The organism is Gordonia sp. McavH-238-E, assembly GCF_022348225.1.
GTDB lineage: Bacteria > Actinomycetota > Actinomycetes > Mycobacteriales > Mycobacteriaceae > Gordonia > Gordonia terrae.
Map to the genome: position 1 here is coordinate 229,040 of NZ_JAKRFE010000009.1, position 94,592 is coordinate 323,631.

A 94,592-nucleotide genomic window follows, 5' to 3' on the forward strand; every position below is an offset into this window, starting at 1 on the left:
ACCTGCCGGTGCGCGGCGGCAGCGTCAGGGCACCGGTGACGGTGTCGAGCATCAGGATCAGCAGCTGACCCTTGCCGGACACGTGGCGGTATAAAGCCATCGACGAACATCCCAGGGCCTCGCCGATCCGCGCCATCGAAACCGCGTCGAGGCCCTCTGCGTCGGCGATACCGATGGCGGCGTTGACGATCCGGTCGAGACTGAGCGCGGGCTTCGGACCTCGACGACCCTCCCGCGCGCCCGTCCACAGTCGCTTCAGCGTGTCGTCGGAGTCCACCTCGTCCTCTGCCTCCCCTTGCCGGATCACGGAACTGCGTTTAGTGTACGCAGTTACTGCAATAAACAGTTTCTGACATAAGCAGATAGGACCACCCATGCCCACTTACAATCTGGACGGCCCTCCCCCCGTCGAAGCCGTCGGCCTCACCAAATCCCTGGGCCGCGGGGACCGCCGTGTGCCTGTTCTCCGTGGACTCGACCTCGAAGTCGCCGCGGGCGAGGTCGTCGCCCTCCTCGGCCCGAACGGGGCAGGCAAGACCACCACGGTACGAATCCTGTCGACGCTCACCCGACCTGACGGCGGGACCGCCCGCGTCGGGGGCTTCGACGTCGCCACCCAGCGTCGCCGGGTTCGCGACATCATCAGTCTCACCGGTCAATACGCTGCTGTCGACGACAAACTCACCGGCCGCGAGAATCTCACCATGATGGGCCGGCTGGCCCATCACAAGCGGCCGACCGTCGATTCCCGGGTCGACGAACTGCTGATCGCGTTCGATCTCAGCGATGCCGCCGATCGATTGGTCGCGACCTACTCCGGCGGCATGCGCCGCCGTCTCGACCTCGCCGCGGGTCTGCTGGATCGGCCAGTGGTGCTCTTCCTCGACGAACCGACCACCGGCCTGGACCCCCGCAGCCGTCAGATGCTGTGGCAGGTCATCGACGACGTGGTCGCCCAGGGCACGGCAGTGCTGCTGACCACCCAATATCTCGAAGAAGCCGACCGCCTGGCCGACCGCGTCGCTCTCATCAGCGGCGGGCGGATCGGGACCGCCGGGACACCGGACGAGTTGAAACGCCGCGTCGGCGAGGCCGCGCTCCAGTTCGTCGTGCCGACCGCGGCCCAGGCAGCGGCGCTCGCCCACGACCTCGCCGGATTCCGGCCGTCGGTGCAAGCGGACACCGTTCGCGTTCCCACCGACCGCTCGGTACCCCTCACGCGGGCGGTGCTCGACACCGTGGAACGCAGCACCGTCACCGTCACTTCCTGGAAAGTGCTCTCCCCCACCCTGGATGACGTGTTCCTGGCCGCGACCGGCCAGACGGCTGCCCCGACGAACGACGCGGAGGTCGCGGCATGAGCGTCCGCACTTCGGCACCGCGGCAGCATCCCGCACCGCAACAGAGGTTCTTGCCGCTGCTCCGCAATCTCCGCATCGACGCGACCACGATGTTCTGGCGTTCGTTGCGAACGTTGAGCCGCGATCCCGACGAGCTGATCCTCGCGCTCGTCCTGCCGATCGCCATCATGCTGATGTTCGTCTATGTCTTCGGCGGCGCGATGTCCGTGGGGACCGACTACATCACCTACGCGACCCCGGGAGTCATCCTGTTGTGCGCGGGGTACGGCGCATCCAACACCGCCCTGGCAGTGGCGAACGACATGAACGGCGGAATCATCGACCGCTTTCGTTCGATGCCCATGGTCGGCGCAACCGTGATGTTCGGTCATGTCGCGGCCAGCCTGGTGAAGAACTCGGTGTCCACCGCGGTCGTCCTGCTCGTCGCGATGGCCATCGGCTTCCGGCCCTCGGCGTCGCCGGCAGAGTGGCTCGGCGCTGCCGCAATCGTCCTCGCCTATGTCCTGGCGATCACATGTCTTGCCGCGCTCATCGGGGTGTCGGTCCGAACACCGGCGGCGGCAGGCGGTTTCGGCTTCGTCATGCTCTTCCTCCCGTACGTGTCGAGCGCGTTCGTGCCCCCCGAGACAATGCCGGCGTGGCTACGCGGATTCGCCGAGGCGCAGCCGGTCACCCCGGTCATCGAATCGATCCGGGCCCTGCTGGTCGGTATGGGCACCGGCGGCTCACCGGTGCACGATCTGGCGTCGCAGGCCGCGACCGGCATTGCCTGGTGCACGGCGATCACGCTGGTGTCCCTGAGCGCGGCCGGATGGGTGTTCGCCCGAAAAGGAAGGTGAGGGGTGGCTAGTTGCTCGCGGGCTTCGTGAAAGGTGCCGATGCCTTCCGCGGCGAACTCCCGGGCCGGGGGCGGTACCCGCTGACGATGGACATCCGGTTGAACGCGTTGATGGTCACCGCCGCCCAGATCACGACCGCGGTCTGCTCGGTGTCGAGGATGTCCGTCGCCCGGTCGTAGGCCAGGTCGGCGGCGTCGTGGGCGGGTAGCTCGGTGACAAGTTCGGCGATCTCGAGAGCGGCCTGTTCGACGTCGTCGTAGAGGTCCGGTGCATCGCGCCACCCGGCGATGACGTCGATCTGCTGCGTCGACAGACCCGCGGAACGGCCCAGTTGCGCATGGAGATCCATACAGTAGGCGCAGCCGTTGATCTGCGAGCACCGCAGATTGACCAGCTCGACGAGTGACCGACTCAACCCGATCGATTCGGCGGCCGCCGCGACCTCGGCCGACACCGCGATCAGCTTTCGGTAGACCTGCGGTGTGGTCTTGTCGATTCGCACCCGTTGCGCAGGCATGGGCCAACAGTAGCCGTCGGGTCGGGTCAGCCCGCCATCGCGGGAAACGACAAGCTGACGAGCATCAGGGCGAACAGGAACCACGCGGCGCCCTGCCACATCGGCCACGTACCGCCTCGGCGGTAGGTGCGGTACGCGGTGATCAGCGCACAGATGCCACCGAGGAGGAACGCGCCGGGAACGAGCGATGCGAGGATCATGTTGCCGCGGTCGACGGACAGGAAGATCGCACAGGCGATCGCACCCAGCACGACGACGGCCACGACATAGAGCGCCGCCGACCGGTAGCTCCCGGAGTCCTGCCAGCGCTTCTCGACGTCGGCGCGTCCACGGTCGGAGGTGTCCTGCGAATCGGTCATGGGTCGGCGATACCCGTCCGGGCGGCCCGGTAATCACCCGCTCGCAGCCGGACCGCCACCCGGACACACGAAGCCCCCACGTCGTCTGGGTAGGACTACTCATCCATGCCGGGACGCGGTGGGTCATCGTCGGTTCATGACCACTCCCAGCAGCATGTTCGGCGACGATCCGGGTACTGCCACGCTTGCCCGGATCTCGACCGAGTTCGACGCCATCGCACGTCAGATGTCGACCGTGTCAGCCGAGTTCGCGGAGCTTCGACGCATCGTCGCCCACCCGGATGAGCCCGCGCGCGATATCGAGACCGCACCGCAGACTGCCCCGGCCACTCCGTCTCCCGGGTTGAACCCGCCGACGGTGGCACCCACTCCGCCACAGGCCGTGCGGCCGCCACTCGTACCTCCGTCCCGCCCCTGGCCGCCGTCGGCACCGCCCTTCGCGTACCACCACCGGCCGCCGGCCGCTCCCCCGATGTCCCCACCGTCCCCGGGCGCCACCGTGGCGCCGCCACCGCCCCGGCCGACCGGCGCGCCGTCGCATCGTCCGCCCGCGTCGCCGGTCGGTCCGCCCGTCCTCCCGCCTCGGCCGGCCGGGCCGTCGATGTCCGAACGGATCGGCGCCGCCGCCGAACGCGGACTGATCGGCAAGATCCTCGCGACCGCAGGCGTCGGTGTGACCCTCATCGGCGTCGCGCTCCTCCTCGTCCTGGCCGCCCAAGCCGGAATCCTCCGCCCGGAGTTCCGCGTCGCCGGCGGGGCGGTCCTCGCGGCGGCACTCATCGCCGGTGGGATGTGGCTGCGCGGCCGGAGCGATGGTCGGATCGGCGCCATCGCCCTGACGGCCACCGGCATCGCGGCCGGGTACCTCGACGTCCTGGCCGCGACCAAGATCTACGAGTGGCTGCCGATCGTGCCCGGACTCGGCGTCGCCGGACTCGTCGCGGCGGGTGGTCTCGTCTTGGCCCACCGTTGGCGCAGCGAACATCTCGGCCTGCTCGTCGTGGTGCCGCTGATCGTCCTGGCCCCGGTTCTCACCGGTGGACTCGACACCACCTTGATCGCATTCATGGTGGTGCTCTGCGCCGCGTCGGCGTGGGTCCAGTTCGGCCGTGACTGGATCTGGCTGCATGCTGTCCGTCTGGCGGCACCCACGATCCCACTCACCCTGGTCGGGCTCTTCGGCCTTGCCGGGTGGAGTGCGCCCGGAAGCTCCGACCCGGTCTTCGCCGCCGCGGTCACCGTGGTCGTCGTCCTCGGCGTCGGCGGCGCGCTCATCGCGATGCCCACCACCGAGTTCCGGGAGGTCCTGGCGGGCCTCGCGAGTGCGACGACCATCCCGGCACTTTTCGCCGGCACGGCGATGCACCTACCCGGCGCGGTCATCCTGCAGACCTCCCTCGCCCTGGCCCTCATCGGCACCGTGTTGGTCGGCTCGGGACTCACGGGTTCGGGCGCCGTCACTCGTGTCATGCCCGACTCCGTCGCCCAGATCTGGTCCGGCACCGCGCTTCTCCTGCTGTTCGTCGCAGTGCTCGTGACCTTCGACGGGACCGTCGCGGTCGCCGTGCTGCTGGGGCTGGCCACGGTGACCGGCCTCGTCGCCCGGACGTGGTCGACGACCTCGCGTGTCCTCCTCGCCGGCAGTTCGGTCATCTGGGCGATCGGTTTCGCCGCCCTCCTCGACGCAGCGCCGCCGTACGTGCTCGCCGACGCCGACCTCACCGGACGCGACGCGAACCTGGAGATCGTCGTCGCGAGCCTGTTCGCTGCTGTGGGCGCACTCATCCTGGCCGCGGGTTGGGCGCGCCTGACCGACGAGAGAGTCTCTCGCGCAGCCCACATCGCGGCTGGGGTGGTCGTCGTCTACGCGCTCACCGCGATCAGCGTGACCGCCGGTGTGCTCGTCGGTGGGCCCGACGGATTCCTGGCCGGACACGTGCTGGCGACCACCTGCTGGATGGCCCTCGCCGGCGCCGCACTCGCGTATGCCCGACGACGTGGCGGCGCGGCGCGCACCGCCGCGGTCACCGGCGGTCTGGTCCTCGTCGCCGCGGCGATGGCCAAGCTGTTCCTGTTCGACCTGGCCACCCTCGACGGCATCTTCCGAGTGATCGTGTTCATCGTGACCGGACTCATCCTGCTCGGACTCGGCGCCTGGTACGCACGCGCCCTGCAGGGCGACCCGGTCGAACCGGATTCGGCGACAGCCGTGTGACTCTGCCGAACAGTATGGCGTCGTGCCCGGAATGCGGGCACGACGTCACACGGCCGGGCGTCGGAACTACGCGGTCGTCGTGCGGACCGGCGCGGCCACGTCGACCTCGGTCGTCGCGTCGTGGGCGGGCGGCCGACGATCCGGCGCGGTCCGGACATGCGTCAGGTAGAGCGTCAGCCCGACGAAGGTGAGCCCGCCGACGAGATTGCCTATCACCGTGGGGATCTCGTTCCAGACGAGGTAATCGGCGATCGAGAAGTCGCCACCGAGCATGAGGCCCGACGGGAAGAGGAACATGTTGACGATCGAGTGCTCGAAGCCCATGTAGAAGAACAGCATGATGGGCATCCACATACCGATCACCTTGCCGGGCAACGACGTCGACATCAGGGCGGCGACCACGCCGGTGGACACCATCCAGTTGCACAGCACCCCGCGGATGAACAGGGTCAGCATGCCTGCCGCTCCGTGCTCGGCGTATCCGACGGTCCGGCTGTGACCGATCTCGCCGAGCTGCTGCCCCACTTCATCGGGTGCGACGCTGAACCCGTAGGTCAAGATGACCGCCATCATGACCGCCACCAGGAAGGCGCCGAGGAAGTTCCCGAGGAAGACCAGACCCCAGTTGCGCAACATCGACCGCACGGTCACGCCTCGGCGCTTGTCCAGTAGTGCCAGCGGTACCAGCGTGAACACGCCGGTGAGCAGATCGAATCCCATCAGGTAGAGCAGGATGAAGCCGACCGGGAACAACACCGCCCCGAGCAGCGGCTCACCGGTGCGCACGGTCACCGTCACCGCGAAGGCCGCGGCCAGAGCCAGGATCGCGCCGGCCATGAACGCTCTGATCAGCGTGTCGCGGGTGGACATGAACGCCTTCGACTCGCCGGCGTCGACCATCTTCACCGCGAATTCGGACGGTTTCACATAGGACATGTGGTTCTCCTCGAACTCTCCAGTTGTCGGGCCCCATCGAACCGAGGTCACATGTCCGTCCGGTGTCGTCGACGATTCGTCCTGTTACACCGCGCTCACTCGCGTCACCTCGCCGTGTGAAGTGCCGGTCACGCCTTGCCGTCGGGCCATATGTCGTTCGTGTGAACACTGCCGGATGTCGCTGCCTCGACTTGGCATCGCGCGTGCCGATGGGCAATGTGGGTGCGGTCCAACACTATCGACGGAGATGATGATGACCACCCCGATCATGCCGAAAACCGATGCCGCAGAGCACATCAACGCCGCACGGATACGCCAGGGACTCACGTGGGCGACGATTGCCGACAAGATCGACGCCCCGCTGGTGTGGACCGTTGCGGCACTGCTGGGCAAGCATCCGGTCCCGCCCGCGAAGGCGACCGCCGTGGTCGAGTTGCTCGGACTCGGCGAAGGTGTGGCGGAGAGCCTGCGGCAGCAACCCACGCGGACGCCCGACGAGGCGGCGGCGAGCGATCCCACCATCTACCGCTTCCACGAGGCGATCGACGTCTACGGACCTGCGCTCAAGGAGCTCATCCACGAGGAGTTCGGCGACGGCATCATGAGCGCCATCAACTTCAAGATCGGCTTCGAGCGACGGTCCGACCCCAACGGCGACCGGGTGGTCGTGACCTTCGACGGCAAGTTCCTCGACTACAACTGGTGACTCTCGCTCGTCAGCGAACGCAGGGCGAGCATCATCGACGCATAGACGGCCGGGTCGGTGGGATCGAACCCGAGAAGGGTCCGAATCCGCTCGATTCGCTGGTAGAGGCTCTGTCTGCCGATGTGGAGCGCCGCGGCCGACCGCGTCGCACTGCAACCGTTCGACAAGTGGACCGTGAGGGTCCGCACGAGGTCCGACGACGAGCGTCCGTCGTATGTCACCAGCGGCTCCACCATCGCCCGGAGTTCCGCGCGCACGGCGGGGTCGAGCGCCCGGACGGCCTCGTCGGCGAGCAACTCGCGGGAGGTGAACACCCGACGGGAAACCCCGAGACGCGCTGCGGTCGACGCTGCGAGTCCCAGTTGTCGCCCGCATCGCCGCAGCGACTCGGACAGGGCGGCCGCAGTGTCGGCAACGGGCCCGAGATCGTCCACGCGGCAGGGATTTCCGACAACGATCGTGGTACGTCCGAGCCCGCCGCCCCGCGCGGTCAGCGTGGACGCCACCCGGTCGACCGGGTCGACGGTGCCCTCACCTCGCCCGGCCGGCACCGCGGCCAGCGCATAGACCGTCGCATCGACGATGCTGCGCGCCACCGCATCGAGCTGCGCACCGGCGACCGCGTCGTCGGCCATGCGCGGATCAGGGGCCTCGGCGGCCAGCGGCACCACCAGGGTGGGCCCCGCCGCGGACAACCCCGCACCGGCCAGGCGGATCCGGAGGTCGGCGGGGCGCATCGGTCTGCCGTCGACCAGATCTTCGACGAGCCGCGCCGCCAGCGCCGAGCCCCGCACCCCGGTCCGGGTCAGGCCGACTGCCACCGGACCGGCAGCCGCGCGCAGCAGGCTGTCGGCGAACGGGATCTCACCGGCGTCGGCGCACTCCCCCACGATCAGGCGGGCCATCGGGCGCCCCTTGCTGTGAACCGCGGCCTCGGCCACCGCTCGGTCGACGACCCGCCACGCCGCCGAGTCGTCGTCGACCCCGTGCGCGGACAGCAGCGCACCGGATGTGGACACGAGAACGACCGGGGCATCGAGGCGCTCGGAGATGTGGCCGAGCATGGGGGCGACACCGGCTCCGGCCGCCAGGTCGTCGTGCAGGGCGTCGACGAGAGCGGACCGGACGCGCAGCTCGTCGACCTCCCGCGCGGCGATCGAGGTGTTGACCGCGCGACACACATCGATGAAGGGGACCACGGCCCGCAATTCGATGATCGGAAGCCGGGCCGCCGAGCCCGCCCGCACCATCTCCTCGGGCACCTCCTCGAACGTGCGGCCCACCTCGATCGCCACCGCGGCGACACCTCGCTGTGCGAGGTCCTGGACGTAGTGCTTGCGGGTGCCCGCGTCGAGTCCGCGCAGACCGAGTCCCGTGGTCAGCAAGAGCTCGCCACCGGTGAGCAGCGGGCCGATCTCGTAGATCTCACTCGAGTGCACCCAGCACACCGGCGCGTCGAGGTGCTCGTGACCACTGAGAATCCGCGGTTCGGCGGCCGCGAGGTGGCTGTCGAGGACCTCGCGGAGCGTCGGCGTCGTGCTGCTTGTCGAGAGTCGACCACTTGTCATGGACCAAGACACTATGCACAGTCCACATCGGCCGCAGGGCGACGATCTGTCAGTTGCGGCAGCTGACGCCGCGCGGCACCCTCGATGGCATGACGCTCTCCCTCCCCGATCGCGCCGACCTCGACCTCTCCGGGATGCTCGATGTCGCCTACGCGCAGGCTCGAATCGGCCTCGAGGAGGGCGGAATACCGATCGGCGCGGCACTCTTCGCCGCGAACGGCACGGTGCTCGGTGCGGGTCACAATCGGCGCGTACAGGCCGACGACCCGTCGGCGCACGGTGAGACGGACGCGTTCCGCGCCGCCGGACGGCAACAGGACTACGCCTCGACGATCATGGTGACGACGCTGTCACCGTGCTGGTACTGCTCGGGTCTCATCCGTCAGTTCGGCATCGGCACGGTGGTCATCGGCGAGCACACCTCCTTCTACGGCGGCGAGGACTGGTTGCGCGACCACGGGGTCGAGGTCATCGTGCTCGACGACGAGCGGTGCACGGAGATGATGTCGTCGTACATCGCGGCGAATCCCGCGGTGTGGAACGAGGACATCGGCATCGCACCCGCGGACGCGTCGGAGCAGCGGGCATGACCGACAGTCCGGTCCTCACCGTCGATCTCCGCGAATGGCGATCCGGCGGGGCCGGCGCACAACGCGTCTGCGCCGCCGTCGACGAGTCACTGCAGCAGGCCGGGTTCCTGCTCGTCACCGGGCACGAGGTCGATCCCGAACTGCCGCGGGCGTTGCGCGCGGCGGCCCGCAAGTTCTTCGCCCTCTCCGCCGACGTGAAGAGCGAGTACTCGGCGGGCGTCGGCGGCCGCGGCTGGATCGGGCCGGGCAAGGAGGCGAACGGCTTCTCCGAGGGCACCGAAACCCCGCCGGATCTCAAGGAATCGTTCACCGCCGGTGCGCAGACACCGGTGGGCACACCCGAGATCGACGACTACTGGTTCGCTCTGGACGTATGGCCGACGGAGACACCCGAACTCCGGGAGTTGTTCACCGCGTGGACGTCTCAGATGAGGAAGCTGTCCGACGACCTGCTCGGTTTGATGGCCGCCGCACTCGGCCTCGTCGGTCCGGACAACCCGTTCCGGAATCTCGCGTCGAACCCGACGTGGTCCGCCAACATCAACCACTACCCGCCACTGCACGACGTCGGACATCCCGAGCCCGGCCAATTCCGCATCGGGCCGCACACCGATTTCGGCACCGTCACCATCCTCGACCGCGAACCGGGCGCCGGTGGATTGCAGGTCTACAGTGAGCATTCCGGCTGGGCCGACGCGCCGTGGAACCCCGATGCCCTGACCGTCAACATCGGGGACATTCTCGAATACTGGTCGGCGGGACGCTGGCCCGCCGGTCGGCACCGCGTCCTACCACCACAACCCGACGCCCCAGCCGAAGACCTCGTCTCGCTGATCTTCTTCTACGAACTCGACCACGACGCCCTCGTCACCCCTGTTGCCCCGCCCATCGGGCGCCGCGCCGGACTCGAACCGGTGGTGTCCGGGGACTTCATCAGACAGCGCCTGGACGCGATCACCGTCGGCTGAACCCTGCCCCTGCCCCTGCTCCCGAGGCGCGTGCGGCGCCCCTCCGCGTCCGCGCCTCGGGGAGCAGATGTCGTCAGCGGGGTTCGGAGCCGGTGACCAGCGGGAGTGACGGGTCGTTCGTCCACGCGGTCATCGAGCCGTCGTAGACCGCCACGTCGTCGCGACCGACGAGCGCGAGCGCGTGCGCGATTCCGGTGGCTGCGATGCCGCCGCCGCAGTACGTCACCACCGCGGTGTCGTCGGCCAGCAATCCGGCCGCCTCGAACTCACGACGCAACTCGTCGATGGGCCGGAGGGCGCCGGTCTCGGCGTCGCGGATCGAGAACACGGGCAGGTTCACCGACCCGGGGATGTGCCCCTGCCGAGCGTAGGTGGTGGTTTCGCCGCGATAGGTCGGCTCGTCGAGGACATTGACCAGGAGGGTCGACGGATCATCGAGCGTCGCAGCGACATCGGCGGTCGATCGCAGGAGTTCGGGGCGACGCGTTCCACTGAAGGCACGCGGGATGATGGTCGACTCGGCATCGGTGACCGGGGCGCCGGCAGCCTTCCAGGCAGGCAGTCCGCCGTCGAGCACGGTCACGGCGTCGAACCCTTCGAGGCGCAGGTGCCACCAGAACCGCGTGGCCCAGAATCCCTCGAGTTGGTCGTAGACCACGACGGTGGCGCCGTCGCCGATGCCCAATGCCGAAGCAGCCGAGGCGAATTGCTCGGACGACGGGACCGTCCACGGCTCGGCGCTGTCGGCGTCGGCGAAGTCGGTCAGCAGGTCGGCGAAGACTGCACCCGGGATATGTTCTGCGCGAAAGGATTCCGCACCCGACTCCGGGACATAGGGCCCCTCCTTAGGAATCGGGAGATGGGTGGTCGCGTCGACGATGACCACGGACGGGTCATCCAGACGTTCCCGCAACCAGGCGACATCGACCAGAGCAGGCAGGACAGGTGTACTCATCAGAACCTCTCGAGAAACGGGCAAAACATCCCCGACTCCTCCGAGCGTAGGTGGCCGCCGACCTCAGGGCACCGTGCCGAATCTCACCGAGCGCGACGGTTGACGCACCTCCCCGCACAGGGCAGCGCGTGCCCGGCCGCGGGACCGCCGGCGATCAGGCCCGCTCCCGCATGACCCCGACGTGACGGACGGTCCCGGAGATGCCCGGGATCTGCTTCACCGGCGTCCAGGTGCGCATCCCATCGGTGCTGTCGGAGTACAGATATCGGCCGTTTCGATAGGCGTCGAGGTACATGCGCCAGGCACCGTTCGGCAGTTGGACGACGGCCGGCCCCTCGACGAGAAGGCCCCAGTTGCCCGGCGGCACGAATCGGTAGGGCCCCAGCAACGACGTCGCGACCGCGTGCTGGATGAACTTCTTCGTCTCGTTCTTGGTGAATGCATGGTAGGTCGGGCCGACCTTGACGACCGTCGTGTCGATGTGGTCCGCGCCGATGCTCAGCATCGGGACGGGCGGGCTCCAGATCCGCAGCCCGGGGTCGAGGGCCGTCATCACGTACGGGATGAAGCCACCGCCGGTCGACATCGACAGGATCACGCTGACCCGGCCGCCCTCGACGAACCATTCGGGGGCCCAGGCCTTGGTGGTGAAGGGCGACAACGACGGGCCATCGCTCGAACCCGCCGATCCGGACGAGCCGGCCGAACCGGACCCGCTCGACGAGCCGAGCCCCCGGCCGTCGCCTGTACCCGGCAGGAACGCGCAGCACAGCGGGACGGGCCAGTTGTACAGGAAGTCCCAGTTCATGCGGTCCCGGCTGCGCGCGAAGCCGATGTTCGCCCCGTCGGCGGTCGTGTACGTCACGTAGTACCAGCCGTCGGTGTGCCGGAAGATGCTCGCGTCCCGCACGTACCCCGTCGGCGGCCGATACGCGGATCTGCGAACCATGCGGTACTCGAGACCATCGGTGGACTCGTACACGTCCATGTCGCGTGCACTCGAATTGCTGAACGCCACCATCGTGTACCGCCAGCCCGAGGGGGCGGCGTCGCCGATCGCCGGCGTCGGGACGAGGAGTCCGGCCACGGCGAGCAGCACCACGGTCACCGCCGACAGGACGGCACGTCTGGAAAGAGTCACCGATGCAGTATCGACGACGACCGGCACGCGATGTGCAACTTTCACCGGGAACATCAGCGCGTGTCCACCGAAACCACCGGGCCGCACGGATCGACGAGCAATCCGTGCGGCACGGCGAGGATCACGGGGTCCGTCGGACCCCCACGCGCTAGCTGCCGTTGGCGTACAGCGCCAGGAGCGGACCGATGAAGGCGAGCAGTGCGGTGAGACCGAGTTCAGACGAGGACACTGAGTTACCTTTCGAGATGCCGACTGGATGGCCGGTGAACACGACTGCGCTCATCGGCCAGGCAACACCATCTCATGCAACGTTTTGTTTGTCAGGCGAATGAGCGACAGAACCCGTTCCGGCACAGACTATTTGAGCATCACCGATCGGCCGGTCGTCTCAGTCAGGCGTCCCAGTCGGTGCGTGGGTGCGTGGGTGCGCAACCGACTGTCGAGACGGATGCAGATGCGGCGCCGCGCCACCTCACTCCCGTCGGATCGAATACGACGGCGTCGGCACCCTGACCTGACTCTCTGTCAACGCGACTGCACCGGCTGAGATCACCGCGATGCGCTGTCGCAGCTCGTTCTCGACGAGTACTCGGGGATGCAGTGTGGCGAGACGACCGATGGACGCCAGCTCGTCGGCAGCTTCGTTCAGCGGATGGCCGACATGCGCCTTCAGCTGATGAACGGCGATCGCACACGAACTCCGCTGCCATGCCGCGACGAACCGATTCACGTCGAGCTCGCCTATTCCGCGAGCGCCTCTCGCCGGAAACCTGCCGTCGATCAGTGTGTTCGCTATGTCGACCGCGTCCGCCGAATCCGACAGAATGCACATCTCACGTCGCACCGAGCCGGCAAGCGCCTCGATTGCCAGAACCATTGCCCGTAGTTCTGCTTCGCTCGCGTTGGCGCTTCTGTCGGTGACGTCGAGCACTGTCTCGCCGCGATCACTCACGGCGGCAGCTGCCACGACGCCATTCCGGCCGATCGATGCGTCCGTCGCCACGATCAACGTCTCGGTCGGTCTGAGCCGTGTCGCGCCAGCGGACGGAAACCAGTGCGGAGCATGAAGATCCGACGCTACATGGGCGGTGCGACGGACACGGTTCCCACACTGCCTCGAGCGCGTCGAATGAGGTGCTTCTTCATGTTGCCGGTAGTACTGCATTCGTTCGATTGCTTTGTCGATGGCACGGTTCTCTCCGCACCTGCCCCGCGTCACCGGCAGCCCGTGCTCGAACAGCTTCTCCGCGGTGGCAACTCGCTTGCCGGGCACCAACACCCATCCCTCACCGCTCCCATCCTTCAACTCGCGCGACACCGAATCGATGATTTCTTCCCAAGCGAATCGTTCGCCATCCACGTGGTACAAGGCCTCCCGCGGCCGTGCTCGATCGCGGCCGAGGTCCGACGTCATCACCAACCACCAGAGGCGGGACGGAGCCTGGTCTCCCCGGTCCTGCCGCCACGACACCAGTGCGATGTGCACCGGCGCTGCCACCATCGCGTCCGTTGGCTGCAGCGGCGCTCGAAATCGCCGTTCTCGTCGAACGAGGAGATCCCCGTCTATGCGTGCGCCGTCGTACATGGGAAGACCATTGCATCGCCCTCTGACATTCAGCCGGTCCAGTCAGGCGGCCCGCCGGAGACACGCTGTGCGCAGGTCAGAAACTGCTGAGAGTCCGCGTCCACCTTGTCAGGAAATCCGCAGGATATCTGTATCTCTGTTCACATGAGGTCCGGGCATCGTGGTGCCGTGAACACGCCCCAGACCCCCGACGGCCATGATCCGATCACCGAACCATTTGTGCCACCGCACGGATCGGCCCATCCGCCCGGGCCGTGGATGATGAACCAGCAGGCAACCTCGCCGCTGCCGCCACCGCCGATGCCGCCGGTGTCGCGGCCCCGTGCCGGGGTGACCAAACCGATCATCGTCACCGCGCTGCTGGCCGGGCTGCTCGGTGGCGCCGTCGGCATGGGCGGCAGTGCGCTGCTCGGGCACGACGCCGCGTCCGTTCCGGTCCTCAGCTCGCAACCGGCCGCGGTGGCCAATGCTGCTGACGCACAACCCGGTTCGGTGACCTACGCCGCGAGCGTGGCATCGAAGTCGACCGCGGACATCAAGGTGCAGACCGCGAACGGCACGGCCGTGGGCAGCGGGATCGTCCTCTCCCCCGACGGCTACGTCCTGACCAACCATCACGTCGTCGCCGGCGCCGGCTCCGGGAGCACCATCGTCGTCACCACCGGAGACGGACATCAGCACAACGCCACGGTGACCGGAACGTCCCCGTCGTACGACCTCGCCGTGATCAAGCTGCAGGGCGCATCGGGACTGACCCCGGCGGCACTCGGCGACTCCGACGCGCTGAAGGTGGGCCAGCAGGTGGTGGCCGTCGGCAGCCCCGACAGCCTGTCCAACACGGTGACGTCCGGCATCGTCAGTGCACTGTCCCGCACGGTGACCGCCGGAGACCAGAACGGTTCGTCGCTCACCGTGTACAACGGTCTGCAGACCGACACCCCGATCAACCCGGGCAATTCCGGTGGGCCGCTGGTGAATCTGCAGGGGCAGGTGATCGCGGTGAACTCGGCCGTGGACACCGGTCAGGCCGCGAGCGGCGGACCGCAGTCCTTCGGGCTGGGCTTCGCCATCCCGATCAACACCGCCAAGCGCATCGCCAATCAGCTGTTGCAGGACGGCAAGGCGACCAAACCTGTACTGGGCGTGTCGGGTTCGCTGTCGGCCGGCGATCGGACCGAGGGCGCATCGGTCTCGTCGGTGCAGCGTGGCGGCCCGGCCGCGGCGGCAGGCATCCGGCAGGGTGATGTCATCACGAAGATCGGGGACACCGCCGTCGCCGACTACGCCGATCTGATGGCGCAGATCCTCACCCACAAGCCCGGTGAGACGGTGCCGGTGACCATCGGTTCGGGCTCCGATGCCCGCACGGTCGAGGTGAAGCTGGGCAGCGCCGTCGACGAGCAGGAGACGACAGTCCCGGAGTCCGGCAGCGGATCGGGCGGCTCCCCACTGCCGTTCGGCGGCAACCCCTTCGGCCAGAACCCGTGAGTCAGCTCGGCGAGAGTTGCTGGGCGAGCATGACGATGATGTCGCTCGGGCCGCGCACGTAGGTGAGTTTGTACAGGTCCTCGTAGGTGGCGACGCCGCGCAACGGATGACACCCGTGCCGCGCCGCCACTTCGAGAGCCGCGTCGATGTCGTCGACCGAGAACGCGACGCGATGCATCCCGATGTCGTTGGGCTGGGTGGGCCGGGTCTCGACGGCCTCCGGATGTATGTACTCGAAGAGCTCGAGGCGCCCGCGCCCGTCCGGGGTCTGCAGCATGGCGATCTTCGCGTGATTGCCGTCGAGCCCGACGGCAGTGTCGGTCCACTCCCCGCTGACGGTGTCCCGGCCGATGACCTCGAGACCGAGGTCGGTGAAGAAGGCGATCGCGGCGTCGAGGTCGCGCACCGCGATGGCAACGTTCTCGAGTGAGATGGGCATGACCGTCACGCTACGCCGGACCTCGACGCTGAGCATGGCCGCGACCGCCAGACGTCAACTCGACTGCCAGACTTCGATCGAGGTCTGGCAGTCGAGTTGAGGTCTGGCGGTCGCTGTCGTCAGACGCGGTACTTGGTCAACAGCTCCGGCGGAAGATGGCACGAGCTCCCCGGGAACCGTGCGAGCCGATCCTGGTGCTCGTCGGCACTGCGCACATAGTTCGTCAGCGGGAGCACCTGGACGGCGATGCGATCCGCGTCGTCCCGAGCACCGATGAACTGTCGCGCCCGTACGAGGTGCTTCGGATCGTCGGAGTACACACCGGTGCGGTACCTCTCGCCGACATCAGGCCCCTGCCTGTTCAGGCTGTACGGGTCGATGATCTCGAAGAGGTACGCGATGAGCTGCTCGACGCTGACGACGGCCGGATCGAACCGGGTCCGCACACATTCGGCGTACCCGTCGTACTCGCCGTCGAGGGACGCGCTGCTGCCGTTGGCCCGACCGGCCTCGGTGAACGTCACCCCCGGCAGCGTCGCGAGAAACGCCTGCACGCCCCACAAACAGCCGCCGGCGAGGTAGATCTCCTCGTTCGGCGCGACAGACGTCATCGCCCGATCAGACGTTGAACCGGAACTCGACGACGTCGCCGTCCTTCATGACGTAGTCCTTGCCCTCCATGCGCACCTTGCCCGCGGACTTGGCCGCGGCCATCGAGCCGGCGGCGTCGAGGTCGTCGAACGACACGATCTCGGCCTTGATGAAGCCCTTTTCGAAGTCGGTGTGGATGACGCCCGCCGCCTTGGGCGCGGTGTCGCCCTGGTGGATGGTCCAGGCGCGGGACTCCTTGGGTCCGGCCGTGAGGTAGGTCTGCAGGCCCAGGGTGTGGAAACCGGCGCGCGCCAACGACGTCAGGCCCGGCTCGTCCTGCCCGATGGAGTCGAGCAGTTCCTGGGCGTCCTCCTCGTCGAGCTCGAGGAGCTCACTCTCCACCTTCGCGTCGAGGAACACCGCATCGGCGGGTGCGACGGCGGCACGCAGCTCGGCCTTCTTCGAGTCGTCGGTCAGCACGCCCTCATCGGAGTTGAAGACGTAGAGGAACGGCTTCGCGGTCATCAGGTGCAGCTCGCGCACCGACGACAGGTCGAACGAATCGCTTTGCGAGAACAGCGTTTTGCCGCTGTCGAGCAATTCCTGCGCCTTCTTGGCGGCCTCCAGGGTCGCGGCGAGCTCCTTGTTCTTCCGCGCGTCCTTCTCCAGGCGCGGGATGGCCTTCTCCAGGGTCTGCATGTCGGCCAGGATCAGCTCGGTCTCGATGACCTCGATGTCGGCGAAGGGGTCGACACGACCGTCGACGTGGACGACGTCGCCGTCGTCGAACACCCGGACCACCTGGCAGATGGCGTCGGCCTCACGGATGTTGGCCAGGAACTGGTTGCCCATGCCCTCGCCCTCCGATGCGCCCTTCACGATGCCGGCGATGTCGACGAAGGACACCGTGGCAGGCAGGATCCGCTCGCTGCCGAAGATCTCCGAGAGCCGATCGAGTCGGCGATCGGGCAGTTCGACCACGCCGACGTTGGGCTCGATGGTCGCGAACGGATAGTTCGCGGCGAGGACGTCGTTACGGGTCAGGGCATTGAACAGGGTCGACTTACCGACGTTGGGCAGACCGACGATTCCCAGGGTGAGACTCACGGGCGCCCAGTCTATCGGCAGCGGGCGCAGCGTCCGGCGGGGCGTCGGTCAAGCAGGTCAGTCGCGGTCGAGCAACCCCTTCACCGGGTTCGGTTTGTCCTCCGGCGGGTCCTTGTCGGGAACCCCGACCTGGGTCGTCACCGGGGTGTTCGGCGGCGGCAGCGACTCACCGGCGCGCTCTGCGATCTGCTCGTTCAGATAACGAAGGACGACGGCCAGAGAGGCCACCGCGGGCACCGCGAGGAAGGCCCCGGTGATGCCGAAGAGCGTGCCGCCGAGGGTGACCGACAAGAGCACGATCACCGCGTGCAGGTCCATGGACTTGGCCTGCAGCCACGGCTGCAGCACGTTCCCCTCGAGTTGCTGCACCGCGAGGATGATGCCGAGCACGATGAGCGCGGTGGTCAGACCGTTGGACACCAAGGCGATCAGCACGGCCAGAGCGCCCGCGACGAACGCGCCGACGATGGGGATGAAACCACCGAGGAAGGTGATGACCACCAGTACGCCGGCGAGCGGCACGCCCAGGATGAACAGGCCCAGGCCGATGAGTGCGGCATCGACGAAGCTGACGATCGCCTGCGTCCGGATGAAGCCGCCCAGGCTGTTCCACATACGGGTCAGGACCTCGCCGAGGTGGTTGCCCGACGGGCGGCCGACGGTGCGGTCGAGCCACGGCACGAACTTCGGGCCGTCCTTGAGGAAGAAGAACACCAGCACGAGCGAGGTGAACATCGTGATGAGGACCGAGGTCGCCGTCCCGACGCCGCTGAACACGCCTGCCGCGATGACCGATGCGCTGGACTGGAGCCGCCCGGTGATCGTGTTGACCATGTTGTCGAGTTGCTTGTCGTCGACGTTCAGTGGCGGACCCTGGACCCAGTCCTGCAGGTGCCGGACGCCGTCGGTCGCGCGACTCGCGAGTTCGGGGGCCTGATCGACGACCGACGGCACGATCAGCCCGATCACGCCGCCGAGCACACCGAGCCCGATCAGCATCATCAGGAGCGACGCGGCGGCGGCCGGTATCCCGTGGTTGCGCATCCACCGCACCGGCGGCCACAGGATGGTGCACGCGATGATCGCCAACAGAATGGGCAGCAGGATCACCCAGAACTTCGCCAGCAACCAGAACAGCACCCACAACGCCGCGGCGACGAGCACGATCTGGAGCCCCACGGTCGCGCACGAGCGCAGGCCGGTCATCATCACCTGCAGTCGCGTCGGATACGACTTCTTGCCGCCGCCGAGCACCGCATCGCCGCCGAGGACGGCATCGGCACCGAGCTTGCTGGTCTCCTGTGTCGCGTCGGCGGACGTGCCGTCCGCGCGCTGATCGTCCGAGCTGTCGGTCACCTGAGGATCCTCACACATCGCGGTGACAAAGCGACATCGACGCGGCGACGATCGGCCGAACATGTGATCGGACCGACGGCAGGATCAGCGACGCCGGATCGGTGACGACAGGTCAGCCACCTCTGATCAGCGGCGACGGAGCTTTCGCCCGAGATAGCGGATCAGGGAGTTGATCGCCTCGAGTTCCGCGTCGACCTGATTGAAGACGACCGGCTCGTCCCCGCGTCCGTCGGAACCGGCTCCCGATCGCGCCCGGTCGGTGTCGGCCGGGGAAAGTGTGGGCGCGGTGACCCGGGAAGACGGCCCGTCCGGCGGGGCCACGACCCCGAGTTCGGCCTCTTCGACGCAGACACGCCTGATCGTCTCGGGGCCGTACAGGCCCATCATCATCTCCAGGCCCCACGCGGGGAGTCCGGCGAGCGGGAGGTCGTCGTGCCGGCTTCGTCGGCGGCCATCGAACCGGGTGGTCATGGCGCCATGGTGCCACACCCGTGTAACCCAGATCACACTTTTGGCCCGCTTGGTGAGACGACTGCTGTCATGTCCGATTCCCGCCAGACCGAGCCGCTGTCGGATGACACAGTGGACCGGTGAGCACAAGCACCACAGCCGAACCCGACCCTTCGGGTACTGCGCCGGACTTCGACCGGTGCTACCGCGCGGTGCAGGCCCGCGACGCCCGCTTCGACGGACAGTTCTTCGTCACGGTCCGCACCACCGGCATCTACTGTCGGCCGTCGTGCCCGGCCCAGACGCCCCGGCCCGCCAATGTCGCATTCGTACTGACCGCCGCAGCGGCCCAGCAGCAGGGCTTCCGTGCCTGCCGGCGGTGCGCGCCCGATGCCGTACCCGGATCGCCGCTGTGGAACATCAACGCCGACCTCTCGGCTCGCGCGATGCGGCTCATCGCCGACGGAGTGATCGAACGCGAAGGAGTCGACGGACTCGCCACGCGTCTGCGGTATTCGCCCCGACACCTCACCAGAGTGCTGACCCAGCACCTGGGTGCCGGGCCGCTCGCGCTCGCCAGGGCACATCGCGCCACCAACGCACGGGTGCTCATCCAGTGCACGACGATGCCGATGACCGACATCGCCTTCGCCGCCGGGTTCGCCAGCGTTCGCCAGTTCAACGACACCGTCCGCGCGGTCTTCGGGCTCACCCCCACCGAACTCCGCAGGCTCCCTCGCCGGAAGAACGCGCCGAACGGCACCGACTCCGCTCCGGGGAGCGTCACCCTGCGACTGCCGTTCCGCGCGCCGTACCGCTGGCCGTGGATGCGGTGGTTTCTCGACGCGCACGCCGCCGCGGGCGTCGAGTCCGTCGTCGACGACCCGGACAGCCCCCATGGCTGGCGCTACCGTCGGATCCTCACGCTGCCGCACGGCACCGCCTCGGCAGAAGTGGAGCCACGGGACGATCACGCCGTGGTGGCGCTCCGCGGACTCGACATGCGCGATCTGGGTGTCGCGGTCAACCGGATTCGTCGCCTGCTCGACCTCGACGCCGACATCACCGCCGCGCAGGACGCGCTCGCCGCGGACGACACGATGCGACCACTGCTCGAACGCGCTCCCGGGCTCCGGGCGCCCGGCAGTCTCGACCCGGCCGAGACGGTCATCCGCACCATGCTCGGTCAGCAGGTCAGCCTCGCGGCCGCCCGCAACCAGATCGACCGGCTCGTCGATGTCCTCGGTGAACCCGTCGGCGACTGGTTCGGCCCTGCGCCCGGCGACGCTTCGACGGCAGATGGCGAGCCGCCGTCCAAATCCTTCCCGACGCCGAGCGTGATCGCTGCCCGCGGACACGAGGTCCTGCGCGGACCGAGGCGGCGGGTCGACGCCGTGATCGGTGTCGCCGGGGCACTCGCCGACAAGCGAGTGGAACCGCATGTGGGGGTCGATGCGTCTGATCTTCGTGCCCAGCTTCTCGAACTGCCCGGCATCGGCCCCTGGACCGCCGACATCGTCACGATGCGAGTCACCGGCGATCCCGACGTCCTGCTCACGAACGATCTCGTCGTCGTCCGAGCAGCCGCCGACCTCGGGATCGATCTGCGCAATACCGATCACTGGGCACCCTGGCGCTCGTACGCGACCATGCATCTGTGGCGGCACCGACTCGACGCCGCCGGGCAGATCGTGTGACGAGCAGACATCCGACGACCGACTCCCCTCTCCGTCTCTGTACCGATCTCCGCCCCACCGAACCCTCAGGAGCGACATGTCCACACCGACCACCACCTCCGACACCCCCCGCGGCACCGCCGGCCCCGAAATCATCGACACCGAATCCGTCGACACCGAGTCCACTGTTGCCGAAACACCGTTTCCCACCACCACAATCGCCGGCCATGCCACCGTCGCCACGCCGAACGGTCCGTTCACCGTCGTCGCCGACCGCGACCACAACGTCCTGGCCTCGGGCTGGACCGACGACCCCGCCTACCTGACGGCGCTCGTCCACCGGGCTCTACGACCGGAATCGATCCAGCCGTCGGCCGCGCTGGGCGCGATCACCGACGCGGTGTCGGCCTACTACGCCGGAGATCTCACCGCGCCGGCCGGCATTACCGTCGTGCAACGGTCCGGCGGCGTCTTCCTGGGCCCGGCCTGGGACGCCTTGCGCACGGTCGAGGCCGGGCATCCCGTCACCTACACCCGCTTCGCCGAACTGGCCGGCCAACCGGCGGCGGTGCGGGCCGCGGCGGCGGCCTGCGCGCGCAATGCGGCCGCGCTCTTCGTGCCGTGCCACCGGGTGAAGCGCAGCGACGGCTCCCTCGGCGGTTTCCGGTACGGCCTGCCGATCAAGCAATGGCTGCTCGATTTCGAGGCCGGCACCCAGGACGCCGCTCCCTGGCGGTGACGCCCGCGGCCGTCAGGGCAGCCGAACTTGTCGGGGGTGTCCGACACCATCGGCGTCATGACTGCTGCTGCGCTCGCCCTCGTCGTCGGACTCGCCCTGGGGATCGCGCTGGGCTGGTGGGCGCACGCCGCCCGCAGCGCCGCCACCGTGGCGGCCGCCCGCGCCGAGGTCGAGATGCTGCGCGCCGGCCGCGAGGATGTCGCGTCCTCGCTGTCGTGGGCCACCGAGGACGCGGCCCGGCGGCAGTCGTCGGCGATCAGCAGTTCGGTCGCCCACATCGTCGAGCCGCTGCGCGCCAACCTGGCGCAGCTCGCCGACGAACTGCGCCGGGTCGAGAACAACCGGATCGGCGCCTACGCGGGCCTGACCGAGCAGGTCCGCGGAATCCACTCGGCATCGATCGCGCTGAACGACCAGACCCGGCAGCTCGCCAACGCGTTGCACAGTCCGCACGCCCGCGGCCGGTGGGGCGAGGTCCAGCTCGAGCGCGTGGTCGAGCTCGCCGGGATGACCAAGCATTGCGACTTCAGCACACAGGTGTCGGTTCCGGACACCTCCGCCTCCAACGGCTCGGGAGGCCGCACCGGCAACACACTGCGGCCGGACCTCGTCGTCCACCTCGCCGGCGGCCGCGACATCATCGTCGACGCCAAGGTGCCCCTCGACGCATACCTGCGAGCGGCCGAGGCCGGCGACTCGTCCGCACGCGACAAGCTCATCGGCGAGCACGCCCGCGCACTGCGCGCGCACATCGCACGCCTGTCGGCGAAGTCCTATTGGTCCGCTTTCGACAACACGCCCGAGATGGTGGTGCTGTTCCTACCCGGTGACGTCGTTCTCGAAGCCGCGGCGCGCACCGATCCGGATCTGCTCGAATTCGGGTTCGCCCGGAACGTGGTCATCGCCACCCCGACCACACTCATCGCCCTGCTGCGGACGGTCGCACTCGGCTGGCGACACGATGCGATGGCGCGCGACGCCGCGGTCATCCATGACCTCGGCCTGCAACTGCACCAGCGGCTCGCCGGTGTCCTCGGTCATCTCGGCTCGCTCGGGACGTCACTCCAGCGCACGGTCGACGCCTACAACGCGACGATCGGTTCGGTGGACAGCCGACTGGGCGTGACCGCGAGGCGGCTGGCCGAACTCGATGCTCTCGGCGACGTCCCCGAGGCGCCGCAGCCGCCCGTGATCCACGACACCTGCCGGGCCGCAGGATCGAGGGTCACACCTGGGACGACGCCGGAGCCGGCACCGACGCCACGGCCCGGGGGTGGAACGAAATCCATCGACGAACCGGTACCGTGACCATGTGTCTTCCCCGCAACGTCTCCAAACCGCGGTACCTCTGGACCAGCAGTCGGTACTGCCCGCGGTCCGCGGTGTGCCGTGGTGGGGCGCCGTTCTCCTGGGTACCGGGATCACGGCCCTCGGTGCGGCGATCGACGCCGGCAGCAACGATTCGCTCGGGTCGATCTACAAGTTCTGTTACCTCGTCGGCTGCGTGATCGCCGCTCTGGCCGTCCGCCGCCGAGCACTGTTCACCGCCGCCGCGCAGCCGCCGCTCATCGCGTTCTTCGTCAGTATCGTCACCCTCTACGGCATCAATTCCGAGCAGGCGTCGTCAGGTTTGAAGAGCCTGATCTTCAACGTCCTGCTCCCCATCGCCGCAGACTTCCCGTGGATGTTGACGACCTTCCTCACGACGCTGGCCCTTGTGCTCGCCCGGTGGTTCCTCACCCGCGACCCGGGCAAGTCCGGGAAGGGCGGGACCCCGAACCGCGACAAGTCGGGCCGCAACCCGGCGAGCAGGGCCACAGCCGACAGCAGCACCGACCGACAGCGAGGCCGCGCGACGTCGCATCGCCGGGCCAAGGGCGGTGGAACCTCCGAATCGGCCTCGGATGCCCCGTCGGCGTCGACCCCCTCGGCGAAATCCCCCACTTCGAGGCCTGCACCGAAGACGCAGGCAGCGAAGACGCAGTCACCTGGAAGCCGACCGAGGCCACGGACCAACGTCGCTTCGGACCGGCCGTCGCCGACCTCGCGCTCGGCGGGTGGGTCCCGTTCCACGCCGGGCGGCCAACGGCCGACGGTGGCCGATCTCGGGGCCCCCGACCTCACCCCGTCGGACGCCGCGCCGGCCACCCCGCGCCGCTCCGACATCCCGACCTACGAATCGGCGACCGACATCCCACCGGCCGGAGTCGCCGACACCCGGTCCTGAACCCTCAGCTCACCAAGTTCAGTTCCAGCCACCGACCCAGACGCCGTGCCGCGGCGTCGACGAGTGCGGGCCACTCCATCGCACCCTCGTCCGCGTTGTCGGTGACCGCCTTGACCAGTCGGCAGGGCACCCCGAATTCGGCGCTCACATGCGCGACCGCGCAGCCCTCCATGTCGACGAGATGCGCGTGCTCCGCCAGTTCCCGGCGACGAACCGGATCGGCCACGAAGGTGTCGCCGGAGGCGAGCACGGTGCCGTCGCCGTCGGGGAGGTCCCAGCGGTCGGTCATCTCGTAGCCCATCGCCCGTAGCTCGGTGCTGCTGATGTCGTGCTCGAGCACCGTCGACGGCAGGAAGAGGCCAAGTTCGGCGTCGCCGCCGGTGACACCGTCCCGCAGCGCACCGGCCGTGCCGATGTTGACGACCTCCGTGACCGGGGCCCCGCCGACGAGTTCCCGGCTCAGCGACAGCGTCGCCCGCACCTTGCCGATACCGGTCACGAGCACCCGCATACCGGGCGGCACATGTCTGGCCTCGGCCCGCGTCGCGGAGACGACGAGGACACCTTGTCGGGGCATTCCGTCGGGAGTCACGCGGACGATTATCGCGCGCGTCAACCACGCGCGAGCGCCGAGGCCGCCCGCGCCGCCCGCCCCAGCGACGACCCGTATCCAGGGCCGTGCCCGGCAGCGTGCACGGCGAGCGGATGCAGTTGATGGACGGCGACGCGGTCCGTCCTACCGGCGACGAGCGGGTGAACGTCCTGGTACCCGTCGACGATCGCATCGAGGTGCGGACAGCCGAAGAGCGCGAGCATCGCGAGGTCGGTCTCCCGATGACCGCCGTGCGCGGCCGGATCGATCATCACGACACCCGCGGGAGTCCACATCACGTTGCCGTTCCAGAGGTCGCCGTGGATCCGCGCCGGCCCCTCGTCGTCGTCGAACACGCCGTCGGCGATCAGTGCGCATGCGTCACGGACCGCGTCCTCGTCGGCGGCGGTGAGGTTGCCGGCCTCGCGGGCGGGCACGAGATACGGTTCCACCCGTTCATGCGCGTAGAACTCGCCCCAGGACCGGTACTCGACCGAACTCAGCGGCCGCCTCCCGATGAACAACTGACCGGAGAACGGCGTACCGTCCGGACCAGCAGGCGGAGAACCGAAATGCGGGGCCCCGGCGTCGTGCATCCGAGCGAGCGCGGCCCCGAAGTCGCGTGCAGCCGCGGGGGTCGGCCGGCCGAACTCGAGACGCTCCAGCTCGATGGCGTGTTCCTCGAGCGAGATCACCTGTACGACAGGAGCACCCGCGTCACGAAGCCAGCGCAGGCCTGCGGCCTCGGCCGCGAAGAAGTCGGGATGGCCGCCCGGCGGGCCGCTGTCGCGCAGCGTCTTGACGAAGGTGGGACTCACCGGGGCGAGTGCTCGTCGGCTGCCCTCGCCTCGAGGCTCCGCGCGCTCACCCGGGCGAGCCGGTCGAAGCGGTCGTTGGCCACCCGCATCGCTATCTCATAGGGCAGCGCGAACTTTCGCGCCCACCAGTATCCGAATCGGATGTCGAACGAGGTGTAGACCAGGAAGCGGTTCTTGCGGACGCCCTTCAGGATCGCGGCTGCCGCGACATCCGGCGACACCGCGACCTTGTGAAAGCCGTTGATGGCGGCCTTGATCCGCGGATTCTCGCGGTCGACACCGACGATCTCGACGGAGTCCACGAGGGGCGTGTCGACGCCACCCGGGCACACCAGCGACACCCCGATACCGTGGCGCCGCAGATCGAATCGCAGCACCTCCGACACCCCGCGCAGACCGAATTTGCTGGCGCTGTAGGCGGCGTGCCACGGCAGCGCCAACAGACCGGCTGCTGACGACACGTTGACGATGTGGCCGCCGCGGCCGCGTCGGATCATCTGCGGCACAAAGCTTTCGATGATGTGAATCGGCCCCATCAGGTTGACGTCGACCAATGTGCGCCAGTGGCGGTGTTCCAGGTTCTCCACCGTCCCCCAGGCCGAGATGCCGGCGATGTTCATCACCACGTCCATCACCCCGACCTCGGCGTCGACCTGCCGAGCGAACCCGGCCACCCAGTCGAAGTCCGAGACATCGCCCGCGACGTGATAGAGAACAGTTCCATCGGCCGCGGTGATGCCCGCGACGACCTCGTCGAGCTGGTCGGCGTGGAGGTCGGTCAGCACCAGTTCGGCACCCCGGGCCGCGGCGGCCTGGGCGGTGGCCCTGCCGATTCCGCTCGCGGCACCGGTGATGAGTACCTTGCGGCCGCGCAGCGACGGCACCGGGGTGTCCATGAACAGCAGCTCTTTGATACCCATGACGCGAGGTTAGCCGTCCGCCGCGGCCCAGCTGCGCCGATCGGCGGATCAGCAGGTCAGGCCCCATCTGTCAGCCGACCACACGCACTCAGCCGATCGGCAGCTTCCCGTCGAACAGTCCGTAGACGATGGTCAGCATCGCCTTGAGCACCTGAGCGGACACGTCTTGGCCCTGCGTCATCAGGAGGCGCGCCACGGCTTCGGGATCTTCGGTGGCGAGGAGTTGCTCGACGAACGGGATGATCGAGGACAGGCCACTCGCGTCGTCGGTGGGTGTCGACGGCGCCGGCCCGGCTCCGGTCGCGGCGTTCCCGTTGACATAGTTCAGGATGCCGTCGGTGATGGCCATGGCGTACTTGACCTGACCGTCACGCCCGGCGAGGGCCTTCGCCTCCCCCGGATTGGCGAGATTGCCCATCTCGATGAACACCGCAGGCACCTTGGTCAGGTTCACCGCCGCGATGTCGGAACGGGTCTGGATGCCGTCGCGCACGCCGGCGTAGTTGGCCGACGGGAACCCGGCCTTGACGAAGGCGTCCCGCATCGTCGTGGAGGCCTTGCGTCCTTCGCCGGACTGCACACGATCGACGGTGGCGTCCGGGACCGGCAGCGAGGGCACGATCATGTGAAAGCCCTTCTTGGACTCGTCGGCTCCACGCGCCGTCGAATCGGCGTGCAGGCTGACCGCGACCGCGGCACCGGACCGACTGGCTGCGGCCGCGCGTTCGTCCACGCAACCGCCCCACCCGGTGTCATCCGGGCGGCTGAGGACCACGCGTGCCCCCTGGCTCTCGAGACCGGCTTTGACGAGCTGGCCGATCTGCCAGTTGACGGTGTGCTCCCTGGCGCCGTTCACCCCGGTGGCGCCGCTGGTCTGACAGTCCTTCTTGCCGCCACGCCCATCGGGAACCTGCGCCTTCAGGTCGTGGCCGGCCGCCGAGGCCTGATGACCCGGGTCGAGGAAGACCGTCTTGCCCGCGAGGGCCGTGCCCCGGGCGGGGGCCGCGTCGGCCGTGGGCGCGAACAGGTTAGACGCCACCACCGTCGAGGTGGCCGCGATCACCGCGAACGCGATCGAGGTCAGGCGTCGTGTTGTCGTCTGTCGGAACATGTTCTGTCGAGGCCGCGACGCACGCTGGGTGCGCTGGTCACTTGCCTCACTCCCTCCCGTTGAGTACCACTGGTCACACTGGTCACAGACTTAACAGTGAAACAAATGAACCCGGGGATCCGAAATGGTCGTCCTGGCACAACGGGATTTCGTTAGGGAGATGTGACTTCCGCGATCGGCGTGTCCGGCGTGGCGCGGTCGGTCGGCGACGTTCAGTCCGCCAGGTGCCGTAAGACCCCGAGGATGCCGTTCTCATCTGCAGCATCCGTCGGGCGGGCGAGCGCGGCGTCGAGTTCGGCACGCACGGCCGCCACGTCGAGCCCACGCCCGATCGTGACCAGCTCGGTGACCGGGCGACGGTCTCCCCACGGCTCGCGCAGCACCCGGACGAATCCGCCCACACCGTGTACGACGAACCGCTGTCGGTGCCGCGGCACATCGAAATGGACGATTCCCTTGATCCGGAAACAACCATCCGGCGGTCGTTCGAGGAATCGGGCGAGGCGACGTGGGTCCATCGGCCGGTCGCTGGAGAACGACACCGACTCGTACGCCGCGTGCAGGTGCTCGTGATGGTCGTGACCACCCTCCTCCAGCAACAGCTCGTCGAGGGTCAACTGGCCGGGGCCGGCCTGTTCGACCTCCCGTCGGGCGAGGTCGAACAGCAGCTCCGGATCGATCGCCGCATTGCGGGTCGCCACCCGCGGGGCGGTCGCATTGAGCTGTGCGACAAGCTCTTCGACGGCGCGTCGGGTGTCATCCGAGATCAGGTCGACCTTGTTGACGAGGACGAGATCGGCGATCGAGACGTGCGCGTCCAGCTCCGGGTGCGTGCGGCGCACCGCTTCGATGTGTGCCGCGTCGACGACGTACACCAGTCCGCCGTAGCGGAGTCGCGCGTCGGCGACCGACGTCACCATCCGGATGAGCGCTTTGGGCTCGGCGATCCCGCTCGCCTCGATGACGATGGCATCGATCCCCACGCTCGGCCGGACCAACGAGGTCAATGCGTCGGCTAGGCCATCGGCGTCGACGGTGCAGCACATGCACCCGTTGCCGAGACTCACTGTGCCGTCGGCCTGCGCCGAGACCAGCAAGGCGTCGATGTTGACCTTGCCGAAATCGTTGACCAGTACGCCGAGGCGCGTGCCGGTGGCCCCGGCGGACCGCAGCAGATGGTTGAGCAGCGTCGTCTTGCCCGAGCCGAGATATCCGGCCACCACCACGACCGGGACCGGACCGCGACGATCGGAAGTCCTCACGGTGCTCATCCGTGGGCTTCGGGTCCCAGGCAGTCCGGGCAGATGACGGCGAGGTCGCGTCCGTCCCGATCCGGATGGTTCGCGACGTTGCTCGTCGGACGGCCACAGTCGACACACCGGCCGAGCACCTGAGCACGGTCGGAGAACTGCACGCCCATCCGGTCGTCGAAGACGTACAGCGACCCCTGCCACAGCCCGTCGTCACCGTAGCGCTCGCCATATCGCACGATTCCGCCGTCGAGTTGATAGACCTCGGAGAAGCCACGGTGCCGCATGACCGTGGAGAGGACCTCGCAGCGGACCCCGCCCGTGCAGTAGGTGACGATCGGGCGGTCCTTGAGGTGATCGAAGGCACCGCTCTCGATCAGCGGCACGAAGTCCCGGGTGGTGCGCGCCTTGGTGGTGACCGCGCCGGCAAACCGACCGACCTGCGCCTCGATCTCGTTGCGACCGTCGAAGAAGACCACGTCGTCACCGCGGGCGTCCACGAGCTCGTGCACCTGCTCCGGAGTCAATCGGGTCCCGGTGTCGACCACGCCGTTCTCATCGACCTCGATCTCGTCGGGGACCCCGAAGGTCACGATCTCCGGGCGGACGCGCACGCTCAGCTTCGGGAAGTCCCGACCGGTGCCGTCGGACCACTTGATGTCCGCTCCGGCGAACCCGGGGTACGCGCGGGTCGTCCTGACGTAGCGTTTGACCGCGGCGATGTCGCCACCGACGGTGCTGTTGATCCCGTGGCGTGACACGATGATCCTGCCCCGGACCCCGAGCGACTCGCACACCGCCAGCTGCCACAACCGGATGGCCTCGGGATCGGGCAGCGGGACGAAGACGTAGAACAGAACGATCTTGGGGGTCGGCACAGTGCAAGGGTACGGAAATCGGCGACCCCGCCCCGAATCCACATCGGGGTCTCGCGATCACCGATTCCTGCGCGTGATCTGCGCAACCGCGGCAATCGGGACGCTGTCCGTTTCGGCCGCCCTCGCCGGGTGCTCATTGCCGTCCGAGTCGGGCCCCTCTCGAATCGTCATTCCGCCCACCGACGAGTTGTCGACGGTGACCGAGACAGAGTCCTCGTCGACGACGTCGACAACCGGAGAGGACTCGGCGCAGAATCTGCCCGAGTGGACAATCGGGCGAGTGATCGCCATGGCCCCACGCGTCGACAATTCGCGTTTCCATCAGGGCTCGGTGACCGAGGATTCACCACTGCAGGATTCGTCCGGCTTCCATTTCTCGACACCGGACCGCGCGGTGAATTGCTCCACCGGCACCAACGGCACGTCGACGCTCGCCTGCCGGATCGACGACGAGCAGGGCGACGACTCCCCCGCGCGACCTCCCTCGTCCGTCCCCGCGGCCTGCGACTGGGAGCGGGATCTCGCCATCCTCGGACCGGACGGCCCGCAGCGCGGAGCATGTGCCAATCGATATCCCGTTCTCTATCGGAGTTCGATTGTCGACTTCGGCCGGACCATTTCTATATCCCGCTTTTCTTGCCTCGTTGAGACCGCGGGGATGTTTTGTCTCGAATCCAGATCTAAATCGGGATTCGCAATCACACCGAACGGTTACCAAACGATCTATGCAGCAGATCGGGCACCTGAATCGCTGGTGAGCGTATCCCCCGAGGAATCGGACGAATCGTCCCGCCGGACCGCTGGGGCGGACTCCACGACCGTGACCACACCGACATCGAACCGGACCGCCACTCCGCGTAACCCGGGTCCGACCACCAGCACCGAGCCGACCCGTTAACAATCGGCCGTGTCTCGACTTCCCTAATGCTATTCAATGATTTATGGTCTAGGCGGGGGTTCTCAGCAAGTGCTCATGGTTTGAGTCTAAGCTGTGCACAGTTGGAATAGATCAAAACGGGGGGACGCAGGTTTCAGGCCTCGCGCGTCCGTCTTGGTCGGATGACACAATTCGAGGGGACAAGCGTTTCATGGCGAAAAAGGAAATCGTTCAGGTCATCGACGATCTCGACGGCAAGGTACTGGATCAGTACGAAACCGTCCGGTGGTCGCTCGACGGAAAGAACTATGAGTTCGACACATCGTCGAAGCATGCGCAGCAATTCCGCGATTCGCTGTCGAAGTACCTCGACATCTCCCGTCAGACCGGTCGTGTGACCAAGCGCGCGACGACGGCCTCGGCGGCGACCGGGGGCGGCCGCAACAAGGAGACCACCAAAGCGATCCGCGAATGGGCCATCAAAGAAGGTTACGAACTCAGCGATCGCGGTCGTATCCCGCAGAGCATCATCGAGGCCTTCGAAGCCGCACACTGACCGGTCAGACCTGACCGTCACCGAACACGAGACCCACTGCCCGGCCGCACTTCGCGAGCCGGGCAGTCGGCGTCGGGAGGACTGTTCACGATGAGGTCCTTCACCCCGCTGTCGGCCCCGGTCGACCCGGTTGGTGCACTCGAACGCATCTCGTGGCTGCTCGAGCGTCGTCGCGAGAGCACCTACCGCGTCGAGGCCTTCCGCCGCGCCGGACAGGCAGCGGCCGGACTCGATCCGTCCGAGATGCAGGCGCGAGCCTCCGCCGGCACCCTGACCGCGATCAAGGGCATCGGCAAGACCACTGCGGCCGTCATCAGCGAGGCCGCCGCCGGCGAGCTGCCTGGGTACCTGGCGCGGCTGCAGAGCGAGGACCCGCCCACCGCCCCCGACGACGCCGCCGGTCTCGTCGAGGCCGTGGTCGGTGACCTGCACGCCCATACCGACTGGAGCGACGGCGGGGCGCCGATCGACGAGATGGCCGCCGCCGCAGAGGCCTCGGGTCACGACTGGCTCGCCATCACCGACCATTCGCCCCGCCTCACGATCGCGAACGGGCTGAGCGCAGAACGCCTCGCCTCCCAGATCGAGGCGATCGATGCCTGGAATTCCGCTCACGCCACCAGTTTTCGCCTCTTCCGTGGGATCGAGATCGACATCCTCGACGACGGCGCGCTCGATCAGACCGACGAGATGATCTCGCGGCTCGACGTCGTGACCGCATCGGTGCATTCCAACCTGCGGATGGCGCACGCCGCGATGACCTCCCGGTTGGTCGCCGCGGTCTCCGATCCACGCGTGCACGTCCTCGGTCACTGCACGGGGCGCCGGGTGTTGAGCGGTCGAGGCCACCGACCGCCCTCGACCTTCGATGCCGAGGCCGTGTTCGACGCGTGTGCCGCCAACGACACCGTCGTCGAGATCAATTCCCGTCCCGAACGGGTCGACCCGCCCGACGAGTTGATCGAGATCGCGCGGGACGCCGGCTGCCTGTTCGCGATCGACTCGGACGCACACGCGCCCGGGCAGCTCGACTTCAAGATCCTGGGCGCACGCCGCGCCGCGGCACACGGTATCGACCCGGATCGGATCGTCACGACGTGGTCGTCGGAGCGGCTGTCGGAGTGGCTCGCCCGATGAGCCGGGCGATCAGCGGGAACAGCAGCACTGTCGTCGCTCCGGCAGCCACGAGAATCGACGCGAGTTCATCGGACATCAGCTCCGACGACACGGCGACCTGGGTCACCGCGACGATGATCGGCAGGCCGGTCGCCGCGAAGAACGCCAACTGGGTCCGCTCACTGGGCCTACGGTGGAAGTAGCCGTCGTCGAGCCGCCCGGCGCCGGCCCACACGGGTCCGCCCCGCGCGATCGCGATGGCGAGGATGAGCACCACCCACAGGCCCGGTTCCGACGCCACCGCCGAGACATCGATGTTCATCCCCGAGGTGACGAAGAAGATCGGGATCAGAATCCCGAAGCCGATGACCTCCAGCGACGTGCCCACCTGCGGGTGTTCCGGACCGATGAGGCGACGCAGGATGAGTCCCGCGGCGAAGGCACCCAACACGACGTCGAGGTCGAAGACGGAGGCCACCGTCATCAGCGAGACCAGCAACAGCACGACCACTCGGACGGGCAACTGCACTGTGCCCCCGGCGGCCTCGCGAATGGCGGCGCCGATGCCCGGCACGCGCGCCAGAATCCGCTGTGGCGCAGCCGATATCAGTAGCGCCGCGATCGCGAACAGCAGGAGTACGACCACCGCCGCGCCGATGCTGCGGCTCGTCAGCAACAGCGACATGGCCACCACCGGCCCCAACTCCCCGACAGCCCCGTGTGCCATCACCGCCCGCCCCAACCGGGTCCGTTCGAGTCCGGCTTGTTTGAGGATCGGCAGCAGCGTTCCCAGAGCGGTGGACGACAGGGCGATGGCCACCGCGACGTGGGCGGTGAAGCCTGTCTCGCCGAGGCCCAGCGCCAGGGTCACCGCAACCAGCGTCACGGCGGCCAGCGCAATCAAGAGACTGACCAGCCAGGAGATCTGCGCGATCCGGCCGGTCCGGCCGCCCAGCAGCTTCGGGTCGAGCTCGTATCCGGCGAGCAGGAAGAGCATGCCAAGCCCCAGCTGGCTCAACACGTCGATGCCGTCCTGCGAGGCCACGTCGAGCGCATGCGGGCCGATGAGGATGCCGAATCCGAGCAGCAGCACGGCGTCGGGCACATATCCGCGCGACATCCGGGACAGGAGCGGTGAGATCACCGCCACGAGCGCGATCCAGAACAGCGACACGGTCACCGAGGTCGCGGAGTCCCCGGACTCCGCGAGAACGAGCACAGGACCACTCGAGGCCGTGTCGACGAGCAGAGCCTCCGCCGGTGTCATGGATGACATGGTGGCACGAGCGGGCCCAGGTGCGACGGGCGCCGGGAGCGGAGCGACGTCAGCTCAGGGCACCGACGCGATCCCGGATCACCGGCAGCACACCTTCGGCGAACCAGTGCGCCTCTTCGATGTGCGGATAGCCCGACAGGATGAAGTGTGCGAACCCTTCGGATTCGTACTCGCCGATCAGCGCCGCGACCTCGTCGTAGCTACCCACGAGTGCAGTGCCGGCTCCTCCGCGGATGAGGCCGACACCCGCCCACAGACCGGGATGGATCTCGAGGGCGTCGCGCCGTCCGCCGTGCAGTTCGGCCATTCGTCGCTGACCGGTCGAGTCCGAGCCCGAATGCAGGGCGAAGGCCGTCGCGATCTCCTCGTCGGAGATCCCCTGCAGCAGGGTGTCGGCTACCCGCCACGCCTCCGCGGAGGTCTCGCGCGCGATGACGTGAAGTCGCACACCGTATTCCAGCGACCGGCCGACGGCCGATGCGCGGCGTGCCACCTCCGCGATCTTCTCCCCCGCCACCGCAGGCGGTTCGCCCCACGTGAGATAGACCTCGGCCCGTGACGCGGCGACCGTCAGCGCCGGGTCCGACGAGCCGCCGAAGAAGATCTGCGGCTTGACCACCGGCGGATCGGGCAGGAACGCCCCGGCGATCTGATAGAACTCACCGTCGAAATCGACTGTCTCCCCGGTCCAGAGCCGCTCGACGATCTGCAGGAACTCGTCGGTGCGCGCATAGCGGCGATCGTGGTCGACCCAGTCACCGAATCGTCGTTGCTCCACCTCGTCGCCCCCGGTCACGATGTTGACCGCAACCCGGCCGCCCGAGAACCGTTGGAGCGTCGCGGTCTGCTGCGCCGCGAGGGTCGGCGAGATCAGCCCGGGCCGGAACGCCACGAGGAACTTGAGTTGCTCGGTGTGCGTGATCGCGGCGGCGGTGGTGAGCCACGCGTCCTCGCACCAGGTTCCGGTCGGGGTCAGGACACTCTCGTAGCCGAGCCGGTCGGCGGTGCGTGCGACGTCGATCAGGTAAGGCAGTTCCGGCGCCCGGTAACCCGGGGGATGCCGTTTGGTCGCTGATGCGTGCGAGGCGCCGACGATTCCGCGGCTGTCGCCTGCGGTCGGCAGAAACCAGTGGAAATGACTCACGAAGATCCCTTCCTGCGGATGGATGGGCGGGTCTAGGACTGAGGCGTACCGAACAGCGGTGCCAGCGATTCGTCGTAGCGGTTGTCGACGAACGACGCGAAATCGACCTGTCCCTGCAGCTGACCGGAGTCGGCGAAGGCGTCGGCGAGTTTCTGCTGCGACGCCACGACGCTGTCGTCGAGTGCGATGGCAGGCCGCAGGCTGCGGCCCTGCGCGACCTCGCCCGCCCGCGGATCGATCCCGACCTCGGCGGAGTACTGCTCGGCCCAGGCATCCGGGTTCGCCTTCGCCCAGTTCGCGGCGCGCGCGATGCCGGTCGCGAGTTCCCGGATCGCGGTGTTGCGACGCGGGTCGGCGAGCGCCTCGTCACCGGCGATACCGAAGCCGAAGCCATTGGAGACGCCCTCGGCGGTGACGAGCGTCTTCGGAGTGTTCTCGAGCTGCACGATCGCGGTGTACGGATCCCAGATCGCCCACGCGTCGCGTTGCCGGAAGTGAACGCCGACAACGCATCCGCAGGCTGCAGGAACACCGGTTCGACGTCCTTGCCGGGCCCGAGGGTCAGGTTGACCTTGTTCAGTTGCAGCAACAGATGTCCATGCGCCGAGCTGCCCTTGGCCACGGCGACCTTCTTGCCCTTGAGGTCGGCGACCGAGGCCAGGGGCGAGTTGCCCGGGATCAGGATCGCGTCGCCGCTGGCGTTGTTCGCGTACCCGGTGACGATCTTGACCTTCGCGTTCGCCGCTGCGCCGAAGATGGGCGGCGTGTTCCCGGTGACGGCGAAGTCGATCTTGCCCGCCGTCGCGGCCTCGATCTGCGGTGGGCCGGAGGTGAACGTGGAGAATTCGACGGTGAACGGGAGCTTCTCGAGCTCGCCCGAGGCACGCAGCAGGGCTTCGGTGCCGCCCTTCTGGTCTCCGACACGAAGAGTGAGGTCCTGCAGCGAGGCGACGTCGACCGTCTCGTTCGCGATCGATTCGGCGTTGTCCTCGCGTTGGACGCATCCTGCGAGGCCCATGGTCAGGGCGGCGGTGGCCAGCACGGCGGCGAGCACACGGCGCCGTCGGGGACGGGCGGCGCGCACGGGGGCAAGGTCGTTGGTCATCGAGGGTGCCTTCGGGTTCAGGGGTGGACTGGTCAGCGCGTCGTGTCGGCAACGCCGAGGGCGGTCAGCAATTCGGCTCGCAGGCGCTGGATCTCGGAGTCGGGATCGTCGGGTTCACCGGTATGCCGCGGGCGCGGCACGGCGAGGTCTTCGACGATCGTGCCGCCGGCGAGGACGACGACGCGGTCGGCGAGCCGCAGCGCCTCGTCGACGTCGTGGGTGACGAGCAGCGCGCCGAAACCGTTGTCGCGCCAGAGACGAATGAGCAACTCGTGCATCGTGCGTCGGGTGAGTGCATCGAGGGCACCGAACGGCTCGTCGAGCAGCACGAGCTGCGGACGTGCGACGAGGGCACGGGCGAGTGAGACCCGTTGCGCCTGGCCGCCCGAGAGCTGCGCGGGCCAGGCACCTGTCTTGTCGCTGAGACCCACCTCGTCGAGAGTGTGGCGCGCCCGCTCCCTGGCCTGCGACTTGCCGACCTTCTCGCGCACGAGGCCGAAGGCGACGTTCTGCAACACGGTGCGCCAGGGAAAGAGTCGCGGTTCCTGGAACGACACCGCCGGGTGGCCTGCGGTGCGCACGGTGCCCGCCTCGGTGGTCGACAGGCCGGCGAGAAGTCGCAGCAGCGTCGACTTCCCGCTGCCGCTGCGTCCGATGAGCGCGACGATCTCGTGCGCGCCGACTCGCAGCGTGACGTCGCGCAGCACGGGATTGTCCCCGTAGCTCAGGCTGGCGTGTTCGACTTCGGCGGCGTAGGCGACCGGGCCGGCGGGCTTCTCGGCGAGCGGAACCTCGAGATCTCGGGTGGCGATGGCGGTCATGATCGGGCCTCCTTGACTCGGGATGTTCGGGATGGGACCGTCACCGGTTCTGGTACCGCGTCGTGTAGCGCTCCAACGCCCGCACGATGGCGTCGGTGATCAATCCCAGTGCGGCGTAGACGATCAGGCCGAAGAAGATGATGTCGGTGCGTAGGAAGTCACGAGCGTTGTTGATCAGGTACCCCAGTCCGGAGGTCGCCGCGATCTGCTCGGCGACGATCAGGCTCAACCAGGCGATGGCCAGGGCCTGTCGGAGGCCGACGAGGATCTGCGGCATCGCGCCGGGGATGATGAGGTCCCGGACGGTGGTCAGCCGCGAGAAGCCCAGGACCCGTGCGGTTTCCACCAACCGTCCGTCGATCTGGCGAATCGCGGCCGACGTGTTGAGATAGAGCGGGAACAGTGCGCCCAGTGACACCAGCAGGACTTTCGGCATCTCGCCGATGCCGAACCACAGGATGAACAACGGGATCAGACCGAACAGCGGAAGTGCGCGGATCGCTTGCATGTTCGGGTCGATGGCCGAGTCGGCGAACTTGCTCAGTCCGACCAGCAGGCCGAGCCCGATCCCGACCGCGACGCCGATCGTCAGTCCGATCGCGACCCGCTGCGCCGACGCCGCGATGGCGTCGAGGAGCTGCCCATTGCCGAGGACTTCCCAGCCGGCTTCGGCGATCAGCGACGGTGCGGGCAGCTTGTCCTGCGGGATGATCCCCAGTGCGCTGCCCACCTGCCAGAGCACGAGGACCGCGACGGGCGACAGGGCGCGCAGGATCGTGTGCAGCCGGGAGGATCTGGCTGCCTTGACCGACGCCGATGAGTCATCCGGCGAACCCGGCTTCGCTGCTCGCGGGACGCCGGGCGCGCTGATACTGAGTGTTCGGTCGGCCACGTGCGGCAACGTTACGAATCGGGAAACACTCGCGACACCGTTGAGTTCATCGTGAGCACAAGTAGGTCGCGGGCCCCGGCATTCGCGTACTGCGAGCGTTCGGCCCCGTGTGACCTCAGCTCCGCTTGATCGTGATCCCGGTCATCCCCGACGCCGAACCGGTCAGTTCGATCACCGGTCCGCCCGGACGCGTCGGCGCACCGGCCTTGTCCTTCACCTTCGACCATCCGGACAGTTGCAGGTCGCCGTATCGGATCTCGTGATCGGGACCGATCCGCAGCTTCACCGTGGTGATGGACACCTGAAACTGCAGCGTCGTCGACGGCCCGGGGAACGACGCGTGGGTGAAATCCAGATCGACGGTGCCCATGCTGCCGGTGACGAGGGTCGACGGCGGGACGTGCCAGGTCCCCTTGCGTCGAACCGTGTCCCACTCGGCCGCCAGGTGCACGGGTGCGGCCGGCGGCACGGCGACGGCCGGAGTCGCGGCAGCGGCTGGACTCGGGTCGTTGAACAGGCGACCGGCGTTCGGCAGGTTCGCCAAGACGGCTCGCAGGTCGGCGCGGGTCTTTGCCGCATACACCAGGCCCGATCGGTCCTCGAACTCCGCGATCTCCAGGTAACCGGCGGAGAAGGCGTCGTTCAGCAGGGTGACGGCACGTTCGCGTTCCGGGTTTCCGACCCGAAGATCGTCGTCGGGGAGGCGGTCGACCATGCTTGCCACCCTATTGCACCGCGCCGCGGCGTTGTTCGCGGCACGAGCGCCGGTGGTCGCGGCCCGATCAGTTCCGCGGGATCGGCGGCGCGGCGTCGGGTGCCATCAACGCGCCGATCTGCGCGAAGATCGGGTTGCCGCCGTTGTCGTAGGAGCCGTCGGGACCGAACGCCTCGGGGTCATAGGTCACCGACACCGCGATGGCGATCTTCTCCGACGGCAGATATCCCGCGACCGCGGAGTACCCGTTGAACAGCGGGTTCTGCACGACCCAGTCGCCGGTGCGGACGACACCCATGCCGTAGGTGTATCGGTCGGTCATCGTCATGCAGGTCGAGCAGCCGGCCAGTGGGCGCGCCACCCCGCGCAAGCTCGTGGAGACCATCGTGTCGTATGACTCCGACGACAACGTCTCACCCGCGAACAGTTTCCGTGCCGTCGCCTCGACGTCGTAGATGTTCGACGTCTGGATGGCGCCGTGGGTGATGCTCCACGAGGGGTTCCAGCCGGTGGTCTCCTCGTAGAAGGGTGTCGTCGGTGGAAGGTTCAGAATCCCGCGTCGCTCCGACGAATAGGCGTGCAGGGCGGGTTCGGGGATCACCGCTGTCAGATCCGAGACGGTGTTGTCGAGGTCGAGCGGTTCGGAGATCCGCTGCCGGAGCAGATCGGCGACCGACTCGCCGGTGATCTTCTCGAGAGCCAGCCCGAGGATCACGTAGTTGGTGTGTGCGTAGTTCCAGTTGGTTCCCGGTTGGTAGAGCAACGGCTTGTCCACGGCGTAGGACAGCATCTCCTCGGTCGTCCACGCCTTGAACGGGTTCGTCAGCTCCTCGGTCTCGAATGCGTCGTTGCCGAGCACGTAGTCCTGGTATCCGGACGTCATCGTCGCCAGTTGCCGCAGAGTCACCCGGTCGCTGTTGGGGATCTGGGGAACCCATTTCGCGATGATGTCGTCGAGACCGACGGTCTTCTCGTCGGCGAGTTGCAAGAGCACGGCCGCGACGTAGGCGATGGCGACGGAACCGTTGCGGAAGTGCATGTCCGTGGTCGCGGGGACACCGGTCTGCGATTCGCCGAACGCCTTGGTGATCACGTCCTGCCCGTCGTCGGTGACACGCACGATCGCCGACTTCAGGTGTTTGGTCTCCATCAATTCTTGGACGATCCGCTCGATCTGCGCCGCCTGCTGTGGGTTCGACGACGCGGCCGAGGAGGTCGCGGGTTCGGAGCCGCCGTCGGTACCGCATGCGGCGAGCGCGACCGCAAGGATCACGACAACCAGCGTCGACCAGCGCTTTCGCATCCTGGGATTGTTCCACGAGCGCAGAACTCCTGTCGGCGACTTCGGCGATCCCGGAGTAGCGTCGATCCCGTCCGCGCGGCGGACGGAGGAGGGCGTCGATGACAGCAGGACACGCGACCGGCCCGGCGGCGGTTTCGATGCCGAGGCCGATGCCGACCGCGTTCATCGGGCATGGCAACCCGATGAACGCACTCGAACGCAACAGGTACACCGAGGCCTGGGCCGCCCTGGGCGCATCGGTGCCCAGACCCCGCGCGATCCTGGTGATCTCGGCGCACTGGTACACCAACGCCACCGCGGTCACCGCGATGCCGCGGCCGCGCACCATCCACGACTTCTACGGCTTCCCGCAGGACCTCTTCGATGTCGAGTACCCCGCCCCGGGAGATCCGGATGTCGCCGACATGGTTGCCGATGTCGTCAAACCCACATGGTGCGGTCACGACGTCGACAGTTGGGGCATCGACCACGGGACCTGGTCGGTCCTCGTCCACACGTTCCCGGACGCGACGATACCCGTACTGCAGTTGTCGCTCAACGCCTTCAAGGACTTCGAGCACCACTACGACCTGGGCCGCAGGCTCGCGCCGCTTCGAGAACAGGGTGTGCTGATCATCGGCAGCGGCAACATCGTGCACAACCTGCGGGCGGTCGACTTCGCCAAGTCCGACAGCGGATTCGACTGGGCCAACCGATTCGACGATGCCGCCCGAGAGGTGTTGCAGGACAACCCGTCCGACATCCTCAGCCTGGACGGACATCCCGACTTCGACAAGTCCGTGCCGACTCCCGACCACTACCTGCCGTTGCTCTACATCGCCGGACTGGCCGGCGACTCGCCCCTGGACCTGTTGGTGAACGGCCATGCCGCCGGGTCGATCTCGATGGCCGCCTACACGCACGGGCTCGACGTCGAGCCCTCGGGGTCCGGCGCCGACGCTCCGGCCGCCGAACTACCCGAGGGGTTTCCGACACTCAACTCGAACCTGTGAGCCTCAGGCCGCGAGGAACTCGTCGATCTGGTTGATCGCCGAGGACGCACCTTCGACGACGCCCATGTCGAGCACCTTCTGCAATGCATCGGCCGAGTCATAGGTGCTGATGTAAGTGGCGACCGTCGTGCCGTCTTTCTCGGTGAACGCGTAGGAGTTCCGAGACTCCGGCATGTCGGTGATCGGGTTGAGGTCCCCATCGGCGAAGCCGTCGAGGAAGGTGAAGCCGGTGGGCTCGTCGACGGACTCGACCTTCCAGTAGCCGCCGAACTTCTCCCCCTCGGGACTCGTCATGTAGTAGGTGACCCGACCGCCGGGGCGGAGGTCGTGGTCGACGACGGTGGCCGGGTAGGTCGGCGGGCCCCAGATCTTCTCGAGCTGGCGCGGGTCGGCGTAGATCTGCCACACGCGGTCGATCGGCGCCGCGAATTCGGCATTGATGGTGATGGTGCGGGCGTCGAGGTCCGGCGTCACGTCGATGACAGGCATTGTTCATTCCTCCGATGAGGTTGTGGGTGAGGGTGATTCAAGTGAGAGCAGATCGTCGATGCGGGCGATACGACCGCGCCACACCTGTTCGAGCTCGGCGAGCATCGATGCCACCGAACGCACTGCCGCGACGTCGCCACTGGCCAGCTGCTCACGCCCGGAACGACGCTTGGTGAGCAGGCCGGCCTTCTCCAGGACGGCGACGTGCTTCTGCACTGCCGCGAAGCTCATGTCGTATTTCGCAGCCAGCACCGAGACCGAGTGTTCACCGGCGAGCACACGTCGCAGGATGTCGCGACGGGTGCGATCCGACAGCGCGTGGAACAGGGCGTCCGCCCGGTCCTCGTCGGTCGGTTCGCCCGCGTTCTCGGTCACCTCTCAAACATACAACCAATCGGTTGTATGTCAAGAGTCTGTTGCGATCACCCCGGGCGCAACCCTCGCCCTCGGCGTTCGGCGCGCCTTGACTTGTCCCGATCACCTCCCCGCCCGTGGCGGCGCCTCCCCGACTCGCTCCGGCGACCCAGACCGAAGGACATCATCCGTGACCCGTCAGCTCCATCTCGGTGGATTCTTGATCGCCTCCCCCGTCACCCACTCGCACGCCGCGTGGCGTCATCCCGGTTCGGTGACGGACTATTTCGGGCCGGACCACTATCACCGGGTCGGGCGGATCCTCGAGCGCGGCAAGTTCGATTTCGCCTTCTTCGCCGACCTGCTCGCCGCCCCGGTCCGATTCGGCGGCGATCAGTCCGAACCGTTCCGACGCGGCACGCAGGCCGCCGCGACGATCGACCCGAGCCTGGTGGCGGCGAGCATCGCCGCGGTCACCACCCGGCTCGGAATAGCGGTGACCAAGTCCACCACCTACTTCCACCCCTACGAACTCGCACGCGTCTTCGGGTCCCTCGACCACCTCACCCGGGGACGCATCGCGTGGAACATCGTGACGTCACTGTCGCAGGCCGAGGCGCAGAACTTCGGCTTCGACGACCACGTCGGACACGACGAGCGGTATGTGCGCGCCGAGGAGTTCGTCCGCACGGCGATCAAACTGTGGTCGAGCTGGGACGCCGATGCCGTGACCGCCGACAAGGAGTCCGGCGTCTGGGCGGACCCGGCGAAGATCCACACCGTCGACCACGACGGCGCGCATTACCGCACCCGAGGCCCGCTCAACCAGCCCCGGTCACCGCAACACCGACCGGTCCTCATCCAGGCGGGGTCGTCGAACACCGGCAAGGATTTCGCCGCGCGGTGGGCGGAGGCGATCTTCGAGATCGATCCGACCCCGGAGGGGCGCCGCGCCTACTACGACGACGTGAAGTCGCGCGCGGTGAACTTCGGCCGTAACCCCGACCACGTCAAGATCTTTCCGTCCTTCATCCCGTTCATCGGCGAGACCGAGTCGATCGCCCGGGAGAAGCAGGCCTTCCACAACGAACTCGCCGACCCGATCTCGGGCCTGATCACGCTCTCGGTCCACACCGACCACGACTTCTCCGCCTACGATCTCGACGCCCCCGTCGAAGACGTTCAGGTGAGCGGCACACAGGGGCTGTTCGATGTCGCCCGACGCCTCTCCGAGCGGGACAGCCTCACCCTCCGCGACATCGGCAAGCTCTACGCGCAGGGAGTCCTGTTGCCGCAGTTCGTCGGCACGGCCGCCGACGTCGCGGACCAGATCGAGGAGTCGTTCTCCGGTGGCGAGGCCGACGGGTTCATCGTGTCGAGTGCCCAGACCCCCGGCACCTTCAACGACTTCGTGGACTACGTGGTGCCGGAGTTGCAGCGCCGCGGCCTGTTCCGGACAGAGTACGAGGGCACGACCCTGCGCGAGCACCTCGGCCTCGGGACCGCGGAGGAGGATCTGCCCGCGGACGTGCGCGGGGTCGACACCCGGCTCGCGGGATGAGGCGGGGAGGACCTCAGCGCTCGCTGACCCGGCCGCCGTCGACGTCCCAGTGCCGGTCGACATGGACGTTCTCCAACATGCGCCGATCGTGGGTCACGAGAAGCACTGCGCCGTCGTAGGAATCGAGCGCGGACTCGAGTTGTTCGATGGCCGGCAGGTCGAGGTGGTTGGTCGGCTCGTCGAGGACGAGGACATTGGTGCCGCGCGCCTGGAGCAGTGCCAGTCCGGCCCGGGTGCGCTCGCCCGGTGACAGCTCGCCGACCGGCCGGTCGACGTGATCGGCCCGCAGACCGAACTTGGCGAGCAGGGTGCGCACGTCGGCGGTGGAGTATTCGGGCACGAGGGCCTCGAATCGTTCGGCGAGCGGCCGGGTGCCGGTGAACTGGCCACGCGCCTGGTCGATCTCACCGATCGCGACGTTGGCTCCGAGTTGCGCCGTTCCCTCATCGGGTTCGACCCGCCCGAGAAGCAGTCGCAGCAGCGTCGTCTTGCCGGCACCGTTGTGGCCGGTGATGCCGATTCGTTCGCCGGCATTCACCTGCAACGACACCGGCCCCAGCACGAAATCACCCTGCCGCACAACCGCTTCGTTGAGTGTGGCGACCACCGAACTGGAGCGTGGGGCAGAGCCGATGGTGAACTCGAGCACCCATTCCTTGCGCGGCTCGGCGACCTCGTCCAGCCGCGCGATCCGACTCTCCATCTGCCGGACCTTCTGCGCCTGCTTCTCGCTGGATTCCGTTGCGGCGCGGCGTCGGATCTTGTCGTTGTCCGGCGCCTTGCGCATGGCGTTGCGGACGCCCTGACTCGACCATTCGCGTTGCGTCCGCGCCCGGGCGACGAGATCGGCCTTCTTGGCCGCGAACTCCTCGTATTCCTCGCGGCGGTGGCGCCGGGCGACGGCACGTTCCTCGAGGTAGCTCTCGTAACCACCGCCGTACACGGTGTTGGTGTGCTGCGCGAGGTCGAGTTCGAGCACGCGGGTGACGCTGCGCGCGAGGAACTCGCGATCGTGACTGACGAGGACGACGCCGCCACGCATCCCGGCCACGACCTCCTCCAGCCGCGCGAGACCGTCGAGGTCGAGGTCATTGGTCGGTTCGTCGAGGAGCACGATGTCGAACCGAGAACACAGCAGCGCGGCGAGCCCGACCCGCGCGGCCTGGCCACCGGACAGATCCGTCATCAGCGTCGCATCCGGGTCGATGACGCCGTCGCCGAGACCGAGATCCGCGAGAACGGCGGGCAGTCGCTCGTCGAGATCGGCCGCCCCGGTGGCCAGCCAGTGGTCCAGCGCGGCCGCGTAGACCTCGACCGGGTCTGCCGACGCCGCCGTGCCAGGATCGGCCAGCGCGTCGGCCGCGGCGTCCATCGCCGCGGTGGCCGCCGCGCACCCGGTACGGCGTGCCACATAAGCGCGCACGACTTCCCCGGGAAGTCGCTCGTGCTCCTGTGGCAGCCAACCGACGAAGGCGTCGGACGGCGCCCGGGTGATCGTGCCCTCCAGAGGAGCGAGGTCACCGGCGAGGACCCGCAGGAGCGTGGTCTTCCCGGCTCCGTTCGCACCGACCACGCCGATCACGTCCCCGGGGGCCACGGTGATGTCGAGGTGATCGAACAGGACGCGGTGGGCATATCCCCCGGCGACGTCCTTGGCGACGAGCGTGGCGGTCATCGGTCCATGGTCGCACCCTGGCCGCGGCCGACGAGGACCCGGCGGGCGGCACGGCCGTGTCCCCCGGTTTTCCCGACAGCCCGGCCGGGTATCCCCACGCATGACCTCAACTCGTGAGACCCGACACTTCGACGTCGTCGTCATCGGCGGCGGGAATGCCGGCCTCAGCGCAGCGGCGCGCCTGCTGCGCCTGGGCTTTCCCGACGTCGCGGTGATCGAACCGCAGGCCGTGCACACCTACCGCCCGCTCCTGTCCTATGTCGGCGGCGGCCAGGCGTCGCTTCGTGACGCCGAGCGCACACAGCGATCGGTCACGCCGGACGGGGTGACCTGGCTGCGGGACACGGCTGTCGTCGTCGACGCGGGCAAGCGAACGATCCGCTGTGCCTCGGGCGTCGACATCGGCTACCGAGACCTCATCCTGGCCGTCGGACTCGTGCCGGATCACGACGCGATGCCGGGGATCGACCTCGCGATCGCCGACCCGGCGGTCGCCAGCAACTATCTCGACCGAGCCGAGCAGACGTGGGATCTGGTGACCTCGATGCCGCGGGGCGGACGCGCCGTGTTCACCGTCCCGCGTCCGCCGGTCAGCTGCACCGGCACCACGCTCAAACCGTTGTTCCTCGCCGCCGCCCAGTGGCGGCGGGCCGGAATACTCGAATCCCTCGACATCACCCTGACCGTCGACCGGCCGCATCTGCTCGGCGTCGACGGCCTCGACGCCCGTCTGTCGGAGTGCCTCGACGAACTCGGCGTCCGCGTCCTGCTCGACAGCTCCGTCCGGCTCCACCCGGTCGATCGCCGGGTCACCGTGGTGACAGGCTCGGACACGCAGGACGTGCACTACGACATGCTGCACCTCGTGCCGCCGTTCCGTGGACCCGACCTGGTCACCGACTCGGGCCTGTCCGGCACCCGCGACCGGGGACTCGTCGACATCGACCCGCACACCCTCCGACACCGGACCCACCCGTCGGTCTGGGGCGCCGGCGACGGTGCCGCGATCGCCACCGACCCGTCCGGCGGCGGGCTGCGACGACAGATCGCGGTGCTCGTCGACAATCTCGCCGCGGCGCGGGCCGGCGAGGAACTGACGGCCTACGACGGGTACACGGTCGCTCCGATCGCGACCGACGCCCACCATCTGATCGCCGCCGAGTTCGACCGCGACGGAACACTGACGTCGTCGTTGCCGTCGGTGATCGACCCGCTCAAACCGCGTCGGAGCGCGTGGGCCTTCGACCGTTACGTCCTGCCGCGCCTCTACTGGAACGCAATCCTGCGCGGCCGGGTGTGAAACGCGCCCACCTGCCCCATCGGTTCGGAATCGAGAAGCTCTGCGGCCCGACCCGCACTACCGTGGGAAACGCCTCGGCACCGGGGCGTTGACCACGAAAGGAATGCGAATGGGCGACTCGGGAGGATTCTCCGACCAGGAACGTGCCGCGATGAAGGAGCGTGCGGCAGAACTAAAGAAGGAGAAGGCCCGCGGACGCGGCAACAAGCGCGCGGCCGAGGAACTCGATCTGCTCGCCAAACTGGAGAACATGGAGCCGGCCGATCGCGCGCTGGCCGAACGCATCCACGCGATCGTGACCGCGACCGCGCCGGACCTGGCGCCGAAACTCTGGTACGGGCAACCGGCCTACGCGCTGGAGGGCAAAGTGGTGTGCTTCTTCCGGAGCGGCCAGGACGACAAGGAACGCTACTCCACCTTCGGCTTCACCCAGAACGCGAACCTCGACGACGGCGGCTTCTGGCCCACGTCATTCGCGGTCAGTGCATTGGACACCGACGCCGAGAAGACCATCACAACACTGGTCGCCAAGGCCGTGAATTGACCGTCCGGGTATCCGGGACAGGCCGCGGAAGCCACCCCTCTGGCCAAGAGGACTGCGACACGGTATATTTCGTCAGGTGTTGACTTCCTCTGAACAAAGATTGGGGGTCCACGTCGTGCGCGGTGAGTGCTGATGCGCCTCCCGCCCACGACTGGAATTCCTCCCCGCCTCTCCCCGTGGCTCCGCGCCCGTCAATTCGCGGTACCACCCTCCATGATCGACGCCGCCACCGCTGCGCGTCGTGCCGCCGACTGGATCGGCGCTTGCGCCGCAGCAGGTTTCGACGCCGACATCGATCTGGACGCCGTTCGCCGAAGGTGCGGCGCCGACCTGGCCGAACACCTTCAGGACGACCTCCTCCATCTCGCGCCCGACCTGCTGCGTTGGCATCTGCCGCGGATGGGCCCCGCCGGACACCTGCGCCCCGGCCTCACCATCGCGCTTGCCCGATATGGACACGATCCCGGAAACCGTTTCGGCACAGCAGGTTCGGTATATCTCGTGGCACGGACCGCACCGCGGTGGGCCGACGCCGGACAACGAGTGACACTGACCCTGTGGGACGGGTCGACGCCCGTCCCCCACCCACACCCCCGGCCGGACCGCAGATACCGGCTCGACCTGCATCGTCACCTGTGGGACGTCCGCCGCACAGGAGAACTCCGAATGCGTTGCGGTGCTTCCTCATCACCGTCACCGCCGACCCCGCCCCCGCCGCGTGACCCGCCCGACGGATGCGCCGTCGATCGATGGGCAGCCGAAGCCGCCTTGGTCCTCCGCGCCGACGGCCGTCGGTCAGGGTGCGTGCGGATACGGCTCGGATCCGGTCGAGAACTGTTCCTGCACACCGACATCGACGATTTCGACGCCACCCGGTGGGTCGTCGACCCCCCTGCGGGAGGGATCACGGCTCTGCCGGTTCTTCCCGACGCCGCGACCAGGACGCTTCCGGATCTCGAACTGATCCGACACGGCGCGATCACACCCGATCGGTTGCACCCGCTGGTGGCGGCCGCGCTCACGCCCGAGTGCACCTCGGCACCTCGTGATCGAGAAGAGCTGAACGGAAACGGCTTTCATGCGGTGCGATGTCGGGGCGAGCTACATCGCATCGGGATCGCCGACGGAGTTCTCTCGGCCCTCGATCACGACCGCGACGAGATCCGCCGCGAGGAGATGCTGGCCTCACTCACGGGCACGCCCCTGCCCTGCCTGCAGGCCATCGACCGCGCCCACCGGCGGCCCGATTGCCTCGCCGGAGTACGAGAACGACTCGACTTCGGCGACATCGACGGCGCACTGGCGCTCGTGGAACGACTACTCGGCCCGGAGGCGACCCTGCGGAACGAGCCGCTGCGTGATGCGGTCGAACGCACCCGCGCGCAACAGGATATCTACGACGCGTATCGAGCCGGGGCGACAGATCCTGTTCCGCAGCCGGTTCCGGGCGGGCCCCGCCGTCGTCACCACCGCGGTCGGCGTCGGCGCGCCCGTCCGCGACACGCAACTCAACTCTGACGCCGACAACACCCCCACTTCTCCCACCCCTAGGTGAATCATGTCCACACACACCATGCCCACTGTCACCACAGCCACTGACATCACGGCCACCGAGGCCCATTCGACATACCTCGGCAGGGCCGAACTCGACAGGGCCGCCTCGCTCCTCGCGATGCTCGAGGAGACGACCACCGAACAGCGGACCCATGACCAGCTCGAAGCGCTCACGCTCGCGGTGGCCGCCGACCTCCCGGTCCTGCTGTGGGGTGAACCGGGGATCGGCAAGACCGCGGCACTGACACAACTCGCCGAGTCCCTGGACCTGCCACTCACGACGGTGATCGCGAGCGTTCACGAGCCCTCGGACTTCTCCGGGCTACCCATCATCGGGGATGACCCGGCCACCCGGGGCGTTCCCATGGCACCACCGGACTGGGCCGTTCGTCTCGCCGACGTCGGCCGCGGATTGCTCTTCCTCGACGAGCTCTCCACGGCACCTCCGGCAGTACAGGCGGCGCTCCTGCGACTGGTGCTCGAGAGACGCGTGGGCGCTCTGCAGTTGCCTCCCGATGTGCGGATCGTCGCCGCCGCCAACCCGCCGTCGTCGGCGGCGGACGGCTGGGAGCTGAGTGCACCGCTCGCCAACCGTTTCGTCCATCTGCACTGGACCCACGATCACGACGTCGTGGTCCGCGGCCTCGGCGGCACCTGGCCCACGACGGACCTGCCGACCCTGGACGCGGAGAAATTCCCCAGCGCAGTCGATTTCGCGCGTCGAGCCGTGTGCACGTTGCTGGCGGCGCGTCCCGCGCTGGTCCACCAGCTCCCCGGGAGCCAAACCCGTCGGGGCGGCGCCTGGCCCTCGCCGCGAAGTTGGGCCGCGACGGTGCGACTGATCGCGTTCGCCACCGCCTCCTCGGCGTCATCCGACGTCCTGTCGCTGTTGGTCCGCGGCACGGTGGGCGACGGGCCCGGCTTCGAATTGCTGGCGAGTATCGATCACATGGATCTGCCGGATCCCGAAACGCTGCTCGCCGATCCGTCAGCGGCGCAACTCCCCGAGCGAGGTGACCTGCGTCAGGCGACACTCGACGCCGTCGTCGCCGCGGTCCGGCGTCGCCCCGATCGGACCCGGTGGGACGCCGCATGGGAGGTGCTGGCCGTCGCGGTCCAGACCGGCGCACCTGATCTCGTGGTGGTTCCGGCGACCACCCTGGCGACGCTACGACGGGACGACTGGCAGATCCCCGACACCATCGACCGACTGGCGGGGGTGGTGTCGGTGTCCCGCGCGGCCGATGAGGCCGCCGACCGGGTCGCCGCGCGCCCAGGACAGGACCGGATGCGATGACGGTGACCGAAGCATTGGGGCCGGCGCCATCGGTGTCGGTCTCAGACAAGATCTACGCGGCTCGCCTGCACGCGGTGCGCGCACGGCCGTACATGGCAACCGCGCTCTACGCCCTGCACCTCATCGAGTCGCCGCTCGTCCCGACCATGAGCGTCGACCGCTATTGGCGCTGCTACCTGTCGCCGGCGTTCGTCGCGAGCCGACCCGAGGAAGAGATCGCCGCTCTCCTGGTGCACGAGGTGTCACATCTCCTCCGGGATCACGCCGCCCGGTCCGACCGGTACGCCGAGGATCACGGCTTCGACAGCCCGGCGGAACGGTTGCGGATGAACATCGCCGCCGACTTCGAGATCAACGACGACGTGTACGGGTCCGGGCTTGTCACGCCCGACGACGCAGTGCACCCGTCCGCACTCGACCTGGACACCGGATTGCTGATGGAGGACTACCTCCGCTGGTTCAGTCTGGGTCCACGGACCGAGGCGATGGCCTGGCTCGAATGCGGTAGCGGAGGCGACGGCCGACATCGCGAGTGGGAACGGGGGCCGGAGGGCGCCGATGGTCTGAGCGGCCAGGAACGCGACGCCGTCCGGTTCGCGGTCGCGACGGCGATCTCCGACCGCGCAGGCGATGTCCCGGCCGGTTGGCGGCGGTGGGCGCACGATGCCGTGCACCCGCCGCAGCCATGGCAGGCCCTGTTGGGCGCCGCGATCCGGGCCGCGGTGTCGACCTCCGGCGTCGGCGACGACTACACCTTCGGGCGGCCGGCGAGGCGGTCGGTCGCGCTGCCCGGTGTGATCGTGCCCAGTCTTCGACGGACCCCGCCGAAGGTGAGTGTCGTGATCGACACCTCGGGATCGGTCAGCGACGCCGAACTCGGCAGCGCGCTGCTCGAGGTCGCCGCGATCGCACGTGCCCTCAGCGGCCGACGCGATCTGCTCACCGTGGTGTCGTGCGACGCCGCGGCGCATGTCGCACAACCCATCTGCCGTGCGGAGAGCATCCCGCTACACGGCGGCGGCGGGACCGACCTGCGTTCCGGGTTCGACGCCGCCCTGCGTACCCGACCCGACGTTGTCGTCGCACTGACCGACGGACACACTCCGTGGCCGAGTCACCGGCCCGCCTGCCGCACCATCGTCGGGCTCTTCGCTCGCGAGTATCGCGCGTATGCCCCGCTCAACGCCTCACCCGTGGCCGCATACGCCGGTGGCACCTATTCCGGCGGTGGGTCGGCGCCACCCGACTGGGCGCAGGTCGTGCGCATCGGTGAGCCGGGCCGGTGAGCGCCTCGAAGGGTCCTCACCCCCACACCACGACCCGCCGCGCCTCGATTTCCGTCCACCTCAGCAGGGTCGAAGGGCATATTGCCCTCGGAGGACGCTCACGAGGACGAGAAATTCCCGAACCACCGACCGATCCGCCGCGTCCCGGTCGAATGGTCATCCGCGTCGAGCACCGCCCGACGAAACGCCGGGCCGAACAATCCGGTAGATCTGGGGTGCGGCCAGTCGCAGGGAAGGTGACGCAACCGATGACACGGTCAGACGTGAACCCCGAGCGGATCCTGTGGCGGGCCTACGAGCCGATCCACGCGATCTGCTACTTCGATCCGCTGTTCGCGACTGTCATGGCCGAGAGCGGGCTGACCGGCTGGTGGAACGGCTACTTCGCCGGGCGCGCCGCCCCGCTCGGCGCGACGCCGCCGGAAGTGGTCTCGGCGCTGTTCTACGGGTTCGCCCCGGCGATGGTCGCCCGAGCGATCCCCAAGGTGTGGACTCGCATCACTCCGCGGGATGCCCTCGACGCTCGTTTCGACGCCGCCGAGCGAGTCCTCGGTGAGCACGCGTCGGCCGGATCGACCGATGACCTGCGCCGGGCCACCGACAATCTGGAACGTGCTGTCGACGCCCTCTCCCACGACGGGCGGGCTCTGGCCGCCGCGTGGAGTTCCGTTGCCCGACCGGCGTCGATGCTGGGGCGATTGTGGTTGGCCACCACCGTTCTCCGTGAACACCGCGGCGACGGTCATGTCGTGGCCGCTACCGCCGCCGGCCTGACCGGACTGCAGGCGTCGATGACCCACATCGCCGGCGGGCACGTCGACCGGACGCTCATCCAGGACAATCGCGGCTGGACCGATCACCAGTGGGACAGCGCACGCCGCTCCCTCGAGGACATCGGAATCCTCTCTGGCGACGGAACTCTGACCGACCGCGGCGCCGCCCTTCGTGAACAGGTCGAGGCGACCACCGACCACCTCGCCAATTCGAGCGTCCGTTTCCTGCCCGACTCCGACTGGACCGTCCGGGTCCTCCGGTCGCTGTCACGTGCGCTCGTCGATCGTAACGTGATCCCCTTCCCCAATCCCATCGGAGTGCCGCGCCCCTGAGCGGGGCATTCCGGCCGGTTCCGCCGGTGGGCCGACTACTCTGGCCGCCATGATCACCGCGGTACACACACTGATCTACTGCGACGACCCAGAGGCCGCCCGCGCCTTTTTTCGCGACGTCCTCGCCTTCCCGCACGTCGACACCGGTGGCGGATGGCTGATCTTCCAGACCGGCCCCAGCGAGTTGGGCGCGCACCCCGACAAGTGGGAGCACGAAGGGACCGACGGCCGCACCGATCAGAAGTTCGATGTGTCGTTCATGTGCGACGACCTCGAGTCGACGATGCACGAACTCTCCGCGCGGGGCGCCGAATTCGTCGGCGCTCCGACCGACGAGGGATGGGGCGTGACCGTCGGGATCAAGGTTCCCGGCGCCGGGCAGATCACCTTGTACGAGCCGAAATACCCGCCGCCCGCGCTCCGGTGACCGGTCGGGCCGATGGTCGCGCGTCGCTCATTCGGTCGCATGAAAGACGATCTCGCCGAGCGTCGCGCGCGGTAATCTCCCGAGGTCACCGACCATGAGGAGCCGACCGTGGGCAGTCCCTACGACCCCAATCAGCCGACCGCCATGGGTCCGCAGGGGCCGCAGCAACCCGGATGGCCGCCGGCCGGCGGTCACCAACCCGGTGGACCGCACGCGACTCCGGGTCAGCCGCCGAACCAGGGGCCGCAGGGCGGGCAGCCCTACGGTCAACAGCCATACGGCCAACAACCTTTCGGACAGCAGCCGTACGGCCAACCTTTCGGTCAACAACCGTTCGGTCAACAGCCATACGGCCAGCAACCCTTCGGTCAGCAGCCGCCGCCCCCGTCTTCCGGCGGCGGCAAGAAATGGTGGTTCATCGGCGGCGGCGGAGTCGTCCTCATCGTGATCGTCGTCGTGGCGGTGGTACTGGCCCTCACCCTGAGCGGGGGCGAGGACGAGCCATCGACACCGACCGCCTCGGCGCTCGATCTCGTCCTGCCCGAGGACCAGTTCCCGGACATCACGGGCGATTTCACCACCGAGACGGGCAGCACCGACGACGACGGCAGCACCGTGGACAACGAGAAGTGCGCAACGCTGGTCGACTCGCAGCAGACCACCGGCGAACGAGCCGAACGTGAGCTCAACGAGACCTCGTCGTCGAGCGAGATCCTCTTCGGACTCGACAACTACAGCGCGGATGTCACCAAGCCGGCCGACAACGGCTACGACGACTTCGACGAGATCGTTTCCGCCTGTTCGTCGTTCAACCTGACACTCGACGACGGTGATGTCCCGGTTGCGCTCACGCTCGAAGAGGTCGAGCTGCCGATAGACAGTGACTACAAGGCGGTACGGATGACCGGCGCGTACGAGGTCGGTGCATTCCAGCTCAACCTGGCGGGAATCATCGTGATCGGCGAGGAGCGGGGCGTGTCGTTCTCGGTCACGCACAACACCGTCGACGACACCCCGCCCGCCGCGGACCCCGAGGTCAACAACAACCTGGCCGAGATGTTCACGGCGCAGCGACAGATCATCACCGACGCTGCCTAGAGTTTCCTCCGTTCGCCGAGGAGCATCTGCGCCAACGCAACCGGGTCGTCGAAGATGCTCATGTGCCAGGCTCCGGCGCGAACGACGAAGTCCGAAACCGGGATTCGACGATGCATGGCTTCCATGGAGGCGATGTCGGACACCGTGTCGTGTTCGGCCGCGAGCACGGTCACCGGGCACGAGATCGACGCCGTGCGGTGCGAACAGTCGAAGTGGGCGATCGCGCGGAGCGCCGACGCCCAGGACGCGTGGTCCGCGGCGGCCACCGCTTCGCGAGCGTAGCGGACGACCGGTCCGTCGTTGCGCAATTCGTCTGCGCTGAACCAGCGTCCGAGTGTGCCGTCGACGTCGACGGACCCCACTTCGACGGAGGCGGCCACCGCGTCGAATGCCGGGAAGGGCGTGTCCCGCGTGCACAACAGGGTGAGGCGCGAGACGAGATCGGGCCGCGCGATCGCGAGTTCGAGTGCGACCTGCCCACCGAAGGAATGGCCCACCACATGCCAGGGAGCTTCGGCTGCGGCCGACTCCGCGACGTCCTCGGCAAGCCGTTGCTGCAGACCGGAACCTCTATAGCCAGGCGGAGGCACCATCTCGGGGGTGATCACGTGCCCGTTCCCGGACAGTTCAGCCCGCACGCCGTCCCAGACTGCGGGTGACATCGGGGTTCCGGGAAGGAGCAGCCACACCGGGGGCGCTGTCGTCGTCATCTCTTCTCCTGCGGGATCGGCTCGCGACACGGTCACTGTACGTCCGGTCGACTCGTCCCACCGTGACCAGCGATCCGCCGGCTACCGGATCTCCTCGATCCCTTGCGGAGATATGTCAGCGAACGCTAACGTTAGTCGTGAAAGACGAATCTGCACAAGGAGTCACCATGGGAGCACCGGTCGTGTTCTGCGAGAACACCTCTCACGACCCCCGCGTCGATGACCTGCAGACCTCCCTCGACCAGACCGTTATCGGCAGCAAAGCGATCGGACTCCCGACATGACCGACAAGGTGCCGGGCGTCGACGAGGCCCTGCGCGCGATGGCCGAGCCCCGGCGCCGCGCCATCCTCGAACTCGTCTCCGGCGCAGAGCTTTCGGCGGGCGACATCGCCGCACGCTTCGATGTCAGCCGTACCGCGATCTCCCAGCACCTCACGGTGTTGAAGGACGCCGGATTGCTCGCCGAACGGCGCGAGGGAACGCGGCGCATCTACCGCACCCGACCCGAGGGCATCGACCGACTGCGCGACCTGCTCGACGACATGTGGGCGTCATCCCTCGACGTCGCGCGGCAGCTGGTCGAGGCCGAACGCTGGCTGACCGACGACGAGGTGAACCGTGCCGGGTGAGCGCGCGACCGGCGAGTCCCCCGGCGAGGGTTCCGTTCTCCCGCTGCGCCGCCCACCGATCCGCCGATCCACCACTGTCCGCAGCGATCTCGACCATGTCTTCACCACGTTCGTCCGGACGATCGGGGTCTGGTGGCCGCTACAACCGATGTCGATCGGTGGGGACCGGGCCCGCACCGTGACTATCGACGAGTACACCGGCGGGCGGGTGTACGAGACCTGGGACGACGGCACCACCGCCGAATGGGGCCGCCTCGCGGTGTGGGAGCCCCCGAATCGATTCGTCATGTCGTGGCTGAACACCCCGGCGCCGACCGAGGTCGAGCTGGCGTTCACCGCTCTCGGTCCGACACTGACGCGAGTGTCCGTGGAGCACCGTGGCTGGGAGCATCTCACCGAGGACCAGTTGCGCGAAGACTGCGCCGCCCCAGGCGGTTACAGCTCCGGCGCGTACTCCGGCGGCTGGGCCGCAGCTCTGGCGGCGTCGGTCGCCGCCATCGAATCCACACTCCCCTGATCACAGGAGGCTCATCGCATGTCCCACTTCGTGTACAAACTCGTCCCACCCAGGCCCACCTTCGGTCCCGGGGACATGTCCGACGACGAGGCCGCCATCATGGGCCGACACAGCGCGTACTGGTCGGGTCTCCTCGCCGACGGCACCGCAGTCATCTTCGGACCGGTGGTCGACCCGGCCGGGAACTGGGGCCTGGGCGTCGTGCGCGCAGATTCCGAGGACGCGGTCCGGGCGATCAGTGCCGCCGACCCGGCCGTCACCTCCGGTCTCGCCCGCGTCGAGATACTCCCCATGCCCGTGGGCATCGGGTGCGATTGACCGTCGCGACCTCGCCGCAGCACTGTCCCCGCCGTCACGTCGGAATGTTGCCGCGGATCGCGCCGACGTGATGTGACCGACTTCCCGCGGCGCCCGCGTCGAGTCACTACACTGGCGAAATGGGCGATCCGGCAACCGATCTGACGCGAGGTCAGTTGACGCGGGCAGTACGGCTGCTCCAAGGCCATGTGCACTTCGACGCCGCGCTGCTCATCCACCAGCCGGAGGGCGCTCGGTCTCGTATCGTGTCCCGGGTGGGGTACTCCTCGGGTTCGGCCTGGGCCTTGCAGCACCTGTTCCCTCGTGATTATGAGGTTGGCTTCACGAACCGACTCAACCCCTCAGACGGCCTGCCTCTCTCGATCAGCGACGTCGGTGGACGGGTCCGCGACGAGTTCACCCGCACCGTGCTGTTCGAGCAGTACCTGCGGGCCGAGGGCTTCGCAGACGGGATGACGGTCGAGTTGTTCGACGGTGGCGATTACGTGGGTCTCGCGCACTTCTCTGCTCGACGCCCCGACGCATTCGCAGCGCCACAACGCGCGTTGGCCCGCGACCTGTCGGGTTTGCTGGCGCTGGTCCTGCGACCGGACCAGGCGTCGGAGAACATTCGGCGACCATCGTCGGACGACGCGGGCTCGGCCGTGCCGGCCCCGTCCACCGTCTACCTACGCCGGGGCGCTCGGACCCTGTCCGCTGGTCCGGTGGACGTCCCGTTCGTCACCGAAGCCGCTTTCGTCCATGTGGTGGACGACTTCGTCGCCTGCGGCGTCGGCGAACTCCGACACCTGTGGTGGCATCAGGGAACCTGGTACCGGGTGATGCTCTCGCGCCTCGGCGACTTCGGCGACCTCAGGGTGACGGCCTGGCCGGTGACCTCCGAGCAGGTGTGGCACCTGAGTCGACAGGAGGTGCGCGTACTCAGCGGGCTGGTGGTCGGACGCACCGACGCCGCGATCGCCACGGGACTGAATCTGAGTCCGCGGACGGTGCACACGCACATGGTCAACATCCGACGCAAGCTCGGGGTGGACCGACGGACCGAGGCGGCGGCCAGGGCGACGGCGACCGCAACCGTCGTCCCCGGCCCCGCGACAGCGCCCGTCGCCGAGCTGGCACGGATCTACCGCGACTCGTTCCCTACGTGATATCCGCCAGCAGCTCCGCGGCCGCGTCGACCGCCTCGCGCTCATGGGCGAGCAGGTCATCACCGCCCATGGGGCCCAGGATCGGTGCGAACGCATCGGCTGTACCGGTCGAGACGCCGACGAGCTCCTCGACCACCGCCAGCCCGCAGAACGGAACGTAGTACGGGCTGTAGCCACCCTCCTGGAGGCAGACGAGTCTCCCGTCGGCCACCTCATCGGCCACGTCGATGATCTTCCGGGCCAGCGATCGGAATCCGTCTGCACGCAACATCATCCGCGCCAGGGGGTCCATCATCGATGCGTCGAATCCGCTCGCGACGATGATCAGTTCGGGACGGTAGGCACGCAGCGCGGGCAGGACCACCGCGTCGAAGGCGTATTCGTATGCGCCACTGCCACCGCCGGGAGGCAGCGGGACGTTGAGGGTGTAGCCGAACCCGTCACCGGAACCCCGCTCGTCGCGGAACCCCGAGTCGGACGGGAAGCAGCGATCCTGGTGCACCGAGATGTTCAACACGTTCGACGACTCGCGGAAGATGTCCTGGGCGCCGTTGCCGTGGTGGACATCCCAGTCGACGATCGCCACGCGTGTCATCCCGAGCACGTCGAGCGCGTGCGCTGCGGCGATCGCGCCGTTGTTGAAGATGCAGAACCCACGGCCGGTGGCGCGCTCGGCGTGGTGCCCCGGCGGGTTGATGAGTGCGTAGGCGTTGCTCACGGTGCCGTCGGCCACCGCGCGAACGGCCTCGATCGCGCCTCCGGCCGCGAGCAGCGCGATGTGGTGCCCACCGTTGCCGAACGGCGACACCCCGTCACCGGCGTCGCCGCCCTTCGGGAGGGCACTCTCGGTGACGATGCGGTCGTAGTGGGCGGCGTCGTGGACTCGGAGGACGTCCTCGCGGGTCGCGGGCGCCGGCTCGAGCTGTCGCAGCGAGTTGATCAGACCGGAGGCGCTGATCAACTCGTGGAGCCGCCTCTTGGTGTCGGGGTGTGCGACGTGATGCGCGATGGGCTGGGTCAGGGCGTCGACGCTGGGCGGGAAGATGCCGCCGCTGCCTGTGTCTGCCCACCCGTAGAGCGTGTTCCAGATGTATCCGGTGGTCGTTGCCACGATCGTTCCTTCCGTCCGAACCCGTGTGTCGGTGGACACAGCATCATCGGAGCGGTGACGACTGTCATCGGTACAAATACTGAGGATGGACGAGCCGGGGATCGGCGGTGGGGACGGTCGACAGCCAGCCTGGAGTCGTGGCAACCGATGAGAAAAGCCCGTCCCGACATCAGTCGGAACGGGCTTCGTTCGGTGGAGCTAAGGGGACTCGAACCCCTGACCCCCACACTGCCAGTGTGGTGCGCTACCAGCTGCGCCATAGCCCCGTATTTTGTTGTTCCGCCCTGTTCAAGGGCACTGGCGAAGTTACACCATCTCGGCGATACCAGCCAAATCGCCAGGACGCCGACCCGACTGGTGTCGGGTCGGCGTCCCGCGACTCAGGAGTTGCCCCTCTAGGAGTTGCCACCACCCAGGATGCTGTCGAGCCAGGCATTGCCCTCGAGGACGCCGTCGACGGGCTCGCCGTCGTGCAGCACGGTCGGGGTGCCGACCTGGCCGCCCGTCGCCTTCGACAGTTCGTCGGTCGACTTCTGCGCGGTCTCCTTTGCCTGGGCGACCTTCGCGTTGTCGGTGATGCACGTCGCGGTCGCCGGGGTCGCACCCTGTTCGGTCGCCATGCGTGCGAGTTCCGGGCTCGTGATGTTCCCGGTGCCGTCCTCGGGCGGCTGCGCGGCGAACAGCGCACTGTGGAACCGCAGGAACAGGTCGGTGTTCTGCTCGTCGGCCACGCAGGCCAACGCGCCGGCCGCACGGGAGCTGTAGTCACCGGTCGCCGATCGCGAGTCCAGGAAGTGCAGCGTGTGGTAGCGCACGCGGAGCTTGCCCTCGGTGACGGCCTTGGTGATCGCCGGCCCGGACTGCTGCTCGAAGACCTTGCACACCGGACACATGGGGTCCTCGAAGACGTCGATCAGCGGCGCGGTCTCCGGACCCACGATCATCGTCGAACTCGACGCCAGCGCGGCCGGATCGGTCTCGCCCTTACCGCGTCCGCTCCACCAGATCCCGCCGATGACGAGGCCCGCGATCACGAGGATGGCCACGCCGCCGAGCACGTACGTCATCGTGTTCGACGGCGCGCTCGGCTGATACTTCGAGTTGGAGGTGCGGGGCACCGATGCTCCCGGCTTGCGCTTCTTGCTCACATTCCGACAATAACGGCGTCGCGCTGAAAATTGTCTGAGGGATGGGCGCGGGCGGTGACCGCCCGAGACCGGACCGAGCCGGTCAGCTCCCCAACGCCGCGTCGACGACCTGCTGGGCTTCCTGCTGCACCTGCGCGAGATGGTCGGCGCCCTTGAAGGATTCGGCATAGATCTTGTAGACGTCCTCGGTTCCCGACGGGCGTGCCGCGAACCAGGCGTTCTCCGTCGTCACCTTCAGGCCACCGATGGGAGCCCCGTTTCCCGGGGCGGTCGTCATGATCGCCGAGATGGGTTCGCCGGCGAGTTCGGTTGCCGTCACCTGCTCCGGCGACAACTTCGACAGCACGGCCTTCTGCTCCCTGCTGGCCGGGGCGTCGATCCGTGCATACGCTGTGGTCCCGTACTCCTCGGCGAGTTCGGCATACCGCTGCGATGGTGTCTTGCCCGTCACCGCGAGGATCTCCGACGCCAGCAGCGCCATGATGATGCCGTCCTTGTCCGTCGACCACGGGCTGCCGTCGAACGTCAGGAACGACGCGCCGGCGCTCTCCTCACCGCCGAAGGCCACGCGACCGTTCAGCAGGCCGTCGACGAACCACTTGAAGCCCACCGGCACCTCGAGCAGCGGGCGGCCGATCCCGGCGACCACCCGGTCGATCAGCGACGACGACACGAGCGTCTTCCCGACGGCCGCCGACTCCGACCACTGCGGACGGTGGGTGAACAGGTAGTCGATGGCGACCGCGAGATAGTGGTTCGGGTTCATCAGACCGGCGTCGGGCGTGACGATGCCGTGGCGGTCCGAGTCGGCGTCGTTGCCGGTCGCGATGTCATAGGAGTCGCGGGCGGAGATGAGCGAGGCCATCGCGTTGGCCGACGAACAGTCCATCCGGATCTTGCCGTCGGTGTCGAGGGTCATGAACGAGAACGTCGGGTCCACGGTCGGGTTCACGACCGTCAGATGGTCGAGGTTGTATCGCAGCCCCAGCAGGGCCCAGTAGCCGACCGATGCGCCGCCCAGCGGGTCCGCGCCGATGCGGATCCCCGCGTCGTGGATGGCCTTCATGTCCACCACGTCGCCGAGACCGTCGATGTAGTTGAGCAGGAACGAGTAGTCCTGGACGTAGTCACCGCTGCGGGCGCGGTCGAACGGGATCCGCGCGACGCCGTCGAGCTTCTGCTCGAGCAGCTCGTTCGCCCGCGCCGCCACCACGGAGGTGATCGAGGTGTCTGCCGGGCCCCCGGTCGGTGGGTTGTATTTGAACCCGCCGTCGCGGGGCGGGTTGTGCGACGGTGTCACGACGATGCCGTCGGACAGCACCCCGGGGTTGTCGCGATTGAACGTGAGGATGGCGCGACTGACCGCGGGCGTCGGCGTGAAGGAGTCGCTCTCGGCGGTGTAGACGGTCACCTCGTTCGCCGCGAGCACCTCGAGCGCCGTGCGCCAGGCAGGCACCGACAGTGCGTGGGTGTCGAAGCCGATGAACAGCGGGCCGGAGATCCCGGCCGAACGCCGGTAGTCGACGATCGCCTGCGTCGTCGCGAGGATGTGGGCTTCGTTGAAGGCGTTGTCGAAGCTCGACCCCCGGTGTCCCGACGTCCCGAACACCACCTGCTGCAACGGGTCTGACGGATCGGGTGTGTTGTCGTAATAGGCACGCACCAGGGCGTCCACATCGACGAGGTCTTCGGGCAGGGCCAAGGTACCAGCGCGAGGATGTGCCATGACCGCGATTCTGCCACTCCACACGCCGTTCGCCCGGTTGACGAACCGATCCGTCCGGTCGCGGAAACCGAATCGCTACGGTGAGACGATCGTCGTCACCGCATCGGAGGGGCCCGCACACATGCTGATCTCGGGATTGCCGGGGCTGTTGTCACCCGGACGCCGTTCCCCCGGCCTGCTCGTGCTCGTGCTCCCGGGCGGCACGGACAACAGCCGCAAACCGTTCAGTCCCTGGCAACCCTCCGCGCTGCGCATGTACCCGTTCACCTGGTCGCTGCGCCTTCGCTTCGGCCGGTCCGTGCGCGTTCACCAGGTCGGTTATCGCGTCTACGGCTGGAACGGCGACGAGAACTCTCCCATGCTGCCCGCGCGCGCCGCACTCGACGAGATGTGTCGACGACACCCCGGTGTCCCCGTCGTCGCGATCGGCCATTCCATGGGCGGGCGCGTGGCCGCCCACCTCGCCGCCGACCGCCGGGTCATCGGTGTCCTCGGACTCGCGCCCTGGTGGCAGTTCGCCGACTGGCGGCACATCCAGCCCGGCGCGCGGGTCGTCGCGGTACACGGCGACGCCGACACCCGGACCCTTGCGAAGCGGACCCGCAAGGGCATCGACGAGCTGTCGACACAGGGGGTCGACGCCGAGTTCATCCCGGTCCCCGACGGCGGTCACGCCATGCTCGACCACATCGGGTTGTGGCAGCGCAGCGCTCTCGACTTCGTCGGTGAACGGTTGTCCGCGCTACGACCCGCCTGACGCGTCAGCCCTTCCGACGCGCCCCGGCCAGTTCGTCGACGAATTCGGGGTAGAACTCGACGTACTTCTCCCCCGCCAACACGTACAGCGGGTCGTCACCGGTCTCGGCGTACCCCTGCTTGCGCAGCTCGGTGCGCATGTTCTTGAACGTCGACGTGTGCTCGAGTTGCGGGACGATCCGCACGAACAGCGGCAATGCGTAGGCCGGCAGTCCGGTGCGAACGTGCCGCGCCAGCCCGTCCGCGTCGAACGACTCCCCGTCCTGCAAGCTGATGGCGGCCATGCCGGCCTTGCCGTCGACCCCCGGGATCGGCACACCGAACACGACTGCCTCCTCGACGGCCGGGTGGGCGTCGAGCACGGCCTCGACCTCGGTGGTGGCCACGTTCTCACCCTTCCACCGGAAGGTGTCGCCGATGCGGTCGACGAAACCGATGTGCGAGAAACCCTGATCGCGCACGACGTCTCCGCTGTTGAACCACTTGTCGCCCTTACGCTTCGCGTCGCGGACGATCTTCCGCTCGGTCGCCTTCGGATCGGTGTAGCCGTCGAAGGGAACTCGCGAGTTGATCTGCGCCAGAAGCAAACCGGTTCCGCCACGGCCGACCGGCTTCACCCGGCCGTCGGGACCGCGCAGCGGCTCTCCGGTCTCCTCGTCGTATTCGACGATCGTGTACGGCAACGGCGAGAACCCGGCCGTCTTGGACAAGCCGAAGACATTGATGAATCCGATGTTCGCCTCGCTCGCCGCGTACAACTCGACGATGCGGTCGATTCCGAAGCGTTCGGTGAACGCATCCCAGATGTCCGGGCGCAGACCGTTGCCGACGGCGAGGCGCAGGCGGTGCGCACGATCGGTCGGCTTCGGCGGCTGCGCAAGCAGATAGCGGCACAGCTCACCGATGTAGGCGAACGCGGTGGCGTCGTTCTCGATGACCTCGTCGATGAACTTCGACGCCGAGAACTGCTTGCCGATGGCCAGGCACGCGCCCGACGCGAGGACCGACGACACCGAGATCGTGAGTCCGTTGTTGTGATAGAAGGGCAGCGCCGTGTACATGACGTCGTCGCCGCGCAGCCGGATTCCCAGACCACCGATGCCGTTCATGGCCACCAGCCAGCGATAGTGACTCATCTTGCTCGCCTTGGGATATCCGGTGGTGCCGGACGTGAAGATGTAGATGGCGGTCGATCCGACCTCGATCGACTCGGTGACCGCCAGGTCGAGGGGCGAGCAACGCGCGGTCAGGGTGGCGAGCTCGTCGAAGGTGAACTCCTTCGCCGGGCGGCACCCGGCGGGCACCGACTCGAGCGCCGCCAGCAGATCGCGCTCATAGAGAACGACTTTCGGCTCGATCAGACCGAGGCTGTGTTCGAGAACAGTGCCCCGCTGGTTGTAGTTCAGCATGCCGCAGATCGCACCCGTCTTGACGATGGCGAGCATGGTGATGACCACGTCGGGGTGGTTGCGCGACAGCACGGCGACGACGTCCCCGCGACCGACGCCCTCCCGAATCAGGAAGTCGGCGAGCCGGTTCGCCCGCGCGTTGGCATCGCGATAGGTGATCGAGGTGCCCTCGAACCGGAGAAAATCCCGGTCGGGGTACTTGTCGACGCTCTGCTGGAAGCGCTTGCCGATCGACATCTTGGTCGTCGGCGGCTTGGGCAGCATCTGCGGCAAGGTGCGCAGGATCGTGCCGGCATCACCACGCAGCGACGCGACTCCCGACATCATGTCGGCCAACCGGATGTCCGGCAGGAGTCCCGTTCCCGATGCGTGATCAACCATGTTTTCCAGCCTCCCCTGTGTGTTGGACGACACACACCCTAGCCGGGATTCGTCGTCAATGACACGGCGGGGCGTAATTGTTCCAATCGATCCATGTGCGGTCGGGCCCGGTCACCGCCGTGCAACTCCCAACGCGATCCTCGCTGCGTCGATGTCGGAGCTTGGCGAGCGCCGGGTGACCGGCCACACTGTCCTGATGACCGACACCTCGCGACCGATGAGCGAACGCCCCGCCGGCCCCCTCGACGGCGTCATCGTGCTCGAGTTGGGCACGCTCATCGCGGGCCCCCACGCCGCACGACTGCTGGGCGACATGGGCGCCGAGGTCATCAAGATCGAGGCGCCGGGCAAGCCCGACCCGATCCGCACCTGGGGCCAGGCCGAGGTCGACGGCCACCGCTTCTACTGGACGGTTCACGGGCGCAACAAGAAAGCGGTCACCCTCGACCTGCGGTCCGATCGCGGCCGCGAACTGTTCCTCGGTCTCGCCGAGCGAGCCGACGTCGTCGTCGAGAACTTCCGTCCCGGAACGCTGGAGCGGCTCGGCATCGGACCGGACGTGCTGTCCGCACACAACCCGGGGCTCGTCGTGGTGCGTGTCTCGGGTTACGGCCAGACCGGCCCGGACTCGACCCGCGCCGGTTACGCCTCGGTCGCCGAGGCCGCGAGCGGGCTGCGTCATCTGAACGGGTACCCAGGCCAACTCCCGCCGCGGATCGCCCTCTCGCTGGGCGACACACTGGCGGGGATGTTCGCGGCGCAGGGCGCACTCGCCGCGCTGGTCCGGCGTTCGGTGACCGGCAGGGGGCAGGTCGTGGACACCTCGCTCATCGAATCCTGTGTGGCGGTACAGGAATCGGCCATCGCGGACTACGACGCCGGGGGCGTCGTGCGCGGGCCGTCGGGCACCCGCCTCGACGGCATCGCGCCGTCGAACCTCTACCCCACCAGCGAGGGCACCCACGTCATCATCGCCGCCAACCAGGACTCGGTCTTCGCGAGACTGTGCGCAGCGATGGGACAGCCCGAACTCGCGACCGACGATCGATTCGCCGATCACGCCGCCCGTGGCCGCAACCAGGACGAACTCGACGCCCTCATCGGCGACTGGTCACGACAGCACTCCCCGGAGAAGTTGACCGAGATCCTAGGCGCGGCAGGCGTTGTCGTGGGTCCGGTGAACACCGTCGCCGAGGTGGTCGCCGACCCGCACCTGAAGGAGCGCGGGATGATCGCCGAACACTACGACGAACGTGCCCAGCGCACCGTGCTCGGACCCGGCGTCGTGCCGCAGTTCAGCGACACCCCCGGCGGCATCCGCAACGCCGGTCCCCCGGCCCCCGGTTGCGACAACGAGACCGTCTACGGCGGGTTGCTGGGGTTGTCCGAAGACGAGGTCGCGGCGTTGCGGGAGGCCGGGGTCATCTGACACTCGGCTACGGTCGAGGCATGTCACTGGTCGCGACCGGGCTCTCGCGCACCTTCGGACGGCACACCGCCGTCGTCGATGCGAGCCTCGAACTCAGATCCGGCAGGATCACCGGCCTCGTCGGCCCCAACGGGGCCGGCAAGACGACTCTGCTCCTGCTCCTCGCCGGCCTGCTCGCCCCCGACACCGGCTCGATCACGGTCGACGACGCCCCGGTGCAGCCGACCGACATGCGTCGGCTGACCGGGTGGATGCCGGACATCTTCGGCACCTGGGAGAGTCTCACGGCGCGCGAGATCCTGACGACGTTCGGCAAGCTCTACGGAATGCCCACCACCCAGGCCCGGCAACGCGCCGCTGAACTCCTCGAGCTGGTCCACCTGACCGATCTCGCGACGCGGCCGGCACACGAGTTGTCGCGCGGCCAGAAACAGCGACTCGGCTTCGCCCGCGCCCTGGTGCATCGGCCCCGGATCCTCCTGCTCGACGAGCCGGCCTCCGGCATGGACCCGCGGTCGCGGATGGACTTGCGCAGTCAGTTACGCCGCCTCGCCGACGATGGATGCTCGATCCTCGTGTCGTCGCACATTCTCTCCGAGCTCGAGGAGATGGTCGACGACGTCGTGCTGATGACCGAGGGCCGGACCCACGCCCCGCAGGGCGCGGCCGGCGGGGTATGGCGCATCAGACTCGTCGGGCAGCCTCCCGGGCAGGCGCGGGACGTCCGTTTCGACGACGAGTCCGACGCCGCGCGGCACCTCGCACAACTGGTGTCCTCCGGGGCCGCGGTCAGCGAATTCACTCCCGTGTCCACCGGCATCGAAGACGCCTACCTCGCACTCGACCCGGAGCGCCGATGATCACGCAACCCGACGCGCCATCGTCGCGCACGTCATTCACCGGCTGGTGGCGCATGGTCGGGGTCATCGTCGAACTCGAACTGCGCCAGCGGCTCCGGACGACGAGGTGGAAGGCCACGCTCATCGTCGCCTTCGTCGTGATCTCGCTGGCGGTCTTCGGATCGATGTACCTGGCCGTGGCAGTGTTCGGCGGCACCTACACCGGATGGGCGTCGAACCTGTACGGGCTCCTGGTCGGATTCCTGTTGCTGCTCGGGATCATCGTGGCCCCGACGCTGGCGGCGACGACGATCAACGGCGACCGCAAGGATGCAACCCTGGCCGTGGTCCAGGACACCGCGATCGGCAACTGGCAACTGGCGCTCGGCAAGCTCATCGGGAGCTGGGTGGCCGGGATGGCCTTGGTCGCCGTCGCCACCCCGTATCTGATCTGGGGCGTGATCGAAGCGCCGCAACCGATCTGGCGCGGCGTGCTCGGCGCGATCGTCCTGGCACTGATCTTCGCCTGCTACGCGGGAATCGGACTCGGATTCTCCGCGGTGACGGCGCGCCCGGCGGGATCCGCGGTGTTGACGCAAGCGGCCGTCTTCTTCCTCCTCCTCGGCCTCCCGGTGGTCTTCGGCCTCCTGTATCCGACGGTCGCACAGACGCATTCGGTGGTCCGCACCGAGACGACGGTGACCGACCCATCGAGCCCGACGCCGACCTGGACGTGTCGGGAGGTCACCCGAGACGAGGAGTTCCACCATCACGAACGCATCTGGTGGCTCCTCGCCCCGAACCCGTTCTTCATCGTGGCCGACGCCGTGTCCTCGCCACCGGAGAACCCGATGAGATCCTCCGACAGCACGGCGGCTCAGGAGATCTCCCGGACGCTGTCGGCAGTGCGGGCGGGTCCGTACATCGGCCCACGGACGTGCGCCGACATCTCCTACGGTTACGTCGACCAGCACGCCCCCACCGGACACATCGCCCGCGAGGCCGCCCACGAGACGTCCGAGATGGGCCACTCGTGGGTTGTCGGCCTGGGGATCTATCTGGTGTTCGGTGGGCTGGGTTACGTCGTCGCCGCACGTCGTCTCCGGATTCCGGCCGGAAAACTCCCGCGCGGCGTCCGGATCGCATGAGTTCAGCTGACGACACCGGGTTCCAGCCCGGATACGACGCACTCGCCGACCTGTACGCCACGACGTTCCCGTCACCGTTCTCCAACACACTGCAGCGTCACGTCATCGATGCCTTCGTCGACCATGTCCGCGGGAGCGGCGTCCCCGGAACCGTGCTGGACGTGGGCTGCGGGCCGGGTGGGGTGACGGCGGAAGTGGCGGCCGCGGGCCTCGATGTCATCGGCGCCGATCCGAGTACGGAGATGGTGCGGATCGCGAGAACGTCGCATGCCGACCTTCGGTTTGTCCTCGACGATGCACGGCTGAGATCGCCAGAGCTCGACGGAATCGACATAGCCGCAGTGGTCGCGCGGTTCAGCCTGATTCATGTGCCGCCCGGATCCGTCCCGGACATCCTCCGCGGCTGGGCCGCTCGGATGAGGCCCGGCGGCGTCGTGCTGATCGCGGGACAGACCACCGAGGCGGACGAGGTCACCGAGTTCGATCATCGCGTGGCGCCCGCCTGGCGGTGGCACCCGGATCGCATGTCCGCCGCCCTGGCCGGAGCCGGGTTCGACGAGGAATGGCGAACGGTGCGCCGCGCCGACGACGACCACCGTTTTCCCGAGTTCCACCTGCTCGCACGGCGGCGGTAGCTGCGAGCACGCCCCGAACTAGAAAGTTCGGGCAGCCGAAACTATAGTGTCGGCATGCCCAAGCGCGCGCGTCGTCGGTTCGTCCCCGTCGGGGCCCTCCTTGCCGCCGTCTGCACGATCGTCGCGGGGTGCACGCTGTCGAGCCGGCTCCCCGACGAGAAGGTCGTGCTCACGACGTTCACCGTGCTCGCCGACATCGCCTCGGAGGTCGCCGGCGACCGCCTGGAGGTGGAGTCGATCACCAAGCCGGGCGCCGAGATCCACGGGTACGAGCCGACCCCCGGCGACATCCGGCGCGCCGCGACGGCCTCGCTCATCCTCGACAACGGTCTGAACCTCGAAGCCTGGTTCGCGCAGTTCGTCGACGGCCTCGACGTCCGGCACGTCGTCGTCAGCGAGGGTGTCGAGCCGATCGACATCGCTTCGGATGCATACGCGGGCAAGCCGAATCCGCATGCGTGGATGAGTCCGGTGAACGTGCAGATCTATGTCGACAACATGGTTCGGGCGTTCACGGAACTCGATCCCGACGGCGCCACCACCTTCAAATCCAATGCGGCCGCCTACAAGAGGCAGCTTCAGCAGGTGCAGACCGGCCTCACCTCCGCACTGGCCGGACTGCCTGCCAACGAACGGGCCCTCGTCACCTGCGAAGGCGCGTTCTCCTACCTCGCCCGCGACGCCGGGCTCACCGAGCGCTACATCTGGCCGGTCAACGCCGAACAGCAGGCGACGCCGCAACAGGTCGCGGACACGATCGACTTCGTCCGGGCAAACCGTGTCCCCGGCGTGTTCTGCGAATCCACCGTCTCCGACGCCCCGATGAAGCAGGTCGTCAACGCGACCGACGCCCGATTCGGCGGCACCCTGTACGTCGATTCGCTTTCCGAGGCCGACGGCCCCGTACCCACCTACCTCGACCTCATCCGCCACGACGTCGCGACCATCGTGTCGGGCCTGACCGGGAGCAACACGTGAACGCCTCAGCGACAAGCGGTTCCGCCATCGAGGTGACGGACGTGACCGTGCGGTACGGCGACATCCTCGCCCTCGACCACGCGTCGGTGCGAGTACCGGCCGGCCAGGTGTGCGGCCTTGTGGGCATGAACGGATCGGGCAAGTCGACGCTGTTCAAGACGATCGTGGGGTCGGTGACCCCGACGACCGGCACGGTCCGGCTCGGCGGTCGGACGCCGGCCGCGGCGCGTCGAGCCGGCGCGCTCGGCTACGTGCCGCAGTCCGAGGACATCGACTGGACCTTCCCGGTCTCGGTCCGCGACGTCGTGATGACGGGTCGCTACGGCCATCTGGGATTCACGCGTCGCCCGAAACGGTCCGACCACGACGCCGTCGACGAAGCGCTCGCACGCGTCGAGCTCACCGACTTCGCCGACCGCCAGATCGGCCAGTTGTCGGGCGGGCAGCGCAAGCGGGCCTTCGTGGCGCGCGGCATCGCGCAGGAAGCCGGGATCCTGTTGCTCGACGAGCCGTTCGCCGGCGTCGACAAACGCACCGAGGCCACCATCACCGCGCTGCTGCGCGAGCTCGCCGACGCCGGGACGACGATCCTGGTGTCCACCCACGACCTGCAGGTCCTACCCGAGCTGGCCGACGAGGCGATCCTGCTGATGCGCCGGGTGATCGCCCAGGGCGCGCCGACCGAGGTGATCACCACCGACAACCTCGTCCGCGCGTTCGGCCTCGATCCACTCGCCCGACCGACTTCCGAACGCCGCGAGTTCGGGCGCCTCGACTCCGAACACCACGAGGAGGTCTCGTGACCATCGTCGACATCCTTCTCGACCCGTTCGCCTACGCGTTCATGACGCGTGCGCTCTGGGCGACCCTGATCGCCTCGGTCGTGTGTGCGCTGCTGTCGTGTTGGCTCGTGCTGATCGGCTGGTCGCTGATGGGCGACGCCGTCTCGCACGCGGTCTTGCCCGGCGTGGTCCTCGCCTACATCGTCGGCGTCCCGTTCGCCATCGGCGCGGTGATCTTCGGCTTCCTCGCGGTGGCACTGATCGGCGCCGTCCGCGACGGCGGCCGGGTCAAGGAGGATGCGGCCATCGGCATCGTCTTCACGACCCTGTTCGCATTCGGGCTGGTGCTGATCTCGGTAACGCCGAGCCAGACCGATCTGAACCACATCATCTTCGGCAATCTGCTGGGTGTCTCGACGTCGGATCTGGTGCAGATCGCGATCCTGGGCGCGATCGTGGCGACCCTGCTCCTTCTCAAGCGGCGCGACTTCACTCTGTACGCCTTCGACCGCACGCACGCCTTCGCGATCGGCCTCAGCCCGCGGCTACTGGGCGCCGCCCTCCTGGCGCTGCTCGCCCTCACCGCGGTAACAGCCCTGCAGGTCGTCGGCATCGTGCTGGTGGTCGCGATGCTCATCATCCCGGGCGCGACGGCCCGATTGCTCACCGACCGGTTCGGCCGGATGCTGATCATCGCACCGGCCATCTCGGCGATCTGTGGGGTCATCGGCCTGTACATCTCCTATTACCAGGACACCTCGCCCGGCGGGATGGTCGTCCTCGTCCAGGGCATCGCGTTCTTCGGTGTGTATCTGTTCAGTCCGACCCACGGGGTCATCACCAAACGACGCAAACACCGCGAGAGTGCGTCCCTCGACGCGCTGACTACCGGTTGATCGGCCCGAGCCCATGACAGACGAAAGCGCCCCACCTGAACAGGTGGGGCGCTTTCTCGTGGAGCTGCCGGGAATTGAACCCGGGTCCTCCGTCGTGTTGTTAGGGCTTCTCCGTGTGCAGTCCGCTATGTCTCTACTTGGATCTCTCGGTCACGCGAACAAGCCGAGATGACGATCCCAGTCGCTGTTTGGTGTTCCGACCTCACCCGCGACCGGCGAGGACGGTGAGCTCCCATGGATGATGCCGGCATCCGGGTCTGGGAGCATAACCCGGGCCGACAGACTAGCCGTCGCTACTCAGGCAGCGAGGGCGTAGTCGCGCTGATTGGAATCGGCGCTTAATTGGTTGCTGCGACGCTCACGGTGGTCTCCAGCCTGCACCGACACGCTTCCCCTATCTCGACGCACGAAGTCGAAACCGATCAGCCCCGAGTAGGACCCGCCGACCGGAGTCAGCGAGCACTTCAGTCTAACAACTCGTTCCGCAGAGTTCATTCCCGTTTCCCCCGAGACCTCCGGCGGGGGTCACTCTCGGCGGCGAAGACCATGGGCGCGAACGCGGTGACGACTCGGTCCTCCCAGTCACCGGCGACACCTCCGGTGCGGGCGCGTTCGGCGACGAGCGCCCCGACGATGCCGTCGACCAGCATCTCCGGCTCCATCGTCGCCGCGAATTGACCGCGCCGTTTACCCGCGTCGAGTACCTCTCGGAGTTCGGCGCGGTGGCGCGCGAGGACCTGTCGGAAGAGCACGCCGAACTCGGGATCGGAATCGGTCAGCAGGGCCGCCATGCCGCCGAAACCGATTCCGTCGAGCACCATCGACGCCGCGTGGGTCACCACCCAGCGCAGCCGGGCCTCCGCGGGAAGGTCCGCATCAGGCGGCTCGACGACAGCGACGTCGAGCAGAGCTGCGCCGAGCATCTCGTTCCGGTTGCGGTAGCGGCGATAGATCGTCGTACGCGCCACCCCGGAATGGGCTGCCACGCTCTCGATCGTGACCCCGGCCGGTCCGCGGGTCCGGAGCAACTCCAGGGTCGAACGGACGATCTTCGGGCCGCTGCCGCCTGCCACGTCGTGGTCACCTCACGTTTTCCCGCCGATTCCGGTTTCGACCGTCGGCAGGAATACTACCGCGCCACGAAACGCTACACGTAGCGTAGCGATACAGTCGCTGTAGCGATCCGGGTCGGGACCACTCAGCGAAAGGACTCCTTCATGCACGACACACCTCGATCGACATCCGTGGCTTTCACCGGATATCTGATCCTGCTTCTCGGATTTCTGTTCCTCGGGTTGTTCGTGATGGCACTGGCCGGCGGCATCGCCGCGCCCGCATGGCCGTTCGGCGCCGCCATGGCTGTCTTCCTGATCACGTCTGTCGCGTGCTTCCGGCATCAATCAGAGCTCAGCCGCCGGTCGCGGATCTCCGGCGGCGACATCGTGTCCGCTGATCCACTGACACCGCTCCTCCGGCGAACCGACATCGAGCGCTACGAGCGCACGTACCGCCCCAGAGCCGACGTGTCGACCATGCACCGGACGGAGTGGACCAGCGTCGATCGCGCCGCGTGACGACGACAACCCGCGCAATGGCGGAGTCGTCGAGCTGCCAGCTCATTCACAGCTGCCCGCCAGGCCCGGCCCAGGCGCCACCGGGATCGTGGAGACCTCGTGAGCCGAGGACGGACTCGGCCGACCGACGAGAGCGAGACCGACATGACCTCCCCGACCCCCGGCGAGCACGAACCCGACCGCGCCTCCCCCAACCCGCAGGCGTCCGACCCATCTGACGACGCCGCGACCACGCCGATCAGCCCGACGCCGACGCCGACGCCGGGAGCGAACCCCCATGACTCCCTCGACGCGAACGGCTCCGCCGCCCACGGCATGCCCGCCGAATCCCACCCGGTTGCACCGAAAACCGCGCCGGCGCGCTCGGCCCTGATCGCCGGCGCAGCCGGACTGGCCATCGTCGCGGGCGCGCTGGGTTTCGGGGCCGGTTACATCACCGGTGACACGACGTCCGAGCGTCCCGCACCGGCCGCCGTCTGGCAGCAGGGCGGCAACGGGCCCGGAATGGGAGGCGGCCCACAGATGAATGGACCCCAGATGAATGGACCCCAGATGGGTCAGCCCGGGATGGGCGGCCTACCGGGCAGGCAGAACCGCGACGGTGAGGGCGACCCCGAGTCCGACGAGCAGGACGGTCAGAACACGACGCCCGGGGCGCCGACGCAGCAACAGGGTCAGGCCGACACGGGCGCCTGACTCACCCCATCCCCTTCACGCGACGCCCGACCTCACGCTCGACCTCGCGTTGGGCGGTGCGCTTGGCGATGTCCTGGCGCTTGTCGTGGGCCTGTTTACCGCGGGCCAGGGCGAGCTCGACCTTCACCTTGCCGTCGTTGAAGTACATCGACAGCGGCACCAGCGTGAGATTGCCGTCGCGGATCTTGCCGACGAGGTTGTCGATCTCGCGCCGGTGCATCAGCAGTTTGCGCTTGCGCCGCACGGAGTGATTGGTCCAGGAGCCGTTGCCGTACTCGGCGATGTGCAGGGCATGAAGCCACACCTCGCCGTCGTCGATCGTCGCGAACGCGTCGACCAGCGACGCCTTGCCTGCCCGGAGACTCTTCACCTCGGTGCCCACGAGCACGATCCCGGCCTCGAAGACGTCGAGGATGGCGTAGTTGTGCCTCGCCTTGCGATTGGACGCGATCACATTGCGTCCCTTTTCCTTCGGCATGCACTCACCTCCTCGCTCTGATGGTGACCGCTGCGTTGCAGATCACCGACGTTCCGAACCGTCGAGACCGACGGATCATTCCCGGACATAGACACGAAGCGTGACATACGCGGTCGCGCCGGCCAACACAATTCCGCCGAGCACGAGCCACGGGGCGACGAACAGCACGTCGGTCAGCTCGATCCGCGCGAAGAAGCTGACCCCGTACAACTCGCGTAACGCGTTGTCGAAGAAGAACTTCTTGGCCAGCAGCAGGCCACCGATGGCCAACACCGAGCCGACGAAGGCCGACACCACCGCCTCGAGCAGGAACGGCAGCTGTGTGTACCACCGGGTGGCGCCCACCAGGCGCATGATCGAGACCTCGGTCCGTCTCGTGAAGGCCGCGACCTGAACGGTGTTGATGATCAACAGGATCGCGGCGATCGCCAGCACCGAGGCGATCGCGAACGTCGCGTTGCGTACGCCGTCGAGCACGCTGAAGATCCGCTGCACCAGTTTGCGGTCGTCCTTGAAGGCGTCGACTCCCAGATCCTTCCGGGCCGCGTATTTGGTGAGCACCGCATCGAACTGATTCGGGTCGGACACCCGCACACGCAGGGAGGCCGGCAGCGTGCCCTCCACGATGTTCTCGGCGAGGTCGGGGTTGTTCGCGAAGATCTCCTTGGCGCGCTTGAAGGCCTCGTCCTTGTCCAGGTAGGTCACCGAGGTGACGCCCGGCTCGTTCTCGAGACCCCGACGCAGCTGGGCACACGGGTCGGATTCGCACTGCGGATCCCGCTCGGTCACCTCGGGATTGAGATAGAACTCCATCTCCACCCGGTCGAGGAAGATCTGCTGGCTCTTGTCCGCCATCTGGATCACCAGCAGACCACCACCGAACATTCCCAGTGTGATCGCGGTGGTGATGATCATCGCGATGGTCATGGTCGCGTTGCGGCGGAGTCCGTGGAGAACTTCGCTGATGATGAAATTCGCTCGCATGTCTGCTCAGACAGTCCTTGGGTCTCGGGGAAGTGTGTCGGGGCCGGCTGCGCGTCAGCCGATCCCGTACACGCCCTGCGGGTCGTTGCGGACGAGTTGGCCGCTGTCGAACTCGAGAACCCGTCGTCGCATCGCATCGACGATGTGACGGTCGTGGGTGGCCATCACCACCGTGGTGCCGCGGCGGTTGACGCGATCGAGCACGTCGACGATCTCTTCACTGGTCTCGGGGTCGAGGTTGCCGGTGGGCTCGTCGGCCAAGAGCACCAGCGGCCGGTTCACGATGGCGCGGGCGATCGCCACGCGCTGCATCTCACCACCGGACAGTTCGTTGGGCATGCGGTCGTGCTTGCCTTCGAGGCCGACGTACTCGAGCACTTCCGGTACCACCTTCTGGACGGTGGAACGCGGTCGTCCGATCACTTCGAGGGCGAAGGCGACGTTCTCCGCCACCGTCTTCTTCTGAAGCAGTCGGAAGTCCTGGAACACACATCCGATGGACTGGCGCAGCTTCGGCACGGACCCTGCCCGCAGTTTGTTCACGTGGAACTCGCCGAGGTAGACCTCGCCGCTCGTCGGCCGGTCCTCCTTGAGGAGGAGTCGGAAGAACGTCGACTTGCCCGACCCCGACGGACCGATCAGAAACGCGAACTCCCCCTTGTCGACCTCGAGGCTCAGATCTTTCAGAGCGGGTCGACTGGACGCCTTGTACTGCATCGTGACGTTCTCCAGCTTGATCACGATGTGCCAGTGTAACGACGACTCCTGAGAGTGCGTTCAGGCGCGACACCCCGTTGCATCCACCCGCCTGACCAGCCGTTTTCCGGCCGGGTCAGCGTGTCGGGACCGTGGTGGTCGGGGTCTGCCCGCCGAAATTCGGGAGAGGGATGTTCGGCAGCCCGGGGATGGTCTCGCGGCTGGTGCTCGGCGTCTGCGACCGCGTCCCGTCCGTCGACGTGCCGTCCGTGCCGTCGACACCGCCGGTGGTGTCGGTCGTCGACGATTCGGTGGTGGTGCTCCTCGTCGACGACGTCGTGGACGGCGGCGGCTCGTAGGTCGGTTCGACCGTCTGCGATGACGTCGGCGCGGGCCGCGCGGGCGCCGGCGCCACGACGCCGTAGCGCTGCGAGGTGTACCCGTACAGCACACAGCACGCCAGGAACACGGCGACGAGGATCGCTGTGCTGGTCCGGATCCGCGTACGCGCGATGTGACCCCAGTCGATGCGCCGTCTGCGGTCGGAGCCGGACGGCGACTCCTGCGAGGGCGGATCCTGCGGGGGGATGCCCTGCGTCGGGATGATCTGGGTGGGGTCGTCCGCGCCGGGGATGGGTCGGGCGGTTCGGTCCTCGTGGGGCCCGTCGCGGCCCGGGGTGTCACCTGGGATGTTCGAGTCGGCCATCAGTCTCCCCCGTCCCGGTTGCCCTGGTCGGCGTGCGTCGCCGGCGGACCTCCCGCGGACCGCACCTCACGTGCGGGGACGTTGATCCCCTCCCGAGCCAGCGCCCGGATGATGTGCACACGCAGCGCGCGCCCGACCTCGAACTGTTTGCCCGGCAGGGTGCGCGTCACCATGCGCACGGTGATCGCGTCGAGCTCGAGGCTGATGACTCCGAGCGACGACGGCGCGTCGAGCAGGAGGTCGTGCCACCGGGGCTGCGCGTAGAACTCCCGGCCGACCCGATCGAGCGTCTCGTTGACCATCCCGATGTCGGCCTCGGACGGGACCGGGACGTCCACGACCGCGCGTGCCCAATCCTTGGACAGGTTGGTCGCCTTGACGATCTGACCGTTGGGAACGGTGATGACCTCTCCCTCGGCGGTACGCAGCTTGGTCACCCGGAGCGTGACGTCCTCCACGGTGCCCTCGGCCGGCGCGTTACCGGTCACCGTCAGGTTGACCACGTCGCCGTAGCCGTACTGCTTCTCGGCCACGACGAAGAATCCGGCCAGGATGTCCTGCACGATGCGCTGCGCGCCGAAACCGAGTGCGGCGCCGATCACCGCGGTGGGTCCGGTCAACCCGCTGAGTGGGATGCCGAACACCGACAGTGCGTGGATGATCACGATGATCGCGATCACCACGATCAGCGTCCAGGCGACGACGTCGACCAGGGCCCGTCGGTGCTTCGCATCTTCGGTCTGCACGATGAGATCGCTGGTCGAGAACCGCGAGTCCACGCGCGAGGCGTATTTGTCGGCACCCCAGCGGATCAGCCGGGCCAGGAGCACGGCACCCAGGATCCAGATGACGATCTCGAGTCCGCTCGTCGCCAACCAGACGTAGACCCGGCCGAGCAGAACTTCGGTCGGGGTCGGCGCAGCGGCCAGCACGAGGTCGGCGGCTGAGGTGATCACGCTTCGGTGGTCGCCATCCGCCAGCGGATCCCGGCCTCGATGAACTTGTCCAGCTCGCCGTCGAGCACGGATGTGGGGTTGTTGTCCTCGACGCCCGTCCGCAGGTCCTTCACCATCTGGTACGGGTGCAGCACGTACGACCGCATCTGGTTGCCCCAGCTCGAGCCACCGTCCCCCTTCAGGGCATCGAGTTCGGCGCGTTCCTCTTGCCGCTTGCGGTCGAGGAGTTTGGCCTGCAGGACGCGCATCGCCGACGCCTTGTTCTGCAGCTGGCTCTTCTCGTTCTGACACGTCACGACGATCCCGGTCGGGATGTGTGTGAGGCGGACCGCGGAGTCGGTCGTGTTGACCGACTGCCCGCCGGGGCCGGAGGACCGGTACACGTCGACCTTGATGTCGTTCTCGTCGACGTCGATGTGGTCGGTCGTCTCGACCACCGGCAGCACCTCGACCTCGGCGAACGACGTCTGGCGCCGGCTCTGGTTGTCGAACGGACTGATGCGCACGAGTCGATGGGTGCCCTGCTCGACGGAGAGGGTGCCGTACATGTACGGGGCCTTCACCGCGAAGGTCGCGCTCTTGAGGCCCGCCTCCTCGGCGTAGGACGTGTCGTAGACCTCGACCCCGTACCCCTTCTGCTCGGCCCACCGGATGTACATGCGCATCAGCATCTGAGCCCAGTCCGCGGCGTCGACGCCGCCGGCACCCGAGCGGATGTTGACGACCGCGTCGCGCGAGTCGTACTCGCCGGCGAGCATCGTCTTGACCTCCATCGCCTGGATGTCGGTCCGCAGGCTCTCGCGCTCGGCATCGGCGTCGGCCAGGGCGGCGACCTTGTCGTCACCCTCTTCGGCATCGGCGAGCTCGTACAGCACGGGGAGATCCTCGAGCCGCTGGCGCAGCTCGGAGACCTTCCGGAGTTCGGATTGCGCGTGCGACAGCTCGCTGGTGACCTTCTGGGCATGGTCCTGGTCGTTCCACAGGTCCGGGTCCGAGGCCTGCATCTCGAGCTCGTCGATGCGACGGCGCAGCTCTTCGAGGTCGAGCACCTTCTCCACGGTGGTCAAGGTGGCGTCGAGGGATTCGAGGTCTGCGGTCACGTCGGGATGCACGGTTATCCAGAGTACCGACAGTCCGGCGCGGGAGCGCCCGGGAGGATCAGAGTGGGTCGGGGCCGGGCTCGGGCATGACGCCGAACCGCCACGACGTCGCGGCCTTGTTCGGCTTGTAGAGAACCGGCAGATCGTCGCCGATCTGCGGCCAGGGGTCCCCTGCCCCGAGCACCAGCGTCCCGTACACCTCGGTGGGGCTGGTCTCGGGACCGACGATCGTCCCGGAGATCGTGCAGAAGCGGTCGCCGTTCTTGTCGGTGGCGCTCCGGGTCGGCTCGTCGTCGCGGTCGGAGACCCCGACGATGGTGAACGTGCCCTGCACGAACTGGGAGGCCTTCGCCGCCGACATCGGCTGCGGATTGCGTCCGCGCTGCCACTGAACCACCAGCACCACCACGAGTGCCGCGATCAACAGGGTGAACGTCACGGTCAGCAACATGACAGCTACCCTACCGGGCATGTCCGTCCCTCCCGGCCCGACGAAGTACAGCGACGACGTCGAACTCGCACTCTCACTCGCCGACTCCGCCGACGCGCTGACGATGGACCGGTTCGGGGCGGTCGATCTCCGCGTCGACGACAAGCCGGACCTCACACCCGTATCCGACGCCGATCTCGCCTGCGAGACGATGATCCGCGAACGGCTCGCGGCGCGCCGGCCCACCGACACCGTTCTCGGCGAGGAGTTCGGCGGCGACGCCGCACTGTCCGGACGGCAATGGGTCGTCGATCCCATCGACGGCACCAAGAACTTCGTGCGCGGCGTCCCGGTGTGGGCCACCCTGATCGCGCTTCTCATCGACGGCGTGCCGACGGTCGGCGTGATCTCGGCGCCGGCCCTCCGCCGACGGTGGTGGGCGGCAACGGGTCTCGGCGCCCATACCCGGTTCGACGACGAAGACGTGCGTCGCCTGTCGGTGTCCGGGGTCGCCGACCTCGGGTCGGCGAGCCTGGCGTTCTCGAGCCTGTCCGGGTGGGCCGACCGCGGCATCCGGGACCGGTTCGTCGACCTCACCGACCGGGTGTGGCGCGTGCGCGGTTACGGCGACTTCTTCAACTACTGCCTCGTCGCCGAGGGCGCGGTCGACGTCACCGCCGAACCCGAGGTCTCGCTGTGGGACCTGGCACCCCTCGACGTCCTGGTGCGCGAGGCGGGCGGACGCTTCACCGCGCTCGACGGCACACCCGGACCCGCCGGCGGTAGTGCGGTGGCCAGCAACGGGCTGCTCCACGACGAGGTCGTCGAGGCCCTGCGCGCCTGAGGACGTTCAGTCGGTGAAGGTGATCCGCACCGAGATCGGGTCACTCTGGAGCGCGCGGAACCCGGCCGAGGTCAGACCGGCGAACAGGGGGCGGGTCGCGAAGGAACGCACCCGTGCGGCCACGTCGTCGTCGGGGACGAACTGCGCAGTCCCCGTGCGCCACTGACGGCCCTGGCGGATGCGCACCGTCGGATTCGCCGAGATGTTGATCCCCCATCCCGAGCGCTTGCCATGCTGACTGATGACCCACGCGCCGTCGGCGTCGAAGGCGGCCGACACCGGAACCGTGCGAGCCAGACCGGATCTGCGGCCGACGGTCTCCAGATCCGTTGCCAGGTGGGTGCCGATCCCGAGTCGATTGAGCGCGGCCACAGCCGGATTGGCGAGGTGGCGTCCGACCCATCGCTCGAACCGGAACTTCCGGGCCGCCCTGGCGTCGGCCGAGGTCACGTTCCGGGTGCTCCGCAACGCGCCGATCCCGTTGCGCCGTACCGTCGTCACCGCGGTCCGCCACAGCGCACGGGTGGGGTCCGGGTCTCCGCCGCCGGCCATCCGGTGCAGTTGGTCGGTGTGCCACTGGAGATCGAGTGCCCCCTCCAGAGACCGGGCCGTCGCGGCGCTGGACAACCGGGCCGGAAGCGGCAACCGCTGCTGTTGTGATGTCAGACGATCGGCGTCGCCGGTCATCACGTCCCTTGCCGCCGTCGGCGCGGTCACCGTCGGCCGGCCGATCCCGACGATGTCGCACGCGCCCTCGGCGATCGCCGCCGCCATGGCCGTGTGCGTGCGGAAACCGCCGGTGACGGCCAGCGGGATCCCGGCGGCAAGTTCGCGGACGGTGACGGCGTACTCGAGGAAGTACGCCTCCCGCTCGCGCGTGCTCGCCGACTGGACAGGTCGACCCATCATCGCGGGGGACTCGTAGCTCCCGCCGCTGATCTCGATGAGATCGAGCGCCTCCGCCGCGAGCAGCGCGATCACGGTGCGCGACTCCTCCTCCGAGAATCCACCGCGCTGGAAGTCCGCGGAGTTCAGTTTGATGCCGACACCGAAACCCGGCCGGACGGCGGCGCGCACCGCTCGGACGACCTCGAGGGCGAAGCGGGCCCGGTTCTCGATGGAGCCGCCCCACCGATCCTCGCGCCGGTTGGCCAGCGGCGAGAGGAACTGCGACAGCAGGTATCCGTGGGCACCGTGGATCTGCACACCGTCGAAGCCCGCGGTCTCGGCCACCGCGGCGGTGGTGGCGAACCGCGTGATGATGTCCTCGATCTCGGCCTCGGCGAGCGCACGAGGCGTCGGCACCCCGGGGATGGCCAACCGGACCGCCGACGGGGCCACCACCCGCCCCTCGGTCGTCAGCGGATTGGCCTGCCGCCCTGGATGATTGATCTGCATCCAGATGGGTGATCCACCGTCCTGGGTGGTCTTCGCCCAGCGCGTGAGCGCGTCGAGGTGACGGTCGTCTTCGACCACGACGTTCCCGGGTTCCCCGAGATACCGGCGGTCGACCATCACGTTGCCGGTGATGACGAGACCGTAAGAGCCTGCGGCCCAGCGGGAGTAGAGACGCTCCAGACGAGCGTCCGGGCCGGCGTCCGCGTCGCCCAGCCCCTCGCTCAGAGCCGCTTTCATGATCCGGTTCGGCAGAACCTGGCCCGACGGAAGCGTCAAGGGTGCGGACAGTGTCACCGTGTCGGTCATGTTTCGTCTCCTACGACTGATCGCGCGTCCCCCGCGTGACGGACCGCAATGTATACCGATTGGTCTACCGCCCTGAACCCTAGTAGACCGCTTGGTATACTGCAAGCGTCGGTGGCCAGCGACGCCCCGGCACGACGAGGAGTGGCACCGATGGCAGCGCGCGACCAATTGATCGAGGCGACCGCAGATCTCATGCGACGGCACGGCGTCGCGGGCACCGCCATCTCGGACATCCTCGAGAGCAGTGGTGTCGCCCGGCGATCCATCTACCTCAACTTCCCGGGCGGCAAGTCGGAATTGGTGGCGGCGACGACGCGCAGTGTGGGCGACACGATCACCGCACTCCTCACCGACATCGTCGCCGAGCCCGATCCGATCATGGCGTTCGCCGAGATGTGGTCGGCAGCGTTGTCCGCGACCGACTTCGAGGGCGGGTGCCCCGTGGTGGCCGCCGCACTGGGCCGCCTCTCGGCACCGGAGGCGGCGGCCGCGGCCACCGAGGTCTTCGACGAATGGCGAGGCCTGATCGAGCGCCGGTTACTGGATGACGGCGTCGCGCCCGACGTGACCGCTTCGCTGGCCGCCACCATCGTCGCGGCGATCGAGGGTGCGGTGGTCCTCGCCGAGGCCGCACAGACCACCACGCCGCTGATCCAGGTGGCGACTCATCTCAACGAGCTCGTCGCCCTGCACCGACCGAAATCGGACGACACCCGGAGCGAGTGAGGCGATCTTCTGCTCGCCGAGGTGCGAGCGAAGCGACCTCCCGCTCGCCGAGGTGCGAGCGAAGCGACCTCCTGCTGCGAGTGTGTCTGTGGTTCTTTCGGATCAGCGAGCAGGGCGGGGTGACACTCACACCTGCGTGGCGTGTTCCTTCTCCAGCACCGTGAACTCGGTCGCGTCGTCCTTCATGTCGGCGAGTCGTCCGTAATGGATTCCACTACCGGCGTCGGACAGGATCGCCTGATGGATCGGCACCGCGACCCGGGGTGCCATCGCCCTCAGGTAGTCGACCGACTCGCTGAGTTTCATCCACGGAGCGGCCGACGGCAGCGCGAGGACGTCCACCTGCTCGAACGGGATGTAGAACGAATCACCGGGATGCATGAACTGCCCCGGCTGCTCGGCGGTACCCAGGACGTAGGCGACGTTGTCGATCACCGGGATCTCGGGATGGATGACCGCGTGCCGGCCGCCGGTGAAACGTGCGGTGAGCGAACCGATCCCGATCTGATCGCCGCTGCGGGCGGCCGTCCACTCGCCGGCCACGGCGTCGCCGTTGAGCTGTTTCGTCGTCTGCGGATCGGCGTACAGGATCGCGTCGGGGTTGGCCGCGACGAGATCGGGCAACTTCGCGACGTCGCAGTGGTCGGGATGCTGATGGGTGATCAGAATGGCGTCGAGGCCGCTGATGCCGTCGAATCCGTGCGAGAAGTTCCCCGGATCGAAGAGCACCTTGGTCCCGTCGATCTCGACGAGCAGACAGGAATGGCCGAAGTGGGTGATCTGCATATGTCCACTGTGCACGTTCACACGGCGGCATGGTCGGACAAACGCTCGCTCACACGACGATCGGGAAGACTCCCCAACCGAACGCAGCGTCGAGAATGCGCACGACACCGTAGGTGAGCCACACTCCCAGCAGAACGGCACCGACCGGGCCGAGTACGAGGTCGCGCCACGTGGACAGCGGCGCCCCGCGCCGGCGCACCAGGGTGAGGGCCGCGGTCACCACGGTCACGGCGGTCAGCACCAGGAACACCGGCCCGAACACATTGAACGTGAACGCCGACCCGACGTCGCCGTGCATGAGCGCCACCCAGCTACGAGTGAGGCCACAGCCGGGACACGGAAGGCCGGTCATCACCGCGAACGGGCAGAGTTGCGGCCCGTCGGCGACACCGCCCGGGGTGAACACGCAGGCAGCACCGAGTGCAGCCGCGCCGGCCACCGCGACGGTTGTCGCGCCCACCACCTGATTGGCTGATAAGCCCTGCTCGCGGCGGTGATCGAGGGTCATGCGGCCAGCCTAGCGGGTGGGCGGGCAGGCGGTGTCGGACAAGTGCGTGACAAACTTCTTACTCCAAAGTAAGGTTGGGACTTACTACCGAGTAAGATCGGTCGCATCGACCCTGTCCACCCATTCCGGTGGATCCACGCAGAGACCCCGACCGGGGCGACTGGAAAGAAACGGCTGGTGATCATGACAACTCACACCGAACCGCGCGACACCTCCGCAGTCGGCCGCAACCCGCACCCGCGCAACTTCATCGGCACCGCGATGCGCGTCCTGACCACGGTGACGGGCTCGGAGTTCGCCGAGAAGTACAACATCCGCGAACCGATCAACCGCATCGCCTACCAGGGCACGAAGACCGGGTTCCAGACCCTCGGTGCGGCGAACCGCGCCTTCAAGGCAGCCCAGGGCGGCGGGTCGGGCCAGGCCAAGCGCCTCACCAGCGCGCCGAAGGACTACTTCAACCTGACCCCCGACGACGAGCAGCAGATGATCGCCGAGACGGTGAAGGAGTTCGCCACCGAACTCCTGCGCCCGGCGGCCCACGACGCCGACGCCGCGGCAGCAGCGCCCGAGGAGCTCGTCGCGCGCTCGGCCGAGCTCGGCATCACGATGATCAACGTCCCCGAGGAGTTCGACGGCGCCGCGTCCGAGCGTGGTGTGGTGACCAACGCACTGGTCGCCGAGGCGATGGCCTACGGCGACATGGGACTCGCACTCCCCCTCCTCGCGCCGAGCGGTGTCGCCACCACGCTCACCAACTTCGGCACCGACGAGCAACAGCGCACCTACCTGCCCGACTTCGCCGGTGAGAACGTGCCGCAGTCGGCGGTCGTCATCGCCGAACCGCGCCCCCTCTTCGACGCATTCGCGTTGAGCACCAAGGCAACTCGCGTACCCAGCGGATTCCGGCTGAACGGCGTCAAGTCGTTCGTCCCGGCCGCCGGATCGTCGGAACTGTTCCTCGTCGGCGCGCAGCTCGACGGCAAGCCCGCGCTGTTCGTCGTCGAGTCCGACACCAAGGGACTCATCGTCGAGGCCGATCCCGGGATGGGCGTGCGTGCGGCGGGTATGGGTCGCCTGCTGCTGCAGGACGTCGCCGTCCCCGCATCCGCCATCGTCGGCGGTGAGGGCGATGCCGCGGCAGCCGCATACCGCGACGTCGTGCGCCTCTCGCGCCTCGGCTGGTCGGCGCTGGCCGCCGGCACCGCACGTGCCGTCCTCGACTACGTCATCCCCTACGTCAACGAGCGTGAGGCCTTCGGCGAGCCGATCTCCAACCGCCAGGCGGTGGCCTTCATGGTCGCCACGATGGCCACCGAGGTCGATTCGATCCGCCTCGTCACGCTGCGTGGCGCAGCCCGCGCCGAGCAGGGCCTGTCCTTCGCCCGCGAAGCCGCACTGGCTCGCAAGCTGACCATCGACAAGGGACTGCAGATCGGTCTCGACGGCGTCCAGCTGCTGGGCGGCCACGGGTTCACCAAGGAGCACCCCGTCGAGCGCTGGTACCGCGACCTCCGCGGCGCCGGCATCGGCGAAGGCATCGTCGTCCTCTGACCAGCTCTCCGACGTAGCGAAAGAACCTCTCATGAGCATCAATCTCGAACTCCCGAAGAAGCTGCGCGTCACCGTCGATCAGGCACACCAGGCGGCGGCCGAGATCTTCCGGCCCATCTCGCGCAAGTACGACCTCCGCGAGCACGACTACCCCGTCGAACTCGACACTCTCGCAAGCCTGTACGACGGTCTGTCCGAGACCGGCCAGGCCGGTGCGGGCGCGGACGGCGGCCGTAGCCAGCAGAAGAAGGAGAAGCCCCGGGCCGAGGGCGCCGTGGTCAACGGCGGCAACATGCAGTCCGTCGTCAACGTCATCGAAACGTCCTGGGGCGACGTCGGACTCATGCTGAGCATCCCGTATCAGGGTCTCGGCAACTCGGCGATCGCCGCCGTGTCCACCGACGAGCAGCTCGAACGCTTCGGCAAGGTGTGGGCGGCCATGGCCATCACCGAACCCGGCTTCGGCTCCGATTCGGCCGCCGTCTCGACCACCGCCACTCTCGACGGTGACGAGTACGTCATCAACGGCGAGAAGATCTATGTGACCGCCGGATCGCGCGCCACCCACATCGTCGTCTGGGCGACCGTCGACAAGAGCGCCGGCCGCGCCGCCATCAAGAGTTTCGTGGTCCCGCGGACGCATCCGGGCGTCACCGTCGAACGTCTCGAGCACAAGCTCGGCATCAAGGTCTCCGACACCGCCGCGATCCGCTTCGAGAACTGCCGCATCCCCAAGGAGAACCTGCTCGGTTCACCCGAGGTCGACACCAAGAAGGGGTTCGGCGGGGTCATGCAGACCTTCGACAACACCCGTCCCCTGGTGGCGGGTATGGCGGTGGGTGTGACCCGGGCGGCTCTCGAGGAGTTGCGCCGGATCCTCGACGAGGCCGGCATCGAGGTCGATTACGATCGCCCCGCCGCCGACCAGCACGCCGCCGCGGCCGAATTCCTGCGCATGGAAGCCGATTTCGAGGCCGCCTACCTCCACACGATGCGGGCCGCGTGGATGGCCGACAACAAGCAGCCGAACTCCACCGAGGCGTCGATGTCGAAGGCCAAGGCCGGGCGCACCGCCACCGACGTCACCAACAAGGTCGTCGAACTGACCGGCACCCTCGGCTACTCGGAGCGGCTCCTCGTCGAGAAGTGGGCGCGTGACTCCAAGATCCTCGACATCTTCGAGGGGACCCAGCAGATCCAGAACCTGATCATCGCGCGGCGTGTGCTGAACAAGAGCAGCGCCGAGCTCAAGTGATCGCCTGACCCAACGCCTCTCGGCCCCGCCACGGAGTTTCCGTTGCGGGGCCGAGTCGTTGGTGTGCCGAATCGTTGATGAGCCGAGCCGTCGGTGGGCCGGCGATCAGACGAGCCGGGCGACCCACATGCCGACTGCGCACGCGGTCACCGACGCGACGAGTGTTCCGATGGCGTACGCCCCGGCCCGCCACCGGTCGTTCCGCTGCACCAGCCGTACCGTCTCGAACGAGGCGGTGCTGAATGTCGTGTAGCCACCGCAGAACCCGGTGCCGGCGATCAGCTGCCACTCGTGTGGCGCCCCGTGGAAGACCACGACCCCCGCGAGCACACCCAGCAACGCCGAACCGCTGACGTTGATCGCGAACGTGCCCCACGGCGTGGTCGTCGGCCATCGGTGTCTGACCGCTCCGTCGACGACGAACCGGGTGACCGCACCGAGCGCCCCCGCCACCATCACGGCCAGCGCGATCATGCCCGCGCCGCCCGGGCGGCGAACGCGATCCCGCAGGCTGCCGCCGCGAGACCGAGTACCACGCTGACAACCGCGTAGGTCAGCGCGGTCACCACCGCGGACGCCCGTGTGAGTTCGGTGATCTCCAGCGCGAAGGTGCTGTACGTGGTCAGCGCTCCGCAGATGCCGGTACCCCCGAAGAGGCGTATGCGCTGGCGCCACCCCTCGTCGTGACCGAGTCGGGCAAGCAATTCCAAGAGCGACCCCAGGATGAACGCGCCGACGATGTTGACCCCGAACGTCGCCCACGGCCAGTGCCCGTGCTGGGCCGGGAACATCTCCTCCGCCCAGTACCGTACGCCCGTGCCGATCAGTCCCCCGGCGAACACCCAGGCGAGCGCATGCACCCGGAGGTGGAGCGGACGTTCGTCTGGGTCGACGGGGAGTTCACGGTGCTCGTCTCGGTGCACGGGCCAAGTCTCCGCTACGTGACGATCACGTACAACACGATCAGATAGATCGGAACGAGCACGTCGAAGAAGAAGATGGGTCCGGCGTTGCCCGCCGTGAAATTCCGGCGGGTCACCATCTCCCGCACATGGCCGACGGCGGCGCCCAGGTAGAACACCGAGAACGCGATGATGGTGGCCAGGGTGAACTCGTCACCGAAACCCGAGGCGATCACGCCCAGCACACCCGTCGCGAGACTGGCGAGACCCACCTCCCACTGCCACGGCGTCTTCGGGGGCCACCCGATCGACTCGGCGATCGGCTCGCCGACGAACATGTGACCGCAGCCGGTCATCCAGCCCTGGACGCCGATCATCCACAACACGGAGTTCTCGAGCAGGTCCCGGCCCAGATCACCGCCGGGAGTGAACGCGTCGACGACAGTGGCGATGATCGTGCCGACGATCCCGACGAACGGTACGAGCCGGATCGCCGTGCGCACAGCGGCGTCGAGCACTGTTCAGTCCTTCAGCTGTTCGGCCAGGGCCGCCAGGACATCCGGGTCCTCGATGGTCGACGGCACCGTGTAATCCTCGTGATCGGCGATCTGGCGCATGGTCTTCCGCAGGATCTTGCCCGATCGGGTCTTCGGCAGTGCCGGCACCACCGTGACGTCGCGGAACGTGGCGACGGCCCCGATCTCGTCGCGCACCATGGACACGAGCTCGCTGCGCAAGGTCTCGGACTCGATGTCGACGCCGGACTTGAGCACCACGTATCCGCTGGGGCGCTGGCCCTTCAGGTCGTCGCGGATGCCGATGACCGCGCACTCGGCGACGGCCGGGTGCGACGCCACCACCGCCTCGATGCTGCCGGTCGAGAGTCGGTGTCCGGCAACGTTGATCACGTCGTCGGAGCGGCCGAGCACGAACACGTAACCGTCGGCGTCGACGTAACCGGAGTCCCCGGTGAGGTAGTAGCCGTCGAACGCCGACAGATAGGACTTGCGGTAGCGCTCCTCGTCGCGCCACAATCCGGCGAGGGTCCCGGGCGGCAGCGGCAGGCTGATGACGATGTTCCCCTCCTCCCCCGCTCTCAGCAGCGTGCCCTCGGCGTCGACGACTCCCACCCGATACCCGGGCACCGGCACCGTCGGTGAGCCCGCCTTGATCGGCATCGGTTCGAGGCCACGGAGATTCGCCGCGATCGCCCAACCGGTCTCGGTCTGCCACCAGTGATCGACGACCGGGACGCCGAGCACCTCCGACGCCCAGGTGAACGTGTCGGGGTCGAGGCGCTCACCGGCGGCGAACAGCGTCTGCAGCGATGAGGTGTCGTACTCGGCGAGTTCGGTGGCGTCGGGATCGGCCTTGCGGATCGCGCGGATCGCTGTCGGCGCGGTGAACAGTGCCTTGACCCCGTGATCGGCGATGACCCGCCAGAACGAGCCCGCATCGGGGGTACCGACCGGCTTGCCCTCGTACATCACGGTCGTCGCCCCCACGAACAGCGGCGCGTAGACGATGTAGGAGTGCCCGACGACCCATCCGACGTCCGACGCCGTCCACCACACGTCACCCGCCGAGATGTCGTAGATGTTCTTCATCGACCACGTCAGCGCCACCGCGTGCCCGCCGTTGTCCCGGACGACCCCCTTGGGCTTGCCGGTGGTCCCCGACGTGTAGAGGATGTAGAGCGGATCGGTCGCGGCGACCGGCACCGCGCCGACCGGGTCGGCGGCGTCGGTCTCCCGGTCCCAGTCCAGCCAGCCGGCGTGATCGGCTGCGCTGCCGACGATCTCGGGGCGATCCTTGACGATGACCGTGCGCGGTGGCGTCGCCGACATCTCGATGGCTCGGGCCACCATCGGCAGGTACTCGACCGTGCGTCCCGGTTCCAGACCGCCCGACGCGGTGACGACGGCGACGGGTTCGGCGTCGTCGATGCGGGTGGCCAGCTCCCGCGCGGCGAAGCCGCCGAACACCACCGAGTGCACGGCGCCGATGCGCGCGCAGGCGAGCATCGCGATGGCCGCCTCCGGGATCATCGGCATGTAGATCACCACGCGGTCGCCGGCCGAGACACCTTGTGCGGTCAGCACTCCCGCGAATCGGGCGACCACGTCGAGCAGCGCCGCATAGGTGTAGTGGCGTCGCTCCCCGGTCATCGCCGAGTCCCAGATCAGCGCCGTCCGCCCGTCGTTGCCGTCCGCCAGATGGCGATCGAGCGCGTTGTGGCAGGTGTTCAGCGTGGCGCCGGGAAACCACCGGTAGAACGGGGCATTCGAGTCGTCGAGCGCGGTGGTCGGTGGGGTGTACCAGTCCACCGCTTCGGCGGCGGAGAGCCAGAACGCCTCACGATCATCGCTCGCCTGTGTGAACGCCTCGCTGTAGCTGCCCATGGCCTTCCCTTCACCGTCTCGTCGTGGCGCGCACCCGAAATCGTCGCGGGGTGCCGCATCGCCCTTTGAGGGTATCGGTGTGATGGCCGCCACGAAACGCGATCGGCGGTCCTGCGCCGATCGGCCGGCGACCCGCGCCGAGCGGTCAGTACAGGTACTTGCGGTACTGCTCGTCGGTCTCCCGGTCGTCGACCAACGGGACATCGAGCTCGGGCATGACCATCCTGGTGATCGCCGCCACCGACGGCAGCGTCCGCGGAGTCCACGACTCCGGTTTCCACAGATCCGCACGCAGAAACGCCTTGGAGCAGTGGTAGAAGACCTCGTCGACGTCGATCTCCACGGCCAGGATCGGACGCTTCCCCTTCACCGCCAGGGCGTCGAAGTAGTCGGCGTCGTCGACGATGCGGGCGGCCCCGTTGACGCGCAGGGTGTCGTTGCGGCCGGGGACGACGAAGATGGTGCCCGCGTGCGGGTTGCGCAGGATGTTCAGGTAGCCGTCGACGCGTCTGTTCCCGGGACGTTCGGGGATCGCGATACGCGTGTCGTCGACGATGTGCACCACTTTGCCTGCGGGGTCGCCCTTGGGTGAGACGTCGACGCGTCCGTGGTCATCGGAGGTGGCCAGGAACACCACCGGCGAGGCGGCCAGCCATGCTCGATCGATGTCCGAGAGCGTCGGCCTGACCTTGTCACGAACGACGGCGGCCGGTTCGCCGACGATCTCCCGCAGCCTCGCCTCGTCGGTGATGTGCATGCGGACATAGTGTCACGTGGGCAGAGCTACGCGGGGCCCGGCGCCGGCGTCGGCCACCGCAGAATCCACTCGGAGCCGCGCGCACGCCCGGTGACCACGGACCGCCGACGGAGATGGGACGACCCGTCGGTCACGATGAGGGTGACGTCCTCATCGAGGCGTGTGGCGAGGCGCCGGGCCGTCCAGCCCGGGCGTGCGCTCCCGGTTCCGATGACCACGGCGCCGGCGCCGGCGCGTTGCGCGGCCCGGTGCAGGACCGCCGTCGGGTCACCGACCTCACTCGTGGTCGACACCGTCCGCGCACCGTGCCATCTCGCCAGTTCGGCGGCGGTCCGCAGGCATTCGTCGATCGCGGCCTGTCCGGACAGCAGATAGGACTCGTCCTTGAGGGCGTCGTGGAGACCGGTGCTCACTTCTCTCCGGCGGCCGCGGGTGGCGCAGATCAGGATCAGATCGCCGGAGTCGCCGAGCAGGCGAACCGCGACCTTCACCGCCCGCAGCGAACCCTCGCTCCCGTCGACGCCGACGACGACCGGATGGCCGAGTCCGGCCGACGGGGCGAGAGCAGTTGGCACGTCTCGGGTTTCGAGAGGTTCCCAGCGCCGGGGTCGTGTCCGCAGCGTCATCATCGTGTCCTCCTGGGTCGGCGATATCAGCTGCTCACAACGCTATGGAGACAACGAGCCCGAATCACCATCCCGCGGGTTGACCGTTTCTCCACCCCAGGGTGGACATCGGAATCCACCGTGGGGCGGTCGTCCGACCGCGGTGCGGAACTATCCTGGAACAGTGACGGGCTTCACAGCGAACGCGGGCGCCGGGCTGTGGCGTCTCATCGAACGGGCCGGCGGCGACTATCCCCCGCTCTATCCCGCGGTGATCCTGTCGTCCAGCGTGGTGGTCACGCTGGTGTCGACAGCACAGCGCTTTCCGTTCGACCAGGTCTGGTGGGTGGTCGCGGCCCTGGTGCTGGCGGCAGTGACGCTGGCGATGGATCTGTCGCTGCCGCCGACCTCGTACGCGTGCTTCGGGATCATCACCAGTTCGGTCTGCTTCCTGATGATCCCGACGCCCACCGACGCCGCGCCACTCCAGCTCGTCCTCATGGCGGCGATCGCGGCTGCGATGTATCCCCTGCTGACCGGCGTCGCCGTGACGGTTGTGTGCATCGCGGTGATCGTCTGGTTCGGCGCTGTCGGCGGCCTCGACTCGCCTGCGCTCTACGCACTCGGCGTCGCCTGCGGGTGGTTGATCGGCTACATGATGCTGATCCAGAAACGGCTGGCCGACAACCGGGCTCGCGTCCTCGCCGAACGGGCCGATCGCGCCGCGGGCGACGAGCGGCGGCGGATCGCGCGCGAGATCCACGACGTGATCGCGCACTCGTTGTCGATCACGATGCTCAACGTCACCGGTGCCCGCCGCGTGCTCGAACAAGATCGCGACGTCGACGAGGCACTGGAGGCGCTCGCCGATGCCGAGCGCCAGGGCCGACAGGCCATGACCGAGATCCGCACCATCGTCCACGTGCTGGGAACAGCCGGGCCGGCGGGGACGACGTCGCCGTCGCCGGGTGCCGACGATCTGGAGCGGCTCGTGGCGGACTACCGCAAGGCCGGGGTGGACATCGACTTCACCCTCGACGGTGATGTCACCGAGCTCTCACGGCCGGTCGGTGCGGCACTGTTCCGCATCGCCCAGGAGTCCCTGGCGAACGTCGTCAAACACTCGGCGGGCAAGCGTGCGTCGGTGTCGGTGACAGTGTCCGACGAGGTCGCGCTCACGGTCGAGAATCCCGCGGCAGAGGGCAGGCCGCGGCACTGCGACGGCACCGGCATCGAGGGGATGACCCAGCGCGCGGCGTTACTCGGCGGCACCCTGCACGCCTCGCACCGCGCGGGCACCTGGTCGGTGCGAGCGACGTTGCCCGCCCGGTCGACCGCCGACGGGGTACCGGTATGACGACGAGCGGCCCGGCCGAGATCACCTCGGTCCCGATCAGGGTCCTGCTGGTCGACGACCAGGAACTCATCCGCACCGGGCTGCGTCGCATCCTCCGCCTCCGGGACGGTTTCGACATCGTGGGTGAGTGCGCGGACGGTTCCGAGGTGCTCGCCGGGATCGCCGAGCACCGGCCCGACATCGTCCTGATGGACCTGCGGATGCGCAATGTCGACGGCATCACCGCCACCACCATGGTCCGCACCCTGCGGGAACCGCCGCCGGTGCTCGTGCTGACCACCTTCGACGACGACGACCTGCTGTCGCGGGCCCTGCGCGCGGGAGCCGCCGGGTTCATCCTCAAGGACTCGCCGGCCGAGGCACTGATCTGGGCGGTCCGTGCCGTGGTTCGCGACGGCGCTTTCCTCGACCCCGCGGTCACCGAACGAGTCCTTCAGGGATTCCGGCGATCGGGCCGCGAACAGGTGACCACCGCGCCCGGGCTGACCGACCGCGAGACCGACGTCCTACGACTCATCGCGCGCGGCCGGACGAATGCGGAAATCGGTTCGGCTCTGGGCATCTCGCAGGTGACGGTCAAGAGCCACGTCAATCACATCTTCACCAAACTCGACCTGCGTGATCGCGCGGCGGCGATCGTGTACGCCTTCGACCGCGGACTCGTGGCCGCCGAGTACGACTGAGCCCCGAGTCGATCAGTCGTGCGCGTCGAGCACCTCGACGTCGACCCCGTCGACGAACCGGTACGGGCCCGCGACGAGCAGACCGCCGAAGTGTTTGCGCAGACGGGACATCTCGGCACGCACTGTGACCGTCCGGTCGTCGACGCCGAACAGATGAGTCGACAACCGGGCCGCAGTGACTCCGTCGGGGTGACGCGCCAGGAAGGTGAGGATGTCCCCGTGGCGCGGCGAACAGCGGTGTGTCCACGCGCCGCTGGCGCCTTCGACGGTCACCTCGACATTGCCCGCACCCGGCGGACCGGTGGGCACCCGTACGACCACCCGCGTGGTAGACGCGTCCGACGTCTCCGCGACCCGCACCAACCACCCACCGGGTAGCGCCTCGACATCGCACTCGCCGAGCGCGCTCACGAAGATGCGGCCCGGACCGAGGCGCGGCGGCAGGATGAGGCGTGATCGAGGCGACACGGTGTCCACCGCGGCAACCCACCCGTCGGTGTCGACCGCCAACGCCGGGCCGGGCATGCGGGCGAGAATCGGTGCGGCAACCGCGCGCAACGAGTCGAGGCGACGGTGATGACTCTCGCGGAGTTGCGACTCGGCGAGCCGGGCGACCGCGTGCACCAGCGCCAGGGTCGTCGGATGGATCGTGGCGGCCGGACCGCTGACGTCGACCACACCCAACACCTCACCGGTCCGCGGATCCTTGATCGGCGCACCGGTACAGGTCCACGAGTGATGACTCCGCACGAAGTGCTCCGCCGAGAACACCTGTACCGAACGACCCGACATCAGTGCCGTACCGATCGCGTTGGTCCCCACCGAGCCCTCGGCCCAGTCGGCACCCTCGACGAATCCGAGGGTGTCCGCGCGCGTGAGCACCTTCGACGACCCGCTCCGCCACAGCACGTGTCCGTCGGCGTCCGAGACGACCAGGATGTTGTCGCCGTCGGCGATCAGCGAGTCGAGACCTCGTGCCAGTTCGTCGACGACCTCCGCCAGGCCGGAGCGCCGGCGGCGCTCCTCCAGCTCGTCGAGCGGAAGCGTCCGTTCCCCGACGCAGTCCACGTCCGGGTCCAGGCCGGCACGTCGGAGTCGCTGCCACGAGTCGTCGATGACACCGCGCGGACGGGCCGGCATGCGCCCACCCGACATCGCGGCGTCGTGGACCGCGCTGAGAACCGACGCGAACTCGCGCGGATCGTCGCCGGCATGCACCGCGGGCTCCAGCTCGGAGGCCGACTCGTAAGCGTTCATCACCTCGATTGTGCGTCACGTCACAGGCCGACGACAACGGGCCCACCCCTCGCAACCCCCTGCAACCCTTGCCGCGACCCGGCGCGGAGGCGTCTGCTGTCCACAACCCGCTGTGTTCCACATCACGTTCGCGGGGCGCACATATGAGGAGGCATCATGACCCAGACACTCGAGCCGGTCGTCGCGCTCGATCGCACCCCGCAGCAGCGGGTGGAGACCTGGCTGCAAGAATTCGAGTCCGCACTCGCTGCACTCGACATCGCTCGCGCGACGAACGCCTTTCTGACCGACAGTTACTGGCGCGACCTGACCGCGTTCACCTGGAACATCAAAACCGTCGAGGGTCACGAGCAGATCGCCGACATGCTGTCCGCCCGTCTCGCCGACACCCGGCCGTCGAACTTCACCACCACCGAACCGGCGACCGACGACGGCGACGGGGTTGTCTCCGCGTTCATCGCATTCGAGACCGCCGTCGGACGCTGCGAAGGTCACCTTCGAATCCGTCCCGCCGACGAGGGTCGGGACGGCGGCGATGAGGGTGCCGGGGCGGACAAGGCCTGGACGCTGCTGACGACGATGCAGGAACTCAAAGGGCACGAGGAGTCGGCCGGACCGAGCCGACCGCTCGGGGCGGTACACGGCACCGATCCCGACACCCGCTCCTGGGCAGAGAAGAAGGCCGACGAGGAGCTGGCGCTCGGTCGGACCGCGCAGCCGTACGTCCTGGTGATCGGCGGTGGACAGGGGGGCATCGCGCTCGGAGCACGGCTCCGGCAGCTCGGCGTACCCTCGGTCGTCGTCGATCGTCATGACCGGCCCGGGGACCAGTGGCGCAAGCGCTACAAGTCGCTGTGCCTGCACGACCCGGTCTGGTACGACCATCTCCCGTACCTGCCGTTCCCCGACAACTGGCCGGTCTTCGCACCGAAGGACAAGATCGGGGACTGGCTGGAGTTCTACACGAAGGTCATGGAGGTTCCGTACTGGAGCAAGACGACGTGCCTGTCCGCCGAGTACGACGAAGCCGAGGCACGCTGGACCGTCGAGGTCGACCGGGACGGTGAGCGCCTCACGCTTCATCCGACGCAGCTGGTCCTCGCGACGGGGATGTCCGGCAAGCCCGCCGTCCCATCCGTTCCCGGTCAGGATGTGTTCGCCGGCGAACAGCACCACTCGAGCGCCCACCCCGGACCTGATGGCTACGTCGGCAAGAAGGTCGTCGTCATCGGCTCCAACAATTCCGCGCACGACATCTGCAAGGCTCTCGTGGACAACGGGGTCGACGCCACGATGGTGCAGCGCTCCTCGACCCACATCGTGAAGTCCGACTCACTCCGGTCGATCGCCCTCGGCTCCCTCTACAGCGAGGAGGCGGTCGCCTCCGGAATGACCACCAAGAAGGCCGATCTCACCTTCGCCTCACTGCCGTACCGGATCATGCACCAGTTCCAGGTACCCGTGTACGACCAGATCCGGGAGCAGGACAAGGACTTCTACGATCGGCTCGAGGCGGCCGGCTTCCAGCTCGACTTCGGCGACGACGACTCCGGACTCTTCATGAAGTACCTGCGCCGCGGGTCCGGCTACTACATCGACGTCGGTGCGAGCGAGCTCATCGCCGACGGCACGATCAAGCTCGTCCACGGTCAACTGGACCACCTCACCGAGAACTCGGTGGTCCTGACCGACGGCACCGAGATCGAGGCCGACGTGGTCGTCTACGCGACCGGCTACGGATCGATGAACGGCTGGGCCGCCGATCTCATGGGGCAGGAGGTCGCCGACCGTGTCGGCAAGGTCTGGGGACTGGGTTCCGAGACAACCAAGGACCCGGGCCCCTGGGAGGGCGAACAGCGGAACATGTGGAAGCCCACCCAGCAGCCGGGCCTGTGGTTCCACGGCGGGAACCTGCACCAGTCGCGTCACTATTCGCTGTATCTGGCCTTGCAGCTCAAGGCTCGCTATGAGGGAATTCCGACGCCCGTGTACGGCCTGGGCGACGTCCATCATCTGAACTGATGGCGATATGAGAAAGGCCCCGCAACCTGAGGTTGCGGGGCCTTTCTGAAGTTGTGTTCGGCGGTGTCCTACTCTCCCACACTGATTAGGGTGCAGTACCATTGGCGCTGGAGGGCTTAGCTTCCGGGTTCGGAATGGGGCCGGGCGTTTCCCCTCCGCTATAGCCGCCGTAACTTTG

Annotated in this window: 97 protein-coding genes, 1 tRNA gene, 1 rRNA gene, 1 other RNA gene and 1 pseudogene (1 of these 101 cut by a window edge); 45 read left to right on the forward strand and 56 right to left on the reverse strand. The window is 68.0% G+C overall.

All coding sequences use genetic code 11. From position 1 onward, the window contains the following. Positions 1 to 307 carry the 5' end (the start) of a TetR/AcrR family transcriptional regulator gene (locus MHN80_RS15950; RefSeq protein ID WP_239402600.1) on the reverse strand. It extends 476 nt beyond the left edge of the window, so 307 of the gene's 783 nt are visible here — the first part of the coding sequence; it begins with the start codon at positions 305 to 307; its stop codon lies off the left edge, out of view. A gap of 67 nt (positions 308 to 374) precedes the next feature. Here MHN80_RS15950 and MHN80_RS15955 point away from each other — a divergent pair, with 67 nt between their 5' ends. Further along, positions 375 to 1,361, forward strand: a complete 987-nt coding sequence (locus MHN80_RS15955; protein WP_239402601.1) for an ATP-binding cassette domain-containing protein — start codon at positions 375 to 377, stop codon at positions 1,359 to 1,361. After that, complete coding sequence (locus MHN80_RS15960) at positions 1,358 to 2,200, forward strand: ABC transporter permease (protein WP_239402602.1); 843 nt, start codon at positions 1,358 to 1,360, stop codon at positions 2,198 to 2,200. Before MHN80_RS15955 ends, MHN80_RS15960 begins: the two co-directional genes overlap by 4 nt. 7 nt (positions 2,201 to 2,207) lie before the next feature. Here MHN80_RS15960 and MHN80_RS15965 read toward each other — a convergent pair whose 3' ends face one another. Both MHN80_RS15965 and MHN80_RS15970 read right to left on the reverse strand, forming a co-directional pair. Further along, positions 2,208 to 2,717, reverse strand: coding sequence for a carboxymuconolactone decarboxylase family protein (locus MHN80_RS15965; protein ID WP_239402603.1), 510 nt, complete (start codon positions 2,715 to 2,717; stop codon positions 2,208 to 2,210). A gap of 26 nt (positions 2,718 to 2,743) precedes the next feature. Then, entirely contained in the window at positions 2,744 to 3,076 is a 333-nt protein-coding gene (locus MHN80_RS15970; RefSeq protein ID WP_239402604.1) for a hypothetical protein, read from the reverse strand. 136 nt (positions 3,077 to 3,212) lie between these two features. Here MHN80_RS15970 and MHN80_RS15975 point away from each other — a divergent pair, with 136 nt between their 5' ends. Then, a complete protein-coding gene (locus tag MHN80_RS15975) occupies positions 3,213 to 5,291 on the forward strand; it encodes a DUF2339 domain-containing protein (protein ID WP_239402605.1) in 2,079 nt (692 codons plus the stop codon). Positions 5,292 to 5,357: 66 nt separating this feature from the next. Here the strand turns inward: MHN80_RS15975 and MHN80_RS15980 are convergent, their stop codons facing one another. Further along, on the reverse strand, positions 5,358 to 6,227 hold the full coding sequence (locus MHN80_RS15980; RefSeq protein ID WP_239402606.1) for a formate/nitrite transporter family protein: 870 nt from the start codon (positions 6,225 to 6,227) through the stop codon (positions 5,358 to 5,360). 253 nt (positions 6,228 to 6,480) lie between these two features. Here MHN80_RS15980 and cynS point away from each other — a divergent pair, with 253 nt between their 5' ends. Continuing rightward, positions 6,481 to 6,933 carry a cyanase gene (gene cynS / locus MHN80_RS15985; RefSeq protein ID WP_239402607.1) on the forward strand — a complete coding sequence of 151 codons (453 nt, stop codon included), beginning with the start codon at positions 6,481 to 6,483 and terminating at the stop codon, positions 6,931 to 6,933. Here cynS and MHN80_RS15990 read toward each other — a convergent pair. Beyond that, on the reverse strand, positions 6,921 to 8,501 hold the full coding sequence (locus MHN80_RS15990) for a PucR family transcriptional regulator (RefSeq protein WP_239402608.1): 1,581 nt from the start codon (positions 8,499 to 8,501) through the stop codon (positions 6,921 to 6,923). The two genes, cynS and MHN80_RS15990, sit on opposite strands and share 13 nt — an antisense overlap. Before the next feature lie 89 nt (positions 8,502 to 8,590). Here MHN80_RS15990 and MHN80_RS15995 point away from each other — a divergent pair, with 89 nt between their 5' ends. After that, complete coding sequence (locus MHN80_RS15995; RefSeq protein ID WP_004022546.1) at positions 8,591 to 9,091, forward strand: nucleoside deaminase; 501 nt, start codon at positions 8,591 to 8,593, stop codon at positions 9,089 to 9,091. Then, the gene (locus tag MHN80_RS16000) at positions 9,088 to 10,059 is read left to right on the forward strand and encodes an isopenicillin N synthase family oxygenase (protein ID WP_239402609.1); all 972 of its coding nucleotides are present in this window, start codon (positions 9,088 to 9,090) and stop codon (positions 10,057 to 10,059) included. Before MHN80_RS15995 ends, MHN80_RS16000 begins: the two co-directional genes overlap by 4 nt. 73 nt (positions 10,060 to 10,132) lie before the next feature. Here MHN80_RS16000 and MHN80_RS16005 read toward each other — a convergent pair whose 3' ends face one another. The 4 genes from MHN80_RS16005 to MHN80_RS16015 all read right to left on the reverse strand — a co-directional run bounded on the left by MHN80_RS16005 (position 10,133) and on the right by MHN80_RS16015 (position 13,740). Further along, positions 10,133 to 11,014 (reverse strand): sulfurtransferase, encoded by an 882-nt coding sequence (locus tag MHN80_RS16005; RefSeq protein WP_239402610.1) that lies wholly within the window; start codon positions 11,012 to 11,014, stop codon positions 10,133 to 10,135. Between the two features lie 154 nt (positions 11,015 to 11,168). Next, the gene (locus MHN80_RS16010) at positions 11,169 to 12,209 is read right to left on the reverse strand and encodes an arabinofuranosidase (protein WP_239402611.1); all 1,041 of its coding nucleotides are present in this window, start codon (positions 12,207 to 12,209) and stop codon (positions 11,169 to 11,171) included. 94 nt (positions 12,210 to 12,303) lie between these two features. Further along, on the reverse strand, positions 12,304 to 12,438 hold the full coding sequence (locus MHN80_RS25725; protein ID WP_257881275.1) for a hypothetical protein: 135 nt from the start codon (positions 12,436 to 12,438) through the stop codon (positions 12,304 to 12,306). Between the two features lie 189 nt (positions 12,439 to 12,627). Further along, positions 12,628 to 13,740: a ribonuclease HI gene (locus MHN80_RS16015; RefSeq protein WP_239402612.1), complete on the reverse strand. Its 1,113-nt coding sequence runs from the start codon at positions 13,738 to 13,740 to the stop codon at positions 12,628 to 12,630. Positions 13,741 to 13,884: 144 nt separating this feature from the next. On the opposite strand from MHN80_RS16015, the gene MHN80_RS16020 reads away from it, so the two are divergent. After that, positions 13,885 to 15,228 carry a S1C family serine protease gene (locus tag MHN80_RS16020; RefSeq protein ID WP_239402613.1) on the forward strand — a complete coding sequence of 448 codons (1,344 nt, stop codon included), beginning with the start codon at positions 13,885 to 13,887 and terminating at the stop codon, positions 15,226 to 15,228. 1 nt (position 15,229) lies between these two features. Here MHN80_RS16020 and MHN80_RS16025 read toward each other — a convergent pair whose 3' ends face one another. The 5 genes from MHN80_RS16025 to MHN80_RS16045 form a co-directional block, all read right to left on the reverse strand. Then, positions 15,230 to 15,667: a VOC family protein gene (locus MHN80_RS16025; RefSeq protein WP_239402614.1), complete on the reverse strand. Its 438-nt coding sequence runs from the start codon at positions 15,665 to 15,667 to the stop codon at positions 15,230 to 15,232. A 119-nt stretch (positions 15,668 to 15,786) separates the two neighbouring features. After that, on the reverse strand, positions 15,787 to 16,278 hold the full coding sequence (locus tag MHN80_RS16030) for a peptide-methionine (S)-S-oxide reductase (protein WP_239402615.1): 492 nt from the start codon (positions 16,276 to 16,278) through the stop codon (positions 15,787 to 15,789). Positions 16,279 to 16,285: 7 nt separating this feature from the next. Continuing rightward, positions 16,286 to 17,365 carry a redox-regulated ATPase YchF gene (gene ychF, locus MHN80_RS16035; RefSeq protein WP_239402616.1) on the reverse strand — a complete coding sequence of 360 codons (1,080 nt, stop codon included), beginning with the start codon at positions 17,363 to 17,365 and terminating at the stop codon, positions 16,286 to 16,288. A gap of 57 nt (positions 17,366 to 17,422) precedes the next feature. Continuing rightward, positions 17,423 to 18,721, reverse strand: a complete 1,299-nt coding sequence (locus tag MHN80_RS16040) for an AI-2E family transporter (protein ID WP_239402617.1) — start codon at positions 18,719 to 18,721, stop codon at positions 17,423 to 17,425. Between the two features lie 126 nt (positions 18,722 to 18,847). Next, positions 18,848 to 19,192, reverse strand: coding sequence for a hypothetical protein (locus MHN80_RS16045; protein WP_239402618.1), 345 nt, complete (start codon positions 19,190 to 19,192; stop codon positions 18,848 to 18,850). A 119-nt stretch (positions 19,193 to 19,311) separates the two neighbouring features. On the opposite strand from MHN80_RS16045, the gene MHN80_RS16050 reads away from it, so the two are divergent. The 4 genes from MHN80_RS16050 to MHN80_RS16065 all read left to right on the forward strand — a co-directional run bounded on the left by MHN80_RS16050 (position 19,312) and on the right by MHN80_RS16065 (position 23,813). Next, positions 19,312 to 20,868, forward strand: coding sequence for an AlkA N-terminal domain-containing protein (locus MHN80_RS16050; protein WP_239402619.1), 1,557 nt, complete (start codon positions 19,312 to 19,314; stop codon positions 20,866 to 20,868). Between the two features lie 76 nt (positions 20,869 to 20,944). Continuing rightward, positions 20,945 to 21,586, forward strand: coding sequence for a methylated-DNA--[protein]-cysteine S-methyltransferase (locus MHN80_RS16055; RefSeq protein WP_239402620.1), 642 nt, complete (start codon positions 20,945 to 20,947; stop codon positions 21,584 to 21,586). Positions 21,587 to 21,643: 57 nt separating this feature from the next. Then, complete coding sequence (locus tag MHN80_RS16060) at positions 21,644 to 22,894, forward strand: DNA recombination protein RmuC (RefSeq protein WP_239402621.1); 1,251 nt, start codon at positions 21,644 to 21,646, stop codon at positions 22,892 to 22,894. Positions 22,895 to 22,898: 4 nt separating this feature from the next. Continuing rightward, positions 22,899 to 23,813, forward strand: coding sequence for a DUF6542 domain-containing protein (locus MHN80_RS16065; protein ID WP_064571115.1), 915 nt, complete (start codon positions 22,899 to 22,901; stop codon positions 23,811 to 23,813). A 4-nt stretch (positions 23,814 to 23,817) separates the two neighbouring features. Here the strand turns inward: MHN80_RS16065 and MHN80_RS16070 are convergent, their stop codons facing one another. The 6 genes from MHN80_RS16070 to MHN80_RS16095 form a co-directional block, all read right to left on the reverse strand. Beyond that, positions 23,818 to 24,390, reverse strand: a complete 573-nt coding sequence (locus MHN80_RS16070; RefSeq protein ID WP_239402676.1) for a nucleosidase — start codon at positions 24,388 to 24,390, stop codon at positions 23,818 to 23,820. Between the two features lie 35 nt (positions 24,391 to 24,425). Beyond that, positions 24,426 to 25,223, reverse strand: a complete 798-nt coding sequence (locus MHN80_RS16075) for a fructosamine kinase family protein (protein ID WP_239402622.1) — start codon at positions 25,221 to 25,223, stop codon at positions 24,426 to 24,428. Next, a complete protein-coding gene (locus MHN80_RS16080) occupies positions 25,220 to 26,143 on the reverse strand; it encodes an SDR family oxidoreductase (protein ID WP_004022565.1) in 924 nt (307 codons plus the stop codon). Before MHN80_RS16080 ends, MHN80_RS16075 begins: the two co-directional genes overlap by 4 nt. 88 nt (positions 26,144 to 26,231) lie before the next feature. Next, positions 26,232 to 27,254: an N-acetylmuramoyl-L-alanine amidase gene (locus MHN80_RS16085; RefSeq protein WP_239402623.1), complete on the reverse strand. Its 1,023-nt coding sequence runs from the start codon at positions 27,252 to 27,254 to the stop codon at positions 26,232 to 26,234. A gap of 212 nt (positions 27,255 to 27,466) precedes the next feature. Then, positions 27,467 to 28,525: a GTP-binding protein gene (locus MHN80_RS16090; protein ID WP_239402624.1), complete on the reverse strand. Its 1,059-nt coding sequence runs from the start codon at positions 28,523 to 28,525 to the stop codon at positions 27,467 to 27,469. Further along, positions 28,522 to 29,382 (reverse strand): rhodanese-related sulfurtransferase, encoded by an 861-nt coding sequence (locus tag MHN80_RS16095; protein ID WP_239402625.1) that lies wholly within the window; start codon positions 29,380 to 29,382, stop codon positions 28,522 to 28,524. Before MHN80_RS16095 ends, MHN80_RS16090 begins: the two co-directional genes overlap by 4 nt. 280 nt (positions 29,383 to 29,662) lie before the next feature. Between MHN80_RS16095 and MHN80_RS16100 the strand changes: the two genes are divergently transcribed. The 3 genes from MHN80_RS16100 (at position 29,663) to MHN80_RS16110 (ending at position 31,952) form a co-directional block, all read left to right on the forward strand. Continuing rightward, positions 29,663 to 30,280, forward strand: a complete 618-nt coding sequence (locus tag MHN80_RS16100) for a hypothetical protein (RefSeq protein WP_231895983.1) — start codon at positions 29,663 to 29,665, stop codon at positions 30,278 to 30,280. A gap of 190 nt (positions 30,281 to 30,470) precedes the next feature. Then, complete coding sequence (locus tag MHN80_RS16105) at positions 30,471 to 30,815, forward strand: Lsr2 family protein (protein WP_004022570.1); 345 nt, start codon at positions 30,471 to 30,473, stop codon at positions 30,813 to 30,815. Between the two features lie 90 nt (positions 30,816 to 30,905). Then, positions 30,906 to 31,952: a PHP domain-containing protein gene (locus tag MHN80_RS16110; RefSeq protein WP_239402626.1), complete on the forward strand. Its 1,047-nt coding sequence runs from the start codon at positions 30,906 to 30,908 to the stop codon at positions 31,950 to 31,952. Here MHN80_RS16110 and MHN80_RS16115 read toward each other — a convergent pair. The 7 genes and pseudogenes from MHN80_RS16115 to MHN80_RS16145 form a co-directional block, all read right to left on the reverse strand. After that, positions 31,906 to 33,198, reverse strand: coding sequence for a cation:proton antiporter (locus MHN80_RS16115; RefSeq protein WP_239402627.1), 1,293 nt, complete (start codon positions 33,196 to 33,198; stop codon positions 31,906 to 31,908). The genes MHN80_RS16110 and MHN80_RS16115 overlap by 47 nt on opposite strands. Positions 33,199 to 33,256: 58 nt before the next feature. After that, positions 33,257 to 34,351: an LLM class flavin-dependent oxidoreductase gene (locus MHN80_RS16120; protein ID WP_239402628.1), complete on the reverse strand. Its 1,095-nt coding sequence runs from the start codon at positions 34,349 to 34,351 to the stop codon at positions 33,257 to 33,259. Between the two features lie 32 nt (positions 34,352 to 34,383). Next, positions 34,384 to 35,456: pseudogene (locus MHN80_RS16125) on the reverse strand (ABC transporter substrate-binding protein). 32 nt (positions 35,457 to 35,488) lie between these two features. Then, positions 35,489 to 36,277 carry an ABC transporter ATP-binding protein gene (locus tag MHN80_RS16130; protein WP_239402629.1) on the reverse strand — a complete coding sequence of 263 codons (789 nt, stop codon included), beginning with the start codon at positions 36,275 to 36,277 and terminating at the stop codon, positions 35,489 to 35,491. A 40-nt stretch (positions 36,278 to 36,317) separates the two neighbouring features. After that, the gene (locus tag MHN80_RS16135) at positions 36,318 to 37,169 is read right to left on the reverse strand and encodes an ABC transporter permease (protein ID WP_064571109.1); all 852 of its coding nucleotides are present in this window, start codon (positions 37,167 to 37,169) and stop codon (positions 36,318 to 36,320) included. A gap of 115 nt (positions 37,170 to 37,284) precedes the next feature. Next, positions 37,285 to 37,884 carry a DUF1707 domain-containing protein gene (locus tag MHN80_RS16140; RefSeq protein WP_239402630.1) on the reverse strand — a complete coding sequence of 200 codons (600 nt, stop codon included), beginning with the start codon at positions 37,882 to 37,884 and terminating at the stop codon, positions 37,285 to 37,287. A 67-nt stretch (positions 37,885 to 37,951) separates the two neighbouring features. Further along, positions 37,952 to 39,187, reverse strand: coding sequence for a serine hydrolase domain-containing protein (locus tag MHN80_RS16145; RefSeq protein WP_239402631.1), 1,236 nt, complete (start codon positions 39,185 to 39,187; stop codon positions 37,952 to 37,954). Positions 39,188 to 39,285: 98 nt separating this feature from the next. On the opposite strand from MHN80_RS16145, the gene ygiD reads away from it, so the two are divergent. Continuing rightward, the gene (ygiD, locus tag MHN80_RS16150; protein WP_239402632.1) at positions 39,286 to 40,179 is read left to right on the forward strand and encodes a 4,5-DOPA dioxygenase extradiol; all 894 of its coding nucleotides are present in this window, start codon (positions 39,286 to 39,288) and stop codon (positions 40,177 to 40,179) included. Between the two features lie 3 nt (positions 40,180 to 40,182). Here ygiD and MHN80_RS16155 read toward each other — a convergent pair whose 3' ends face one another. Further along, positions 40,183 to 40,668, reverse strand: coding sequence for an SRPBCC domain-containing protein (locus MHN80_RS16155; protein WP_239402633.1), 486 nt, complete (start codon positions 40,666 to 40,668; stop codon positions 40,183 to 40,185). Positions 40,669 to 40,671: 3 nt separating this feature from the next. Beyond that, positions 40,672 to 41,043, reverse strand: coding sequence for a helix-turn-helix transcriptional regulator (locus MHN80_RS16160; protein ID WP_101821105.1), 372 nt, complete (start codon positions 41,041 to 41,043; stop codon positions 40,672 to 40,674). Between the two features lie 169 nt (positions 41,044 to 41,212). Here MHN80_RS16160 and MHN80_RS16165 point away from each other — a divergent pair, with 169 nt between their 5' ends. Further along, entirely contained in the window at positions 41,213 to 42,583 is a 1,371-nt protein-coding gene (locus MHN80_RS16165) for an LLM class flavin-dependent oxidoreductase (RefSeq protein WP_004022582.1), read from the forward strand. 13 nt (positions 42,584 to 42,596) lie between these two features. On the opposite strand, the gene abc-f is transcribed toward MHN80_RS16165, so the two are convergent. Continuing rightward, complete coding sequence (gene abc-f / locus MHN80_RS16170) at positions 42,597 to 44,258, reverse strand: ribosomal protection-like ABC-F family protein (RefSeq protein ID WP_239402634.1); 1,662 nt, start codon at positions 44,256 to 44,258, stop codon at positions 42,597 to 42,599. A 100-nt stretch (positions 44,259 to 44,358) separates the two neighbouring features. Between abc-f and MHN80_RS16175 the strand changes: the two genes are divergently transcribed. From MHN80_RS16175 to MHN80_RS16210, 8 genes are all read left to right on the forward strand, one after another. Next, positions 44,359 to 45,558 carry an NAD(P)/FAD-dependent oxidoreductase gene (locus MHN80_RS16175; protein ID WP_101821108.1) on the forward strand — a complete coding sequence of 400 codons (1,200 nt, stop codon included), beginning with the start codon at positions 44,359 to 44,361 and terminating at the stop codon, positions 45,556 to 45,558. Positions 45,559 to 45,667: 109 nt separating this feature from the next. After that, positions 45,668 to 46,102, forward strand: a complete 435-nt coding sequence (locus MHN80_RS16180; protein ID WP_239402635.1) for a DUF1801 domain-containing protein — start codon at positions 45,668 to 45,670, stop codon at positions 46,100 to 46,102. A 132-nt stretch (positions 46,103 to 46,234) separates the two neighbouring features. Continuing rightward, positions 46,235 to 47,620 carry a hypothetical protein gene (locus MHN80_RS16185; RefSeq protein ID WP_374206372.1) on the forward strand — a complete coding sequence of 462 codons (1,386 nt, stop codon included), beginning with the start codon at positions 46,235 to 46,237 and terminating at the stop codon, positions 47,618 to 47,620. Between the two features lie 154 nt (positions 47,621 to 47,774). After that, positions 47,775 to 48,953: a MoxR family ATPase gene (locus tag MHN80_RS16190; RefSeq protein ID WP_239402677.1), complete on the forward strand. Its 1,179-nt coding sequence runs from the start codon at positions 47,775 to 47,777 to the stop codon at positions 48,951 to 48,953. After that, positions 48,950 to 50,239, forward strand: a complete 1,290-nt coding sequence (locus MHN80_RS16195; protein WP_239402637.1) for a VWA-like domain-containing protein — start codon at positions 48,950 to 48,952, stop codon at positions 50,237 to 50,239. Before MHN80_RS16190 ends, MHN80_RS16195 begins: the two co-directional genes overlap by 4 nt. 248 nt (positions 50,240 to 50,487) lie before the next feature. Next, positions 50,488 to 51,345: a hypothetical protein gene (locus tag MHN80_RS16200; RefSeq protein ID WP_239402638.1), complete on the forward strand. Its 858-nt coding sequence runs from the start codon at positions 50,488 to 50,490 to the stop codon at positions 51,343 to 51,345. A 49-nt stretch (positions 51,346 to 51,394) separates the two neighbouring features. Then, positions 51,395 to 51,772, forward strand: coding sequence for a VOC family protein (locus tag MHN80_RS16205; RefSeq protein ID WP_239402639.1), 378 nt, complete (start codon positions 51,395 to 51,397; stop codon positions 51,770 to 51,772). A gap of 108 nt (positions 51,773 to 51,880) precedes the next feature. Next, positions 51,881 to 52,870 carry a hypothetical protein gene (locus MHN80_RS16210; RefSeq protein WP_239402640.1) on the forward strand — a complete coding sequence of 330 codons (990 nt, stop codon included), beginning with the start codon at positions 51,881 to 51,883 and terminating at the stop codon, positions 52,868 to 52,870. Here the strand turns inward: MHN80_RS16210 and MHN80_RS16215 are convergent. Continuing rightward, entirely contained in the window at positions 52,867 to 53,580 is a 714-nt protein-coding gene (locus MHN80_RS16215) for an alpha/beta fold hydrolase (protein ID WP_239402641.1), read from the reverse strand. The two genes, MHN80_RS16210 and MHN80_RS16215, sit on opposite strands and share 4 nt — an antisense overlap. Before the next feature lie 280 nt (positions 53,581 to 53,860). Here MHN80_RS16215 and MHN80_RS16220 point away from each other — a divergent pair, with 280 nt between their 5' ends. The 4 genes from MHN80_RS16220 (at position 53,861) to MHN80_RS16235 (ending at position 56,194) form a co-directional block, all read left to right on the forward strand. Next, complete coding sequence (locus tag MHN80_RS16220) at positions 53,861 to 54,211, forward strand: helix-turn-helix transcriptional regulator (RefSeq protein ID WP_239402642.1); 351 nt, start codon at positions 53,861 to 53,863, stop codon at positions 54,209 to 54,211. After that, a complete protein-coding gene (locus MHN80_RS16225) occupies positions 54,201 to 54,728 on the forward strand; it encodes an SRPBCC domain-containing protein (protein ID WP_239402643.1) in 528 nt (175 codons plus the stop codon). Before MHN80_RS16220 ends, MHN80_RS16225 begins: the two co-directional genes overlap by 11 nt. A gap of 18 nt (positions 54,729 to 54,746) precedes the next feature. Next, entirely contained in the window at positions 54,747 to 55,046 is a 300-nt protein-coding gene (locus MHN80_RS16230; protein ID WP_239402644.1) for a YciI family protein, read from the forward strand. A 119-nt stretch (positions 55,047 to 55,165) separates the two neighbouring features. Beyond that, complete coding sequence (locus MHN80_RS16235) at positions 55,166 to 56,194, forward strand: helix-turn-helix transcriptional regulator (RefSeq protein ID WP_239402645.1); 1,029 nt, start codon at positions 55,166 to 55,168, stop codon at positions 56,192 to 56,194. On the opposite strand, the gene MHN80_RS16240 is transcribed toward MHN80_RS16235, so the two are convergent. The 4 genes from MHN80_RS16240 to pgm form a co-directional block, all read right to left on the reverse strand. Further along, positions 56,187 to 57,305, reverse strand: a complete 1,119-nt coding sequence (locus MHN80_RS16240; RefSeq protein ID WP_239402646.1) for a class II histone deacetylase — start codon at positions 57,303 to 57,305, stop codon at positions 56,187 to 56,189. The two genes, MHN80_RS16235 and MHN80_RS16240, sit on opposite strands and share 8 nt — an antisense overlap. A 193-nt stretch (positions 57,306 to 57,498) precedes the next feature. Continuing rightward, positions 57,499 to 57,571: transfer RNA gene (locus MHN80_RS16245), tRNA-Ala, on the reverse strand. A 129-nt stretch (positions 57,572 to 57,700) separates the two neighbouring features. Beyond that, on the reverse strand, positions 57,701 to 58,453 hold the full coding sequence (locus MHN80_RS16250; RefSeq protein WP_239402647.1) for a DsbA family protein: 753 nt from the start codon (positions 58,451 to 58,453) through the stop codon (positions 57,701 to 57,703). Positions 58,454 to 58,535: 82 nt separating this feature from the next. Next, the gene (pgm, locus tag MHN80_RS16255; protein ID WP_239402648.1) at positions 58,536 to 60,179 is read right to left on the reverse strand and encodes a phosphoglucomutase (alpha-D-glucose-1,6-bisphosphate-dependent); all 1,644 of its coding nucleotides are present in this window, start codon (positions 60,177 to 60,179) and stop codon (positions 58,536 to 58,538) included. Between pgm and MHN80_RS16260 the strand changes: the two genes are divergently transcribed. Next, entirely contained in the window at positions 60,178 to 60,936 is a 759-nt protein-coding gene (locus tag MHN80_RS16260) for an alpha/beta hydrolase (RefSeq protein WP_374206373.1), read from the forward strand. The two genes, pgm and MHN80_RS16260, sit on opposite strands and share 2 nt — an antisense overlap. 4 nt (positions 60,937 to 60,940) lie before the next feature. Here MHN80_RS16260 and MHN80_RS16265 read toward each other — a convergent pair whose 3' ends face one another. Continuing rightward, complete coding sequence (locus MHN80_RS16265) at positions 60,941 to 62,725, reverse strand: long-chain-acyl-CoA synthetase (RefSeq protein ID WP_239402649.1); 1,785 nt, start codon at positions 62,723 to 62,725, stop codon at positions 60,941 to 60,943. Positions 62,726 to 62,921: 196 nt separating this feature from the next. Between MHN80_RS16265 and MHN80_RS16270 the strand changes: the two genes are divergently transcribed. Genes MHN80_RS16270 through MHN80_RS16300 form a run of 7 tightly spaced genes read left to right on the forward strand, consistent with a single transcriptional unit; the run spans position 62,922 to position 69,432 of the window. After that, the gene (locus MHN80_RS16270; protein WP_239402650.1) at positions 62,922 to 64,154 is read left to right on the forward strand and encodes a CaiB/BaiF CoA-transferase family protein; all 1,233 of its coding nucleotides are present in this window, start codon (positions 62,922 to 62,924) and stop codon (positions 64,152 to 64,154) included. 20 nt (positions 64,155 to 64,174) lie between these two features. Then, positions 64,175 to 65,014 (forward strand): ABC transporter ATP-binding protein, encoded by an 840-nt coding sequence (locus MHN80_RS16275; RefSeq protein WP_064571666.1) that lies wholly within the window; start codon positions 64,175 to 64,177, stop codon positions 65,012 to 65,014. Further along, positions 65,011 to 66,141, forward strand: coding sequence for an ABC transporter permease (locus tag MHN80_RS16280; RefSeq protein WP_239402651.1), 1,131 nt, complete (start codon positions 65,011 to 65,013; stop codon positions 66,139 to 66,141). The genes MHN80_RS16275 and MHN80_RS16280 overlap by 4 nt, the downstream gene beginning before the upstream one ends. Further along, complete coding sequence (locus MHN80_RS16285) at positions 66,138 to 66,776, forward strand: bifunctional 2-polyprenyl-6-hydroxyphenol methylase/3-demethylubiquinol 3-O-methyltransferase UbiG (protein WP_239402652.1); 639 nt, start codon at positions 66,138 to 66,140, stop codon at positions 66,774 to 66,776. The genes MHN80_RS16280 and MHN80_RS16285 overlap by 4 nt, the downstream gene beginning before the upstream one ends. Positions 66,777 to 66,830: 54 nt before the next feature. Next, positions 66,831 to 67,754: a metal ABC transporter substrate-binding protein gene (locus MHN80_RS16290; RefSeq protein ID WP_239402653.1), complete on the forward strand. Its 924-nt coding sequence runs from the start codon at positions 66,831 to 66,833 to the stop codon at positions 67,752 to 67,754. Continuing rightward, positions 67,751 to 68,557 carry a metal ABC transporter ATP-binding protein gene (locus MHN80_RS16295; protein ID WP_239402654.1) on the forward strand — a complete coding sequence of 269 codons (807 nt, stop codon included), beginning with the start codon at positions 67,751 to 67,753 and terminating at the stop codon, positions 68,555 to 68,557. The genes MHN80_RS16290 and MHN80_RS16295 overlap by 4 nt, the downstream gene beginning before the upstream one ends. Further along, the gene (locus MHN80_RS16300) at positions 68,554 to 69,432 is read left to right on the forward strand and encodes a metal ABC transporter permease (RefSeq protein ID WP_064571662.1); all 879 of its coding nucleotides are present in this window, start codon (positions 68,554 to 68,556) and stop codon (positions 69,430 to 69,432) included. Before MHN80_RS16295 ends, MHN80_RS16300 begins: the two co-directional genes overlap by 4 nt. 56 nt (positions 69,433 to 69,488) lie before the next feature. On the opposite strand, the gene ssrA is transcribed toward MHN80_RS16300, so the two are convergent. Continuing rightward, positions 69,489 to 69,862: a transfer-messenger RNA gene (gene ssrA / locus MHN80_RS16305) on the reverse strand. Between the two features lie 61 nt (positions 69,863 to 69,923). Next, positions 69,924 to 70,505: a TetR/AcrR family transcriptional regulator gene (locus MHN80_RS16310; protein ID WP_239402655.1), complete on the reverse strand. Its 582-nt coding sequence runs from the start codon at positions 70,503 to 70,505 to the stop codon at positions 69,924 to 69,926. A gap of 144 nt (positions 70,506 to 70,649) precedes the next feature. Between MHN80_RS16310 and MHN80_RS16315 the strand changes: the two genes are divergently transcribed. Both MHN80_RS16315 and MHN80_RS16320 read left to right on the forward strand, forming a co-directional pair. Then, positions 70,650 to 71,006, forward strand: coding sequence for a hypothetical protein (locus MHN80_RS16315; protein WP_239402656.1), 357 nt, complete (start codon positions 70,650 to 70,652; stop codon positions 71,004 to 71,006). A gap of 144 nt (positions 71,007 to 71,150) precedes the next feature. Further along, positions 71,151 to 71,702, forward strand: a complete 552-nt coding sequence (locus MHN80_RS16320; RefSeq protein WP_239402657.1) for a hypothetical protein — start codon at positions 71,151 to 71,153, stop codon at positions 71,700 to 71,702. A 1-nt stretch (position 71,703) separates the two neighbouring features. On the opposite strand, the gene smpB is transcribed toward MHN80_RS16320, so the two are convergent. From smpB to MHN80_RS16355, 7 genes are all read right to left on the reverse strand, one after another. Next, entirely contained in the window at positions 71,704 to 72,180 is a 477-nt protein-coding gene (gene smpB / locus MHN80_RS16325; RefSeq protein ID WP_101821142.1) for an SsrA-binding protein SmpB, read from the reverse strand. A gap of 75 nt (positions 72,181 to 72,255) precedes the next feature. Continuing rightward, positions 72,256 to 73,164: a permease-like cell division protein FtsX gene (gene ftsX, locus MHN80_RS16330; protein ID WP_004023695.1), complete on the reverse strand. Its 909-nt coding sequence runs from the start codon at positions 73,162 to 73,164 to the stop codon at positions 72,256 to 72,258. Positions 73,165 to 73,218: 54 nt separating this feature from the next. Next, complete coding sequence (ftsE, locus tag MHN80_RS16335) at positions 73,219 to 73,905, reverse strand: cell division ATP-binding protein FtsE (RefSeq protein WP_004023696.1); 687 nt, start codon at positions 73,903 to 73,905, stop codon at positions 73,219 to 73,221. A gap of 91 nt (positions 73,906 to 73,996) precedes the next feature. Continuing rightward, entirely contained in the window at positions 73,997 to 74,566 is a 570-nt protein-coding gene (locus tag MHN80_RS16340; RefSeq protein WP_239402658.1) for a hypothetical protein, read from the reverse strand. Next, entirely contained in the window at positions 74,566 to 75,522 is a 957-nt protein-coding gene (locus tag MHN80_RS16345; RefSeq protein WP_239402659.1) for a mechanosensitive ion channel family protein, read from the reverse strand. The genes MHN80_RS16340 and MHN80_RS16345 overlap by 1 nt, the downstream gene beginning before the upstream one ends. Beyond that, complete coding sequence (prfB, locus tag MHN80_RS16350) at positions 75,519 to 76,634, reverse strand: peptide chain release factor 2 (RefSeq protein ID WP_004023699.1); 1,116 nt, start codon at positions 76,632 to 76,634, stop codon at positions 75,519 to 75,521. The genes MHN80_RS16345 and prfB overlap by 4 nt, the downstream gene beginning before the upstream one ends. Before the next feature lie 46 nt (positions 76,635 to 76,680). Next, positions 76,681 to 77,073 (reverse strand): hypothetical protein, encoded by a 393-nt coding sequence (locus MHN80_RS16355; RefSeq protein ID WP_064571658.1) that lies wholly within the window; start codon positions 77,071 to 77,073, stop codon positions 76,681 to 76,683. A 19-nt stretch (positions 77,074 to 77,092) separates the two neighbouring features. On the opposite strand from MHN80_RS16355, the gene hisN reads away from it, so the two are divergent. Further along, a complete protein-coding gene (gene hisN / locus MHN80_RS16360) occupies positions 77,093 to 77,896 on the forward strand; it encodes a histidinol-phosphatase (protein ID WP_239402660.1) in 804 nt (267 codons plus the stop codon). 6 nt (positions 77,897 to 77,902) lie between these two features. On the opposite strand, the gene MHN80_RS16365 is transcribed toward hisN, so the two are convergent. Continuing rightward, positions 77,903 to 79,600 (reverse strand): nitroreductase family deazaflavin-dependent oxidoreductase, encoded by a 1,698-nt coding sequence (locus MHN80_RS16365; protein WP_239402661.1) that lies wholly within the window; start codon positions 79,598 to 79,600, stop codon positions 77,903 to 77,905. Positions 79,601 to 79,750: 150 nt separating this feature from the next. Between MHN80_RS16365 and MHN80_RS16370 the strand changes: the two genes are divergently transcribed. Then, complete coding sequence (locus MHN80_RS16370; RefSeq protein ID WP_004023703.1) at positions 79,751 to 80,326, forward strand: TetR/AcrR family transcriptional regulator; 576 nt, start codon at positions 79,751 to 79,753, stop codon at positions 80,324 to 80,326. A gap of 126 nt (positions 80,327 to 80,452) precedes the next feature. On the opposite strand, the gene MHN80_RS16375 is transcribed toward MHN80_RS16370, so the two are convergent. Together MHN80_RS16375 and MHN80_RS16380 are read right to left on the reverse strand one after the other, a co-directional pair. Next, positions 80,453 to 81,112, reverse strand: coding sequence for an MBL fold metallo-hydrolase (locus MHN80_RS16375; protein WP_101821147.1), 660 nt, complete (start codon positions 81,110 to 81,112; stop codon positions 80,453 to 80,455). Positions 81,113 to 81,161: 49 nt separating this feature from the next. Further along, positions 81,162 to 81,620, reverse strand: coding sequence for a DUF2752 domain-containing protein (locus MHN80_RS16380; RefSeq protein ID WP_239402662.1), 459 nt, complete (start codon positions 81,618 to 81,620; stop codon positions 81,162 to 81,164). A gap of 183 nt (positions 81,621 to 81,803) precedes the next feature. Between MHN80_RS16380 and MHN80_RS16385 the strand changes: the two genes are divergently transcribed. Together MHN80_RS16385 and MHN80_RS16390 are read left to right on the forward strand one after the other, a co-directional pair. After that, the gene (locus MHN80_RS16385; protein ID WP_101821170.1) at positions 81,804 to 83,174 is read left to right on the forward strand and encodes an acyl-CoA dehydrogenase family protein; all 1,371 of its coding nucleotides are present in this window, start codon (positions 81,804 to 81,806) and stop codon (positions 83,172 to 83,174) included. Positions 83,175 to 83,205: 31 nt separating this feature from the next. Continuing rightward, positions 83,206 to 84,429, forward strand: coding sequence for an acyl-CoA dehydrogenase family protein (locus MHN80_RS16390; RefSeq protein WP_004023707.1), 1,224 nt, complete (start codon positions 83,206 to 83,208; stop codon positions 84,427 to 84,429). A gap of 105 nt (positions 84,430 to 84,534) precedes the next feature. Here MHN80_RS16390 and crcB (MHN80_RS16395) read toward each other — a convergent pair whose 3' ends face one another. From crcB (MHN80_RS16395) to MHN80_RS16420, 6 genes are all read right to left on the reverse strand, one after another. Next, on the reverse strand, positions 84,535 to 84,903 hold the full coding sequence (gene crcB, locus MHN80_RS16395) for a fluoride efflux transporter CrcB (RefSeq protein ID WP_239402663.1): 369 nt from the start codon (positions 84,901 to 84,903) through the stop codon (positions 84,535 to 84,537). Continuing rightward, positions 84,900 to 85,352: a fluoride efflux transporter CrcB gene (gene crcB, locus MHN80_RS16400; RefSeq protein ID WP_239402664.1), complete on the reverse strand. Its 453-nt coding sequence runs from the start codon at positions 85,350 to 85,352 to the stop codon at positions 84,900 to 84,902. Before crcB (MHN80_RS16400) ends, crcB (MHN80_RS16395) begins: the two co-directional genes overlap by 4 nt. Positions 85,353 to 85,366: 14 nt before the next feature. Next, on the reverse strand, positions 85,367 to 85,849 hold the full coding sequence (locus MHN80_RS16405) for a DUF6790 family protein (protein ID WP_064571656.1): 483 nt from the start codon (positions 85,847 to 85,849) through the stop codon (positions 85,367 to 85,369). Positions 85,850 to 85,852: 3 nt separating this feature from the next. Next, on the reverse strand, positions 85,853 to 87,733 hold the full coding sequence (locus tag MHN80_RS16410; RefSeq protein ID WP_239402665.1) for a propionyl-CoA synthetase: 1,881 nt from the start codon (positions 87,731 to 87,733) through the stop codon (positions 85,853 to 85,855). Between the two features lie 145 nt (positions 87,734 to 87,878). Further along, on the reverse strand, positions 87,879 to 88,490 hold the full coding sequence (locus MHN80_RS16415; protein WP_239402666.1) for an MSMEG_1061 family FMN-dependent PPOX-type flavoprotein: 612 nt from the start codon (positions 88,488 to 88,490) through the stop codon (positions 87,879 to 87,881). A gap of 26 nt (positions 88,491 to 88,516) precedes the next feature. After that, positions 88,517 to 89,065, reverse strand: a complete 549-nt coding sequence (locus MHN80_RS16420) for a universal stress protein (RefSeq protein WP_374206375.1) — start codon at positions 89,063 to 89,065, stop codon at positions 88,517 to 88,519. 214 nt (positions 89,066 to 89,279) lie between these two features. On the opposite strand from MHN80_RS16420, the gene MHN80_RS16425 reads away from it, so the two are divergent. Both MHN80_RS16425 and MHN80_RS16430 read left to right on the forward strand, forming a co-directional pair. Then, positions 89,280 to 90,452 (forward strand): sensor histidine kinase, encoded by a 1,173-nt coding sequence (locus tag MHN80_RS16425; protein ID WP_064571654.1) that lies wholly within the window; start codon positions 89,280 to 89,282, stop codon positions 90,450 to 90,452. Then, positions 90,449 to 91,135, forward strand: coding sequence for a response regulator transcription factor (locus tag MHN80_RS16430; protein WP_239402668.1), 687 nt, complete (start codon positions 90,449 to 90,451; stop codon positions 91,133 to 91,135). The genes MHN80_RS16425 and MHN80_RS16430 overlap by 4 nt, the downstream gene beginning before the upstream one ends. A gap of 12 nt (positions 91,136 to 91,147) precedes the next feature. Here the strand turns inward: MHN80_RS16430 and MHN80_RS16435 are convergent, their stop codons facing one another. Beyond that, positions 91,148 to 92,392, reverse strand: a complete 1,245-nt coding sequence (locus MHN80_RS16435) for a helix-turn-helix domain-containing protein (protein WP_101821156.1) — start codon at positions 92,390 to 92,392, stop codon at positions 91,148 to 91,150. A gap of 156 nt (positions 92,393 to 92,548) precedes the next feature. Between MHN80_RS16435 and MHN80_RS16440 the strand changes: the two genes are divergently transcribed. Further along, the gene (locus MHN80_RS16440; RefSeq protein ID WP_239402669.1) at positions 92,549 to 94,414 is read left to right on the forward strand and encodes an NAD(P)/FAD-dependent oxidoreductase; all 1,866 of its coding nucleotides are present in this window, start codon (positions 92,549 to 92,551) and stop codon (positions 94,412 to 94,414) included. A 55-nt stretch (positions 94,415 to 94,469) separates the two neighbouring features. Here MHN80_RS16440 and rrf read toward each other — a convergent pair. Beyond that, positions 94,470 to 94,586, reverse strand: a 5S ribosomal RNA gene (gene rrf, locus MHN80_RS16445). Between the last annotated feature and the right edge of the window lie 6 nt (positions 94,587 to 94,592).

Bases quoted from the DNA above. Each gene is read 5' to 3' on its own strand.
- MHN80_RS16220 (WP_239402642.1), top strand. From the start codon at position 53,861: ATGACCGACAAGGTGCCGGGCGTCGACGAGGCCCTGCGCGCGATGGCC.
- MHN80_RS16200 (WP_239402638.1), top strand. From the start codon at position 50,488: ATGACACGGTCAGACGTGAACCCCGAGCGGATCCTGTGGCGGGCCTAC.
- MHN80_RS16370 (WP_004023703.1), top strand. From the start codon at position 79,751: ATGGCAGCGCGCGACCAATTGATCGAGGCGACCGCAGATCTCATGCGA.
- MHN80_RS16355 (WP_064571658.1), bottom strand. From the start codon at position 77,073: ATGTTGCTGACCGTGACGTTCACCCTGTTGATCGCGGCACTCGTGGTG.
- MHN80_RS16285 (WP_239402652.1), top strand. From the start codon at position 66,138: ATGAGTTCAGCTGACGACACCGGGTTCCAGCCCGGATACGACGCACTC.
- MHN80_RS16045 (WP_239402618.1), bottom strand. From the start codon at position 19,192: ATGACCACCCGGTTCGATGGCCGCCGACGAAGCCGGCACGACGACCTC.
- MHN80_RS16380 (WP_239402662.1), bottom strand. From the start codon at position 81,620: ATGACCCTCGATCACCGCCGCGAGCAGGGCTTATCAGCCAATCAGGTG.
- MHN80_RS16435 (WP_101821156.1), bottom strand. From the start codon at position 92,392: ATGAACGCTTACGAGTCGGCCTCCGAGCTGGAGCCCGCGGTGCATGCC.
- MHN80_RS15960 (WP_239402602.1), top strand. From the start codon at position 1,358: ATGAGCGTCCGCACTTCGGCACCGCGGCAGCATCCCGCACCGCAACAG.
- MHN80_RS16020 (WP_239402613.1), top strand. From the start codon at position 13,885: ATGAGGTCCGGGCATCGTGGTGCCGTGAACACGCCCCAGACCCCCGAC.
- ygiD (WP_239402632.1), top strand. From the start codon at position 39,286: ATGACAGCAGGACACGCGACCGGCCCGGCGGCGGTTTCGATGCCGAGG.
- pgm (WP_239402648.1), bottom strand. From the start codon at position 60,179: ATGGCACATCCTCGCGCTGGTACCTTGGCCCTGCCCGAAGACCTCGTC.
- MHN80_RS16145 (WP_239402631.1), bottom strand. From the start codon at position 39,187: ATGCGAAAGCGCTGGTCGACGCTGGTTGTCGTGATCCTTGCGGTCGCG.
- MHN80_RS25725 (WP_257881275.1), bottom strand. From the start codon at position 12,438: ATGAGCGCAGTCGTGTTCACCGGCCATCCAGTCGGCATCTCGAAAGGT.
- MHN80_RS15970 (WP_239402604.1), bottom strand. From the start codon at position 3,076: ATGACCGATTCGCAGGACACCTCCGACCGTGGACGCGCCGACGTCGAG.
- MHN80_RS16375 (WP_101821147.1), bottom strand. From the start codon at position 81,112: ATGCAGATCACCCACTTCGGCCATTCCTGTCTGCTCGTCGAGATCGAC.
- MHN80_RS16235 (WP_239402645.1), top strand. From the start codon at position 55,166: ATGGGCGATCCGGCAACCGATCTGACGCGAGGTCAGTTGACGCGGGCA.
- MHN80_RS16440 (WP_239402669.1), top strand. From the start codon at position 92,549: ATGACCCAGACACTCGAGCCGGTCGTCGCGCTCGATCGCACCCCGCAG.
- MHN80_RS16030 (WP_239402615.1), bottom strand. From the start codon at position 16,278: ATGACGTCTGTCGCGCCGAACGAGGAGATCTACCTCGCCGGCGGCTGT.
- MHN80_RS16230 (WP_239402644.1), top strand. From the start codon at position 54,747: ATGTCCCACTTCGTGTACAAACTCGTCCCACCCAGGCCCACCTTCGGT.
- MHN80_RS16060 (WP_239402621.1), top strand. From the start codon at position 21,644: ATGACTGCTGCTGCGCTCGCCCTCGTCGTCGGACTCGCCCTGGGGATC.
- MHN80_RS15965 (WP_239402603.1), bottom strand. From the start codon at position 2,717: ATGCCTGCGCAACGGGTGCGAATCGACAAGACCACACCGCAGGTCTAC.
- MHN80_RS16195 (WP_239402637.1), top strand. From the start codon at position 48,950: ATGACGGTGACCGAAGCATTGGGGCCGGCGCCATCGGTGTCGGTCTCA.
- MHN80_RS16080 (WP_004022565.1), bottom strand. From the start codon at position 26,143: ATGGGTATCAAAGAGCTGCTGTTCATGGACACCCCGGTGCCGTCGCTG.
- crcB (WP_239402663.1), bottom strand. From the start codon at position 84,903: ATGATCGCGCTGGCCGTGATGGTGGCGGGGGCGCTCGGTGCGGTCACC.
- MHN80_RS16070 (WP_239402676.1), bottom strand. From the start codon at position 24,390: ATGCCCCGACAAGGTGTCCTCGTCGTCTCCGCGACGCGGGCCGAGGCC.
- smpB (WP_101821142.1), bottom strand. From the start codon at position 72,180: ATGCCGAAGGAAAAGGGACGCAATGTGATCGCGTCCAATCGCAAGGCG.
- MHN80_RS16290 (WP_239402653.1), top strand. From the start codon at position 66,831: ATGCCCAAGCGCGCGCGTCGTCGGTTCGTCCCCGTCGGGGCCCTCCTT.
- MHN80_RS16205 (WP_239402639.1), top strand. From the start codon at position 51,395: ATGATCACCGCGGTACACACACTGATCTACTGCGACGACCCAGAGGCC.
- MHN80_RS16175 (WP_101821108.1), top strand. From the start codon at position 44,359: ATGACCTCAACTCGTGAGACCCGACACTTCGACGTCGTCGTCATCGGC.
- MHN80_RS16365 (WP_239402661.1), bottom strand. From the start codon at position 79,600: ATGACCGACACGGTGACACTGTCCGCACCCTTGACGCTTCCGTCGGGC.
- MHN80_RS16140 (WP_239402630.1), bottom strand. From the start codon at position 37,884: ATGGTCGACCGCCTCCCCGACGACGATCTTCGGGTCGGAAACCCGGAA.
- MHN80_RS15980 (WP_239402606.1), bottom strand. From the start codon at position 6,227: ATGTCCTATGTGAAACCGTCCGAATTCGCGGTGAAGATGGTCGACGCC.
- MHN80_RS16005 (WP_239402610.1), bottom strand. From the start codon at position 11,014: ATGAGTACACCTGTCCTGCCTGCTCTGGTCGATGTCGCCTGGTTGCGG.
- MHN80_RS16115 (WP_239402627.1), bottom strand. From the start codon at position 33,198: ATGACACCGGCGGAGGCTCTGCTCGTCGACACGGCCTCGAGTGGTCCT.
- MHN80_RS16385 (WP_101821170.1), top strand. From the start codon at position 81,804: ATGACAACTCACACCGAACCGCGCGACACCTCCGCAGTCGGCCGCAAC.
- MHN80_RS15990 (WP_239402608.1), bottom strand. From the start codon at position 8,501: ATGACAAGTGGTCGACTCTCGACAAGCAGCACGACGCCGACGCTCCGC.
- MHN80_RS16110 (WP_239402626.1), top strand. From the start codon at position 30,906: ATGAGGTCCTTCACCCCGCTGTCGGCCCCGGTCGACCCGGTTGGTGCA.
- MHN80_RS16280 (WP_239402651.1), top strand. From the start codon at position 65,011: ATGATCACGCAACCCGACGCGCCATCGTCGCGCACGTCATTCACCGGC.
- abc-f (WP_239402634.1), bottom strand. From the start codon at position 44,258: ATGACCGCCACGCTCGTCGCCAAGGACGTCGCCGGGGGATATGCCCAC.
- MHN80_RS16410 (WP_239402665.1), bottom strand. From the start codon at position 87,733: ATGGGCAGCTACAGCGAGGCGTTCACACAGGCGAGCGATGATCGTGAG.
- MHN80_RS16190 (WP_239402677.1), top strand. From the start codon at position 47,775: ATGCTCGAGGAGACGACCACCGAACAGCGGACCCATGACCAGCTCGAA.
- MHN80_RS16185 (WP_374206372.1), top strand. From the start codon at position 46,235: ATGCGCCTCCCGCCCACGACTGGAATTCCTCCCCGCCTCTCCCCGTGG.
- MHN80_RS16260 (WP_374206373.1), top strand. From the start codon at position 60,178: ATGACCGCGATTCTGCCACTCCACACGCCGTTCGCCCGGTTGACGAAC.
- MHN80_RS16340 (WP_239402658.1), bottom strand. From the start codon at position 74,566: ATGGCCGACTCGAACATCCCAGGTGACACCCCGGGCCGCGACGGGCCC.
- hisN (WP_239402660.1), top strand. From the start codon at position 77,093: ATGTCCGTCCCTCCCGGCCCGACGAAGTACAGCGACGACGTCGAACTC.
- ftsX (WP_004023695.1), bottom strand. From the start codon at position 73,164: ATGCGAGCGAATTTCATCATCAGCGAAGTTCTCCACGGACTCCGCCGC.
- MHN80_RS15975 (WP_239402605.1), top strand. From the start codon at position 3,213: ATGACCACTCCCAGCAGCATGTTCGGCGACGATCCGGGTACTGCCACG.
- MHN80_RS16055 (WP_239402620.1), top strand. From the start codon at position 20,945: ATGTCCACACCGACCACCACCTCCGACACCCCCCGCGGCACCGCCGGC.
- MHN80_RS16130 (WP_239402629.1), bottom strand. From the start codon at position 36,277: ATGACCGCCATCGCCACCCGAGATCTCGAGGTTCCGCTCGCCGAGAAG.
- MHN80_RS16000 (WP_239402609.1), top strand. From the start codon at position 9,088: ATGACCGACAGTCCGGTCCTCACCGTCGATCTCCGCGAATGGCGATCC.
- MHN80_RS16390 (WP_004023707.1), top strand. From the start codon at position 83,206: ATGAGCATCAATCTCGAACTCCCGAAGAAGCTGCGCGTCACCGTCGAT.
- cynS (WP_239402607.1), top strand. From the start codon at position 6,481: ATGACCACCCCGATCATGCCGAAAACCGATGCCGCAGAGCACATCAAC.
- MHN80_RS16315 (WP_239402656.1), top strand. From the start codon at position 70,650: ATGCACGACACACCTCGATCGACATCCGTGGCTTTCACCGGATATCTG.
- MHN80_RS16025 (WP_239402614.1), bottom strand. From the start codon at position 15,667: ATGCCCATCTCACTCGAGAACGTTGCCATCGCGGTGCGCGACCTCGAC.
- MHN80_RS16265 (WP_239402649.1), bottom strand. From the start codon at position 62,725: ATGGTTGATCACGCATCGGGAACGGGACTCCTGCCGGACATCCGGTTG.
- MHN80_RS16415 (WP_239402666.1), bottom strand. From the start codon at position 88,490: ATGCACATCACCGACGAGGCGAGGCTGCGGGAGATCGTCGGCGAACCG.
- MHN80_RS15955 (WP_239402601.1), top strand. From the start codon at position 375: ATGCCCACTTACAATCTGGACGGCCCTCCCCCCGTCGAAGCCGTCGGC.
- MHN80_RS16085 (WP_239402623.1), bottom strand. From the start codon at position 27,254: ATGTTCCGACAGACGACAACACGACGCCTGACCTCGATCGCGTTCGCG.
- MHN80_RS15995 (WP_004022546.1), top strand. From the start codon at position 8,591: ATGACGCTCTCCCTCCCCGATCGCGCCGACCTCGACCTCTCCGGGATG.
- MHN80_RS16215 (WP_239402641.1), bottom strand. From the start codon at position 53,580: ATGACGACGACAGCGCCCCCGGTGTGGCTGCTCCTTCCCGGAACCCCG.
- MHN80_RS16320 (WP_239402657.1), top strand. From the start codon at position 71,151: ATGACCTCCCCGACCCCCGGCGAGCACGAACCCGACCGCGCCTCCCCC.
- MHN80_RS16430 (WP_239402668.1), top strand. From the start codon at position 90,449: ATGACGACGAGCGGCCCGGCCGAGATCACCTCGGTCCCGATCAGGGTC.
- MHN80_RS16015 (WP_239402612.1), bottom strand. From the start codon at position 13,740: ATGTACGACGGCGCACGCATAGACGGGGATCTCCTCGTTCGACGAGAA.
- MHN80_RS16090 (WP_239402624.1), bottom strand. From the start codon at position 28,525: ATGAGCACCGTGAGGACTTCCGATCGTCGCGGTCCGGTCCCGGTCGTG.
- MHN80_RS16155 (WP_239402633.1), bottom strand. From the start codon at position 40,668: ATGCCTGTCATCGACGTGACGCCGGACCTCGACGCCCGCACCATCACC.
- MHN80_RS16010 (WP_239402611.1), bottom strand. From the start codon at position 12,209: ATGTTCCCGGTGAAAGTTGCACATCGCGTGCCGGTCGTCGTCGATACT.
- MHN80_RS16275 (WP_064571666.1), top strand. From the start codon at position 64,175: ATGTCACTGGTCGCGACCGGGCTCTCGCGCACCTTCGGACGGCACACC.
- MHN80_RS16180 (WP_239402635.1), top strand. From the start codon at position 45,668: ATGGGCGACTCGGGAGGATTCTCCGACCAGGAACGTGCCGCGATGAAG.
- MHN80_RS16105 (WP_004022570.1), top strand. From the start codon at position 30,471: ATGGCGAAAAAGGAAATCGTTCAGGTCATCGACGATCTCGACGGCAAG.
- MHN80_RS16270 (WP_239402650.1), top strand. From the start codon at position 62,922: ATGACCGACACCTCGCGACCGATGAGCGAACGCCCCGCCGGCCCCCTC.